The sequence below is a fragment of the Dyadobacter jiangsuensis genome, from assembly GCF_003014695.1.
GTDB classification, from domain to species: Bacteria; Bacteroidota; Bacteroidia; order Cytophagales; family Spirosomataceae; genus Dyadobacter; species Dyadobacter jiangsuensis.
In genome coordinates this window covers 1-115343 of record NZ_PYAS01000018.1, presented here as the reverse complement: position 1 = coordinate 115343, position 115343 = coordinate 1, and the positions used below count along the sequence as shown (strand labels likewise).

The following is a 115343-nucleotide window of genomic DNA, read 5'->3' as shown; positions in this document are numbered from 1 at the left end:
GTGATTTCGAGCGACGATTATGGCAACCAGGGCGAACTGCCGACGCATCCCGAGCTGCTCGATTACCTGGCGGCGCGCTTCCGCGAGTCGGGCTGGAATGTGAAGGCGATCCAGAAGCTGATCGTCACTTCGGCGACTTACAGGCAGTCTTCGAAAATTGAACCGAATATGAAGGATGTTGATCCGGATAACCGGCTTTATGCGCGTGGCCCGAGCTACCGTATGAGCGCGGAACAGATTCGGGATAATGCATTGGCATCGAGCGGATTGCTTACGCGCCGGGTGGGGGGCAAGAGCGCCTACCCGTACCAGCCCGCGGGCCTGTGGGAGGCGCTCGCAACGCGTAACGAGGTGACCTACAAGCAGCAACACGGTGATTCGCTCTACCGGCGGAGCCTCTACACGATCTGGAAACGCAGCTCGCCGCCTCCGATGATGCTGAATTTTGATGCGGCGGAACGGCATTTCTGCATTACCAAACGGCAGAAAACCAGCACGCCGTTGCAGGCACTGGTCGTGATGAACGACCCGCAGTTCGTGGAGGCGTCGCGGGTGTTGGCGCAGCACATGTTGAAAAACGGCAAAACCATCGACGAACAAATCGATTACGCATTCACCGCACTGACGAGCCGACTGCCCGATCCGAAGGAAAAAATGGTGCTGAAAGAGCTCTATGACGAAGAGTTGAAAGATTTCAGCCAAAATCCCAAGCGTATGAAGTCGATCCTGGCGGCAGGGGAATATCCGCTGGATAAAACATTGAATCCCGTGCAGCTGGCGGCAGGAACCATCGTGGCGAGCACGGTAATGAATTTTGACGAATTTTTGATCAAGCGATAACCAGCAAAGCAATGAGCCTTTACAGAGAACTTGAAAATCATGTCCACGAGCAATTGAGCAGGCGTAATTTCCTGTCGAAGACGAGTCTGGGCCTGGGTGCGGCAGCGATGGCATCGCTTTTGAGTGCAGACAATTCGTTGGCCAAAAAGGCGGGTGAAAAAGGGGCTGAGGCCGCCGGGCGGCCGATCGGGCACCCGCATTTCCCGCCGAAGGCCAAGCGCGTCATTTACCTGTTCCAAAGCGGCGCGCCGTCTCAGTTGGAACTGTTTGATTACAAGCCGAAACTGGAAGAAATGTGGGGTAAAGACCTCCCCGAATCGGTGCGGAAGGGACAGCGGCTCACCGGCATGACCGCCGGGCAAAGTAGTTTTCCTCTGGCCGCTTCGAAATACAAATTCCAGCGGTACGGGGACAATGACATGATGATCAGCGAACTCATGCCGTACACATCGGGCATTGTGAACGATGTTACATTCATTCGGTCGATGTTTACGGAGGCTATTAACCACGACCCGGCCGTGACGTTTTTCCAGACGGGCAGCCAGCAAGGGGGCAGGCCTTCCTGGGGATCGTGGGTGAGTTATGGGCTGGGTTCCGATAACCAGAATATGCCTTCATTTGTCGTACTGCTTTCCAAAGGCCGCGGGGGTGACCAGCCATTGTATGCCAAACTTTGGAGCAACGGTTTCCTGCCTTCCATTCACCAGGGCGTCGTATTCCGTTCCGGCCCCGATCCTGTTTTTTATCTCAACAACCCCGAGGGAATCGACCGTACCAGCCGCCGACGAATGCTGAACTCGCTCGCGAAGTTGCAACAGGGGCAGTTTGAAAAGCTGCTCGATCCGGAGATCAATTACCGGATGGCGCAATATGAAATGGCCTACCGCATGCAGACGGCCGTACCCGAAACCATGGATATTTCCAAAGAGCCCGATTACATTTTCGATATGTACGGCGAAGACTCGCGTAAGCCCGGCACATTCGCGGCGAACTGCGTGCTGGCCCGGAAGCTGATCGAAAAGGATGTGAAATTCGTGCAGTTATACCACCAGGGCTGGGATCAGCACGGTAACCTGCCGAACGATATCAAGATCATGGCGAAGAGCGTAGACCAGGCTTCCGCTGCATTGATCAACGATTTGAAACAGCGCGGCTTGCTGGATGAAACACTGGTGGTTTGGGGTGGGGAATTTGGCCGTGGTGCCTATTCGCAAGGCAAACTCACGCATGATAACTACGGCCGCGATCACCATCCGCGCAGCTTCTCGATCTGGATGGCAGGCGCGGGCGTGAAAAAAGGATTCGTATACGGACAAACCGATGATTTTGGCTATAATATTATCAAGGATCCCGTGCATGTGCATGATTTCCAGGCTACTGTAATGCATTTGATGGGCATCGATCACGAACAGCTGATATTCAAGCACCAGGGAAGACGGTATCGGCTTACCGACGTTCATGGTAAGGTTGTGAAGCCGCTTTTGGCGTAGTTCAGCCAAAAAGCCATTGAAATACCGCTTTCACCGCCGAGCCAACGTACCAGATTGAAAACAGCCAGAACATGGCGCCCATTCCCGCAAATACATATACGAAGAGGTAGTTGCCTTTCAGATGGACATTGTCGGGGTCATTCGGGTCGTAGTATAATGTTACTTCCTCGCCGATCTGGTACTCGGGCGGGTTACGCGCTTCCGAACTGTGAAACACGTGCACGGTACCATCTTTTTTGACATAGCGGATAGACGGTGCCAGCGGATATTCCCGAGGTTTCAGGCGGTGAAGGTCTATGACAATGCCTTTGGTTTCAATACCATGCTCGATCAGGTTGCGGCTGTTGCGGTAAATTGTAAACGAGATCACCGCGAAAACCGCGCCGATGGTAAAGAACAACAGGATGAATAGTTCGAAACCCGGTACTCCCTTGCTGTTTTCCATGATTCGCGATTGTTAAAGCCAACGGTAAATTTCCTGTAAGCTGCCTTCAAACTCTTTCGGAGGTGTTTTCATCGAGTTTGCAAACGGGTATGTGCCTCTTACGGCCTTGCCGGTGCCTGCTTTAAGGTCAAGGACGAGATCACAGTATTCGCGGCCCGGGTATAGCCGTGTTTTGAGCTCCACGGTGTAGTCGTCAATCCATCTGGCTTCGTCGCAGCTCCATGTGGAGGGCATGTCGAATATCATTTGGTTATTGGAAACCCGTATAATGGCGGGCTCGGTGATCCAGTGGCTCATGCGCACTTCGTAAGCGCCGAACCGGACGGTGTAGGTATTTTGAGGAGAAGGGACTTCGTCAACCATAGTTGTAATATTAAGATCTGAATTTCATGTACAGACTTACGACGATCATGCCCAGGAACAGAAAGATCGCTCCGAAAATGACCAGCATGATCCATAATGTACCTACACCTGAATTCCGCGAATCGTGGTAGTCGATGGCGCTGCAAAATGCGGTGCTTACCGAGGTAATGCCGATCAAACCGGCAATGCCTATACGCAGCATCCACCAGCCGAGTCCGCTCTGCGACCAGTACAGAGGGATAAACGAGAGAATGATCGCCCCGAAGAGCACGTACCAGGCGAGACTTTCGAGCCGGACGTTACCCGCTTCGGTGGGAGGTTGGTTGGGCGCCACGAGCAGCAGCGCCAGGCCGTACATCAGAAGCCAGGAAAGTTCGGGGCCGAGGAGAAACGTTGAAATGCGACCGGTGTTCATGGTCAGAACGGCTTGTAATCTTTTACGTTCGTCTGCAAATCTGCGAGCAATGCTTTGAGCTTCGCATCAAGCTCGGCGGCAGCGGCTTTGTTCTCGTTTTTCTGGCTGAAAGCTTCCAAAGGCATTGTGCGGCCCCCATTACCTTCCTGGTATTCCACGTTGGCCAGCGATGCGCGGTATTTGCGGTTGGCGCATTCTACCGAAAGCACGTAACCGAATCTGTAAACGCCGCCTGCATTGTTTTCCGATCGGGGTATGGTGATTGTGATGTGGCCTTGCGTAACGAAGTCGCCGGTTTCCTTGTCGTCGACCAGCGTTTTATTGTCCGGGGCCGACTGACTTACCCACAGGCGGGCGCGTCTGAAAATGTCTATCAGGGAAACGCTGCCGCAATCGACAGTCTCGGAATAAGCGATTTTACTGTTCATAGCCGGCAGGATGGAATGTGCGTGCGCGGAACCGATCATGCATGCGAGCACGACGATCAAAATGGACTTTGACATGACGATAAATTGGTTCGATTTTTAAAATAGTGGTGCAAAAGTGAGCATTTGGAAAGGAGCGTGCAAATAAAATGAGCTACCGGTAAATCACTGGTTTTGGCTTGAAAAACAAATGATTAACACAATACCATTCAATAAAAAAAGCGACCCGGTGGCCGCTTCTAGTTGTCTTTGCTGTACTTGTTCCGGTATTCGATGGGCGTAAGGCCGGTTACTTTTTTGAATACATCCCTGAATGCCTTGGTGTCGGTATAGCCGACGTCGTACATGACCTCTGTCACGTTCTTGCGTGATACTTCGAAGCTCCGTTTGGCGGCTTCCACGCGCACGCGGCGTACGTACTCGTTGATCGTATTGTTGGTGGCGTTTTTGAAGCGCCGCTCGAAACTCCGGCGACTTACACTGGCAATGTCGGCAAGCTCCACGATCGTCAGTTTCTCGGTATAATTCTGTTCGATGTAATCCTGCGCGGCGAGGATGCCGTCGTCGTTGTGGTTTTTCTGGCCTTTGAAAATCGTGAATGCGCGCTGGTTATCGCGGTCGATGTCGATGGCGAAATATTTGGCGGCCAGGATAGCAATGTCCCGGCTGGTGTATTTTTCGAGGATGTAAATCAGCAGGTTCCAGATCGAATTGGCGCCGCCGCTTGAATATACTTTGCCCTCATCGGTGATAATGGTGCCGTCCACGACCTCGATCTGAGGGTATATTTCTTTGAATTCTTCATAATAAGCCCAGTGTGTCGAGCACTTTTTACCATCCAGCAGGCCGGTAGCGCCCAGCAGAAATGCGCCGAGGCAAAGCGATGCGATTTCGGAGCCTTTTTCGCGCATTTCGAGCATCCAGGGAATAGCGGGCCTGTCGAGCTCGACGGATTCGCGGAGGTTGCCACACAATGCAGGGATGACCACGAGGTCGGTTTTATCGACTTCGCTCAGCAGCTTGTTGATGCGGATCGTGTATTCGCCGTCCTGCGCCTTAATGTCATGGCTTAGTCCCACAAATTCGACCTGGAATTTAGGCTCTTTCCCCGACGCCTTGAGAAAGTCGTTGGCGGTGTTGAAAAGCCGGTACGCAGGGGAAACCGCTTCAATGTAGGAGCACTGGGGGACATATACCGAGATATGTTTCATAACGATGTTGGATTTAGAACTCGTAAATATAGGAAAATATTCAGTTGGCATTTTTACCCCTCGGGATCGGCGTATTTACACCCCATTTATTTCTTTCGAACCCGCCAAATTTGTAACGTAGATCATCAGCAAACTAAAAATCATTTTTCTCCAAACCATTCACCTTCAACGATCAAAACAATGAGCGAATTATCAACCACCCAAGGCATTACCCCGTTTCTCTGGTTCGATGGCCAGGCAGAAGAAGCGATGAACCTTTATACCCGGCTGTTTCCTGACTCGAAAATCAAAACGATCAAACGATGGGGCGAGGGCGGTCCGTTTCCGGCGGGCCAGGTAATGATGGGAACTATCGAAATCAAGGGGCTGACGCTGCATATGTTCGACGCCGGTCCGCAATTTAAGTTCAATGAGTCGGTTTCGTTCTTTGTGTCCTGTAAGGATCAGGCAGAGATAGATCACTACTGGAACACGCTCACATCCGACGGCGGTGAGGAAAGCCAGTGCGGGTGGCTGAAAGATAAGTTCGGCCTCTCGTGGCAGATTGTGCCTGCCATGCTGGGCGAGCGGCTATCCGGTGGTGATCCGAAACGTGCAGGGCAGATGTTCCAGGCGGTGATGGGCATGAAAAAGCTCGATATTGCCGAATTGGAACGTGCTTACAATCAATAGAATATAAAATGGCGATTTACCCCTTCCTTACATTCAACGGCAATTGCAGAGAGGCGATGCGTTTTTACCAGTCGTGCTTTGGCGGCGAGCTGCATTTCACCTACCTGGGCGATACGCCCGGCGGGAGGCAGTTTCCGCCGGAAATCAGGCAGCTGGTATTGCATGCGAGCCTGGTGTCGGAGCATGTCCGGCTCTTTGCGTCCGACCTTGGCGGTGAGGAAGGGGTAGCCTCCGGCAACAGCATTTCGCTATGGATCAGCATTACAGCACCACGGCAACTAAAAACCGTATTCCAGAAACTGGCGAAAGAAGGGGAGGTGACCGCCCCGCTCTCGCCGGGAGTACTCAAAGGCCAATGGGCTACGCTCACAGATCGTTACGCGGTGCAGTGGATTTTTTCAGCCGGGAATTGAATGAATGGCACAATGGTCAGGCGTGGTCATGTGTGGTCAAGACTGGTCATGAGTTGTGAAATATTGTGATGCTATCAGTTGCGAAAGTGACTACCTTGACAACACATGACTAAAACTGACCACATTTGACTACGTGACCACACCTGACCATTCACTCATTAACAAATCACTTATGACCCATCAGGAGTACATCCGCATTCGCGGTGCAAGGGAAAATAACCTGAAAAATGTTTCACTCGATATCCCCAAACGGAAAATCACCATTTTTACAGGTGTTTCCGGTTCGGGAAAATCATCCATTGTTTTCGATACCATCGGTGCAGAGGCACAGCGCCAGCTGAACGAGACATTCAGCATGTTTATCCGTAACCGCCTGCCGCGCATCAGCCAGCCGGAGGCCGACGCCATCGAAAACCTTTCTACTTCCATTGTCATCGACCAGAAGCGGCTCGGAGGAAACTCACGGTCCACAATGGGCACCATTACCGACATTTCGGCGGTTATGCGCCTGCTGTTCTCCCGACTGGGCCAGCCGCATGCCGGGTTTTCCAATGCATTTTCCTTCAATGACCCGGCCGGTATGTGTCCGGAATGCAATGGTTTGGGTAAAAAGGTGGAAATCGACCTTGAAAAATTCCTGGACCCTACGAAGTCGCTCAACGAAGGAGCCATTCTCTTTCCGGTTTTCGCAGTCGGAACCTGGTATTGGAAAGCTTACACATTTTCGGGTATGATCGATAATGAGAAGAAGCTGGAAGATTACTCTGACGAGGAAATGCATACGCTGCTGTACGGGAAGGGGACCTACGAATCCAACTACAACGGCATGACATTCGATACGAAGTACGAGGGCCTGGTAGACAAGTTCAACCGGTTGTACATCCAAAAGGACAGCAGTGAGATTTCGGAGAAGACCGTCAAAAAAGTGGAGCGGTTCCTGAAAATGGGCGATTGTCCCGCATGCAAGGGCGCTCGCCTGAACGAAAAGGCGCTGGCGTGCCGCATTAATGGCCTGAATATCGCGGAAATGTCGGCGATGGAGGTTTCGGAGCTGGTCAAAATCATCCGTACAATCCAGGATCCGGTATCTAAACCGATGATCGACACCCTGACCGAGCGTTTGGAGCATTTGGTCGACATCGGGCTGGGGTACCTGAGCCTCGACCGCGAAACCGGTACACTGTCCGGAGGGGAATCGCAGCGTATCAAAATGGTGAAGCATTTGAACAGTAGCCTGATCGATATCACCTACATTTTCGACGAACCCAGCATTGGCTTGCACCCGCGCGACGTGCACCGCCTGAACGAGCTTTTGCAAAAACTGCGCGATAAGGGGAATACGATCCTGGTCGTCGAGCACGATCCGGATGTGATACGGGTGGCCGATTACATTGTGGATGTAGGGCCGAAGGCCGGAAGTGGCGGTGGGGAGATCGTCTATTCCGGCGATTATAAAGGACTCCTGCAAGCCCCGACCCTTACCGGCAGATTCATCAATCGGGATTTGAAAGTAAAATCGACATTCCGGCAGCCAACCGGTGCATTAAAGGTGAAGAATGCCAAACGCCATAACCTTAAAAATGTGTCGGTCGACATTCCTACCGGCGTTTTTACGGTCGTGACCGGCGTGGCGGGCTCGGGTAAGAGCTCACTGATCAACGGCGTGTTTCTTTCGCAACACCCGGAAGCGATCGTGATCGACCAGTCGGCTATTGGGACTTCCATTCGCTCCAATCCGGCAACTTACACCGGTATTATGGACGATATCCGCAAGCTGTTTGGCAAAACGAATAAGGTAAGTGCGTCGCTGTTCAGCTTTAATTCCGACGGCGCTTGCCCTGAATGCCAGGGGCTGGGTTTTATATTTACCGACCTCGCATTCCTGGAACCTGTAAAAACGGTTTGCGAAACCTGCGAAGGCAAGCGTTTCAAGCCGGAAGTGCTGGAATATAAGGTCAATGGCAAGTCGATTACCGATGTGCTGGATATGCCCGTGGAGGAGGCGCTGGCATTTTTCAAAACCAAAGAAGTCGTTCACAAACTGACTGCAATGAACCAGGTGGGGTTAAATTACCTTACACTTGGCCAGCCGCTGAGTACCTTGTCGGGTGGTGAATGCCAGCGTATCAAACTGGCCGGCGAGCTGCACAAGAACGGAACGATTTATGTCATGGACGAGCCAACGACTGGCCTCCATATGTCTGACACGGGCCATTTGCTTGAAATTATCGATCATCTGGTCGACCAGGGCAATTCGGTGATCGTGATCGAGCATAATACGGAAGTCATGAAACACGCCGACTGGATCATCGACCTCGGCCCTGAGGGCGGGCACAAAGGTGGGCAGATATTGTTCGAAGGTACCCCGGCCGATTTGCTGAAATCGGAGAAGTCGTTGACGGCGGCGTATTTGCGGGGTGGAAAATAATAACGGAGGCATTCGGGGGGATCATTTGTCCCGGTTAACCCCTCGAATGTCCCGTTTCCCCAATGCCGGGCATTTCCTTCGCTGCTAGATTTGCCGATCAGGAACTCAATAGCGAACATCATGGAGAAGATCGAGCACATCAACTACATTAAGGCACCCATTTCAAAAATATACGAAGCATTGACAACGCAGGAGGGGCTGGGGAGCATTTGGACCACCGACCTGACGGTTCAAAGTGAAGTCGGTGCCATTTCCGACTTCGGTTTCGGCGACGACGATCACGTTTTAATGCAAATGGTTGAACTAACCGAAAACAAGCGGATCGAATGGCTCTGTACCCATTCCGACCCCGAATGGATCGGTACCGGCGTGTCGTTCGAGCTTTTCGAGCGAAAAAACGGTGTCACCGCCATCGTATTAAAGCACTTCAACTGGCGTGAGCTGACCGAGTTTTACCAATGGTGCAACTACAACTGGGCTATGTTTTTGCTCAGCTTGAAAGACTATTGCGAAAAGGGGAAGGGGTTGGCTTATCAGGAAAGGGAGTTTTAACCAAGCAAAACCCGTGCGGGAATGCCTAGTTTTTCGTGAAAAAGCTTTGCTAGTTTGAGAGTAAGCGGTTTTTTTCGGTTCAGCAAAGCGGAGACATAGCTCTTACTTCCGACCCACTCAACCAGGTCTTTGCTTTTGAGACCTTTCTCATCCATTTTGAGTTTAATAGCATCGATCGGATCAGGCGAAGGAATCGGATAATGCTCATCCTCGTAAGCCTTAACCAGGAGCAAGGCAATTTGCAGTTTGTTGCCCTCCGGACTATCTGGCGTTGGTGGAGCATCAAATTGGCTATCAACCCATTCCAGGAATTGATCGTACTCCGCTTCGTTTTTTATGGGTTTTAATTCCATCAGGAAATGGCTTTCTATTTGTATTGAATGGTTTTGGCGTCAATGCGGTCATATTCTACAAGTCGCATTCACCTACTTGTACGCGATTTTGGAAAAAGGTAACAGAATCTGTTCAAGAAAGTGGTGGAATTTAACAGTGGAGACAAGGGCTGATCGCCAGGCTACTCACTAAAATTATCGTAGTACGTGAAATCCTGCGTGATTTTGCCATTCTCGATCGTGAAAATGGTACAGATAGGCAACGCAAACTTCGATTTGTCGGGTGCGGTGCCGGTTGAGATAAATTCTACGATGATGTGTTTGTCGCCCGAAGGATAGATTGTGACGACACTGTCCCGCACGTCCGGGATCATTTGCTGCAACTCACCGTATTTCTTGATAATCTGCTCATGAGTTTGCGGAACGACGCCTTCACCAAGTGAGGGATCTTTGAATTCGGCCGTATCGGAATACATTGCCGCCATTTGTTGCCAGTCGTGCCTGTTGAAATGCCCGAAATACTGTTTGACCAGATTTTCGTTATCTAAATTCTTGGTTGCTGACGTTTCCTGGTTGGTTTCTTTGGGTTGGCAAGCGGTAAGGGCGAAGATAACAAGCAGCAAAAGTAACGGTCGGTTCATAATCAGGGATCGAGAAGATGAAGGGATGTAATGTACGAAAAATGTCTGTCACGGCTAAGTAATGGCACGTCGTGGGACTGACAAACGGCAGCTATCCAGATATCGTTCTCCGGGATCGGATGTCCGGTCTCTTTAAGTTTCAATTTGATTGATGCATATTCAGAAGCAACGGGCGTTTTAACATCCAGAATTTCACATGCATTTATGAACGACATGTACCGACCCAGGTTGCTCCTGGCCTTTTGGGAGTTTTTTGCGCCATAAATCAGTTCGCCGCATACGGTTACGGGCAACGCAACAATATCGTATTGTGAAAGCACTTGCAATGTCTCTTCATTGCCGTTTAATACTTCAATAGCGATGTTTGTGTCGATTGCAATCTGTTTTAGTGCCATTCACCATCTATTCTGTTGAACTCATCAGCGATGATTTTCAGCACTTCCGTTGCCTCGTTATCGTCAATAGTTCCGGCGAAAGACAGTATTTTGTCCTTGTTTGGCTGTTGCGGCGAAGTAGCTTTCAGCGATTGGAGGAAATCGAACAGCTTCGACCTAAGAAGGGTATCCCGGGTTACCGTTTCTACATCCTGCACGATCTGTTCATGGATAGTCATAGTATAGCTGGTTGATAAGCGATACTAATTTAACAATTTTGTTCCTCTTGTGGTTTACCTGATTCTCAACCGGCCATCAACAAATGATCCTAGGGTAATTCCAAATGCAAAATAGGAAACGGCAGTCCCGAGCCATCCAGTGGTGACCGGCTTTTTATTGCAAAACCCAAACGTTGGTAGAATGCCAATGCATCCGGGTTCTGCTCATTTACATCCACTTTGCGGATAGATCGTCCCGTTATTGCATATTCCATCAGCTTCTTACCGATGCCTTTGCCGAAATGGTCGGGATGGACGAAGAGCATTTCAACGGTTTCAGGGGAGAACCCTGCGAAGCCCATGATCATGTCTGACTGGTCCCGGATGCAGAACAGATCGACCGCGTCAAAGTATTGATTCAGGATTAAGGGTTTGAAATGCTGAATGTGTTCTTCATGTAAAAAATGGTGGGTGGCTCGGACGGCAGCTTCCCAAATTTCAATCAGGGCCGGGTAATCGATGGAAGTTGGCGTTGAAATGACGTAATCAATGGATTTCATGACTTTTGTATCGGACATGCCGCAAGATAACAGGCCGGTGGGATTTATTTCAAATATCCATTATCCCCCAGCCAATCGGCCATCCGCTGCGGCCAGGATTTGATACTCTGTAATGGCGAACGGTCGCCCATGTTGAAACCGTGGTCGCCTTTGGTATAGAGATGTGCCTCGACGGGGCGTTTCGCTTCGCGGTATTTGACGAGCAGGCTGGCTGTGGTGACGCCGCAGCACGGATCGTCATTGGCAGTGAGCAGGAATGCAGGTGGGGCATCCGCCGGGACGGTTTCGGGAATGCCGAGGGGGCCGGGATAGATCAGCATTTGAAAATCAGGCCTTCCGTCGAGGCGGTCGACGGGGTCCTTGGCGTTGGGTTCGCCTTTGCCGGAAACGTAAGCCACCGATGCCACTACCTCGCCGCCCGCCGAAAATCCGAGCATTCCCACGCGTGCGGGATCTATCCCGTATTCCTTCGCATGACTGCGCACCTGTCTGATCGCCCGCAATGCATCCTCGCGCGGATGTTTGTCGAGCGAGTAAGGCGAGCCTTCTTCACGCGGGAGCCGGTATTTCAAAACAAAAACAGTAATGCCCAGTTTGGCCAGGTATTCAGCCGGTTGTACACCTTCCGCATTGTAAACAAGCAGCCTGAAACCACCGCCCGGACATACCACTACGGCCGTCCCGTTCGCCTTGCCTGCGGCTGGTGTAAATACCTGTAATGATGGATTATGAATATTTTTGACCCAATAATCCTTTGCAGATTCGGGCTCGCTTCGCTTGTTTTCGAATCCCGGTGCGCCATTTTCCCAGAGGGGGATAATTTTTGAAGTGCTTTGTGCCAGGCCGTCGGTTTGTGCGAAGCAACAAGCTACTGCAATCACGCAGAGCGTTCGGTAAACGATGAATGAAATTTTCGGGATATTCATAAGTCCGCAGGTTAGCGACCGTTTTTCAGGTCTGATGCTTAGTAAAGCAGAAAACCGTTGTCTCTACCTGCTCAAAATCGTTTGATGAGGCTGTCAGCCTAAAAATTGGTTTTTCGGCCATTTATAGCATAGTGGATCAGGACCGCAGGGCGATAATGACAGGCAAAGCAATGCCTACCCAGACTTTCGCAGTGCGTGTCACGCGATTGTTGTTTCGTAAAATAATTGGTTGGGCGCGTCAGAAGGCGAGTCCTACTGTGATATTCGTTGTGAAACCGAAACCGGTGTCTGTATTTCCTAAGTATTCTTTGAAATTGTAAGAGGTGTTGCAATCGACATAACCGTGGCGGAAAACCCTTAACTGGTAACCGAGCAGCGGGCCGGCTTCTATACTGTTCGTCTCCCGGGTGACGTGGTCGAAAGTGTAGCCGAAAAAACGGTGGTTGCCTTTGTAATGCACATAAGCGGTGTTGATGCCGGTATAGGGCCCCGAGAAACCGTGGCCCCCTTTGCCTCTCAGCTTCTGCATTTTGCTTAGGAAGTAATATCGGGGCTGAACAGACAAACTGACTGCCTTTTCTTTCGATCTCGACAGCACGTAGCGAAATCCCGCGGCAGATTCAGGATTTCTGACGTCGTTAAAGCCATCGCTGTGGTCCGCATTCAATTGAAAATTAAGACTGAACGGGGATGTGCCGATCTTCTGCTCAAAGGCCAGGGCAGTCCGGATCCTGATCATGTATCTCCCCAATGTTAGTTCTGGTAACCTGATTTTCCATTGGTTTGAGAGGTGTTCGTCGCAAAGGAAAACATCGCATAGGGGCCCGATCGCGGCTTTTTTCCAGTCGCCGAATGCGAAACCAAAACTCGCCTGCGTGGAAAGGTCCCAGTTGTTCACGATCCCATAGTGGAAGAATGGCGTCCCTTGTTGCAGTGCGATTGCAAAATCCATGAACCCAAAATTTAGGAACCTTCGCTGAAAACCCAGTTTTAGTCCTATCCGCGGATCGTCATCGGCCGTGCTAGGCATATTATAAAATATCGCCAGGTAATTGCCGCTGAAATTGTTGGCACTTTTCCCTTGCCTGATGCGCCTTCCCATATTGATAAACCAACGTAGCTGAGCATCCAGGACCGTGTTTTGGAATGACTCCCGAAATGGTGTTCGGAGGTCATAGTAGGGGATATGACCCGAAAGCGCGATCGAGAATGCAGGCAGAAACTTGAACTCGTAGCCCAAATGCAGCGAGGTACTGTTGACCGTGCGGTCGTCCGATAGGGCAAAGATCTTGGCCTGATAATACTGCGACAGCCCGATCTTAAACATATGCCGTGTTGGAACTTTGGTCATAAACACATTTTCGTACCGGTCCAGGAAACGCTGTTTTACCAGCGTGTCGGATTCTTCGGAATAGGATACGCTCACGGTATCCTGCGCGCGTGCGGCGAGGGATGGCAGCATGAGCAGGACGAACAATACACCTTTTTGCATTAAATAGCCGTCGGGGTCAGGTTTAAAGAGGTAAAAGTGCTATCGATAGGCGGTTGTTAGTCAGTTTTTAATGGTTAAAGAGGAGGGCTATTTTACATTCATGGCTAATAGTGAGAGCACCCGTTTTATTTAATCGTGACCCTTCCGAACTCGGCATTGATGTCGACGCTGGCGAGTTGGTTGCGGGAGAAAAATGCTTCTTTAAAATCGGCGGTATTGCGCTTCCATTTAAATCCGTTGGGCAATTTCATGGTGGCGTAGGCGCCGTTGATGGTATAGTCGAAATGCTGCCAGTTCTTCGCCAGGAGCGTCACTTCGGCCTTTTTGGAGTGGATTCCCAGGCTGGTGAGGCCCACGGTCGGGAAAATTTCGACATTCCCGTACGCCGCATCGATCCGGATGGCCCCGGCGATCTGTTCCAGGCGGACGTTGGTGTGGTCGCTCGCAAAGGTGAATGTCCCTGCCAGTTCGTTGCCCGAAAGCTCTCCGAACGTCGTTTGCAGGGCACCTTTGCCGCTCAATCCAGTCAGGTTTGTTGTGCAGAAATCCGCTTTAAGGTTCAGTTGGTTGGTCAGCCCGCGGAGGGTGATCGTACCGAACGAGTTTTTGAGGTCGACGGCGCATGACGCCGGCAAATGGATCGTATATCGCGCTTTCAGGTTCGAAACGGGCTTGCTCTCCCCATCTTTTAATACAATATAATTGCGCAGGAAGTAATCCTTCCCATTACGGTCGGCGATGTACTGCAACTTGGAAAGGTCCTGCGTGGCGGTAGCGCGGTCGGGGTGGCGGGCCGAGAGCTCCATGACCACCGCGATGTCGGAATTGTCCCAGGTTACGATCTCGATATCGGCTTTTTCCGCGCTGATATACAGCGTCCGCACGGTCGGTGCGCTCACAGTCTTTTCAATTCGTTTCGTGGCTACCTGTAATTTTCCCTGCGCGCATGCGGGCAGGCTTCCGAGCACCCATGCAAGCAGCAGAGGCAACGGCAGTTTTCGGATATTTTTAAAATACATTTTCATCGTTTTTGGTGCTTAAATCATTTTGGCCATTGCATTCAAAATGCCCGTTTTTTGTCTTTCAATTTCGTTGTACTGGCGCAGGAGGGCGGGCTCGGTGTTGTAATCGCCGATCGCCTGGACGAGCTGTTGCGACGCAGAGCTGAGCCGCTCATATTCCTGCTGCAACGACTTGTATTCGGTACTTTTACATACCAGCGTCTCTGTCTCACAATAGGTTTTCAGGAGGTGATATTGCTGGTCGGTCTTCAAGTCGGCATCCATTTGCAGCCGTTGGTCGACGGTTTCCTGTGAATAGGCGACCCGGGCCGAACCGGTCGGCAGCATCAGCCAGGCGATTCCGGTGGCCATCAGCAGTATGGCGGCTGCATATCCCCATTTCCAGCGCTGCTGCCGCGTATTTTTGCGATCGATGAGATCCCAAAGTTTATCGTCCGGCTCGTAAGAGGGCATTTTCGAAAGTGCTTCCCGAAGCGGTTGTGCCAGCAGGTTTTCGTTGATAACATTCCAAACCTCGTCTCCCGGTTCGTAGGCCGGGAAGCGGCGGATCGCATTTTGCAGGTTTGTATGGTTCTTTTCCATCAGTATCGAGGTCAGTTCGCCGAAAGCATCGCGCGGAGCTTTCTTTTGGCATGAAACAATTGTGATTTTGAGGTTCCCTCCGAAATATTAAGCATTACCGCGATTTCCCGGTGCGTGTAACCTTCCACTTCGGCGAGTACGAAAATGGTCCGGAAGCCGTCAGGCAGCGACAAAACCGCCGTTTCGAGGTGCGCTACATTGATCTCTGATTCGCCCCAATCAACCGCTTCACCCGTATAATCATCAACATTTTGCCAGATTACCAGCCGCTTTTTCTTGGTCGATTTCCGGACGACGATCTGTTTCACCCATGCACCGAGCGTCGACTCGCCGCGGAACTGGTTCAAGTGCTTGAATACTTCCAGAAATGCGTCCTGCAAGACGTCATTGGCATCGTCGAAATCACCTGTAATGCGGTAGGCGAGGGTATACATCGCTTTTTTGTAGCGGTCGTACAGCTGTCGCTGGGCAATACGGTCATTTAAAAGGCAACCAGTTATCAAATCGGCTTCCGAAGTCATGCGGGGTTTTTTAGCGTACTCATATCAAAGAGGCCGCAAGATGTGGAAAAGGTTGTATGGGGAATGTTTTTTTTGACCGCCGACGACCGACCGCTGACCGCCGACGACCATGGGGCCTTACGGCCCGACCATAGACCATGGTCAGGCCGTAAGGCCCAAGTGTGGTCGGCTGTCAGCCGTCAGTCGTCGGCCGTAGGCCCCAAAATCCCACTCGCATTCCTCAGCCGGTACACAAACCAATACCGGACGATTTGGCCTCCACGTCGTTGTGTGATGATTCCTGCCTTTTCGAACCGCTCAAACTGCCCCGCAAATTGATCTGCGGGGTCGCTGAAATTGTTGGAAGGGGTAATGTACCAGGCGTCGGTGCCGGGCGGAACCTTTCCGTAAAGTTGGTTCAGCCATGCGAATTGATGGAGATCTTGGAGCTTTCCGACACCCACGGTACGCATGCCGAGCGGGTACGCGACGTGGTAGTAGATATGTGCGCCGGGAAACCATTTATGTACGAACATCGGAGCGTTACGGGTCATTTTGCCATTGGCAATATCATCGTTGCGGAGCTTTTCGAATGCGGGTAACAGCTGCTCCCAGCCGGTAATGTCCAGTGTTGCGTCGCCTGCACCCGTATGCGGGAAGGGTTTGGGACTCATTGTACCCGGGTAGCAGCGGATGAGGATAGGCCCGACTGTGAACACAAAAAGAATCAGCCCGGCCGAACCGGCCAGCAGTTTTTTGCGAAGGTTATTAAGCCCTGGGGAAGTAGACTGGTCAGCCCAGGCAGCTCCTAATAGCATGAGTCCCAGGAAGCCCGGCCCGCTCCAATGCGGTAAGGTGTCGCGGAAAAGCGAAACGAGTGTGGTGCAGGCGATGATGGGCAAACTGCACCATAATAGCAATGCCGTTGAGGTTGCGTCGACGGACGCGGTAGAATCAATCGAACGCCTGCGTAGAAGCGTTTTGCCTGTTAGCAGAAATAGGATTATCTGAAACGGGTTCGCATACAAAATCTGGCCGATGGTCGTCCGGATGAATGATTTGACATTAATGCCGCTGTCGCTCACCGTCACGCGTTCGCTATGGAAGCGCCAGGTAATGAAATCGTTGCCGATATTCCAGAACAAAATCGGGGAGATTAGTAGTGCGGTAATGGCTATTGACGCATACAAACAAGGGCTTTTGAGCAGGCCGCGGCGATCGGAAAAGATAAAACCGAGAAAGCCGAGCCAGAGGAACACGCCGTGCACCTTGCTCATTGTCGCCAACCCGATCCACAGTCCCGCAAGCAGCAGATAGCGGCTAATATCCGACGGAGTTGTGGCCTTGACGCACCGCAGCATGGTAGACAATGCAGCCAGCCAGAAAGTAAGCTGTACCGAATCGGGCAGGATGAAAATCCCGGAAAGAATGCTCGTGTATACGGAGGTATTATAAAGCAGGGCGGCGATCAGCCCGGTATTCCGGTTTTTGATCAGTGTGCCGCAACGGGCAATCAGCCAGGTATTAACCGCCGCCGCCGCAATGCCGGGCATTCGCACAAATACTTCAGAATTACAATGGAGGTTGAAAGTGAAAATGCGGATGAATATCCCGACTAGCGGCGGATGGTCGAAATGATTCCAATCGGGGAGCACGGCGTAGGTGAAGTAGTAAACTTCGTCGTTGCCGAGGTTAATGAGGTTGGCGATGAGGATTCGGATGACCGTAAAGACGATCACCAGTACGGTGAGCGGGTTTTTTTGGATGTATTCTATCGCCATGACAGCCTGCGTCGTCCGTAGCGTTGCTGTCGCTGGCCGGTGATCAGTCGCACCACGAGCAGCAGCCATCCTCCCAGAATGCAGGTACCGATGCTCCTGAAAAACATGGTTTCGTTGAAATTCTCGTAAACGGGCACCGGCTGATACCCGTTTTTTGGGGTGAAAAACACAGGGTTCAATAAAACTTCCGTGCCGTTGGCATACTTGAAGGTCACGCGCACGTAGCGGTCGCCGGGCGTGATGCGGTAGCTGATGCGGTCGGCGTGGCGGGCGAGGGCGAGTACCCTGCCGTTTTGGCCTGTGATGGTCACTTCGCTGGCTGTTTGCGTCATCAGGGCCTGGATTGTGTCGTGGTGTACCGTCAGGCTCTGCAAATGCGGAATGGAATCGTGGGACTGGTTTTCGCCGACGATCACCCCGTAGCTTTTTCCGGTTTTTAACGCACGGATCACCTCGCTTGCCGAGTTATTCCTGACGTTGACGAACGTACACCGCGTGCCGAGCCGTTCTTTTGAGATGACATCGTGAATATCATCGTCGCCTACTATAAATACCCGCTTACCGGCCGATAATGCGGCGTCCCATTGAGCGGTGGAAGTTACCGAGGGGTTCAGTACCTCCATACAATCATAATTTGCCAGTTGGGCGAGATCCTCGGCGGTGTAACCGTTTTTGAGCGCCGGATGGTTGAGTATCAACACATTGTCGGTCCCAGAGAGATGGCTCAATACATGTTGTTTGTTATGTGCGGTTTGCGGAAAAAGATAATCCAGCCATTGCACTTCGGTGCTTCCAAGGACTAGCTGGTGTGTTTTCCGGATATTGTACCCATGCTCATACGCCGGAAGGTAATTGGCATGAGTAGAATGGGTGGTATCTATATGGTGATAGTTTGATACGCAATACACGCCGTAATGCAGTGCTTTGTAAGCATTATGAATGTCCGATGCCGTCCCGTGCCCGTTGGTTACGCCTTCCCAGGCATGCGCATGCGCGTGAAAGTTGCATTTGACCCACGGTGAACTGCTGATCGAGTCGTAGGGGTTGTAAAGGGCGGGGCCTTCGAAGGGAATCGGGTCATTGAACTGGTAGCGTGGGCAGAACAAGAACTGGGACACGAGCAGCCAGAGTACCCACGAGCAAAAGGCGAGCAGGAATATGCGGAGTATCTTCATAAGTGCCGCAAAGATGCTTTTGTGGTATTAAGCCATTATTAGGGAAATGAGAAGTTTTGATTGTTCTCAAATACTTAACAATCGCCGCCCATGCGGCGGACGCTTTCAGGCAGCTGCAGGGCAGTCGGGGGTGGAATCTTGTAAAAGTTAAATATTAATTAACATTGAGGTAAATTATTTCTGAGAAGTCTGAAATACCTTTGTGTTGCAAGCCGGAAATATCGAGTATTTGTAAACCTGCGAAGATGTGGTCGAGCACATAATGGAGGATTTGAAGATAAATATTGGGAAATGTTTTTGGATTGTTTAATTATACTTTACTTTTAGGTTTTAGCCGCAGAATATTTCGACGTAGTGATAATCAAAGACTGTTTAGTATTTGTTCACAATCCCGACTGTACATGAATTAACCGACAACTTTTGTTTTTGAACGACCACCGTTGGCCGGGAACCATATGCCCGGCGATCGAACCTGGGCACCCGGCTGTTTGGTGCTAGTGCAGCGCTTTGCCCGCGTTTACCGCGTGCACAATTGCAAGAAGGCCTTTTTCGCCTTCGATGGAACCCTTTTGACTTTGAAATACCAGCTAATTAACAATCACTTATGAAAAAAAAGATTACGTTTTTAGAGCGGAAGCGCCCTGGCGGGTGCTGGTCTGTTGCGCTCACGCTGTGCCTGGGGCTCTCGGCGGTGCTTCCCGGCGAAGCGGACGCCTATGGTGCCAAGCTGAGGCGGGAAAATGCGCTTGCGGGAGAGCGTACGTATAAAGCTGTACGTTCGACACTTAATGCAGCCGAGAATGAGCGGGCTATCAGCGGTAAAGTTACCGAAGGTGCAGGCAAGGAAGGGCTCGTCGGAGTGAATATCCTCATCAAAGGAACCTCACGCGGGACGGTTACCGACGCTACCGGGAAGTACGTACTGCGGGTTGATAGTGAAAAAGATACGTTGGTGTTTTCTTTCCTGGGCTTCATTTCGCAGGAAATGGCAGTTGGGAACAGAACGGTGATCGACATTGCTTTAACAGCCAACCAGCGTCAGCTTAATGAAGTGGTGGTCACCGCTTTGGGTATTAAGAAGGAGAAAAAGGCGGTGGGTTATTCGGTGTCGGAAGTGAAGGGCGCTACCATGGTGAAAGCGCGGGAACCGAATGCGATCAGCTCGCTGACGGGCAAGGTAGCAGGCCTTACGATCGCACAAAGCCCCGATTTGCTTTCCAGCCCGCAGGTGACCTTGCGCGGACGCGACAGGGTATTGTATGTGGTCGACGGCGTGCCGATGAACACCGATTCCTGGAACCTGAGCCCGGACGACATCGAGACCTATTCCGTGCTGAAAGGAGCGAGTGCGGCTGCATTGTACGGTAACCGCGGCCAGAACGGGGCGATCATCATCACTACCAAAAAAGGCAGCGGCGCGAAGAAAGGCTTTACGGTCGATTTCAATTCGAGTACCCAGTTGCAGACCGGTTTTAATGCAATCCCCAAATACCAGTCGGAATACGGCCCGGGTAGTGACTACGAATATGCATTTAAAGACGGCCGCGGCGGCGGGATCAACGACAACGACTACAATATCTGGGGCCCGCGTTTCGAAGGGCAGCTCATTACCCAGTACAACAGTCCCAAAGACCCAAAAACCGGCGAACTGGTACCTATCCCCTGGCTGGCGAGAGGCAAGAATAACCTCACCAACTTCCTTCGTAACGGCTTGCTGAGCACCAATAACCTGGCTATTTCCAGCAAAAACGAGTTCGGTGATTTCCGCCTGTCGCTTTCACAGACATTCCAGCGCGGCCAGATGCCCAATACCAAACTTGGCGGTACCAACGTGAACATTTCAGGGGGAATTAATGCAGGTAAAAAGATGCGCTTTGACGCGAGCATCAACTACAACCGCCAATATTCGCCCAACTATCCGACGCTCGATTACGGTCCCGCCAGCCCAATTTACATATTTACCGTGTGGGGTGGGGTGGATTACGACGTGAACGACCTACGCAACTACTGGCAGCCCGGCAAGGAGAATGCCCAGCAGTACAACCGGGAATATACCATCTACGATAACCCATGGATGACCGCCTACGAGGCATTGAAAACCTATTATAAGAACGATGTGTACGGTTTCGCGCAGATGAATTACAAAATCAGCGACAAGCTGACGTTCAATGCACGCACCAACGTGAGCACCTGGAATCGCAACCGCAGCACACGCGCCCCGATTTCGTCGAACCTTTACAATTTCGGTTTTCCGAACCAGGCCGGCGGCTACTCCGAAACTTATGACACATTCTGGGAGAACAATACCGAAGCTTCGTTGAAATACGAGAACCGCTTCGGGAAGGATTTCGGATTGAATGCCTCGTTGTACGGTAACCTTCGCTCGGTGAAAGTGACTTCGCTTACCGGTAAAACCACCAAAGGCTTGCTCGTGCCGGGTGTGTACGATCTTTCGAACTCCGTACAGCCTTCGACGTCTACCAATGACTACGCCAAGCGCTGGGTGGGAAGTGTTTATGGTTTTGTGGATATGGAATACAAAGACTTCCTCTTCCTGAGCCTCACAGGCCGGGCCGACCGTTCGAGCACGATGCCGAAAAAGAACAATACCTATTTCTACCCGTCGGCTTCATTGAGCGCGGTGCTTTCGGAGGTGATCGACCTGCCGCAAGCCATCTCATTTGCGAAGGTGCGCGGTGCTTATGCCAATGTGGCGAGCGATTTTGTGGACGAGAACTTGCAATACGACATTTATAAACTGCTCCCGACTTACACGAGTTCGGCGCCCTGGAACAACTCCTACACCGGCGTGAGCTACACCGGCACGCTTTACAGCGATAACCTGCAAGCAGCTCGTGTGAAAACCTTCGAACTCGGTTTGGAAATGCGCTTCCTGCATAACAGACTCGGTTTCGACGCGGCGGTGTTCCGGAATGTCGAAGGACCCGGCATCGTGAGTGTGCCTACGTCCATTACTTCGGGCGTGTCGGGTGTGCAGCGCAACGCCTTCACGTACGTACGCAAAGGGATTGAACTGGGCGTAGACGGAACAGTCGTGAAGAACGAAAACCTGACCTGGAATGTGTCGGCCAACTGGTCGCTGAACCACAAATGGCTCGACAAGATCGACGGTGTGCAACAGCGGGATGGTAACATTCATGTTGGAGAGCGTCAGGACGCCTATTATATCAAAGATTTTCAGCGTGACGAAGCCGGTAATATCATTGTAGGTTCGAACGGAATGCCTGCTTACAATCCGTACAACTCGAAAATCGGCTATTACGACAACAAATTCACGGCGGGAATCAATAACACGTTCACGCACAAATCGTTCACGCTGAGCTTCCAGGTGGATGGCCGTTTCGGTGGAAAGGTGAACAACTATATGTATACCAAGCAGTTCGGTAGCGGTACGGCGCCGGAATCGGCGAACGAATACCGGTTGAAAGACTGGCAAAACCGTGATAATCCCGACTACAAGGGCTCTGTGATGACCAGCGGAAAACGGATCGTGAAAGGACAGCTGAACACCGATCAGGATGGTAATGTGATCTCCGATACCCGTGAGTTTACAGACAACAACGTGCCGGTACTTTGGCAGGCGTGGGCGACAAATTACTACCAGTCGGGATACATCGCTGCCAAGAACCGTACCTACGTAAAACTGCGCGAGGTTGTGCTGACGTACAATTTCCCTGCGAAACTGCTTTCGAAAACACATTTCGCATCCGCGGCCAGCCTGTCGCTCGTGGGACGTAACCTGCTCTATTTTACAGGGAAATATACCAAAAACATCGACCTCGATCAGTTTACAGGCACGACTACCAGTTTCCAGACGCCGTCTGTGAAGAGCTTCGGGGCCAATTTGAATGTGACTTTCTAACCGGAATTACCAATGAAAAAGATCAAATACATGATATTGTCGCTGGCGCTCGGGCTGGGAAGCTGCCAGGATATCGATACGCTGCAAAAGGACCCGGGCGCGATTACCAATCCATCCGCGGACCTTATCCTCACGGGGATTTTGACCAACACCTGGGATTCGCCATGGAGTACCGATCACCGTCATAACCAGTTCATGACGCAGAACGAGGCCTACTATGACGGCCAGGCCTACGGCTGGACGACCGGTTCCTACGACGTTTTCTACAACTCGCTCCGCAATGTGAGCCGGATGGAGATCGAAGCGACCAAAGCCGGCGACGTGGGCGCGCATTACCTCACGCTCGCGAAGTTTTTCAAGGCATATTTTTACAGCCGCGCCACCGAAATGTTCGGAGACGTCCCGATGTCGGAGGCGATCAAAGGCGTGAGCGACGAGGTTTTCAAGCCGAAATACGATAGTCAGAAGGACATCTACGTCCAGGTGTTGAAATGGCTGGATGAAGCCAATGCCGAAATGCCCGCGCTTATCGCGAAAAAGCCCGCTATTTCGGGCGATTACCTGTACGGCGGCGATCTGGCCAAATGGCAGAAGCTGATCAACTCGTACCGGCTGCGCGTGCTTATCAGCCTTAGCAAACGTGCCGACGATACCGCCGACCTGAACGTAAAGCAGCAGTTCGCGGCGATCGTGAACGATCCGGCGAAATACCCGCTTATTACCACCAATGCGGATAACTTCCAGGTTGTTTACAATACCATTAATACTTACCCGCTGTGGCCTAGCAATGGGGTCGTGGTGAAAAACGACAAGCGCAACACGCTGGGTGCTACCTTTGTGAATATCGCCAAAACGACCCGCGACCCGCGCCTGCTCGTAGTGGCATTGCCAGCCGAGGCATTAAAAGGTAATGCGGATGTGTACCTGCGCTACGGCGGCGGCAAAACCGGCGACCTGCAATCGACATTGCTCGAAGAAGCGGGAAAAGGATTACTTTCGATGATTAATTTCGACTATTGGGAAGCATCAGCGGCGGGTGTGCCGGCAATCCAGCTGGGTGCGCATGAAGTGAATTTCAGCATTGCAGAGGGAATCAACCGCGGCTGGCTGGCCGGGAATGCGGCAGATTACTACAACAAGGGCGTGACGGAGTCGATGAAGTTTTACAACATTGCTCAATCGGAAATCGATAAATTCCTGGCGGCGAACCCGTACCCGGGTAACACCGACAAAGGTTTGCAGAAGATTTTGGAACAGAAGTACATGGCATTCTTCGAAAACTCGGGACGCCAGGCATTTTACAACTACCGCCGAACGGGTATTCCTGCATTCGATATCGGTCAATCCAATTCAAACAACAACCAGATCCCCGTCCGCTGGGCTTACCCGACCTCGGAATACACGACCAATGAGGTGAATGTGAAAGCCTCGCTCAAAACGCAGTTCAATGGAGCCGACACGCAGAATGGCGTGATGTGGCTTGTTAAATAAATTTCTCCTTCCTCCGGATCGTCAGTCCGGAGGAAGTTTTTACTTTTCCGGACTCTTAACCTTAACATGATGAAAACCTTTGTACTCACCTCGATTCTGGCGGCAGTATTCACGGTAGCCGTGAGCATTACGGCTGTCGCCCAAACCAAAACGAAAAATGTAGTCATGATCTCCGTCGACGGCTGTCGCTGGCAGGAGATCTTCCGCGGAGCGGATTCGGTTTTGTTTTATACCAAAAAATACCGCCAGCAGGATTCGGCGGCGATGAGCACGAAATACTGGGGCAAAAACGTCGCCGAACGCCGCAATAAGCTGATGCCCTTCTTTTGGAATACCATTTCAAAACATGGGCAGCTTTATGGTAACCGCGATTTGGGTAACCTTATGAATGTTCGTAACAAATACTGGTTTTCTTATCCGGGCCGGAGCGAAACGCTTTGCGGATACTACGACGAGAAAGTTAACAGCAATGATTATCCGAACAACCCGAACGAAAACGTACTCGAATTCTTCAACAAGCAAAAGGGGATCGAGGGCAAAGTGGTCACATTTGCTTCGTGGGACGCGCTCTCCCGCATTCTCAACCGCGATCGCAACGGCATGCTCGTGAATATTCCCGGCGAGAAAGTGAAAGGAAACAACCTCACCGAAGCCCAGAAACTGGCCAACGAGCTCCAAAATTATCTGCCTGAATACTTTGGCAAAACGGTGCGTTTCGACGCGCATACCTATGCATTGACACGCTCGTACATCGAGGCGAACCACCCGCGCGTGGTGCATATCGACTTTGCAGACATGGACGAGTTCGGTCATCACGGCCAATATGATTCGTATCTCGACGGCGCGCATTACGTCGATGCGATGGTAGCAAGCCTTTGGAACTACATGCAGGCTGATCCATTCTATAAAGACAAAACCACCATCATCGTTTATCCCGACCACGGCCGTGGCCTTGGCGACCGCTGGACAAGCCATGGCACCTCGGCACCGGGCTCCAACGAAACCTGGATGGCGGTCATAGGCCCGGATACCCCGGCAACCGGCGAAATGAAAAGCCAGTCGCAGGTTTACCAGGACCAGTTCGCTCAAACCGTGGCGCAGCTGATGGGCTTCAAATTCGCTGCCAATCACCCCGTGGGAGAACCTGTGAAAACGGTGTTTAAATGAGCTATTGAAAAGTTTTTTGTCGCTTGATAAATGAGACGGGTTGTATGGTAAGTATGTGAAAAACGGCTAGTTGATTACAGGAAGGAATGTTTTATTTTTGAACATCAAAAACTCATGCGATCAATATGAAATACACAGGCAACACCATATCGAAACCCGTTGTGGGAAAGCAAGCCGAGGAGCTGTTGAAAGCGATTGATTCTGGTGGCTACATTGCGAATGAACAAGCACTGGCTACTGCGAGGAGGGTAGCTGAACGAATAGTAAATGCTGAGCGAATGGCAAAAAATGATAAGTAAATGTCACACACAAGATTTGAAGGAATCGATTTTTTAGAATGTGAAGTGAAAGAAATGAACCCTGACTTGGACAACCTAGGTCAGGGTTTTAAATGCATTCGCAATGATTTTGCTACCTACATCAAAGGGAGAAAAATTAAAATGGAATGTAAGTCGCTGACGAGCAAATGCTGGATAGTAGAGCACGGAAACAATCTAGCAGGGTATATTACATTAATGGCGGATAAACTAACCAGTGAATACTGTCTGCTCGAAAACGAAGGTATTGGTTACAAAACATTTCCTGCCATTAAAATCGGCTGGCTGGCTGCGGACAGGCGTGCGAAAGGTGTAGGAAGCAGGCTTCTGGAATGGGCGATACAGTACGTAACCAACGATCTGACGAATCGCGTTGGTATCAGATTCATCACAGTGGATGCGTTGTTTGACCCGGACACGGGGTATGACATATCCGGTTATTACGAGCGTTTCGGCTTCGAACACGTGGATAGCGACCATACTGCACCATGCGGAAATTTCAGGACCATGTATTTTGACATCAAAAGCGTGATAGAGCAGGCAAGAGCCCTGAGGCAGTCAGTCTGATTTAATGTAAATTTTACAGTTCCGACCGCCTTTTTTACTAGCTTGCCGTCAGTTGATACCAAAAGGCTGACAAATGGCGGCCATCCGTAATGAAATCAGATTTTTCCAAGAAATTCTCCAAACCCGTTTTCAAACGAGACGTTCCCGACGATACATTCAAGTACCAGCCTGCCCCGAAACCGTCCGGGAAATATCCTTATCATTTAGATCTTGAATCGGTTGATCCGGTGCCGGATCAGAACAAGCTGGCTTTTCATATGGTAGGCGATACGGGCAGTATCCGCACGCCGGATTTTCAGAAACTGGTGGTGGGAGAGATGGTGAAGCAGTTCGAAGCGGCCGAGAAAACCGGATATGAACCGCAGTTTCTCTTTCACCTGGGTGATGTCGTCTACAACTTCGGAGAGGCGAGCGAGTATCAGCGCCAGTTTTTTGAGCCTTACCGGCAATATCCCGGCCCCATTTTCGCGATTCCGGGTAACCACGACAGCGATGTCAATCCCGATAGTCGTGTGCGTTACAACAGCCTGGATGCCTTTACAACGGTTTTCTGCGATACGGAACGGCGCACTGTCTCTTTCAGCGGCAATGCAGAACGCAAAAGTATGGTGCAGCCCAATGTGTACTGGACGCTGCTTACGCCGCTGGCTAATATCATTGGGATGTACAGCAACGTGCCGAAATTCGGTGTGGTGACCGACGAGCAACGCCAGTGGCTGATCCACGAACTCAAACGCGCCGACAGCGAGCGGCCCGGCAAAGCGGTGATCCTTTGCCTGCACCATTCGCCCTATTCCGCGGATATCAACCACGGTTCGAGCATGCCGATGATCGAGCTCCTGGAATGCGTTTTCGAAGAGACCGGCATTTATCCGGACATTGTTTTCAGCGGGCACGTACATAACTACCAGCGTTTCAGCAGGCATTACAAAAGCCGCGGCGGCCGCGTGCTGCCCTTCATTGTAGCGGGCAGCGGGGGCTACGACGAGCTGCATCCGGTGGCTTACACCAGCGACTACCGCTTCACCAGCGATTTACCCGAGTTTGAAGGCATTAATCTAGAACATAGCTGCGATACCAAACACGGCTTTCTGAAAGTGCTGCTGGAAAGAACCGTCGGCGGCATTACCATAACAGTGGAGTTCTACACGCTCCCGCACGAGCGGCGCGCGGAGCCGGGCAGGAACGCGGCGCTCGAAGACAGGCTTGTGCTGAAAGTTTGAGGCTATTCGTAAAAGTACTCCTGTTGGAGCAGCTTTTTGTCGTTTGTGAGCAGCAGGTATCTTTTTACCGGCCATGCACCTTTGTATTCGTAGGCATACCTGATCTCTGAATTAACCGATTCACCATTTCGGAATAGCGTACGCATGAGGGTCACATTGCGCTGTGAGCGGAACATCGGATTACCGGCTTTGCCTGTCAATGGGAAATAGGGATTGGGATGCTGGTCGTATTCGAACTGATTTTCCTCTTTCACCTGATCGGTAACCGGGTCGAGTGTTTTGGTCCTCACAATATTGCCTTCTTTAATATAGAGGTAAATGTGCTGCTCGGTTTTTGATACCAGGTCTTTTTCGACTATCCGCACCGTGTTCTTATCCGGATACGAGTAGGTTCTGGTGAAATTCTGAGGCTTCTCGGCAGAATCTTTGTATTCCGAGGAAATCAGCGTGTCTGCATTGTATTGGAATGTGAATTTTCCGGCTTTCGGATCGGCATCCAATTGTTGTTCAATCAGCCGGTAGTTGTCATATTTATAGGTGGTCACAGATAGTGGCTCTCCATTTTCTTTGAGATGGATCTCCTTTTCGAGCAGATTATTGTATTTGTATTCTACCCGGTAATGCGATTGGTCCGTCAGATAGAAATGAGCTGCCTTCAGCCCCGGTTCAGCGATCGGGTCGATGATGATTTCCGGCTCGGTGGATTGTTCGGTACATGCTGCGCAGAATAGGGCGAGGAAGAATAATAGTCGAGTTTTTTTCATTTTCATGACTGTTTTATCATCCTGATTCGGGATACCGCTTAATGGTTGTAACCGATTGTTGTATTTTTTGAAAACACCCGCGATATTCTGCTATTTACCCATCCACACTTTAAAATCTCCCACTTTTTCCCTGCTCACCAGCACTTCCTTGTTATGTGCGGGCCGCAGCGTGAGCGCGAGGCGGTTGCCGAAATAGGGGTCTATTTTATCGACCGAGCGGTGCGTAACCATCATACCGCGGTTGATGCGGAAAAAACGGGCGGGATCGAGGGATTCGGCGAGTTCGTCGAGGGTGTAATCGACGAGCATTTTCTGGTTGGAATCGGTCATGAAGAAGCTGTAACGGTCGTCGGTAAAGAAATAGGCAATTTCACCGACTTCGATGGAAAGCATTTTCTGCCCCTGCTTCACCAGGAAACGCTGGCGGTATTCAACAGACGACGCCTTCTTAAAGTCTTCCAGCAACTTCCTGATCCCCGCCAGCGAGTGGTCGACGACGGGCTGGCTTTTCATTTTTTCATACTTCTGCAAGGCCCGCTGCAAATCATCGCGATGCACGGGTTTGAGCAGGTAATCGATGCTATTGTGTTTGAACGCCTGCAATGCATATTCATCGTAAGATGTGGTGAAAATGATCGCACTCGTAACTTCGATCCGGTTGAAAATCTCGAAGCTCTGGCCGTCGGATAGCTCGATATCGAGAAAGATCAGGTCGGGATCGGCTTTGCCCGCCGCACGGTTTTCGTGTACCCATTCCACCGTTTGTTCGATGCTGTCGGTAACACCCGCCACATCCAGCGACGGTGCTACTTCCCCGATCATTTTTTTCAGGCGGCGGACCGACAAATCTTCATCTTCAACGATAAGCGCATTCATACTTTCAGGAAATCAGTGGTAAGGTTACTGTAAAAAACTCGTGGTTGCTTTCGATCAGCGGCTGCGGCAGGCCTTGCCGGTACTCGCTCAGCAACTGGTATTTGGTTAGAATGTTGGTGAGCCCGACATGCGTGGACTCGATATTTTCGGCGCCCGCCGTCAGGTTTTTCTTCTGCAAATTATTCCGGACCATCAATTGACCGTCCACCGTGCTCAGGATAAAAATCGTGAGCGGCCTGCTGGCACGGATCACATTATGCTTTACGGCATTTTCGACCAGCAGCTGCAACGTCAGCGGTGGAATGCGGCTATCCATGAAACACGCTTCCACGTGGATGTACAGCTTCATGCCGTCGCCGTAGCGCGTTTTGAGCAAATGCCCATACGATTCTATAAACGACAGTTCTTTTTTTAACGTCGTTAACTGTCCAAAATCGCCCTGATCGACGGACGAATGGTTGGTTTGCAACAGGTACCGGTAAACGCGCGCCATCTCGTCCACAAATTCCTCGGCCTTTTCAGCGTCCTCACCAATCAATGCGGAAAGGGAGTTTAATGTATTGAACAGAAAATGCGGGCTGATCTGTGCTTTGAGGCTTTCGAGCTGCCCGTTAACATTCTCCTTCATCAACCGCTCGGTATTGATCTCGTGTTGGCGCCAGCGTGCGAGCGCATCGAATGTTTCCCACAAACCGGTGATCAGCACAATCGCGGCCAGGTTTACGATATAAATAATAACCAGCGTGTGAACGGTTAGGGTCGAGGCAAACAGCCGCATATCGATATAGAGCCAGGCTATCAGAAGCACAAAGCCGCCCGAAATCAATGCATAGGCGGAAATAGACAGCGCCACGCGAATAAGCGTTTGCTGCAAATCGCTGTAATGGGAGGTAATATGGCCGGCCACGCGCGACTGTACGGCATATAATGTCGCCAGCAATGCCGCATTCAGTAAAGTTGCTTTCAGGAACAGGCCGATATCATGGAATACATGCGCTCCGACAGTGATATAGTTGAAAAACAGCAGGATTGCCAACGCAGCCGCGATGTAAGCGGGGGCGCTTCCCGAAGGAATTTTTTCCGGAAGTTTTTCAAACAATGCTTTCTTCTTCATGGTCAGGTAGTCGCATGGCCCGTTTTGCAGGCATACTTAGGCAGTTCTACTGCGCAATTTTCAAAGCGACTGGTTCAAAAATAGCGTAATGCGCGTAACGGCAAGCACAGAAGTTGCATCAACTGTATTTTTATTGGAATGAATTGTCATTACACCGGAACCTGCGCTGGCATTGCGTCGGGTAGGAGAGGGATTGTCACGGAGAATATTTCACTATCCTCTTCAATCTTTAATTTTCGGGACGTGAAGGTCAGCAGTTTCGCCGAAAGCCCGCGCAAGCCGGTGCCCGTGGCACCCAGGGTGCGGTGACGGATCTGCACATTATTAGTGACCCTTACAGCCCGGTCGCTGGTAAGGCTGATTGTAACCGTCAGCGGGCGGCTGGGCGATAGTACGTTGTATTGAACGGCGTTATCGAGTAGTATTTGCAGCATGAGCGGCGGGATCATCAGGTCGGCCGGGCAGCGGTCGGGGAGTTGCACGAGGAGAGCGTCGTGGTACCGGACTTTCAGCAATCGGGCGTACACTTCCAGGAAGCTTAGCTCGGATTGCAGCGGCACCAGCTCGGTCCGGCCGCCTTGCAGCATGTAACGGTAAATGCGCGCGAGGTCTTCTACAAAATCCTCGGCTTGCGCGGGATCGGCACTGATAAGGGACGAAAGCGTATTGAGGCTGTTGAACAAAAAATGCGGGTTAACCTGACCTTTCAGTGCATCAAATTCGATTTCCAGCGACTGCCGGGCCAGTTTCTCATCGTCGGCCTGGTCGTTTTTCCATTGCTGCAATGCGTAGAACAGGCCGAGCAATGCACAAATGAATGCGTCGCACAGCAGGCCGACGAGTGCCAGCGGCCAGATTTTCGACCAGCTGAAACCGACGTCAAGGCCGGGTATGAGACTGTAAATCCAGATATCGAAGACGACCAGCAATAGTGTAGCGGCGGCCAGCTTCCAGAGCATTTTCAGCATTTGTTCAAGGATCTGCCCTTCGGCTGCGCTACCTGCGGTCTTCCGGATAACGACCGTCAGGATCATCACCGACCACCAGTAGAGTACGAATGCCAGCGAAGAGGCAGTCAGGAAGGTGGGTAAATGCAGGAAGTACCGTTCCCCCAGCAGGTAATAATTGCCCAGCGCGAAGCAGACGGGCATCATCGCGAGATGGTACCACCACTCATACTTCGAAAAAAAAGCAGGCTTCATGTTGGGGTGTCTGGTAAAATTTGCTGAACAGCGCGCAAATTTAAACAAATCCGGAAGCAGGTCGTCATCGTGGCATGCCTCGGCTACTTTCCGGTACTGCTCTCATCTGCTATTTTTATTTTGAATGAAAATAATAAGGGTTAGAAGGTTTAATAATTTGTAATTAAACTAAATAGGGTATTTCTTTGCTGCAAAACCGTTTAAATACGTTTTTGAGCTATTAAGCGCCTTTTTCAGGCTGCTATCAACCCAAACTGCATTCATGTCTCAGAAAAAGACAGCGCTCGGCAAGCTTATCGGAACCCTGCACCTCTGGCTGGGGCTGGCATCCGGGATTGTGATTATCGTGATCGGCCTTACCGGGGCCATTTACGTTTTTACAGACGAGATCAAACCGTTGGTTTACCAGGACCGTCTTTTTATTCAACCCGAAAACAAACCGAAGTTACCGCTGAGCCAGTTGCTGGCCGCGGCGCAGCAAGCCGTGGGGGAGAAGCGGCCCGTGACGCGCGTTGAAATATCCTCGCAGCCCGACAGGACGTATATTTTCCGGGCATTGAAGGTTGATAAGGAGGGCATTTCGCATTGGGATTACTACAAATATTACCAGCGCGCTTATGTGAACCCGTACAATGGAAAGGTTGTAAAACTGGAAGACTCAAAAAATGAGTTCTTTACCATCATACTCGGACTGCACATGCGAATGCTGTTCGGTGAAAAGATCGGACATGCGGTGGTGAGCTACTCGGTACTGGCATTTGTTCTGATTCTGATTTCAGGGCTGGTATTGTGGTGGCCTGCCAAATGGAATAAGTCAGGCAGGGATAAAAGCTTTAAAGTCAAATGGAATGCCAAATGGAAGCGCGTCAATTACGACCTGCATAATGTGCTCGGCTTTTACGCGTGCGTGATCCTTTTCGTGTGCGCCGTTACCGGCCTGGTATGGGCATTCGACTGGTTCGAAAAGGGAGTGAAGACGATCGCTGACGGCGGCAAGCTGGCAGAGGTGCCCGCTGTTTTTTCCGACACCACTCAAAATAAGGACGTGAAGGCCGCCGATCGGGTATTTGCCGCATTGCAAGCCGACCAGCCCAATGCATATGGTTACCTGATCAACTTCCCTGCCAAAGGCAAGCTGCCTATGAATGCATCCACCTATCTCACGGCGAGCAACCGCTATGACCGCATTCAGGGACAGTACGACCAGTTTACGGGTGCGAAACTGCGCGCGCGATCTTTTGACGAATTGACCAACGGCGAGAAAGCCTACGCCTTGAATTTCGACCTGCACGTAGGTGCCTGGGCGGGTTTGCCCAGTAAAATCCTCACTTTCTTCGCCGGATTGATCTGCGCCAGCTTACCGGTTACCGGTTTCGTGATCTGGTGGGGGCGTCGTAAGAAGGAGGGAAAGGGAGGAAAGGGAGGAAAGGGAGGAAAGGGAATAAGGGGAGGAAAGGGAGTGGTTTTGCGTGGTGAGTCGGGCGTGCGGACGTTTCCAAAGCCAGCTTACGCATCGATATCATCCAGCCTGTCCGAGGAAGAAAAATAGCCCGATCACCGCGGAAGAGAATATCAGCCAGCCCCAAAACAGCCGGGCGAGCGGCATACTCCCGTGTGCCAGCACGCGTACGCCTAATGGCACAAGCGCAATGCACAGGCAGGACGTAGCGATCACAGACATGACGGTCCCGCCTTTCAATACCCCGATCATCAGTGCCGACATCATCGCGAGCGCTACTACGCCCACCGGCCGCAATGTACCCGACAGCCAGGCTCCAACGGCCAGCACCGCCCAGCCGAACAGGATTGCGCCGGATAGTGTCGAAACAATGTGAAATGCGCCATAGGACTGCGCTACTGTCTCCGTTGCTTTTGGTAAACTCAGGATATTGACCAGCTGAAATGCAAGGTGGTTGATCCCGGAATTGAACGTACGCGCAAACAGCCCAAACAGTACCAGGCTTCCGCCCCAAACCGCCCATACCGGCTTACTACGCCCGATCAGGTTGGCAAGGGTGACGATGGCGGGCCACAGCAGTATGTTTCCGGCGAGAAAGAGGCTGTACGCCGTAAACATCAGGGTCGGGTGGCTCTGATAGGCCCTGAGCTGTTCCGGAAAAAAGAAATCGAACCGGAATTTCAGTAGCTCGCCGGTGAGCAAGAGCAAGGGCGCAAGCACGAGCGAAATACCGCCCAGCCAGCGCCCGGGAAATGGCAGGTGACCGAAGTCTTCTTCAAAAGTTTTCATGGCTAATAGTTTTCACAAAACTATGTAATGTTAGGTACTATGCATTGCATACTACATGATTGGCATAATAAATGTTTGTACGGCAGGTGCAAGCGCTTGCCGACGTTACAAAGCAACCGGATAGGGCCAGTTTCTCAAAATATTGTAGATAAGCTGCGGAAATAGTAGATGACCTGGCTATTGACGCCGCAAGCGCGCCATGAATCCACCTCCGGGTGCCAGTTTAAGCATTAAGGTGCTTTTAGAGGTAAGAACAGTCTCGGAAAGACGGTAGTCGGCAGGGTAGCGGTCGGCATTGGCGCCGTCCTCGCAAATAACGGCCTGGAAATCGCCCTCAGGCAGGAAATCGAGCGGAATCACCAGTTCCCGTGCGGTCGAGTCGTTAAGCGCGCCGATGTACCAGTCATTGCCCTTTTTACGCGCGGTGACGACGTAGTCGCCCAGGCGCGCGTCGAGAATGCGGGTGGTATCCCAAACGGTCGGTATACTTCCCAGAAGCTCCATGAATGCAGGTTCTTGCATGCCCTGTGAGGGATTACCGGCGAAAAACTGGATCGGGCTTTCGTACACCACGAACATCGCCAATTGCTGCGTCCGGGTGGTAAGCGACATCACGTTTTCCGGCATGGGGTGGAAGCCTTTGGGCGTAGCGTTGTTGAGCATGCCGGGCTCGTAATCCAGCGGACCGGCGAGCATGCGGATGAACGCCAGCAGCACATTATGGTCGGGCGTCGCTTTGGCGCTCCACATATTGTATTCCGAGCCCAGTACCGCTTCACGGGCAATGGCGTGCGGGAACGTGCGGTTGAACCCGGCAGGTTTGAATGCGCCGTGAAACATCAGCATGATTTTATGCCGGGCACAGGCTTCCGCGATTTTGAAGTAAAACTGGACGGCTTTCTGATCATCGCGGTTGATGAAGTCGGTCATGATAAAGTCGACTCCCCATTTGCTGAATTGTTCCAGGGCTGGTTCGAGCTGTTTGTCGAGCGTGAGGGCGAGCGTCCACATACTCACGCCAATGCCCTTGCTTTTGGCATAGGCCATAATCTCGTCCATATTAATGTCCGGGTTGATCTTGAACAGGTCGTTGTTGTCGCTCCAACCGGCATCCATCATGATACGTTCGAATCCGAACCGTTTGGCAAAATCGATGTAGTATTTGTAGGTGGCTGTATTAATGCCGCTTTTGAAAGGTACATTGAAGATATTGGAAGTGATAATCCACTCATCGGTTGCTTTGCCGGGCTTTATCCAGGACACATCTGACACGCGAGAGGGGCTGGCCAGCCGGTACACGAGGTCGTTGCCGGGCAAATCCTTGTCTTCCGGCGCAATGAGCAACACCCGCCAGGGAAACACTCGGGTTCCTTTGGTTTTAGCCAGGAAATCGGCCCGTTTGGAAACATAGCGCGTGGAATAGAGCTCTTTGGTTTCCGTTTCTTCGGCAGGATAGGGCGCGAAGTGGCCGAAGAGGGCTTTTTCCGCATTGCCGCTCAGGAACATGCCGGGGTAATCTTCCAGGTCCGATTCGGTAATGCCGATTTTGGGCGAGTCCTTCGACGCAATCAGAACAGGGGAGAAAAGCAGGTTTTTGGCATGAATCTGTTCCAGCGGCTTGATCGTGTACGGCTCTTCGAAGCTCGTGTGGTAAATATCTATATTCGATTGCGGCGGTACCTCCGGAAAATACACGGGATGATTGACCGGGAAACGGAACGCAGCTGTTTCCGAGCGAACGGTAATACTGCCCGGAAACGACGTGGAGATACGGTAAGCGACGCCATCGTCATACACCCGGAAAATAACGGCGAAGCCATTGGGAAATGTGATTTTCAGTCCCTTGTAGCGATTGGGAATGCGGGTGCGCTTTTCAGGTACCGGCGAAATAATGGTTTCGTTTCTGCTTCTTTCTGAGAATTGCGGTTTGGAAAGACCGTCCGAAAGCTTCCTTCCATCGGAAAGGGTCATATCGATTTCCGAAGGCGACACGATCAGCAGGTTTTTGAAATAGACGCTGTATCGCAACCGGTCGCTGATCTGGGCGATCAATCTAATGTTGCCGTCCGGAGATGTGACCTCCCGCATGGTTTGTGCGCGCACACAGGTGAAAGAGAACAACAGGAGATTCATTAGTAGCAGTTTTCTCATAGTACCTATGATTGAGCGTCCGGTAATTGCAATGTACGCGATTAATGTGCTACTGCGAAAGTTTAGTCAGACTAAAAATCGCTGGTATGGCATTTGTGTCTTGTAATAATAATTGCTACAAGTAACTGTTTAAGTACTAATTGTAACCGGTGAATTAAATTAAAGACCGTGAAAACCGATTTTATTTACCACTGCATTAAGCATTGATGGAGAGTTAGTTTTCAATTTTTTGGACAATGCCATGCTGATTTTTTGCCACCGATTTATTAATATAACTTAATTCTTAGGTGAAATACTGGCGACTAACTAGTTCTACGACGTATAATTGTCCGGTTCGATTCTTGGGTTGAACCGGGATCCAATTTCAAACAATAATTTTGGGTGTATCGCCTCATGCGGCGAGCCTAATCCATCTCCCGCGGCGATGTTGGATTACGAATTGCAAATAAAGTTTTGTAACCGTATGAGACAAATTTGTTCGAAAACGGCGTTGTCAATACGGCGGCCTGGTTAACGTTATGCGCCTGGTATAAAACTCGTCGCGGTGTATGGTCTGTCGGGCAGGAGCGGATCGTATATTGGAAACAGATGGAAATTGATCCGGCCGGATTAACGATGAGAGTATCTGTTCGAATTGAAATCAATTTTGAAATCGAAAGGGAAATGCGCTAAATAAAAATGGCATCAGAGGTAATAACGCAATGATTTTTTTTCGCCAGTTTTGGCACATTATTTATTACAAAAAGTATTTTAATAAAATGTTAACTTCATTACTTTTGCGAAAGTAATAATCCACCAGCAACCCGTAATTTATTTATGAAAGCAAGAGCAATTAAATTTTTTTCTCCCGAGGATAATGTTTCGGTAACGAAAAAACCTCAGGAGAAACCAAAGCCAACCGGCTATGTTTCGTCCTCGGGCAAACTAGTTCTTCCTCCAAAAACTTTGGAAGAATTAGGTATCGAACCTGAAACAGCTCGCTTTAAAATCGGAGCGCAACAAGGTAAGAGAACCTTGAAGCACCTCTATCTGATCCCGAGCTCGGATGAAAACGGAACATTCGTCCTTACCAGAAGCGGTCGCGGATATTCTATCCCGCTGGAACTGATTCTCCGTAAAGGCGGTGTGGATTTCGAAAATACAAAGTACATTTTTGAGGTAACCCTTTTTAATTACGAAGAAGGCGTTGTCGGTTTTGAACTCACTTTGGGAACCGAAGAACCCAAGCCGGCTTACACTGGCAAACCCAGAGGCCGCAAACCGAAGAATGCAGTGGTTGCTTAATGATATGAACAAAAAAGGGTCCGTTTTTCGGACCCTTTTTTGTTAAGTACTGATTAACAGCATTAATCGTTTTCAGCTGTTTAACGTGTTCCGGACAGGCTCCGGGATTCCAAACAGGTTTTTGCGGCTGTCGGTCGCGAAACGCCGCTCTGCAAATCCCGCAATCACCAGCCAGTTAAGCGATTCATAAACAGTCGCTGGGCTGATTTTAATCCCCCGGCTGCGCATGTCGCGCCATAAAGTATCACCATCCGTAAATTCGTCGGCGACCAGTAATTGATCGGCCACAATAACCCGCTTTTCGGCCAGTCTTATTTTGTGACGGATGCAATAGGCACTGATTTGTTCGTACAGGGACATGCGAATGAATAACGCTTTAAAAAACTATTTTCCAACTTCTACGAGCAAAGTAGCGCTACGCCAAAATGCTTTGTATTCCTTCCCATTCAGATTGCCGGTTTCTTTCCAGCTTTTGGATGCCTCGATGTAATAGGTACCCGGCCAAAGTGGAATAAATTCGGCCAACCCTTTTTCATCGGTGCTGATTTGTTTGCTCCATCCCGATGGCGAAGCCACAGTGATATATAACTTTTCATTTCCATTGTTCTTGAAAAGACCGCGCAGATTAAGCGGACTGTTTACCTTATTGGTTTTCGCAGGGTCGGCGAATACGTTCAATTCGTTCGCATTTGCACCCGGGCTATTGCCGGTATCCGCTTTTCCGACGGCTACTAATGCGCTGGCATTGAACTGATAAACCGTCGTTCCGCCCAGGTCTTTCGACGTGTGGCCTACCGATAGCGTGTATACGCCCTGCTGGTCGGGCGTGAACTCCGCGGTGAAATGATCATCGGCTGCGACGGTGGCCAATTTGGTACGTTTCTGGTCGGGAGCGATGAGCCAGAGCTCAAAATCCTTGACGTCGGAATACCATTCGCCCAGCTTTTCAGGTTTGTCTCCGGGCTCTGCGTAAATGATTTTAACCGCCTGTTTCTGACCGGCTTTGCCTTTTGGAGCAGTTTGGATCCAAAGGGCGTGCGCAAAGAGCTGGGCCGAGCAGCAGAGCAGGAAGGCGGCAATAAGAAGTTGTTTTTTTAACATGATTGAGAAAAATGAGTAGTAAAAAGCGAAGGCTGTGCTAAGGGCACGCTTCGCATGTGGACTTGCAAATATAGTCTATTTGTAATAAGTCCAAATAATATTTAAATATAAATTGCCGCGAAACGACGCTGTGCTTTACGCGCAGCATCGCGGATTGTTAATACACAATTCCTAACCGCAATGCCCTCAGGCCGCTGAGCCCCTGTAAATCTTCCAGTTCGAGCTCTTCGGTGGTGGCTTCGAGGGCATTGGTTTCCTGCAAATAATGAATGAAGGGCAGGTAATCTTCGATATCGCGCTGGTGGAGGTAGATGAGCGCGATTTTGTCTGGCTGGGTAAGCCTTTCCTGGGAGTTTTTGATCCGTACCTTATCGATTCGCTTTTTGATCATCTGGTAGCGGATATTGTAAGCGCCTTCCACATCGAATTTACGTTCATCGCTGCGGAAACTGATATCGATCATGTGGTTATGCACAAAAATCAGCTGCGTGGTATGCAGCTCTTTCGGCATTTCGCCCAGCAACGCACGGGTGAGTTTTGCCACTTCGATCATGGACGACAGTTGCCATAACCGCAGGTTTTTAAGGTGGAAATGGTTGAACGGCTTGTCGGGGGCAATTGACTGGCCTATATAAATGTCGTACTCGATGCCGTCGGTCCTGAATTTCTCAAAATAGCATGGGTACGACACCTGTAATAGTTCCTTCTGGTCTTCGAAATACCGGTTCACGGCCGTATTGATGAGCTCCATGGAATGGTCGAGCTCCTGCCGGTGACGGTGCACCTCGCCCTGAATCGGGTGCGTGACCCCGATATACGCATCGATGAGCGGCGCGGTGCGTGGGTCCTGCTGCGAAAGATGGATGAGGTAGTTTCTTGCCTCTTCGTTCAGAAACATATTCAGGTTGTTCTCCGAAGTACTGTTCAGTTCGCCCTGGCTTACCGCTTTTTGCCATTTGGTGCAATGAAAGCGCAGCTCCTGCATGAGCGACGACCGGTCGAAACCCGCCAGCGCGTTCAGCAGTTCATTCAGCAAATTGAGGTAATGGTCGAGGTCGGCGCGGATGGAGCTATTGCGTTCGTTGGTGGAATTGCGGATGTCGATCGCGCCATACAACGGGTACACGTCGTAGAATGCAATGTTCTCGTTCACTTCGGGAAGGCCTTTCTTGCGGCGGTGGAGGTAATGCCAGGCGGCATCGTTGAACTTCCACTGTACAGCGGGCTGTATCGAAGTGAATTTCTCTTTGATAATGCTTTCCAGTTCCAGATTGAACTCCTCGATATAAATATCCAGCAGCTGTGCCACGGGCGCGAATGCCATTTCGAGAGCGGCCAGTTTCTTTTCGTCGAAACGCTCATCCTCCCACGTATGCATGCAAAGCACACCCACGAGTTTCTGATCTACAAAAAGCGGCACCAATGCCAGCGAGCGCACATTCAGGTCGCGGAAGGGCGCGAGCCAGCCTATCTGGCGCTCGTCTTCGCCCTGTATGTCGGGTGAAAAGAAGGAATTCGGTTTGGAAGCATAGCCTTCCGCCTGGCGTCGGAACTCTTCGGGGGTCAGCCGGTTTTCGCCCCATATCTGAAAAAGCACGCCCGTACCTGCCTGCCCGTACCCGTACACGGCTTGCCCGTTCACACGTACGAAAGGGAAGAGGTCAAATTCGATGCGGTTGTTCTGCACCAGTGTTTTCAACGATTGGATAATGCGCTGGTAGCGGTTCGAGCTATCCCCCGGCACCCGGTTGAACTGTACCTTTTTGATATTTTCGACAGCCATTTTAGCCGTAACGTCCGAGACGGTAATCACCGCAAAGCCCCGGAAGCGGAACATATCGAGCGGCAGCACCTTTTGCAATTGCAGATGCCCGTCCTTTTCGCTGAAATGCGCGTAGATTTCCACGAAGTTGAGATTCGGCAGTTCCTGCGTAGCGCTTACTTCCACAAACTCGGGGCTTACCAGCACTTCGTAGAACCGGTACAACCCGGTTTGGGTGTCCGTCCAGGCGTGGTACTGCTGTATTTTCACCGGGACCTGGAAATTATAAAGTCTTTGCAGGATCAGCGTGTAGATCAAATGCAGGCGCTCGCGCTGGTAATCTTCGGGGTTCTTTTGAAGTTCGTACTGGGAATTGGCGGGCTTCATGTTCAGCATTTCGAACAGCAGGTCGGTACCATAAAAAATATGGGGGAACAACGGCTGGCACATGCCCCAGGCCAGCTTATGCTCCGATGCGAGCGGCGCCGAAAGGCTGCTGTAAACATATTCGAAGAAATCGCCGTAAAGATGTGCCTCATCGAGCTGTACATCGCCCTGCGGAATCTGGTGCTCGTGGAAATACGCCAGGATGTTCTTGTAAAAAGCGGACTTCAGTGTCTTCTCTTCCGCAACCCGCTGTTCCAAGAAGCGGATATAGGGCATAAAGGAAATGGCGGAGTCGAGATCGAGCGGGAGCGCCCTCATTCCGGAGACGTCGAGTACTTCGTTTTTCATGGTGCTATGGCTATGCGAGCCTAAATATACGACACACCATTTGAAAAAAGTGCGTCCCGGCCTTGTCAGCCGAAACGCACCGTAAGCGTGTATTCCCTCGGTAGGACGGGATTAGCGATGATCCTCCCGGAATAGCCCGGGTTCCATTCGAATTTGAAGCCTTTTCAGCATTTCGGCACGGTCGAAGCCGGTTCGCTGGTTTTCGGCCTGCACCGCTTCTCTCGCATTGTTGATGGCATCCTCGTCTATCCAGGTGGCAATGGTAATGTATTCAGTATCTCCCGTTTCCGTGATGCGCTCGTACGCGTAGTCGCGCACGAAGCCGTTGAGCGAATGAATGAACGCCCGTGCCATGTGCTGGCGTTCCAGGAAAGTTTCTTTGGCTGCGGCGGGAATGAGGTATTTGCTGATGAACGAGATCTGTTGGTTGCCTGTTGGTGTTTCCATGATTTTTGAATTGAATAGCAGTTATACTTTGGTTTTGATGGATACAAAATTCCAAAGCAGCACCTCGCTATTCTTGTAAAAAATCATTGATTTACCAGAATACCGGAGATTTGAAAAACTCGGTAGGGGTGAGTCCGGTGAAAAGTTTGAAGTCTTTATTGAAATGCGGCTGATCGAAATAACCCGCATCGAGCGCAATTTGCGCTAATGGCTGCCCTGACCGGCCCTTTGCTACCACCGATTTCATTTTAACAATATAGGCAAATTGCTTCGCGGAAAGCCCGGCTACCCGCCTGAAACGCTTTTCGAACACATCCTGACTCACGTGCAGCGATGCCGCCAGTTCTTTGATACGGAGCTGGCCGCCGGCGTTATGGATCTTTTGAATAGCGACCAATACCATATTATCCGGCGTTTTGCCGCTTACCCGGCTGAGCAGGAAACGTTCGATCAATGCAATACGCGCCGTGTGCGAGGGCTGCTCCGCCAGTTGCACTTCCAGCGGGCCGGTATCCCTGAACCCGTCGAGGCAATCCATTGCAATGCTCGTGTCGCTCAGTTCATGCAGCGGTTCGCGAAGGAACGGCGCAATGCCGCCTTCCCGAAAAACGACCAGGATATTGATCGTGCCGGAATCATACCGCATAGCCCTCCCGGATTTCCGCAAACCGGAAACGACGAACGGTTCGAGCACATCGGTGCCGCCATGGTGATTTACGGACACCTGCCCGCTCAGTCTGAACACCATTACGGGCGATGTTTCGGGCAGCACATGGTTGACCACCTCCGCCGGTGTTTCGATCACCTTGTAGGTTTGGATAAAGGGGCTAAGCTCCGGCGTCGGGAAATAGGTCTCGATGGTCATTATTTCCGCAACCGGAATGCGGCCTCAACGGTTCCCGCAGGCCGCTAAATCGCGGCAGTACCACTTGGTGCCCCTGGGCTTTCTTCAAACCGTGCTTTCGTCAAACCGGGCTTTCGTCAAAGTGTATCACATTTCCGGATTTTTGTATAAGTCGCCGGCGGAAGCGACCCGGTAAATTTGTAGCATCAAAACACCAAAACAATTGTCAATCATGTCAAAAACAATTTTTATTACCGGCGCTTCCAAAGGATTCGGCCGTATATGGGCAGAGGCTTTTTTGAAAAGAGGGGACAAAGTAGCGGCTACCGCCCGCAATACCGAAACGCTGAAAGACCTCACGGCGCAATATCCCGACACACTTTTAACCATTCAGCTGGATGTGAACGACCGGGCGGCGAGTTTCGCGGCGATCGAGCAGACCAACCAGCATTTTGGCAGCGTCGACGTGGTGATCAATAATGCGGGTTACGGCTTGTTCGGCGCTATTGAAGAAACCAGCGAAAAAGAGGCTCGTGACCAGATCGAAACCAACGTTTTCGGCCTTCTGTGGGTGACACAAGCTGCTATCCCGGTGATGCGGGCACAGGGCGGTGGTCATATTATCCAGGTTTCCAGCGTGCTGGGGGTGGCTACGCTGCCGGTACTGGGTCTTTACAATGCTTCCAAATGGGCCGTTGAAGGATTGAGCGAAACGCTCGCTTCGGAAGTGAAAGACTTTGGTATTAAAGTAACCATCGTAGAGCCCAACGGCTTCTCGACCGACTGGGGCGGTGCTTCGGCATCTCACAGCGAGCCGATCGCATTGTACGACGGCATTAAGGAGGCGCTTTACGCCGGGCTGACACCCGATACCATCGGTGATCCGCAGGCCACACCGGACGCGATTCTGAAAGTAGTGGACGAAGAAAACCCGCCATTGCGAATCTTCCTCGGTAAAGTTGGGTTCCCTTGGTTGAACCAGGTATATGCCGACCGCCTTGCAACCTGGGAAGAATGGAAAGAGGTAGCCGACGCCGCCCATGGTGGTCAGGTAACCGCCTGATTTTAGATAAATTCGATTAAAATTTGTTGTCAAGTTGAGCGGCCCGCGCCGCTCAACTTGACAACTTCAATGCGTTTGCCACAATTACTTAACCGTTTTCAAAACCATGGACCATTATAAAAGCATCAGCGAGCTCCACCGCGCCAGTAATATGCCGGCTCCGGAGCACCCTATGATCAGCATGTTCACGTGTGATGAGCTGAAAAGCTGTACGCTGGGCTGGCGGGAGTTTACGACGGATTTTTACATGATCGCATTTAAAAAGATCAAAGCCGGGCATATCCTTTACGGCCGCACGAAATACGACCACGAAAACGGTTCGATGCTTTTTTCGAAGCCGCGGCAGGTGATTGAAATGAACAATATAGAGCTGGAAGAGAAGGGTTTTATTCTTTACGTGCACGAGGACTTTCTGGGCGGCCACCCGCTGCATTCGGAAATCCGTAAATATGGCTTTTTCGATTATGAAGCCAATGAAGCACTGCATTTATCGGAGCGCGAGGAGCAGATTATCTGGGACCTTTTCAGCCGTATTCAAAGCGAATATTTTAACAATACCGACGAGTACAGTCGCGACATTATTCTCACACACCTGGATTCGATGCTGAAATACTCGCAGCGTTTTTATAAACGCCAGTTTATCAACCGTACACAGCTTTCGGGCACCACCGTTTCGCGTTTCAATGCGAGCCTGGCGACCTATTTTGAAGACGGTAATTTCCAGGAAAAAGGATTGCCGTCCGTCAAACTCATGGCCGATATGCTCAATACCTCGCCGCGTTACCTGAGCGATTTGCTCAAACAGGAAACCGGAAAAACGGCCATTGAACTGATCCATATTTTCCTCGTTTCCGAGGCGAAAAATATGCTGCTCAGTACAGATAAAACCGTTGCGGAAACCGCTTACCTTCTGGGTTTTGAAAACCCGCCTTATTTTTCGAGGCTATTCAAAAAGGAAACCGGTTTCAGTCCGAATGAATATAAAAAGCGGGTCGAATTTTCAGGGCAGGGCGGGGTAGCGTGATTATTCAAATCGTTTTTGTTGTTACATGCCTGCGGCATTACCGATGATCATCGGGGCCGCGATCGAGTGCCGTCAGGCACGCAACGTTGGTAGCAAACGAGTCCATGTTTGTATTTAAGTCCGGTAGGGACGCAACAACAAATGGTTTAAATATTCGACCGAAAAAATAGCAAATACCGCCCCGCTGACGTTCTAATAGCTGATTTGTGGATCAAATTCGTTTATTTGGTCGGTTTATTAGACGTTACTCTGGAAAATACATGATTCAATTGAAACCCGGGAAATACCGGCGCCGTATTCTTTTATTATGGCGTGGCTTTGGTATCGGGCTCGCCTTGCTGATTTTTTACATCGCTGCCGTTAACTACAATTTTTTCTGGCTTTTCGGGGGAATGCCCGACTTAAAGGCACTTGAAAACCCTAAGAGCGAGATCGCCTCCGAGCTGATTTCACAGGATGGTAAATCGCTCGGTAAATACCTGATCGAGAACCGATCACCGGTGGAGATATCCGAAATTTCCCCCAATCTGATCAACGCATTGCTGGCTACGGAAGATACCCGTTTCATCAGCCATTCGGGTATCGATCCGCGCAGCCTTTTACGGGTCGCGAAGGGTATTCTGACGGGGAATTCCAGCTCGGGCGGGGGGAGTACACTCACGCAGCAGGTCGCGAAAAACCTGTTCAATACCCGCTCGGAAGAGTTCGAAGGGACATTAAGTAAAATCCCCGGCGTACGGATCGTGATCGCCAAAACGAAAGAATGGATCCTTTCCATTGTCCTCGAACGCAAGTATACCAAGCAGGAAATCATGCAAATGTACCTGAACACCGTTTCGTTCGGGAACAATGCATTTGGTATCAAGGTCGCTGCCAAAACGTATTTCAATAAGGACGTTTTCGAGCTTGATATTCCTGAGTCGGCGCTGCTCGTGGGAATGCTGCAAAACCCTACGATCTATAATCCCGTTCGCTTCCCTCAGAACGCGCTTAACCGCCGTAATACCGTGCTCGCGCAAATGCGGAAGTACGACGATATCACCGACGACGATTTCAATGTGCTCAGCGCGAAGCCGCTGGGGCTGGAATTTGCGATGGAGACACACGCCAACGGCCCGGCACCGTATTTCTGGGAATCGATGCGCGGCTACCTGAAAGCCTGGGTGAAAATGTACAACGAGGAAAATGGTACCGACCTGAACCTCTACACGAGCGGCCTGCGGATTTACACGACCATCGACTCGCGCATGCAGGGGTACATGGAGGAGGCGCTGACCCGGCACATGCGGGAGCAGCAAAAGACATTCAATGACCACTGGAAGGGCCGTAATCCGTGGATCGATGAGGATGGTAAGGAAATCCCCGGTTTCATCAACACCGCCGTGCGGCGTCTTCCTTACTTCAACGTTCTGAAAAACAAGCTGGGCGAAGAAGAAGCGTGGAAGGTGATGAACAAGCCCTACAAAATGAAAGTGTTCTCCTGGGATGGCGAGAAGGAAATGACGATGAGCCCGATCGACTCCATCAAATACTACAAACGCTTCCTGCGGGCGGGTATGATGGCCATGGACCCGCGCAACGGGCACGTGAAGGCGTGGGTAGGAGGGATTAATTTCAAGTATTTCCAGTACGACCACGTGAAGCAGGGCAAGCGCCAGCCGGGTTCTACCTTCAAGCCGTTTGTGTACACGGCAGGTTTGGATAAAAACTTCATCACCCCTTGTGAAAAGATCATGGATTCGCCTGTGACATTCCAGGCGGGGATCGACGATGTGAATGAAGATTATACCCCCAAAAACTCCAATGGCGTGTATTCTGAGCAGCCGCTGACGCTTCGGCAGGCATTGGGGAAATCGGTCAACTCGGTGACAGCCAATATCATGAAAATGGTGAAAGCCAACACGGTAGTCGATTATGCGCACAAACTGGGTATTACCAGTGAGTTACCGGCCACCCCCGCGCTTTGTCTGGGGACCGGCGACGTGTCGGTTTACGAGATGGTATCGGCCTATTCGTCGTTTGCCAACGGTGGGTATAAAGTGATGCCGATGACGATTCTGCGTATCGAAGACCGCCACGGAAAGCTCCTGGCGGAATTTCACGAGCAGCAAAGCCAGGAACTCAGCGAGAACATGGCCTATAATATGCTGTACCTCATGCGCGGCGCAGTGGAAGACGCGGGTGGTACGGCAGGTCGTTTGCGGCAATATGGCGTTACCGACGGCAATGAAATCGCAGCCAAAACAGGTACCTCGCAGAATCATTCAGACGGGTGGTTTATGGGTATGACCCATAACCTCGTGGCCGGCGTATGGGTGGGCGGCGAGGATCGCAGCATTCACTACCGGAGCCTTGCGCTCGGGCAGGGCGGGCGCGTAGCGATGCCCGCGTGGGGCGCATTCATGCAAAAGGTTTACAACGATCAGACGCTCATTCAATACCGCAAAGGCCCATTCCCGAGGCCGGAAGGATATACCGGCGAATGTGCCACCGACTCGACAACGGTTTCCGAGGATGTATATACACCTCCCGCGAAATCGGATGATGAAGGGGTGTTATTCTAAAAAAGGTTAAATGCCAGCCTGAGCGACTGCTCAGGCTGGCATTCTCGCTACGCTGGTTTAATATTCTGGTTTACCTTAAATAAGTTATCGGGGTCGTATTTGGCCTTGACCTGCCTCAGCCTTTCGTAGTTGCTTCCGTAGGTTGCTTGTACGCGGTCTGCGCCTTCATCCATCATAAAATTGACATACGCCCCGCCCGCACCATGTGGGTGGAGTTCCTGCCAATAGTCGCGTGCAAAGTTGGTAACCAGGTCTTTTTCAGAGTGATCGGGCGAAATGCCCACGATCACCATCGACCAGGTGGCGTCGCGGTAGTTCCAGGCGGTGTCTTCATTTTTTACCCGGCCAGCAGCTCCGTTGATAGGGTAGAGGTGCATTCCCGAGAAGAAATTGGGGATTCTGTGCGCGTGTTTGATATGCACATCCATTACTTCCGAACTCAGGTGTTTTACAAAATCGCCCTTCCAGTACCAGTACAATCCGGGTGCGAAGAGGTCGTCGAACATGGTTTGCAGCGCCGGAACGGGTAACGGCCCCACGGCGTCGATCAGCGGCTTGCGGAATTTGCGTACCATTTCGAAAACTTCCGACGCTTCCTCCTCGTCTACGCAGCACCACACAATTCCGCACATCAGTTGAAGGTGGTATTGTTCGGGAAATATCGGCGCAGGGGGGATTTTGTGAAAATTGAAGAACCCACTCACACTATCCGGCGCTTTCTTGATGAAATCCTGGTACCATTCCATCATGGCTTTGGATTCGTTGATATCCCAGAACATCGGTCCGCCATAGACGGTATGTACCTCGTGCGCACGGAAAAGGAATGAAGTTACTACACCGAAATTACCACCTCCGCCGCGGATAGCCCAGAACAGGTCCGGGTTGTCGGTAGGCGAAGCTTTCACCTTTGTTCCATTGGCCAGTACCACTTCTGCTTCGAGCAGGTTGTCGATTGTCAGGCCTCCGAAGCGTGTCAAATGACCCAAACCCCCTCCCAGCGTAAGCCCTCCGATACCCGTTGTGGCATTGATTCCCGTAGGCACGGCCAATCCATGAGGGTGACCAGCCTTGTCGAGGTCGCCGAGGAGGCACCCGCCTTGTGCCCGTATTGTGCGGGCCACGGGGTCGACGGTCACATTGCGCATAGCCGACAAATCAATGACTAACCCATGGTCACATACGCCGAGCCCGGCACCATTGTGGCCGCCGCAGCGCACAGCCACCAGCAGATCGTTTTCGCGCGCAAACTGAACGGCTTTGACGACATCCGTCTCATCCGCACAACGGACAATGAACTCGGGGCATTTGTCCACCATACCGTTATGGACTTTTCTGGCGGTATCGTAGTCGGCGTCACCGGGGGTAATAACCCTGCCCCTGAAATGGGGGATTGTTTTAGAGGAACTGTTTGTTTCCATCTGAGAAGGGGTTTAAATAGAAAACAAGAAAACCTACCGGTCCGAATGGACCGAATTTCAGATGATTGTGGTGTAGCAAAGCGAAGGAATGCGTAAAAGGCCGTGGCTCCCGCGATGGCGCGGCAGAGTACCGGCGGTTATAAATATACTAATTTTTGAATTGAGCCTCAAAAAGTTAGGATTTTATCGCAAGCAAAATGTGTAAGAAAGTGTTTGAAAAATCGCTCACGCAGGTTTAGTTTTATGTTTGGGAATACAAATCGTGTTCCGCGCCCTAATCTGCCGGTATTAAATTGAAAAATCCTTCGCAATGGAAATGGTTTCGTCCGCTGGTAATCCTGATCTGGACGTTGCTGCTGAACCTTTTTCTTGTACAGAAATTTATCGGAAGCCAATGGAAAAGCGTCACCATTACATTGGCGTGGCTGGGGTGTGCGCTTATTACCTGGCAGCTCATGGCGTTGTGGAGCGAGAGATGGCGCGCACGATTTCCCGACATTACCCAAACCCGGCAACGGATCTTCGGGACTTTTTCGGGTTATCTGGTGATCGAAGTGCTTAGCCAGGGCTTCTTTTTTCTGCTGGTGTACCTCGCGCGTTGGGATTGGGAAGTATTTACCTTAAAAGAATACAGCATTTACATCACGCTTTGCGTGGTGACACTCTTGGCGGTAGGCGCCATTTATGAGTTGATCTACTCGTTGAGCCAATATGGAATCGCATTGCAGGAAGAGGAGGCGATCAAGAAAAAGGCGCTCCAAAATCAGTTTGATAACCTCAAAAATCAGGTTAATCCGCATTTTTTGTTCAATAGCCTCAATTCCCTTTCGGCACTTGTGGAAGAGGACCGGGTGCAGGCGGGTGAGTTTCTGGACGAACTTTCGAGCGTGTACCGGTATTTGCTCCATACCAGCGAAAACGGGCTGGCGTCGCTCAAAAGCGAGAGCGAGTTTATTCGTTCCTACCTCTTCCTGACGAGTACCCGCTACGGCTCGGCGATCGAAGTAGAAATGGATATCGATGAAAGCTGCGCGCATTGCATGGTACCGATGCTCACATTGCAGACGCTCGTCGACAATGCGATCCGGAACAACGTGGTCATGAAGCAAAGGCCGCTGAAACTGTCGATCACAACGCAGGGCAAGCAGCTGGAAGTCCGGAACTCGATTCAGCCGAAACATGTGAATGCCGCCCGCGAGGGGCTCGAAACCCTGATTGCCCGGTTCCGTGACCTGAACCTGGAAGAACCGATGCTTTTCGACGACGGGGAGACGTTTACCGTAAGCATACCCGTAGGGACAACCCGTAACCAATTCGAAACGACGTGAAGCTACTGGTCAGTTATACCAAACAAGACATATGGATCGCGCTTGCGTTGCTTCCTGCGTACATCGTGCTGATGAATTACTTGTTGGTAGGGGGCATTTACTTTTCGGACATTTCGGTGTTTGCAAAGGCGACAATCGTTTCTACCGTCGTTTTCGGACTTGCCTATCAGCTGATTCACGCGCGGATCGGTTTCTGGTTTCGTAAGCAATTTTCGCATTTCAAGCAGACTCCCAAAAGGATGCTGCTGATGATCCCGGCGCATATCGTTTGTAACCTGGCCATCATCAGCGGGCTGTTCTTCCTTTATAAAGCTGCCGGTTTCAAGGGCTACGTTTACGACCTCACCAGTTATGAATGGGCGCTTGCATTGGGGGCGGTCATGAATGTCGTGGTCACGTGCATACACGAGGGCGTGTACGCGTTCGAGCTGTGGCAGCAGAAGCTGCTCGAAACCGAGAAGCTGCGCAAAGCCAACCTCCAAAGCCAGTTTGAGAGCCTGAAACAGCAGATCAACCCGCATTTCCTGTTCAATTGCCTCAACTCACTTTCGTCGCTGATCGAAGAGGATGCCGAGCTGGCTACGCAGTTTATCGATGAAATGAGCAATGTGTACCGGTACCTGCTGCGCAGTAACGAGTCGGAACTTACCACCCTGGAATCGGAGCTTAACTTCGCAACTTCTTATTTTCACCTGCTCAGCACGCGCTACGGTAGTAATCTGCGCTTGGAAGAGGAAATTGACCCAGCCTACCGCGCCCACATGCTGCCACCGCTCACATTGCAGTTGCTGATGGAAAACGTGGTGAAGCACAACGTAATCATGCCCCAGCAACCGCTTTATATCCGGTTGAATACGACGATCGATGGCCGGCTTGTGGTATCGAACAACCTCCAAAGGCGCTCGGTTACAATTCCTTCCAGTCGGATAGGTCTCGCCAATATTGCAACGAAATACAGTTTGCTAGGGCAAGGAGAGATCAATATCGATGAAAACCCGCAGCGTTTTTCGGTAAGTCTTCCACTGCTGGTGTCGGAGTAGCTCACATCGTTTTTAATGTCATTACACTCTTGATCGCGGCCGACTCTCCATCTTCGGGAAGCAGATTGAAGCGTACTTTCAAAGTAGTTTCGGTCAGTTCGAGAACTTCCCAATCATCTTTTTCCAGGCCGCTGGGCACACTTTTCATTTTGATGATCTTCGCTGCTTCGTCGTAGGCCCAGTTGGCCGTGTAGTTTTCCTGCTCCTCTTTGGCATTGCATCGTTTACTGCCGGTATTGGTAATAAACTTCCCGTCCTTTTGAAATACAATAAAATCGTCGAGGTCGCATTCGATGAGTAGCTGCATGAGGTCGGTTTCCTTGTCACCGTCCTCGTCCAGGTCAAGCGGTTTTACCAGGTCCCAGGTTTCGGTCTTCCATTTTTTGTCGGTGAAAGTGATTTTAAGAGGCTCGGGCGTGATGTCCTTTTTGTCGTTGTCTTTACAGGAGGAAGCCGCGATGGTGAGCAGGGAAAACAGGGTAATGTAAGTGTAATGTTTCATTTTCATGGCTAACAGATTTGCATTTGGTTGAGCCAAAATTAGAATGGCTTCCCGGTGCCGGCCGCGTGCATTGTGCATCAACCGGGACAAGCAGGGGATGAAGCGTACAAGGCGGCGCATGGAGTGTTCAACCGGCTGAAATGTCGATTCGGGCTGGTATTTTGCCGGTACCGGTTGAGGTGGTGACGTTTCATCGCCTTTAAATACCGTTTCATAGAACGTTTATGTGTTTCCGTTTCCCGCAGGTTTCAGGAATTGGTTAACTTGACCTAACTTTTGATCCTAAAACGTGAACTACAAAACCAATTTATGAAGGTATTATTGATTGAAGACGAGGATCTGGCTGTGAGAAAACTCTCCAAACTACTGACTGAAATTGATAGCAACATAGAAATCGTCGGCAAGGCTGCCAGCGTGCAGGAATCCGTGGATTTCCTGAAAGAAAATGAAGTCCCCGACCTTATTCTGATGGATATCGAGCTGGCCGACGGTCAGAGTTTCGAGATCTTCGACCAGGTGAAAGTGGAATCGCCGGTAATATTTACTACTTCCTACGATGAGTACGCACTGAGGGCATTCAAAGTCAATAGTATCGATTACCTGCTCAAACCGATCAAGCGGCAGGAACTGGAAGCAAGCCTTGCGAAATATAACCGCCTGACGAAGGGAGCGGAGACTGATCCTGCCAAAAATGCCGCTAATGTCGACCGCGATGCCATCGATTCGCTCGTTAAACAACTTCGCCAGCAAATGCAGCCTTCGGAATACCGCAAGCGGTTCCTGGTTAAGCATTTGCAGCAATGGGTGCCCGTGGAGGTGAGTGATATTGCCTATTTTTATTCAGAGGAGGGGACAAGTCTTTTCAAATCAAAGAATAACCAGAAATACCCGGTTGATTACACGTTGGACGAGCTCGAAAAAATGCTCGATCCCGACTGCTTTTTTCGCGCCAACCGCCAGTTCATCATCAGCGTGCATTGCGTTCAGCAGATCAACCCGTATTTCAATAACAAAATCAAGCTCGCGCTTACGCCCGCTCCTGAAAGCGAGGTGATTATCAGTCGCGAAAAAGCAATGGATTTCAAGAAGTGGCTTGGTAAATAGCATTACGCAATTCATGCAGCGATAATGACGCTTCAAAGGATTTGACAATGGAAATCGCTGGCCGGCAGGGCATTTTTGCAACGTCGGCCTTGCCGGCAGTTTTCCAAACTGTTATTTCCAAAAGCCATGTTAAAAAAAATCCTGAAATGGACCGGCCGTACGTTGCTGGTCATCGTGCTGCTGGCACTCGGTTACTACACCAAAGCCTACATCGCAATCGGTAACCGGAAAAGTAAAGTTTATCCGGTAACCCCCGTCAAACTCGACATCCCGACCGATTCTGCCACCATTGCCCAGGGCCAGCGCCTGGTTACTACCAAGGGGTGCAACGACTGCCACGGCAAAGACCTCGGCGGCCGCGTCCTCTTCGAGCAGGACGGGGTAGGCCGGCTGGTCGCCCGGAACCTTACCAAAGGGAAAGGAGGCATATCGAAGGATTATAGTACCGACGACTGGGTACGGGCGATCCGCCACGGCGTGCAGCAAGACGGTACGCCGCTTATTTACATGCCGTCGGCCGGTTTTAACAAGCTCAGCGAAACAGATTTGAAGGCGGTGATCGCCTATTGTGCACAAGTGGCGCCCGTTGACCGCGTGAACCCGCCGAGTGAGATCGGCGTGGGAGCCACCATTATGGCCGACCTGGGCGAGTTGGAGCTGTTCGAAGCGGAGAAAATTGATCATAATGCCGTACCTCCGCTGGCGGTACGCGAAGGCGTCACCGCCGACTTCGGTAAATATGTGTCGCAAATTTGTACCGGCTGCCACAAGCCCGATATGAAAGGTACACCGGGAGAAGGCGGCACGCCCGACATTTCGTCAACCGGAAAAAGTGCCGGCTGGACGGACGAGCAGTTTTTCCAGACGCTTCGCACGGGTAAGCGCCCCGACGGCACCGAGCTGAAAGCGCCCATGCCGTGGCAAATGACCGCCGCGTTTTCGGATACCGAAATGCGGGCTTTGCGGATGTATTTGAAGAGCATCTGATCGCAGTAATTTGCAACACTGCCGGGATGGCGTTGGAGTTTTTCCGAATTATTTGGAAATTGAACGCCATCCTACTCAATTCGTTTCTTCTCATTACCCAACCGGGCAATCTTTCGGATTCGCCTTTGGTTCGGCACATGCCGCCCCCGTGGGTTAGTCCTTTGAAGTACAGTTATTTCACCGGATTTTTTTATGAGCAGAATTAAATGTTTGATCATCGATGAGCCGTACGCTTCGAGCGTTCTCGAATCCTACATCGGCGAGTTGGAGTCCCTGGAACACGTGGGGACATTTTACCACGCGATCGACGGGCTGATGTATCTTCAGCAGAACAAGATCGACCTCCTGTTTCTGGACATTATGCTTCCCAAAGTGACGGGAGAAGCGTTCCTGGAGTTGTTACCCTGCCGGCCCAGGGTTATTTTTCTGTCCGACAGAAAAAAGCGTTGGAAGCGGCGCAACGATAAGTACATTATCGATTGCCTGGTAAAACCCATCACGTTCGAGAGCTTCCTCGCGAGCGTCGACCGCTACTATGCGGCTGTACCGCAGCCGGTCATGAAGCGGGGCTCACCCGGCAGGCGCAGACGGCCCGCACCGGATAGGGGGCCGTTCATTTACCTCTTTTCGGGCCGGTCGGTGGTGAAAGTATTCCTGGATGAGGTGCTTTACATCGAAGGAGTAAAGCAGTATACGAAAATCAAAACCACTGAGAAAGAACTGATTGTATATCAGGGGCTGACGGCGATCGAAGAACGGATCGCAGGAAGAGGCTTTATGAGGGTGCATCGCTCGCTGATCGTGGCGATCAGCAAAGTAACGGCGTTTACCGAGCATACAATCGAGATTGCCAGCCACATCTTACCCGTGAGCGCGCCTTATCGCAGGCAAGTGGCGCGGCTGATCCGCGCGGGGCTGAGGGACGTATAGCGCATTTTCAGTAACGTATACTATTGCATTAAGAAAAGATAATCGTACTTTGAACGCCTAATCCAATCTTTTCAAACATGGGAAAATTCGTAATTACAAAAAGAGCTAACGGAGAATTTCAATTTAACCTGAAAGCCGGAAACGGTCAGGTGATCCTGGCAAGCGAGGGTTATACCACCAAAGCAGCTTGCGAAAACGGGATCGAGTCGGTGAAGAAGAATTCACAGGACGATGCGCGTTTCGAGCGCCTTACTTCGAAAAACGACAAATTCTATTTCCTTTTGAAAGCTACCAACGGGCAGGCAATCGGAAGCAGTGAAATGTACGAAAGCGTAGCAAGCCGCGACAACGGGATCGAATCCGTAAAGAAAAATGCGCCGGAGGCTGAGGTAGACGATCAATCGGCGGCGTAGGTCGTTCAGATATACAGAAAAGCGCAGGATAATAATTTGTCCTGCGCTTTTCTTTTGGCCATTTCCCGCGATATTGGTACAATAATTGCACCACGTATATTGATCCAAAACGGTATTTCATGGTTTCCGACTTCAACAATCGCATTCGCCAAATTGCCTTCCTGCTGATTGTCACCGCATTGGCGGTCATTATTTTCAAGCAGCTTTATATTTTCTTCCCCGGTTTTCTGGGTGCGCTCACCCTCTACATTCTTTGCCGGAGGTACTATTTCCGCCTCACCGAAGAGCGAAAGTGGAAGAAGGGCCTCACAGCGGTGCTGTTTATGATTCTTTTTATGGCCTGTATCGTGGCTCCGGTGTATTTCGCAGGTCAGATGATATTTCAAAAAATCAACACGATCGCGGAGAATCCCGAACAAGTAAATCATGCCATTGACGCGATTTCCACGCAGCTCCGCGAATGGACGGGCCAGGATTTGCTTACCAAGGACGCGACGGCCGATATCAAAAAAAGGGCGGCGGGTTTTATTCCAGGCATTCTGAACAGTTCGGCGACTATGCTCGGCAACCTGCTGATGATCCTTTTCCTGGCTTATTTCATGTTCATCAATGGCCGGTTCATGGAGGAAACATTAGAACATTTCATTCCGCTCAAACATAAGAATATCCAATCCCTCGCTGACGAAACTTGTGGTATGGTACGCGCGAATGCGCTGGGTATTCCGCTCATTTCGCTGATACAGGGGCTCGTAGCCTTGCTGGGGTACTGGATCGTCGGGATTGAGGATTTTGTACTGCTCGGATTGATCACCGGCTTGTTCGCATTCTTCCCGGTGATTGGTACTGCTATGATATGGCTACCGTTAGTGATCTTCCTGTTTTCCAAAGGTGAATCGGGAAAAGCAATCGGTCTGCTCCTGTACAGCGCGATCGTGATCGGGAATATCGATTATGTCGCCCGTATCACCTTTTTGCAGAAGGTCGGCAACGTGCACCCAATCATCACCATCCTCGGTTTGATCGCCGGTCTGAAATTGTTCGGTTTCTGGGGTTTCATCTTTGGCCCGTTGCTGATCAGCTACCTGTTGCTGCTGATCCGGATTTACAGGAACGAGTTTGGCGGTGCCGTTAAATCTCCGAATCCGCCTTCGACTTGATCTCGTAGTTATGATAGCCGTCGGGTGCGTCCGACCATTTGTACACGATTTTCTTAAATCGCAGGTCGTTCACAACCCCATAAATGTTTTTCATAAAATCTTCCTGTACCTGCTCCGGCTTGAACATGCCGCCTTCGAACGTGAGTATTTCCTGATATTTGCCCGCCAGAGCAATTCCCACGTGCTGCTCGTTCAATGCCTGCTTCTTAGATTCGACGTAGGCTGTGCGTAGCTCCGGAAAGTCGCGTTGCTGTATTTGCACCATTTTTTGTTTCAATATCTCGCGTTGTGCCTTAACCTTTTGGTCGGTGTTGGCTTTGGCTTCGTTGTACAATGCAGTATTCGACTTGTGCCATGAAAGCCGGGTCGCAAGGTCGGTATCACCGTCTCCGTTTTTGAGTTTCAGGTCAATATCGCTGATCGTGTTTTGCAGGAAGAGCAGCATGTTCTCGTTCGCGGCCTTATTCACCGGTTTCGGCGCATAGAAGTAAATGGCGATGCCTGTGGCTACTGCTGCCAGCAGGAAGTATACGATGTATCTGCCAACCGCGAAGCGGCCTGATGCGCTTCGGCCATCCGTGGCGCGACGCAATTCTGTCTGTTGATGATGATGGATTTCCATGTCTGTTGGTTTTTTTCCTTAACTAATGGTGACATGGGGATCAAAAAACATGCCAACCGGCGTTGGAACGAATTTTTTTCGCGAGGGGGGGATTTCAGTCAATGCACTCTAATCATGAAAATTCAACAATTTTATAACAAGGCTTACGCATGGATATTGGAAACGGGGCCGTCTGTTTTAGTAGGTATAGGTGTGCTGGTGGCCGGCTTCTGGCTCATCCGCCTGCTGTCGCGCTGGCTCAATGCGCACATGTACAAGCGCGACATCGATCCGTCACTTACACCATTTCTTCTCAGCCTTGCCGTTACCACGCTCCGGGTATTACTCATTGTCTCGGTCATGCAGATCATCGGCATCCAAATGACCATTTTTGCAGCGCTCATCGGGGCAATTGGCGTTGCCGCAGGGCTTGCGCTGTCAGGCACCTTGCAGAATTTCACAAGCGGCGTGCTCATCCTGATCCTCAAACCTTTCCACGTGGGCGATAACATTGTAGCACAAGGGCAGGAGGGGACGGTACAGGCCATCAAGATCTTTTACACGGTCGTGAAAACTTACGATAACCGTACGGTCGTGATCCCGAACAGCAAGCTCTCGAACGAGGTGATTATCAATATCAGCAGTTCGGGTAACAGGCGGCTCGATGTGGAGTTGAAATTCACAAACGGCATCGATTTCCGGGATGTTAAAAACATTGTCAATAATGTCCTCGATCATGCCCAAAGTGCCCTTAAAGTCCCCGAAAGACGCATTGGAATATCATCCATCGAGCCTGACGGCTATAAAGTGATGGTGAATGTGTGGCTCGACGCCCACGGTTTCGTGGACACAAAAATGGAAATCCAGGAGAAGCTGATGGAGGCTTTGAAAGGCTCCGGTCTCAAACTACCGGGATTAAGTTGAGATTTTTTTTTAGCTCCGTGCAGCGTTTTTTGAGAAGGACGTGTCTTCCTGCATGCTTCGCCATTACGGCAGCTTATGCAGGAAGACTTTTTGTATCAGACTATTAGCCATGAAAAAAAGATAGTCGGACTAAGGTTGGAAAAAACCGGATTTCAAAATAGCTTGGCCTGCATTGTAGACAAAATGAATTTGAGATGGTTATGAAGGATGGAAAAGCCGGTCGCGAACGGCGGATCAGGAAATGCTTGGTACACAGCCTTCTGCTGGTGACGCTTTCACTGTTGTCCTGCGGTACGGATAGTGAGGTAAAGCCGGAGTCGGCTCCGGGGCTGACAAAGGCTGAATTTCTGGGCAGGATGATCGTGCAGGAAAGGTATTGGCGTATCGAGGAAATATCCCGTCAGGAAGAGGACCAGATTGCCACGTTGAACGTGAGAGAGAAAACGACTTTGCTGAACAGCCATTACCTAAACGAAGTGATACCGTTTGTAGCTGTACAATTTGGCCGGGGGTATTACGGAAAAGGCGTGGTAACCGAATTGCAAATGACCGGCGCGTACGGCAAAGTCCCCTTTGGCGAGTTTCAGTGCACATTAATGCTCAAATCAAAGAAGGAAAGCGGGGAATGGAGCTGGGATAGCGAACGCAAAATGATGAAACTCCCGCTGCCCGAAAGTTTACAGTCGCTGGCAGCGGCGATGTCGGGTACGGATTGGCAGCCCGACAGCGGATACGTGGCCAGCGAACCTGCTCCGCTATTCAGAGGGGTAGAGGAAGCCCGTAGAGCAGCCAGCCCGGAGCGGATCAGGATTCTGGTTGAGGAGCAAACGGTACAAGGAAAAATCACTTACGCTTTTACCATGCGGGCGGCCTGGCTGACGGACGTTGAAACCCGGGACGCGGAGCACAAATTTGGAGTATCCTTATATTAATTACATAACTGGCACCCCGGCGATCAAAATCATTTGATGCTATGAATGAAAGAATGTTTACGAACAAATTGCTTCTTCTAATTGTCCCCATCCTGTTTCTGAACGGGTGCAGCAATTACAAAGATCAGCAGGTAATCCCTCCGGAAACATTGCCGGAAGCTATTATTAAAGTGATGTCGGATGCATATCCCGATGCTACGGATGCCACATTTCAGGCAATAGAAAAAGATAGGCTTTATGAGGTTTATTATAAATTGAAAGGCAACCCTTTTTACGCTGCATTAAATACCAAAAAGATATTAAGCGTGTATCGTATGCATGGTGCACTTCCCGATTCGATGAGGCGGGCGCTTCCTTCGAGAAATATGACCGGAGGTGCGGCCGAAGCTTATAAAGAGCCTGAAAGTCAGCCAAGTGCAGAAAGGAAGTACAGCGCCAGATACACCTGGGACAACCAGGCCTATTTATTAAGCTGGCTCCAATATGATCTTGTCAATCCTAAAAAAATGTCGGTTACGGTGGAGCCTTACATCAAGTTTTCGTACGCGATCGGCAAAGACGAACTGGTGGCTTTACCCGGGCCTGTGGTGAGTTTCCTGGAAAGGGAAAAACTGAGATTTGCGGCTGCCACAATTAGTATTAATGACAAGAATGAAAAAATATATGAAGTAAATGCCTATACCGCATCGAGTACCAATTATGATTTTACTTTCAATGCTGCGGGAAAGCTAACCAATACAGTTTATCGGGCCGAAGCATTTTATTACAATATTGATGAATACCCTGAAAAAATACAGAACTTTGTAAAGAACTCGTGGGTATTTTCTTCCATGAAATTACTGGAAGGCTATAAATTTTCAGACCCGATTGGGACAGGTTATGGGATGATTATGCAGGGAACGGATGAAAATTGCCGGTTCACTTTCGATCAGGATGGCAACCTCGTAAATATGAGGTATGAGTCGGTGGTCGACCTGTGAGCGAGAAATAATTGTTTCAACGATACACTTCATAACCCTTCTGAATGACATTTTTCCGCAGCAAGAAATACAGTTCGCTGGCCGATCTGGTTCGGGCTTGTCAAGCCGGCGATGCCAGGGCGCAGACTGCATTCTATGAACGGTACAAATCCAGATTGCTGGGGCTTTGCCTGCGTTATGCGAAGACAAAGGCGGAGGCGGAGGATATATTTCAGGACGGGTTTATCAAGGTTTTCAAGAATATCAATGATTTGAGAAACGTGGAGGTGATTGATGCCTGGGTGAAATCGGTGGTGATCAGGACGGCGATTAATTATTATCACCGGACGACGAAGGAGCAGCAGTTGCATTCCAATCTCGAAGATTTTCAGCGGGAGATCGATTCGGGGGATTACGGGAAGATCATCACTCAGATTGACATGAACGTGCTGCTGAACGTGATCAATACATTACCCGATGGCTACCGGATGATCATCAACCTGCATTTGATAGACGGTTATACCCACGCCGAGATCGGAGAAATGTTGTCCATTTCCGACAGCACCTCCCGCTCGCAATTTTTAAGAGGAAGAAATTTATTAATGAAGAAGTTACAGGAAAAAGGAATTACGCAATATGAAATCTTCTGATGAGCGGATCGACGAGGAGTTGCGTAAAGCTCTCCGTGAACGATTCGATAATTTTGAACGACTGCCTGATCCGACCCTGCGGGAAAAGATATTCCAGGGGCTTGGCGGTGGAACGAGCATTATACAAACGGGCGTAGTTGCGTCCCTGCTGCTGCTTATTGCACTCACTGCCACGGTGTACCTCGTGTCCTATTCGGTGGAGAAGAAAAGAGAAGTAGTTGCGGGCGTGAAGCAGGTTACAAAAGAATTTTCCAATGCACTGACCACCGTCCCCGAAACGTCGGCAAGGCATGAAGTGCAGGAGGCGCCGGAAGCGGCTGCTGCGAACGATAAAATTGATGCGGTTGGTGCAGGTCTGGCCGAATCCCGGCCGGAGCTTTCCAATGAATCCGATGCTGTGCACAAAGCACGGGAGGTTGTAGGCGCCGGCACTTCACACGCAACCCGCCTAACCCCGCAATCGTATCACTACAAACGGGCTGATGTGGGCAAACCTATTAAAGCGGTGCGGTCGAAGGAATCACCAGTTGCTTCGATAAAGGTTAGAGATAAGAACAATTCGCCAGGCGACCGGATGTTCCCGGAAACGGTAATGGCGAAAGCCGACTTCGGAAGCGCGTTGCCGGATAGCACAGCGACCGGGGAAGGCAATATAAAGGAACTGGAAGGGCCCTCGTTGGCCGATCAAGACATCGGGGTGCTGGATCACAGGCCATTGGCCCTTCCAAAATATAACTGGCAGCCCGACAGCCTCGTAACACCCGGCAAGCCTCAAAAACGTTACGAATTTCTCTTCAAGGAACATTGGAGCTTTATTGCGGGGCTTACGCCGTTGCGCACCTTCCAGATCCTGACGGTACGGCCGGGGAATGGCGTCGTTTACCAGAACTTCGTTTTACCTGCTAAAATCTCGGCGCAGACGGTCGGATATAAGTTTTCGGCTGGGGTAGAGCGCAAAGGATTTCAGTTGTTGGTCAATTATGGACAGTTTAAACAGTCGTACCGGTACGAAATTGCTACCAGCGAGTTTGTGGTAGGTCCGGACCTGACCGGAAACTATGAAGTGGTTCGAAAAGGCATTCCGCAGGAGGAGAACAGCACGGTTCGTCTGGTCGGAATGGCCCTCAAAAAGCATACGGTACGCCGCTCGCATTTCCTTCGCAATTATTTCGGGGATTTTGGTGCGGAATTCAGCCGGGATCTTACTTCCAGGAAAAATATGGTATGGGTGAATGCGGGTTTTGGAAAGGAGCTTTTCGCAGGAAACAATGTGGTCATGACCGTCGGCCCTTATTTCGAGTATAGCCTTTCAAAACTGCGCAATCCTGATAATCCATTCAAAATACAGCCCTACCAGATCGGGCTTTCGGTGGGTTTGCGATATACCAAAAAATAAGCGGCGCCAATCAGCGCCGCTTATTTTTTGCATCCCGTTTTACACTTCCGATTTCAGAATATCCGTCAGTTCCCGTCGGAAATCCTCGCCGTAAATGTTATTGTATTCCCGTGTAAAGCTCTCGAATGTGCTTTTCGCGAGCGAATGCTTGCCCAGTAATGCGAACGACTTGCATTTAAGCACCATCGCCTCTTCATTGGCCGGGTCGAAATACGAAATATTGTTGGCCAGACGAATCATTAATTCCGGGTCGTCGGAAACGGGAATGCTGGCCGTGTAATTCAGAAATGTGTTGACGACCATATTCGAAATTTCCGATTTGAACGGGTCAAGCCATTCAAATTCCAGGTTAGAGAGGAAACTCCCTTTACCCGTAATGCCAGTCAGCGCGTCGATCATCGGGCGGTCGATGTTTTTGGAGGAGGTGATATTCATGAAATCGAGGTAATCGACGTGCACTTCATTTTCATCGAATTCCAGTTTCCAGTGGCCTGCATTCATGACGATCTGGCAATGCGGCATTTTAGCGAGAATGGCTTTCAGTTTTGTGAGGTTTACCGAACGGTTGTTGCGAGCGCTTTCCGCCGATTTATCGGCCCATAGCAATTCCCGCAGCTTGTCGGAGTTAATACCTCGTTTCCAGCGAATTGAATACAGCAAAATAACCAGGAAAAGCTCTTTGATGAGCGGTGTCAGTGCCTGGGTAATGTCCTTTCCATTGTCGTCCACAAGTTGTAAATCACCGAACAATGAAATGCTGTTCCGCTCCTGTGAAGTTACCGGCTCCGCATTCCTGCGCAGTTGAACGGGAGCGGGAAGCACGTTGTCGCCCGGATTGTTTTCTGTTTCAGAGGTAGTCGGACTTGGACTTCGCCGGCGGAAATACAGCCAGGCACCGCCCGCTAGTAATCCCGCGCCCGCCACTAACAGCGGCCAAACGGGTAATGGCTCGTTTTCGGCGGTTATTACTTCGGCGCGCGCCTCGCGCACGGGCGTGAGCAGCGTGTACACATGCATAACCGTCTGCTTGTCGTCCTCGCTGCGGGTCATGGTAAATGCTACCAGTTGTTTGCTGTCGGGACAGAAGAAGAGATCTGCGAAAGAGTGGGTGTCGTGGAAAGAATAGGGGATCGGGGGCGCCATCGGCGTAAATTCCGGCTTATCGAGCGAGCCGCGAACAAGCTGCAATTCCGAGTTGTACCTGTTTTTTGGAAAACTCAATGCATAAAAATATTTGTCCGGAAAGACGAGCGAATTGGCAAAATTCAGCTGGGACAGGTCCGTGCCGGTGTCGTACACTTTCTTCCAGGTTTGGGTGCGGGGGTCGAAGAGCAGCAAATCGTTCCAGTTTCTCGGATTCAGGATCTGCTGGCCGGTCAGGCTGCCGTAGCCGCCCAGAATGTACATACCTCGCGGGCCGGCGCCCCCCGCCGCGAGGTAGCGGGGCGTGTAAATGCCGGCTGCCGTTGCTGTATCGCCGGTCGGCAGGGTTGTCCATCGTCGCGTAGGCAGATGGTACCGGTGTACCTTGTTTTTATAAGTTAAATGTCCGTAGCCGCCGAACAGGTAGAGCGAGGAATCTGCGGCAGAAAAGAACTTGTTGGAATGCCAGTATTCCGTGGAGCTTTCGGGAATCGGGAAAATGAAGTTATTGTCCCATTTCCGGCTCGTAAAATCGAAGCGCGCGATGCGTTGCTGGTCGGCATTATAAGTGTAAAGATTCCCCGAGATCGTGTCCACAAATGCCTGATTACCCTTTGCCAGATGCAGTCTGCCCGATTGGTAGGGATATGAAACCATTACCTGGCTGGCGACGGAGTAGGTATGCAGGCTATCCTCGCCGATCAGGTAAAGGAGCTCGCGTTTCTGATCGAGCGCGGAGCAGGCGAACCCGCTGGTAACCATCCGCCTGCGGAGCTGCCAGGATTCGTGCAGCTTTTCTATCCACACCGGATTTTTGGTCACACCTGCCATTTTTCCGTTGGCATTATGGACCGTTTCGCCCGAATGTTCATCCAATGGCCACAAACCGGTAGATTTTCCGTCCTGCATCAGCCGGATGTTGGCGAGGTTCATCGGAGGCACGTCCGTTGTCTGAAACGACTTGTGCTGATTGGCCCCGAAGAGAACCTGATAACAACCGCCCGAAGCCGCGTCCATGGCATGCGTGTAGGTTTTTCCGCCTGCGGTAATGCTCAGTTTCCGGGTCTTCACATCAAGTTTGAGCGCAAACTGGTTCCAGCCACCGAAAAGTGCCGGATCGGGAATGTTGAATGCGATGCCCGACAGCCTGTCGCCGGTAATGACCCGGAAGCGACCATTCGCTGCGGCGATCCCGTTATCGTAAATCAGGTCGATGTTCTGTTTGTCGTCGCCTATGAGCCTGAAAATGTAGCCGAAATAGGTTTTTTGCTTTGGTACAAAGGAGAGATCAAACGTCAGTTCGAGGTTTTCCGACAAGCAAACCTGTTTGGTCGGTGTAAGATCGAGCATGGTGCGGTGATCTTGCAAAACCTCGTAGCTGGCAAAACGCAAGCCGTACGATTGCGCTTTCGCCGGATTTCCGGCATAAATAACGAAAAGAAACGTCAGGAGGAAAAAGGGCAATTTCATCAGGTGGTTTAGGGGCGATACCGGGTGTCCGCCACTGCGCGCGCAACTGCGTCCGCCACTCGCGGCGATTTCAGGAGGCATAAAATGGCTCATATGGGTTAGGCCCGGTTCAGGTAATACGCAGTAGCAACTAATAATTTACAAAAGTTAAAAAAAACTTGAAATAATATAAGGCTGAGCGAGCCGGTACCATAAAAATATGCGCCCCGGTCGTTTCGGACCGGGGCGCAGCAGATCGGTTTGGAAATATTGAATTTAGGGTTTTACGACCTTTCGTTCGACACCATCGACATTCACAATGTAAATCCCCGAAGGCCAGTTCGCTATATTCAATTCAAAATAAGGCTTACCGGGTGTGGCGAAATGCATCTTTCTTCCCGCGGAGTTTACGATGGCTACCTGCAAAATGCGGGCATCCGATTGCACCGCTAGTACATTGGCCACGGGATTTGGATAAACGTTCACAGCGATTGCCCGTTCGATTTTCGCAGTCACAATGCTGCTATATGCGAAAGAGTTGTCCAGGTCCGTCATTTTCAGGCGGTAGTAGAATTGTCCCGCGGGCAGGTTGGTATCCGTATACGAGTAACTGTTGTTCGCATTGGAATTTTGATGTGAATTGATTTTTCCAATGGTCGTAAATGTCTTCGCATCGGTACTCCGCTGAATTTCAAAATGCGAACTGTTGACTTCCTGCGAAGTGTGCCAGGTGAGTAGCGCATTGTTTTGTTCAGTTTGCGCGCCAAAGCTTACCAGCGTAACCGGCAGCGGCTGCCCGGCGGTAGTACTCAGGGCATTCGGGTACAGCGGAACTGAGAGGCTGTTGGTTGCTTTTCCGGCGAGTACCTTTTTGGTATAGCCTGCAATGCCCATGTACCAGTCGGGCGTGAGGTCGAAGCCGTCGGCATCCAATGAGAGGAACCAGGTGTTGCCGCCTTTCGGGGTGTGGTCGGCAAATTTCTCCATTTTGAAGAAAGAGGTCGACTCGTCCACTTCATCGAACATCGCGAGGTACACCATATTGGCGCCTTCGTTGATCACATTCTGCGATTGCTGCCACAAGAAGCTGCCGCCATTGCGCGGAATGGAGTTTTTGATAGCTGCCGAGGGGTTATTCCGCACGGTTTGCAGGTTGAACCATGAAAAGCCAGGGAAAATCACCGGCATATAATCGATGTTTTTGGGCTGCAAGTAGGCCATATCCGGCCGCACGGAGTTAATGGCGAATGCATTGGCGCCGCTTTCGTTGCTGTACCGCCCCACCGACCACGGACTGATCACGTCCAGCTGATCGTAAACGGCGAGCCATTCGGCGGTATGCGTGCGCCAGTTGTTATTCAGGCCGCCCATGATGGTAGCGCGGTATTTGGGATCGTCGGTAGGGTCGGTAGGATCGCCGTCGCGGAACCATTTCACGAGTTTATCGGAACGTGCGGCGGTGGCGTCGGGGCTGGAAGCCAGGCCAAGACCCCACAATGCCACCAGCGGCTTGCCTTTGTGCCACAAATAGTTACTCTCAGAAGTAACACCCATTTCATCCACGAGGCGCTTCCAGTCGGCTATTACCGCTTCGGTAGAGGTGGCGTCCGCGCCCGAGAGGTCGTACATGATCGCATACACGCGACCGTATTTCAGACTGGCAGTCTGCACGTTTTCAATCACTTTTTCAAAATGCCGCGGCACACGCGAATCGCCCGTCCGGAAATTTTGCAAAAACCGCTGCTGGAAGACACCGTCGATCTCGTGCTCGCGCATCCATTTGAAATGCTGGTCGACGGTGTTGTAATTGTAGCTCGAAAACAGTTTAGCCGGCGTTCCGTTACCATAAACCATATTTGTTGCAACAAGCTCATTGGACGGGTAATCGCCGAGGTAAGGCCACATATCCACGGTGGCGTTGGCATGGTCTGGTGCGCCGCCAAACCAATGCAGCCACCAGTTATGGGTAGGGTTTCCGTCCGTCGGAAGGCCGAACCAGCCCTGGTAGCCGAACATCACTTTGCCATTCAGGGTGTTGGCGGAGGGAACAGGCGTGGTAGCCGGCGCAGGCTCGTAAAATTCGATTTCATCCACCCGCGCAGTCACCGGCGCATTGAGTGCCTGGCTGATCTGGAAGAAATTAATTGCCGAGAGGTTGGGATTGCCGGTTTTTGCCGCGCTTTCCAAATGCAGGATCACATGGTTCCAACCGTTCTGTATTTTCTGATTCGCGAGGTTCCAGCGGTATTCGTCGGTCCCCGCCTGGCCCGAAGACGAGAATACAATGTTTCCGTTGCCATTCATTTGGGTAGCATCGGAAACGAACAACCAGAATTTCACCACGCCGTCGGCTTCGGTCACTGTGGTGTTAAATGGCGCGGAATTGAATGTAAACCAGTTGGTACCCGAGCCGGTTTTGACAATGGATGCGCTCCCGAGGATCTTATTGCCCGTGTCCGCGCTCAATGCATCCGCACCCGACCATCCGGTTGTATTATCCGCTGCGCTGAAAATGTGCGCGCCATTGAGCACACTACCTTCATAGCCTTTGGTAAAACGGATATTGTCGATCTTGATAACGACCGATTCCCCTGCATTAATAGGTTTGTAATACCTGAAAAAATTGATGGCGGCCAGGTTGGGATTCCCCTGCTTGCCCGCGGCACTCAGGCGCAGTACCACATTGTTCCAACCATTACGCAGGTTCACGCTCGCGGTACCCCAGTTGTATTCATCGGTGTCGGGGTTACCCGAGCTGGTGATTTCAAACTGCCCGCCCGAGGCGCTGAACTTCGTAACGTCGGACACGTACAGTGAAAACTGGAGATAGGCGATGTTCAGTTCGGTGGGGCCGATGCCGGTGTTGATCGGTGAGGCTAAGGTCCGGCGGAAACGCTCGGTGTTGCCGCCTTCGGATTTGATGGAATAGGTTCCCTGCGAGGGCGCGTCGCTGTCGAGGCTTAGTGCATTGCCGCCGCCGCCCCAGCCGGTGAGCGATTCGCAGTCGTCGAAGGGCGTTACCTGCGCGCGTGAAGGCAGGGTTGCCGCCAGTAACAGGAGCAACAGTAAACAGTTTGTTTTCATCAGGCTTGATTTAAGGTGAAAGATTTGAGTAAATGCCCGGCACAGAGGATGTTCCGGGCTGTCCCAAATCTAGACGCGCACCTATAATTTTGGCTTAACTATGAATTAATAAAGAATAAATGGGAAAAAATATCGGCTTAAAACCTCCAATTAAGTCCAAATTAAGTCCCCGTTAACGCCCCGCCATTTACTTAGCAGCCGGAATTACAATTACCTCCGTGTAACTTTTTCTTTCAAAAAAACAATTATGAACAAAACTCTATCCATCCCCTTATGGGCGATGAGTATGGCATTGCTATGCCATTCCAACCCACCTGCGTATGCGCTCGGGAGTGGTGACCGCCAGCCCGCGGCAACCCGGCCTCCCGCCGCAACCGATGTTTCAGGAACAGTCAAAGATGAAAAGGGCGAGGGCATTCCGGGCGTGAATGTGCTCGTGAAGGGCACGGCTACCGGTACCACCACCGATGTGAACGGAAAGTTTTCGATTCAGATCGGAGCGCCCACCGATGTATTGGTATTCTCATTTGTGGGTTATGCCAAACAGGAAGTCACAGTGGGCAGCCAGACGACCATTAACATCACCCTGGCGGAAGACAACAGGAACCTCGACGAGGTGGTGGTGGTAGGGTACGGTACTCAGAAGAAGGTGACGCTTACAGGAGCCGTCGTTTCGGTGAACAGCCAGGAAATCGTTACCACCAAAAACCAGAACGTGCAGAATATGCTCACAGGCAAGCTGCCGGGCTTGCGGGTGGTGCAGAAATCGTCGGAGCCGGGGGATTTCAACTCCAACCAGTTCGATATCCGTGGATTCGGGAATCCGCTGATCGTCATCGACGGTGTGCCGCGCGACAATATTTCCCGCATCGACCCGAATGAAATCGAAAGCATTTCGATCCTGAAAGATGCAGCGGCAGCGATTTACGGCGTCCGCGCCGCAAATGGCGTGGTACTGGTGACGACCAAACGCGGCGCGGGCGGGCGGGCGAAGATCGAGTATTCGATGTATTACGGCAGCCAGACTGCATTGGGTTTGCCTAAACCCGTTGGCGCGATCGAGCGCTACACGCTGATGAACGAGAAGAGCATGCACAATGTGAACAGCCCCACGATCCGCTACTCCGAGTCGGATTTTGCGCCTTACCGTGAAGGAAAGCTGCAAAGTACCGATTGGTACGACCTCGTCATGCAGAAGCGCGCGCCCCAGCAGTAGCATAACTTGAGCGCCAGCGGCGGTACTTCCGACGGCAAGGTCGATTATTTTATCAATATGGGTTATATGTACCAGGAAGGTTTCTGGAAGAGCAAGGATTTGAATTACGATAAATACAACCTGCGATCCAATATCAATGCCCAGATTACGAAGCAATTGCGTGCCTCTTTGAAGCTGAGCGGTATCATCGATACGAAAAACAACCAGCAGGCGGGCGGCATGCACGAGATTTACGGACCGCTCTGGCGCGCACAGCCCAACGAAACCAATTATGCCAACAACAATCCCGATTACCTCTTCAAAATGGCGGCCGGGCACCCCGTGGCATTGACTACCGCCGACATTTCGGGCTACCAGAAGGACAATAACAAATGGCTCCAAAGCCAGTTTCAGCTGGAATACACCGTGCCGCATGTGGAAGGACTGATGGCCAAAGGGATGTTCAGCTACGACACGCGGATCAACTCCAACACCAATTATAAAAAGTCCTACAATTTGTACGATTACAATGCCTCGAACGGTACCTATGCGCCATTTGCCAATAACCTGCCCGACCAGCTGACCCGTACGTACAACACCCTGCCGTCGACTTTAATGCAGGTTTCATTGAACTACAACCGCTCTTTCAAAGAGAAGCACAATGTGGGGGCATTGGTACTTTACGAAGAAAGCACCCGCAGCAGCGACAACTTCTACGCGAGCCGTGAGCTAGGCATCCCGATGGAGTATTTGTTTGCCGGAAAAGCGCAAAACCAGGTCGGTAACAGCAATATCAATGCGATCTGGAAGAATGCGAACAAAGGATTGGTGGGCCGCTTGAACTACGATTTCAAAGGTAAATACATCGCCGATTTCAGTTTCCGGTACGACGGCTCGTCCAAGTTCCCTCCGGGCAAGCAATGGGGTTTCTTCCCGGCGGTTTCGGCCGGCTGGCGGTTGTCGGAGGAAGGTTTTATCAAGAACAATGCGGCATTCCGTTTCCTGGATAACCTGAAAATCCGTGGTTCTTACGGTTCAATGGGGGATGACGGCGCGTCTTCGTACCAGTTTGTGTCAGGCTACGACTACCCATTCAATGGCAACAGCCAGGCGCTGGCGGGCGGGTATATGTTCGGCGGGTCGTTTGTGAACTCCCTGGGTTTCCGCAATTCGCCCAACCCGAACATCACCTGGTATACGGTCAAAACGGCCAATGCAGGCTTGGATGCCGGTTTCTGGAATGGCCTGGTGGAGGTTACTTTCGATATTTTCCGCCGGAACCGCACGGGATTGCTGGCAAACCGCCTCATGTCGCTTCCCGGCACGTTCGGTGCCACGATGCCGCAGGAAAACCTGAACAGCGATCAGACGAGCGGTTTCGAGGTTTCGGTTTCTCACCGCAAGCGCATCAACGAGATCCGTTACAACGTATCGGGTAACCTCTCGCTCACGCGTACCCGCAACATTTATATCGAAAGAGGCCGCTCGGGTAACTCATACGACAACTGGCGCAACAACCGCAGCAACCGCTTCAACGACGTATGGTTCGGCTGGGGATATGAAGGGCAGTTCCAGTCGTACGAGCAAATTGCAACGCACAATGCATTCGTAGGCCGGGCTACATTGCCTGGGGATTACATCTACGAAGACTGGAACGGCGACGGTACCATCGACGATATGGACCGCCACCCGATCGCGACGACCATCAACCCGGCCAGTAATACGACCGTCGGCGGTGATGCCAAAAAGAACCACCCGCTCATGAATTTCGGTTTTTCGGGATCGATCGATTACAAAGGATTTGACCTGAATATCCTCTTCCAGGGCGCCGCACTTTCTTATGTAGCTTACGGCGAGCAGCTTCGTGAGCCATTGGCCTGGGATGGTAATGCATTGGAGTTCTTCATGGACCGCTGGCATCCCAACGATCCGACTGCGGACCCCTACAATCCGTCGACCCAATGGACGAAAGGGTATTACGCCTACACCGGTACCACGGCCGATGAAAACTCCGCCCGCAACATCCAGAACGGTGCTTACCTGCGCCTTAAAAGTGCTGAGATCGGCTATTCGCTGCCGAAAGACCTGCTGAAAAGGGTAGGTATACAGGGGCTACGCGTGTATGTGAACGGGTATAACCTCCACACTTTCACGAAGGTAAAGGGCCTCGACCCGGAGCACCCGTCGGAGTTGTACGGCTATATGTACCCGATCAACCGTACGATCAATGTGGGAGCGAGTATCAGTTTTTAATTCAAATTCAGAATGGTATTTCAAATGAAAAACATAAAATATGCCCTCGCACTGGTGCTGCTGGGCGGTACTTATGCGTGTAACGAGCTCGACATTCCGCCGATCAACGTCGTGCAGGATAAGGATGCATTTACCGATGCCGGTATGCAGGCCTACATGGCCGCATTGTACAGCCGCATGCCGATCGAGGATTTCAAATACAGCGCGCAGGAAGGTACCGAAGGGTTCGATACCTGGAATAACATCTCCACGCCCGCGCTGAATACCGGCGAGAATGCAAACCGGAACAACGGCGGCTTTGTGAACCCGGCGCGTGGTTACTGGAAAAGCGGCTACCAGGTGATCCGCAATGCCAATTACCTCATCCGCGAATTACCGAAATATGTGCCCTCACTCACGCAGCCGAAGGTGGATAAGTGGATCGCCGAGGCGCGTTTCGTGCGGGCATTCACGTATTTCGCATTGGCGAAGCGGTACGGTGGTGTACCCATTACCGAGGAAGTGCAATCGCTGGATGGCAGCACGCTGGAATCGCTCCAAATCCCGCGCAGCAGCGAACAGCAGGTTTTCGACTTCATCCTCACGGACCTGGATTTCGTGATAGCGACCATGCCGGAAGCCAGCGAACAGTCGGGTAGGGTGAACAAAAACATTGCCGCCGCATTCAAGTCGCGCGTGGCGCTCACGGCGGGCTCCATTGCCCGCTACGCCAATCCGTTTGTGAAGGATGGGGTTATGCTTTGTGGTATTCCAAAAGAAAAAGCAAATGACTATTTTAAAGCGGCATTTCAGGCAGCGAAGTCTATTGAAGGTAAATACTCCTTGTATATGAAAAAATGGTCGGCCGGCGATAAGATTGCAACCGCCGACAACTACGCCGACCTTTTCCTCGATACAGCCAGCCCTGAAACCATTTTTGCCAAGGGCTATTCGTACCCCGAGGCCGTGCACAGCTTCGATGCCGTGTACGCGCCTCCGCACATGACCTCGACCTACGGCGACCGCTATAATCCGACGCTCGATTACGTAGAGCTTTTCGATGGATTGCCCAAGAATGCCAAAGGCCAGCTGAAAACGACCGACGACAAAGGCAACTACATCGTGTATGATTATGTAGAACAGCTTTTCGAGAACTGTGAGCCGCGCCTGCGCGGGACGGTACTGCTACCGGGCCAGGCTATCAAGGGCGTTCGCACCGATTTGCGCCGGGGTACATTGGTGGAAACCGTCGATCCGTCGCTGCCGATTCCGAAGTTTATTCCCGAGGACATGACGAGCGGTTATAATTCCAATGCATTTTATAATTCCAATGTAAAGCAATCGGGTACCTGGAACAACCAGACGCCCATTGTGCTTTCGAATGGGCAGTCGATCAATCCGACCGGCCTGGACGGCCCGACTTCGGGCAATAACGCGACCATTACCGGCTTCCATGGCCGCAAATGGCTCATGCCGAACCTCGCTCCGGCTGCTACGGCATTGCACCGCTCCAACCAGTCGTGGATTGAACTGCGCTACGCCGAAATCCTGCTCAACCGCGCCGAGGCGGCATTGGAGCTGCACCAGAACGGCGTTACCGAGGTGGATGGTGTAGCCTTGCTGAACGACGCATTTGAAAACATCAACCAAATCCGCAACCGGGGAGGTGCCGTCCTGCTCAAAACGGCCGCCGAACTCTCGTCTGCTCCAGCCGTCGCGCCGGGCACAGGTGTGGGCGGATACGTACTTGCGCCTACACGCGGGTTGCAGCTCGTGCGTATCGAGCGCAGGAAGGAGCTGGCATTCGAGAACAAACTCTGGTGGGATATGCTCCGCTGGCGCACCGCGGATGCCGAAGTGAATGCGCGCATCTGGCGGAAATGCAATCCGTTCCTGTTCGCCAAAGGCGCAGTGGCGGAGAGCAGCGATTACGTCCGCGGCAAATACATTTTTGACTGCCGTTTCGAGGAAAGAAGTTCACGTTTCACCATCGCTACCAAAAACTATTACGAGGCCATTCCGGGTGCCGAGCTGATCGCAAACCCGAAACTGGTTCAGAATGAGCAATATTGATCACTGAAATTGAATCTAACAATGAAAAATCTTATTTATATTCTAATGATCCCGCTGGTGCTCTGCGCCTGCAAAATCGACGACGTGGATGCGCCGGACTCGACATTCGAAGGTCGGCTGGTAGATGCGGGCGGTGCGGGAATCCAGCTGGAACAGGGGGCTTCCAGTGCGCGCCTGAAAATGGAAGAACTCAGTTGGAGCAATACGCCGCTGCCGCTTTTCCTGAACCTGAAACAGGATGGTTCTTTTATCAATAACAAGCTGTTTCCCGGCAATTATAAAGTAACGCCTGTGGAGGGGCCATTCTACCCGGTGGTAGAGAAAGTGGTTGATATTAAGGGTGCTACCAAACAGGATTTTACGGTAATACCCTATCTGAATGTGGAATGGGCCGCCGAGCCGGTAATCAATGCCGACAAGAAGCTTTCGGTGAGCTTCAAGTTTACCAGCAATGCCGCGCCGGAAGGACTCACGAAGCCCAACCCGCTGGATTATCAGCTTTTTATTTCAACCAATCAATATGTTGGGAATAATAACTGGGACAATACCGCAGTTGGGGCCGTCGCGCCGGTAACAGTCGATAAGGAGGGCCAGAATATCACCATTTCGTCGTCGGTCCCCATGAAATACAGTACCACCTACTACGTGCGTGTGGGTGTGCGGGTGAACGATACTTATAAAAAGTACAACTACACGACGATCAAAACCGTAATGGTTCCTTAGTTTATACGCAGAGGTAGTGTGAGCCCCCGGGACCGTTGGTCTTTTGGGGGCTTGTTTTTTACATGGTATCCTCGTCGTGGATGTAGAGCAGGTACCGCGGTTCCACGACGGCGCTCCGTTTCTTTTCGTCGAGAAAGCCGTATTTCAGCCGGGTAACGTGGAAATGCTTGGGGGATGCCTGAACTTCCGCGTCGACGCCCGAACGGATCAGGCTGTCGGCTATGGCAGCAGTGGTGTATAGGTAACAGGGCGCGGCGTCGATGAAATCGTCGAGGTATTTGCCGCTTTTAATCAATTTGACCTCTCCCGGGGAATAAAATTCGAAACTGTAAGAGAATGAACCATAAGCCGCGACAGGCAAATGGCTGTCTTTTGCGGGAATAACCCGAGCAGCCTGCATTCCCGATTGATATTGTAGTAAAAACGGGTAAAAGAATTGAAACAAAAAGATGTATAACATCGCTGCCAGCGCATAACCTTTGAAAAGCAACTGCTGCATGGCATTGCGGTAACGGATTATGCTGGCTGCAAAAACGATCGCGAGCGATATGGCCGCTGCGACAATGCCGTTTTCGATTCGGGTGATAAAAAGCAAGCCGGAAATAAAGAGCAACGTAGCAACGAGCAGGACAGTCTGGACCGTAACGAAATAATTCAGCTTGGAGCGCCTTGCCAGTTCGGTGAAGAAATAGGCAGTGATGATCGAGAAATAGGGGAACTCGATCACCAGGTAATGCGGAAGCTGGAATTTCGACATCGAAAACAGCAGGAAGGTGACCAGCGTGCTGCCATAAATGACCCAGCGGATCGCATCGCGGTTTTTCTCAAATCGCACCAGGTACACGATCCCGCCTACGAGCCCCAGCGACCACGGCAGGAATGCCCACAGGGTAGTATGCAGAAAAAACGTAACATCTCCTTTTCCTTTAATGGGCCCGGTGTTGAAGAACCTGCCGAACTGACTATCCCAGAAAAAGAAACGCAACCCGGATACATGCGTGCGTCCGAAAACCACCTTCTCCGGATGCAGATCGAATTGCACGTAGAGGCTGTAAAGCTCCGGAATGATGAAAACGAAGCACAATGCCAGCACCAACCACCAGCGGTAGTGGAGGAATTCGCGGAATTGCCTCGTGATGAGCCAGTAAATGACCCAGCCGCCCGCAAGCGTAATGAGTACGAATACCCCCTTGGTCATAATCGCGCAGGCGGCGAGTAGCGCAGCCCACAACATATGCGACCAATGCGCCTTCGCATGTACGCGAAGCATATGCCAGGCTGCCCCTATAATGCAGGCCGTGAGGTAAGGTTCGGCACGTACGTCGAAATTGGCCAATGTACTGTGCAGGGCCACGGTGTAAATCAGTACCGCTATTTTTGCGACGTCGTCGCTGTATAGGTCCCTCGCAATGAGGTACGTATAACGCAGGCTGAGCAGCCAGAACAGGAATGCCGGCAGTTTGTATGCAAAACCCGTGATACCAAACAGCTTGTAGCTGATAGCCGCCATCCAGAATGGGAAATGCGGCTTGTCGAGCCAGTCGTGGCCGTCGCCGTAGAGGTTAACCCAGTCGTTGTGCAGCACAATGTGCTTGGCGATGGTGGCGTAGAGCGCACCGTCGGGTTCAATAATATCCAGCCAGAGGCCGGGCATATTGAGCAAAATACCGGCCAGCAACAGCCAGGGGAAATAGCGGTTCAAAAACGGGTCACGGATGTTCATCATGGGTGCGTTTGTCGGGAATGCGGCGGCACGGTCAAAATTGTGCCTGCAAACCCGATGTACGCACGAAGATTTGAACTTGTGCCGGGTATACGCGGGAAATGCGTGTTATTTAATTGTTAAAACAGGACAACGTACCCGTTTTTTGTCCGAGCCAGGCCGGTTTTCGGCGCCCCAGTCGGTGAGGATATTAATCACCGGTTCGAGGCTTTTTCCCAGATCTGTCAGCTGGTATTCCACGCGCGGCGGGACTTCGGGGTATACTTTGCGGCTGATGAGCCCGTCGCTTTCCATTTCGCGCAGTTGAAGGATCAGGATGCGCTCAGACACGGCCGGGAGGCTGCGGCGGAGATCGCTGTACCGCATGGCACCATAGGCCAGCCGCCACAGGATCGAAGGCTTCCAGCGCCCGCCGATCAGGTCCAAGGTGTAGGCCATATCACAATTTCCATTGATCAACATTTCGTTTTCAAGGTTCGTGGAGCTCTGTTTTCGCATAACTTACATTTATGTTAGTACTTGATAATTATGTTAGTACCTGTAAAATTACGAGTAGGGAGATAGTTTTGCAATGAAATCAAAACCAATTCATCATCATGCAAAATTTGAAAGACAAAGTCGCGTTCGTTACCGGCGGAAGCCGGGGTATTGGGGCAGCCATCGTGAAGAGGCTCGCTGCGGAAGGAGCGAAGGTGACTTTTACGTACGTCAACAGTAAAAGCCAGGCAGAAGCCCTCGTGAAACAACTCTCGGAAAAAGGTCATACGGCGATAGCGCTCCAATCCGACAATGCCCGGGATGGAGCCGTATCCGCGGCCATCGACCAGACGATCGAGCATTACGGCAAGCTGGATATTCTCATCAACAGTGCCGGCGTGTACGTGGGTAAGGCATTCGAGGAGCATACCACCGAAGATTACGATTATGTCATGAACGTCAATGTTAAATCCGTATTCGAAGCGTGCCTCGCGGCTTCGCGGAAAATGGAGCAAGGCGGACGTATCGTGACCATCGGCAGCTGTATGGCCGACCGTGCCGCCGTACCGCAGGCGACCTTGTATGCGGCGAGCAAATCGGCATTGTCAGGCTTCACGCGCGGGCTTTCAAGGGACCTTGGACCGAAAGGCATTACGGTAAATCTGATCCAGCCAGGGCCGGTGGATACGGACATGAATCCATCGACGTCAGAATTCTCCGATTTCCAGCGCGGTATGATGGCAATCCCGAAGTACGGCCGTCCCGAGCACATTGCGGATGCCGTGGCGTTCCTCGCCAGCCCGGCTAACAGCTATACCACCGGCTCGGTGATCACCATCGACGGCGGTACGCTGAGCTGATTTCGGACCGTGCAGGTAGGATAGGACCGATTAGTTTCCAATATTTGCCGCCGACACCAGGCTGTGAAAACCATTGGAAAAGGATCCTGCACTACTAAAAATGATCGTCGACCACGTCCTGCGCCGCATAGAGCTTACGGTGGCCGAACAGTCGCATTTTGTTTCCCTTCTGAAAGTCCGCAAGCTGCTTCCGCGGCAATACCTCGTCCAGCAGGGCGATGTATGCCGTTACGAAAGCTATGTCTGTAAGGGTTTTCTCCGTTCGTTTTATATGGATGAGAAGGGTAACGACCACACCCTGCATTTCGCGATGGAAGACTGGTGGATTTCCGATTCCACCAGTTTCCATTTACAGGTACCGGCCACCCGGAACATCGTCGCGCACGAAGCCTCTGTTTTACTACAAATAGAAAAGGACGACCTCGAACAACTCTACAAAGACATTCCGGCATTCGAACGCTTCTGGCGCATCCTTGAACAAAAGGGGAGCATCGCGCAGGACCAGCGCATCCTGAACGCCATTTCCATGACCGGCGCCGAACGGTACGAAGCGCTCGTTGCCAAATATCCCACCCTCGAACAGCGCATGCCGCAGCGGTACATTGCTTCCTATCTGGGGATTACGCCCGTGTTTCTGAGCCAGATACGTAAGCAGCTGTCGAGGTCTTAAAGAAGTTTAAGCATTTTTATTAAAATAGTTATACGCCCCGCCGCTGACCGGGCCGGTACTTTTGTAATCAAAAAACAAAGTATGGAAACGATCAGCAAAACGATATTCGATAGCCCTGAAATACATGGCCGAAAAATGGCCAATCGCCTCGTGGTAGCGCCTATGACGCGTGTGAGCGCGACGCCAGAGGGTGTGCCTACGCAGGAAATGGCCGATTATTACGAAGCATTTGCCGCGGGCGGCTTTGGAATGATCATCACGGAAGGTACCTATACCGACGAATTGTTCAGCAAAGCCAACCACAATCAGCCTGGAATGGCAAATGACGCGCATATGCATGGCTGGAAGCGTGTGGTAACGGCAGTTCACCGGCATCATGCGCTGATAATAAATCAATTGATGCATGGAGGGGCATTGTCCGAAATCCATGAGGAGCCGGTCGCGCCTTCTGCTGTTCAGCCGATCGGGTTACGGGTTACCGATAACGCTGTATCACCCAGCCCGTTTCCAATGCCGCGCGCTATGCAAAAGCAGGATTTCGAGGAAGTGAAAGCAGGCTATGTCCGTGCCGCATTGCTGGCGTATGAGGCTGGTTTCGACGGGGTCGAGCTGCACGCGGCTAACGGTTACCTGTTCGACCAGTTTATCACGCCGCATACCAACCTGCGTACGGATGAGTATGGCGGTAACGAGCGGAACCGGCTGCGGTTTTTGATGGAAGTTTACCAGGCCGTGAAGGCGGCGCTGCCAGGAGCATTCATTGTGGGCATTCGGGTTTCGGAGAGCAAGGTCAATGATCTCACGTACCGCTGGCCGGGTGGTTCGGAAACCGCGCTGCGGATTTTTGAAGTACTGGCCGAAATAGACCCGGATTATCTCCATATCGCCGCAGAAGGCGGGCGTTGGGAGCGCGAATGCCGGTATCCCGACGGAACTTCTTCCAACAGCATTGCCAAAAGTCTGCTCAAATCACCCGTGATCGCGAACGGCGGAATGCATGATGTTACTTTGGCCGAAACCTTGCTCAACAGCAATGCGGCCGACCTCGTATCGATCGGCCGCGCTGCCATTGCCTCGCCCGACTGGCCGAAACGGGTGGCTGCGGGAGAGCCGGTAGTACCTTTCTTCAAGGAGTTGATCAAGCCAAGCCTTACACTCGCGCATACACGACGCGTGCGGGAGCAATGCAATGCATCGGCATTGTGCTGATCAGCGGGAACAACTATTTGGAAGCGAAATCCGGCCGTTCGAAAACTTCATTGACGGGCCGGGTTTCGATCCACCAGATTTCATCCAGTGATGGGTCATAATATTTGGCCAGCTTACCTTTGAGGAGCATTGCCCTTTTAATGTCCTGTTTTTCGGGGATCAGATTGCTGCTCGCGCCATAAACCTGCCGGAAGCCATCGAGCAGATAAGGCTCGTTTCTGAGTCTCGCCGGATCGAACGATCGGGCGTCTTTCTCTTCGATATTCCCTTTTACCAATGCAGCCGGCGGCGCGTCGCGGTAGAGCGGGAAGGTGAGGTAGGTGATTTCCGTGGAGAGATTATCCGGACCGTAGTTTCGCCTTTCCTGATCTCCGCTCAGCATGTAGGGATAGTTTTTGAAGGCCTCGTTGATTTCCCGCGGAGTCGCTTTTTTACCATCCAGAAAGAGTTTTAGCGCACCTTCATAGCCTACTAGCTGCTTCTGGCGGTCAAAATAACCGCCTTTGTACAATGTGATGACGTCTTTGGACCAACGGTGGGTTGCAATGTAATCCATTCTCAGTGCCATTTCTTCCTTGTGCGGTTTTATGTTTTCGAGAAGATACGTTTTCAGTTCTGTACGGGTATTCGACGGGTTGTACTGGTCGTAAAAACGCTTCGAATCAACAGAATAGTGGAAATTCCTCAGCTCCGGGATGGGGCGCTTTCTTACAAAGCAATAATCGAAGCGTTCGCCAAAGTTGAATCCCCCGTGATAAGTCTCACCTACGCGATAACTCATGAAATGCCCGGGATCGTCGTATCCGATCGAGTAGGTGTGACTGACACCCTTTTCAGGCTTGACAGGCAATTCGGCAAAGTAAAAGCCGTCCTTATCGGTTTTGATTGTTCTAATGAAAATATCGTCGTGCGTGATCGTTAGTGGCAAATCCACGATAGGCTTCCCCGTTTCGTCGAGTAGTAGCCCGGCCAGATGCAGAAGATTTTGCGGCTTTCTCTTACTAACCTCGACAGGTGAACGATAGAAATTGATCACCTTTTTTCCCTTTCCCGGCACATCCCACCTGAATGCCGCCAGCACCACCGCGAGTAGCGGCAGAATGAACAGGAAACACCCCATTAGCATCCGCGGGCTCGCATTTTTATTCATCATCACGAACCTCTGTTTCAAAGAATGGTAGCCAAACTGGTTCACCAGTGAGAATTCGGGACCGACGGCCGCTTTCAGGAGCAGGTATTGGTAGGCTTTTGTATCGGGGTGGTTTTCCAATACTTTCTGGTCGGCAATGTATTCCAGATTCTGGCGGATGGCGCTGCGGATCAGCCATGCGAAAGGGTTGAACCAGTTGATAATGCACAGGATTTCCGACCAGATCACATCCAGCGAATGCCATTGCTGCACGTGAATGTATTCGTGCAGGATCATGTCTTGTAACTCGTCGGGCTGGTGTAGGTGCGGATTGTAAAATATGGCCCTTCCGAATGAGAATGGGCTCATATCCAGGTCGAAATGGTAGATTTTCACGCCGTCGTCATTGGAAACAGGATGTGATTGCGAGCGAATGCGCAGGTAGGAGCGGACGTTAGAGGCCAGGCGTAAGGTCATGATGACTACGCCGGTGAGCCAAACGTAGAAAATCCAATCGGAAACTGTGAGTTCCCCTGCCTTGGCAGCTACCGCAGGCTCGGCAGGGATATCCCATGGAGAATTTATAGTCTCAGGTTTAGCAATGCGTGTGATCGCAGGCACGCTTTGCACGAATACGCGGGCAGGCGTAGGTTCGGGTGAAACGTAATGGTTGATATTAATGAGCGGGATCGAAAGGCAAAGAATCGAATACCAGCGCAGATAATGCCGGTTGGCATCATAAAAAGTAAGCTTGCGCAGTACGAGGTGATAGAAAAGGGCGATCACGCCGAGGCTGACCGACAGTTTGAGCAGGTAATCCGGAAATGCCGACATAGCAGAAAAAGTTTGGATGAATCACTTCTTTCCTTCGATCAGGCCGATGATTTCTCTAAGCTCGTCGGCCGAAATCTTGTTCTTCTGGGCGAAAAAACTCACGAGTTCCTTGTAGGAGTTTTCGAAATAGTCTTTCACCACGCTTCCCATAAACTTTTGCTTGTACGCCTCTTCGCTGATCGCCGGGGCATACAAATAGGCATTTCCGACCAGCCGGCTGTGGAGGTAACCCTTCTTTTCGAGGTTTTTGATGGTCGATGCGACCGTCGTATAGGGTGGGGCGGGAGGCGTCATAGCCTCCACGAAGGATTTCACGCTTCCTTCGCCGGTTTTCCATATGGCGAGCATGGCGTCCTGCTCCTGAATGCTCAATTTCTCCATAACTACGATTTTTTCGTAATTCTACGAATGTTTCGTAGTTCTGTCAAATATTTCAACTAAAAAATTAATTGAAGGTTGTCTACTGGTTAAAGGCCAGGATTTTGACTTTTGTAGAACTGGACTTTCTTGAACATTTCAATCAGCGTCGAAACTTTCAGTTTTTCAAAAATGCGCGCTTTGTAGGTGCTTACCGAGCTTTCGGTCAGGTTGAGTTTGATGGCGATTTCTTTCGTCCAGTAGCCTTCGATCAGCATGTCCATTACTTCCAATTCACGTTGCGACAGGTGTTCGAGGGGATTCTCGCCATTGGGCTTGTTTTCCAGGGTGTTGCGAAGCAGTTGTTGCTGAACGGCGGTGCTGATGTAGTTGCCGACTTCCAGCATGGACAATATCGCCTTTTTGATCTCTTCCTGTGAAGCATTTTTGGAAAGGAAGCCGTTGGCACCCGCTTTGATATAATGCAAAGCATAAATCTCTTCTTCGAGGCTCGAAAAGATCATAATCAAAACTTTGGGCTGTACTTCGCGGATTCTCGGAATCATATTGAAACCTTCGCCGTCGGGAATATTGATGTCGAGAATAACCAGATCGATCTGATTATTGGAGAGTTGGGCGAGTGTCTCACTGAAAGAGCCAGCTTCATGAACGACCACCGGGTTCAGCAAATCAAGAATCAAGAACCGGGTGGCGAGCCTGACAATGGCATGGTCTTCAACCAGTAAGATTTTTTTCATTTTTTTAAGGAGGACTTGTATTCAGTTTCCGACCGTTTATAACCTTTTGTCACTCAATGGCTATCAAATAAATGCAGTAAATATTGAGTAAAACTCCTATTATTTAATGTAAAACTTATTCAGCGGTCTGTACAAGTTTACAGTTAATTAGCCGGTTCGGCAAAAAAAGTTTTACTATTCGCGACAAAAATTCCGTGCCCAGAGCTTCCGGAACGAGGCTTTAAGCGCATTTTTAGCTCAGTTTAAGACTTTGCTACTCATAGGCGTTCCTGCTGCCGTAAGTTTTGGACCGAGTTTGTTTGAGTTATGTTAGAGAAATTTCTACATTTACGTGTAGCGACAGATGTGTAATATTTATTCTTAAATTTACATCTTTGAATTACGAACTAGTTCCAAGTCTGGAACAAGTAGAATTATGACAGTTGCGATAAAGGCTAAATGCCCGGGTTCTGTCAGCCAATCAGCCAATTTATGAATATACTCATTATCGAGGACGAGCCGCTAACCGTGCTGGGATTAAAGCAGAAGATCGGTGAGATCAATCCCGTAACGACGGTCGACAATGCTTCGTCCGTCGACATCGCCTATGACCTTGCGAGCCGTAATATTTACGAACTGATCATTCTCGACGTCGATATCAAAGGAAAAGCGGGCGCAGGTGTGGTGGAACGCATGAAGGCATTATACCCCGGTACCGCCATACTGGTCATCACGGACCTGGAAGAAAGCACTTATGGCTTGCCGTATATGAAGGCTGGTGCGGACGGTTTTTTGTCGAAACTGGCGTCATCGGCGCAGTTCGATGAGGCGATCAGGGCGATGATGGTGATGGGTAAATATGCAAGTACGGCCTTGCAGCAGCAGATTATTCAGGAAAGTCAGATCAACCGTTCGGTGCGGTACGTGAACCCGCTGATGAGCATTTCGGAAAGGGAGCGGCAGGTAATGAATCACCTCATTGCCGGGAAATCGACCGGGGAAATCGCGGCCATTCTGAACATCAACAAGACCACCGTCGGAACGCATAAAATGCGGATACTTAAAAAGATGCAGGTCAACAGCCTGATCAAGCTGATCGAGAAAGTGACCATGCTGAGTTGAACAAATGCGCAGCGTGCGACCGTCGGGACCTCGATATATTTCTACAAAATAGCGAGAATCTATTTTCTGATAATATTTCTAATATTGTACGAAATAATATTATAACCCTATCTGTATCGGTTAGCACCTCTATGAAATTTCTATGTATTGAAGACCACCCGCTGATTTTGCTGGGGCTCAGGATGGTATTCGCCGAGTATTACCCGCGGGCGGTAGTAAGCCATGCCGAGACTTTCCCGGAAGCACTCGCGATCCTCGAACAGGAGCGCTTCGATCTGGCCGTGCTGGATATCGATATTCCTGGTGGAGAGAATGTCAGGATGATGAAAATCCTCCGTGAAAAGCAACCGGGCCTTTCGATCCTGATCCACTCGGCGTTCGATGAGAAGGTTTATGCATTGCCTTACCTGCAAGCCGGGGCCGATGGCTTTATTTCCAAACAGGCACCGCAGGAGGAATTTGTGAATGCCGTGCAGTCGATCCTCGACCACGGCCGTTACGTGAGCTATGACGTTCAGCAGATTTTCCTTTCCAGCTTCACCGACGTGAGCGGCCGAACCAGGGGCGGCAATCCGATCGTTTCGCTTTCGCCCCGTGAGCGGCGCGTGATGCAGCTGATGACCGAAGGCAAATGGACCAAGGAGATCGCCGCGATCATGAATCTGAAAGAGAACACGATCAGTACCTACAAGCGGCGCATCTACGATAAAATGGAGGTGAAGGACCCGATCGAATTGTCAAAAAAAATAGCGTTGTTCAGGTGAACGACGCTAGGGGTAGGGTACTGTTGTGTTTTTGACCGCCGACGGCCGACCGCCGACAGCCGATTGCTTGTGTTACTGTTTATTTTTTACATTACAATTAACAGTCGGCGGTCAGTGGTCAGCCGTCGGCGGTCAGGCTCCTACTTCGCCGGCTTCTTGAATATCGCCGGGTCAACCGGTGTGTTGACCGTTATCTTATTCGTAATGAACGACATAGTTCCCATTTGCGGGTTGCTGATTTCCATTGTGTTCGCGAATTTGACGCCGTCTACTTCTTTGTAGTCCGAGAGGTCGATTTCGCCTTCGTTGCCGTTCATGGATACTTTTACTTTCGTGACGAGGTAGGTGCCGGCATCCACAAATTCATCGATTACCTGGCCGTCGCTTGTAGTGAGTTTCAGGTGGAAAACGTCTTTCTTATCGACGGATTCCTTGCCTACCAGCTCCACCTTGTTGCCTTTTTCCTTATAATTCACAAGGCCGCCGAATGGATCGAGCGAGCTCAGTTGTTGTTTCAATTGATCGGCGGGCATATCTTCCGGCTCTCCGGTACCGCCCATCATGGTCGGGCGGATCATCCAGCCCTGGCCGTTATCGACCACCTGGACCATCGTATTGCCCATTACGGTCGATTCGTTGCGAACGGATTTGCCTACTACCAACGTCGTTTTGTTTGGTATCTCCATGCCTTGTACTGCCAGTGAACGGTCGGTCACCACGGTATTTACAGCCTTGATCTTGTCGAGCCCACCCAGGGCAGCGACGTGTTTATCCACGATTTCATCCACAGTCTGCGCGTAAGAGGCAGCGGAGACGAGCGCCACCGCCATTGTCCAAATTAGTTTGTTTGTTTTCATACCGAAATTTGTATTTGAGTTTAAACAGGCTTGTGTAAGTTTCATTCAATATCGCTGTGTCCTGATGCGGAACGTCTAGCGAGGTGCGTTTCCGCCGCCGCCCTGGCCACCGCCTCCGCCACCTTGTTGTCCGCCGCCGTCGCTCTTCACGTCGTCGTTGTTGACCGACTTGGCCTTTCTTTTCGGCTGTTCCATCGTCATTTTACCGATTTTGTAGGTGAATGTCAGGCGGAATCCGCGGTTGTAAAGGTATACGTCGTTGACCTGGTTGAACTGCAAGGAAGTCAATTCGGTATGCATTTTAAACCTTTTGCTCAGGAAGTTTTCAGCAGCGAGGCCGAGGCTGGCCTTTTTGTTGGCAAATTCCTTCTTCACACCAATCGTATAGAAGCCGAAGCCGCCCTGCTTGCCTTGAAGCTGGATCTGCTGGCCTTGCATGAACCCGAATGCCTGCGCGCCCCAGCCGTTTCCGAAAGTGGCCTGCGAGAAGATACCCCCGCTAATGTTTATGCCATCGTTATCGATTTCTTGCGAAAGCCCATTTTGTCCGATCGTCTGGCCGGTCAGTTTGGTGTAGAATGCATTGGCAAATATCCCGAAGTTGATTTTCGAAGTAGCTGCAATGTTGGCGAAAATGTTGGCGCCGTATGCGTGCTGCTTTCCGATGTTCTCGTACGTGGTCACGATCGCGCCATCGAGCGTATCCGAGGGCTGGCGCACCTGCGAGATCGCATTGTTGGTAAAGCGGCCGAAGAATGTCGCATTCACGTAGGTCTTCTTGATATTCTTGCTCAGACCAAGTTCATAGTTGTTGGTCAGTTCGGGACGGAGTTCGGGGTTACCGATGGTAATGTTCTGCGGGTTGGCCGAGTTGAAGTTCGGGTTCAATTGTTGAAGTCCCGGACGCTGGATGCGGCGATTGTAGCCCAACTTTACGGTCGTTCCCTTAAATGTTTTCGAAGCGTTCACGCTAGGTACCAGCACACCGTAGTTACCCACACCCACAACGCCTTCGTTGGTGCTCGCATCAATGAACGTATGCTCGTAACGCAAGCCTCCCTTCAATGTGTAGCGCTTTTTAGTGGTGTAAGTATAGGATGAATACGCTGCTGCGATGTTCTGATGGTAGGTCAAATCTCCCGCAGGCTGATCGGTTTCGGGGCGGTAGTCCCCGGTAGGTTCGGCTGTCAGGAAGCTGTATTTGCTTTTTACCTCCCTGAAAATGCCTTTCCCACCGAATTCGAGCATCTGGTTCTTCTTGATCGGCGTCTGGTAGTCCGATTGAAGCGTGAATTCCTGGTTGATGCTCTTGTTGAGGTTGCGTTGACGGGAAGTCAGTTCTTTTTCCGTAAAAATGTCTGCGTCGAAATCGTTGGTGAGATCGTTGCGGCTGTACAGCGTCGATACGCTCCATTCCTGCTGCGGTTTGAACGTATGCAGGTAGTCGACATTCACATCCACGGTTCCCGAAAGGTTGTCGGCTGCGACATTACGTGCCGAGAGCTCGTCCGGCCTGCCGGTTTTCATCAGGCGGGTAACGAGGTCCTGCTGGTTCGAGAAGTTCCGCACGCCATATTTCACACCGGCCGTAAGGCTTTGGTTTTTGGCAATATCGTAATCGAAGCCCAGGTTGTAGTTCCCGAACAGCCCGTGGCTCGAACCGTCGCCTGTCTGGCGGGTGGTAGTCGCGATATTTTCCACGGTGCTGGTTTGTTCGAGAGATGTTTTGGTAACGGTATTGTACATGCCGCGACCAAAACCACCGATGGTGAAACCGGCCTTGCCTTTGCGGTAACCGCCGTTCAATGCGAGCATCGAGCCGCGGTTTCCTACACCGGCGTCGATATTCAGGTTGAGGCCTTGCAGCGAGTTCTTTTTGGTGATGATATTGATGATCCCGCCGGATCCTTCGGCATCATATTTAGCCGATGGGCTCGTGATCACTTCCACCGATTTGATCTGATCGGCCGGAATTTGCTTCAACGCGTCGGCCACGCTGTTCGCGATAATGGTACTCGGCTTGTTGTTGATCAACACGCGGATGTTCTGGCTGCCGCGGAGCGAGACATTTCCGTCGAGGTCCACGGTAAGTAATGGGACTTTGCGCAAAATATCGGTAGCATCGCCACCTTTTGCCGTAATATCTTTCTCAGCATTGTAAACGAGCCTGTCCACCTTTTCCTCGATCAGCGCGGCCTGGCCGGTAACCGTTACTTCGTTGAGCGTTTTGGTATTGGAACCAAGGCTGATCGTGCCGAGATCTGCATCCTGGCCCTTGGCGAGCTTGATGTTGTCGATCGTCTTGTTGGCATAGCCAATGAAGGAAATGAGTACCTTATAGTCGCCGGCAGCGAGTTTATTGAGGGTGAACTTCCCTTGTTCATCAGCCACTGTACCGTCTACTGCCTTGTTGTTGGCTTTGTCATATAAGGCAACGCTCACAAATTCAATGGGTTTTGAAGATGCGGAATCTACAACGGAACCGGTGATCTTGGCCGATCCTTTTGGACTTTGGTCGCCGGCGGTTCCCGGCAGGGCTTTGGGCTGGCTGCTTCCTGCGCCGGGGAATTGGGCAAATGCCGGAGATAGGAGTGAGCTGGCGAGGATGGAAACAATGAGGAGAATTCTTCGCATTTTCATGGTTTTGGTAATTGACGCAACAAAAATGGTAGCACGCACGCAAGGCTGAAAGGAAAATATGACAAAGGCCGGATTATGGGGGATGGATGAATGGATCGGCGCGATGGACGAAAAGTCACAAGGCGGGCTCTATGTGCGACCGGGTTGTTTATTTTTTGCGATAATGCTATGTTTTGGGCGGAGTTTATTTACTATTTCTAGTGTTTATGTAGAAATTATAGCAAAAATATTAGCCCTTGTACCAATATTTACTACAAAAACGATTTCTTTGTATAACAATCATCAAAGCACCCTTCCCGATACTAAGTTCACTGAAAACCCCAAATCTAACCCGGTGGTGAATTATGATCTTTCAATGGATCTGTGTCATGGTTTTGACAGTGGTGTCGCTGCTGGCTTTTTTTCTGTGGGTGCGGGACCGGTACTTCCGGCTCGATCTTGCCAAAAGAGAACTGGAACAACAGGTGGAGGACCTCTCGCGCAGGCTTGAATACAGCAATGGACTCAAACAGAAGATTACGATGATGATCGCCCACGATCTTCAATCGCCCCTGCATTTCCTGAATGTCCTTTCCGATCATGTGTCGCGTTTTGCGGCCAATAACCAGCTTCCCGAGGTGAAGGCGGGTACGGAGGAAATCAAGAAAGCTACGGGGAATATCCATGCATTTGTGAAGGAGGTTAACCTATGGGCCCGCTCGCAGCACGAGGACTTCCAGCCCGCACAGCATTCATTCTCACTCAATGAACTGGCGGGGGAATTGCAGCAGTTTTTTGAAGACATGGTGCTGCTCAACAAGAATGTGCTGATCGTAGATTGCCCGGAGGACGTTTTCGTTTATACCAACCGTGATATCCTGAAAGCGATCCTGCGCAACCTGATCGACAACGCCAACAAGCACACGCGCGGCGGGGAAGTGCGCCTGGTTTTCACCAACTCGGAAAATAGCCCGGTGCTTACGATCGCGGACAATGGAAGCGGAATGCTCGCCAGCGAGTTGCAAAAAATCCGGCGACGGCTGTCCAACCCGGTCGTTAATGCGCCCGTCGAACCGAACAGCCGGCTCGGCTATCAGCTGATCGCAGATTTCGCCCACACCCTGGGCTTCACGATGTCCGTCAAAAGCAGCAAGGGAGAAGGCACCTTGGTGAGTATAGGCGGGCTGGTGTTGCACAGCCCGTTTGTATCCCGGCTGCATTCAACCGAGGTTATAAGCATCTGCCAGCCTGACTAGCGCACTTTTGTTTTCGATGTTGAGCTTCTTGAATATCCTTCGCTTGAACGTATTGACCGACGTGTACTGAACTTGTAGAATTTCGCTGATCTGCGTCACGGAATAATCCTTGGCCAGGTAAATCGCTACCTGGAACTCCCTGGTAGTAAGCTGGTCGAAAGGATTGCCTGATTTGCCCGCCAATGTGTCGTTGATCAGGATAGTAGCCAGGTTGGCGCTCGCATAACGCTTTCCGTTCAGGATGGTGGTTACCGCTTTCAGAAGTTCTTCCGGCGAAGAGTCCTTTTCAAGGTAACCATGCGCTCCCTGTTGCAGCGAACGCTTCCCGAAAATGCTTTCATCATTCATGGAAACTACCAGTACTTTGGTATTCGCATGAAATTCCAGGATCCATTGCAGCAGGACGGTCGAATCCGTCTCCGGCATGTTCAGGTCCAGCAGCAGCAGGTCATATGCATGCATCGCAAACTGCGCTTTGACCGACGCTCCGTCCCAGCTTTCGTCGATCTGACTGTCCTTAAAATGGTTGTGAAGTGCCAATTTTAGCCCGTAACGCACCAGCGAATGGTCGTCGGCTATTAATATTTTCATCATTTATCGAACGTTGAGAATACAATCGGTGGCAATATCGCAACATTTCGAGCGGTTCTGCAAATAAACCTCAATGCTAAAATGGCCACATTCTGCTTGTACAGCCCGGCTGTACGGTTGCTGACACGGGTTATGCAGCTTCGCATTTGTCCGGTCGGTTTCGGGAGTGTCCGCAAATGAACAGCCAGTGCAGTGCGGATTTGTTATTAATGCATTGATTTTTAGTGAGTTGAATTGATGTAGATAAAGTGGCGCGACATTTGTACGATAAAATGTAAACAAATAAACCCGCGACGGCTCTATGAGAAGAACTTACCTCGGAGAATTTGAAGAAATCGTGCTGCTCATGGTTGCAGTACTGGATGGAGAAGCCTATGGCGTGACGATCAGCCAGGAAATAGAGCAGTCGATGGGCCGGTTGGTAGCCTTTGGTACGGTGCATAATACGCTCATTCGTCTGGAAGAAAAAGGCTTCGTGCGATCGGAGCTGGGCGGGGCTACCACGCAGCGCGGCGGAAGGCGGAAACGTCTTTTCCGCATTACGGCACTCGGCAGCCGGGCGATCCAGGATGTCCAGCAGGTTAGGGCCGAACTATGGAGACAAATACCACCGCATACCCTTGAAATGGGAAAACTATGAAAAATCCTTCCGCACCACCACGCTGGGCGCAGCGCCTGTTCCAGTGGTTGCATCCCGAAGAAACCCGTGAGGAAGTCGGCGGTGATCTCGATGAGCTCTACGATTACTGGTATGCCCGAGGCGGACATTTCCAGGCTACGATGCGCTATATACTCAATGTATTGTCCGTGTTGCCGCCACTGGTACGCCGTCGCCGGAGGGCAGAACAATATTCCCGGCCGTCCCATCTCAATATGATTATGATCAGTAACTACTTCAAAGTGGCCCGGCGGAATCTTGCCAAAAACAAAATGTACTCGTTCATCAACATCGCGGGCCTTGCAAGCGGCATGGCAGTGGCATTGCTCATTGGCTTGTGGCTGTACGACGAAGTTTCTTTCAACCAATCATTCCAAAATCACACACGCATTGCCCAGGTAATGCAAACGCAAAACCTTGGCGGCATTATCTTCACCCACAACTCGGTACCAGCGCCGATGGGCCGTGAACTGAGGCTGTCGTACGGAGGGTATTTCAAGCATATCGTGAGCAGTACGCGAGAGGAGAGCCATATTCTTTCTTTCAAAGACCTGAAATTCAACAAACCGGGCCGGTTTATGGAGCCGGGAATTGCCGAAATGCTATCGCTCGAGATGGTTAGCGGAAGCAGGGCCGGGCTGTCGGATCCCGCGTCGGTGCTGCTGTCGGAGTCGGCCGCCCGGACGTTGTTCGGGAATGGTGACGCGGTCAATCGGGTGTTGAAGATCGATAACGAGCTGGCCGTGAAGGTTACCGGCGTGTACCGCGACCTGCCGCACAATACAACGTTCGCCAACACAGCATTCATCGCTCCCTGGGAATTATACATTACCCGTGTCGCCTATGGAGTCAGGAACAAGGATCAATGGAATAATAACTTCACCGAGGTTTTCGTGCAGCTCGCCGACCGCTCGGAGCTCACAGCGGTTTCGTCGGCTATCGCCCCGGTTCGGCTCAACAAACTCACCGGGACTGACCGCGACACCCAGGCAAAGGCATTCCTGCATCCAATGGACCAGTGGCATTTGTATTCCAATTGGGAAGAAGGGTTCAATACCGGCGGGCGCATTCAGTATGTCTGGCTGTTCGGCATTGTGGGAGCATTCGTGTTGCTGCTGGCTTGCATTAATTTTATGAATCTGAGCACCGCACGCTCGGAGAAGCGCGCACGCGAGGTGGGTGTGCGGAAGGCGGTAGGGTCGTTACGGGGACAGCTGGTCGGGCAGTTTTTCAGTGAGTCGTTTCTCGTGGTGTTTATCGCGTTCGTGATCGCCATCGCGCTCGCACAACTCGCTATGCCGTATTTCAATAATATGGCTGATAAAAAGATGGCCATTCTTTGGGCAAATCCTGTGTTCTGGCTGTTGGCGCTGGCATTTTGTGTGATGACGGGCTTTTTGGCTGGAAGTTACCCCGCATTTTACCTGTCGTCTTTCAAGGCAGTCAATGTGCTGAAAGGTACTTTCCGCGCCGGACGGTTAGCTTACATTCCACGACAGGTGCTGGTGGTCGTGCAGTTTACGGTTTCGGTGACGCTGATTATCGGTACAGTAATGGTTTTCAGGCAAATACAATACACCAAAGATCGTCCCGTCGGTTACGATCGTACCGGCCTGGTGATGATCGACATGCCTACGCTCGACATTAATAATCATTTCGAACCATTCCGCAACGAACTGCTGGAAACCGGCGCGATTGTGGAGGTGACCAAAACCACCACGCCGCTCACCGAGAAAAGACAGAACGAAACCGGCTTTACGTGGCGCGGAAAAGACATGAACCGCGACAGGCCATTCGTCACATTTGGTGTCACGGAAGAGTTCGGCAAGACCGTGGGCTGGAAAATCAAGCAGGGGAGGGACTTTTCGCGCCAATATTCAACCGACAAACTCGCTGTGATCCTGAACGAAGAAGCGGTGAAGTTTATGGGGCTGGAAAACCCTGTTGGCGAGACTGTTACATGGGGTACGCAGCCGCTGCATGTGGTAGGGGTAGTGGAAGGCATGGTGATGGAGTCGCCCTATGAGCCGGTGCAGCATGCCATTTACTATATTGCGCCGTGGCCTGCGCGCGTGGTTACTATGCGCTTACGTCCGGGTATGAGCGCGCCGGACGCGCTCGCAAAGGTCGAGAAAGTGTTCCGCAAATATGCCCCGGCCGTGCCGTTCGACTATCGTTTCCTCGATCAGGAATACGATGGCAAATTCCGTGCAGAGGAGCGCATCGGTAAACTGGCCGGTTTCTTCACCGTGCTGGCGGTATTCATTTCCTGCCTGGGGTTGTTCGGGCTGGCATCGTTTGTAGCCGCGCAGCGAACGAAGGAAATCGGGGTCAGAAAAGTACTGGGCGCTTCGGTATGGAGCGTCTGGACATTACTCTCCAGGGATTTTGCAGTGCTGGTGATCGTGGCGATGATCATTGCATCGCCGATAGCCTGGTACGTCCTGGCATCCTGGCTCCAAAAATACGAATACCGCACCGGGCTTCCCTGGTCGGTATTCGTATGGACAGGCGTGGGCGCATTAGCGATCACCCTGCTGACAGTAAGCTTCCAAAGTCTTAAAGCTGCATTAATGAACCCGGTGAAGAGCCTTCGCGCCGACTGATTGAATGCTAGAACAGGGTTCCCGAGTAGCTCGAAAACTTCGCAGGCAGGTCGGTTTCGTCGAGCATTTCTTTCAGGTCTATTTCGATATTGCGGATAATGGTGCTGATGGGCGTGTCGTTCAGCAGGCCTTCAAACGGGTTTTCGCTGATATCGCCCACGTATTCCATGAACATGAAAACCCATGATACGATCATGTTAAAAGGAATCAGCAAAAACATATACTTCTCGCCCAAATCCACGAATTGAGGCAGCAGGCCGAATGGCAGTAACGTCATGAATATGAATATAAAAAGCATGGAAGTGGTCGCATACTGGCGCGGGAATGGCGTGTTTTTGATCCTTTCGCTTTTGCCTTGCTCGTCATAGAGTTTTGAAATGAGGTCTTGTAAAGCGACATGCTGATAGGTATCGAGCGAGCCGGCGCGGCGAAGGTCGCGAATGTGCTGCGATTGCAGGTCGAGGATCTGTGTCGCCTGGTTCTTTTTGTCTTTGATCGATGCAAGCTCGGCCTCGGGCAGGTGTTTCGCGATTTCCACGTCACAAGGTACTTGCGAGCGCCTGAATGCCTTGCGCTGGCGTTCACTCGCGCGGTCGGTGTGCTCCCAGTTGGTCCTTTGTACCATGGTGTTCTTCAACGCGTACAACCACGCAATGTGCCTGTATATGATGATGCGATTTTCTTGGGCAGCAGAAATGTTGTCCGAGTCGGGCGAACAGGTCGTAAAAGAGCGCACCGCGGCGCTGAACGACCGGCTATGGTTGGTAATGGCGCCCCACACTTTGCGGGCTTCCCAGCTGCGGTCGTATGACTGGTTGTTTTTAAAACCTACAAAAAATGCCGTAGCCGTACCGACGAGCGACACGGGAAGCCAGGGGATCGCGACCCATTTCCAATCGAGGTAGTCGTATACAAAAATGGCGATGGAACCCGTAGCGATTGAAAACAGGACCATTCGCCAGGAATAGTAGTAGACGATAACAGGTGAGAGGTAACGGTTGATGTACATAAGGAGCTATTGAGTGATAAGAGTGACTAGTTTTCAGCTCCTAAAATGCAAACAAATCGCTTCCGAGACAATTGTCAAGGCGATTCGGCTACCTCTTTGAGCAAATGCAGTGCCGTTTTCCAATAAAATTCCATGTGTTTGAAGATTTCGAAAGTGAGCAGGTTGCAGATTGTGAGGGTTAGAAGCGTTTGGAGAGGCTATCTAATGATTAGCTCAGGAAACGGCCAATGAAAAGCAAAGTGATCGCTAATACTCGTCTGAGTTATCCGTCAGTTGTTTTGCTTTCAGGTTTTTACGAATCCTGGACACCACTTTTAGTATCAGACCGGTCAATATTCCTACACCGACCACCGGGTAGTACTCTTCAATCGGAACGGTCATGTGGCCACCTCCGGTTAACATCAAAAGTATTCCCAGCACACAAATAATCAAGACGAGGTATAATAATATACTGAATACAAGCAGGCCTAGTTGTATTAGCCGAGAGTTTTTCATTTAACAGATGGGTTGGAATACAAAATTACTGGTCACTTTTATTAGGCCTCCCAAAATACAGCAAATATCCATCTGCATCCTTCACCTCGAACCCGCGCAAGTTGTCGTCATTGTCGCAGATAGGTAGAAAGAAAGTTACATTCCGTGACGCAAATTCGGCCGCGAGCGCGTCGGGGTCGGGTACGTACATATAAGCGTCCCATCGCATAATGCCTTGTTTGATATCACGTGTATGGTTGGGTACGGGTTCTATGCCGACAGCTTTCATCATGATCATCGCCGCGCCGCGCTCCACGATCCCGAAGAAAATGTCGTTTTCGCTCGGGCCCTGGAATGTAATCTCAAAACCGAGGAAGTCGCGGTAAAATGCCAGGGCCGCCGGGACATTTCTGACAATGAAACAGGGAGCGATACAATGGATTGCCGGATTATTCATCATATAGTTGAAGGTTAGTGGAGGAATTTTTGCAGCCAGACCAGATCTATTGACAATTTAATTCGGATCCAAGATTAACTTGGCGACTCAGAAACCCGTTTTATGGCCGACCAACTGTTTAATCGTCGCGATCTTTTTGCCTATTTCATTGTTGCCGCTACCGGTGCGTTTTCCAATCTGCTGGTTGCCACAATTTTACAGGAATGGTTTACTATTTCCTATAAGAGTGCATTGTTTGCCGGTTACTGGTTTTCGTTTGTTGTGGGTTATTTTCTGACAAGGCTGTTTGCCTTTAATGCCAAAAATACGGCGCAGAGCAGGCGGCAGATCGTCAAGTTCATATTGGTTTCAATTCTTTCCTGCCTGATCACCGTTTACGGTTCCGCCATTTTGTATGAGCTTTCCAAATCGTGGCTTGGTGTTTTCAACTTTCTGATTCCTTTTTCAGTGAAGGAAGTGAATTTGAACAAACTGTTTTCACAGGTGGCGGCGATGGGCGCAAGCTTTTTAAGTAATTATATTTTGCACAAGCAGTTTACTTTCCGGGATACCGGCTTCTATGACCGGTTGAAAAAGCTGCTCGGTATCTGAGGTATTTCCGGCACCGTGACGGTAAATGCTGGGTGAATAGTCCTTTTAACCCCGATGAATAGTGCGTTGCACGGTTATTTCCTTGCAGGAATGCCCGTGCAACGCCTATATTTATCCCTTCGAACAAAACATTTGAATGGAAAAAGAGAACGAATTGTTCGGCGTGAAGGAAATTGCCAGGCGCGCCAATGTCTCCACTGCTACGGTCGATCGCGTGCTGCATAACCGAACGGGCGTTTCGGAGAAAACCAAGGCGAAGATCAATGCGATCATCAAGGAGATGGACTATCAGCCCAACATCCTGGCCAGCCGGCTGGCTTCCAAAAAGATCATCAGCCTCGCCGCATTAATCCCCGACGTGTCGGAAGAAACGGATTTCTGGTCGGCTCCGCTGAACGGGATACGCCGGGCGGAGGCAGAAATGAAGCAATATGGCGTACAGGTGCAGGTTTTTCTGTTTGATCTGAATGATAAGGATTCGTTTGCCGACCAGATCAGGGTCGTGCTGGACGCCGGTTTTCACGGCATCCTGATTTCCCCTTCCTTTATCGAGGAAACCCGGAAGTTTGCGGCAGAATGCGTGCGACGGAAGGTCCCGTACGTTTTCATCGATTCCGATATTCCCGACCTGCACAGCCTTACGTACATAGGCCCGCACCTGCGCAAGAGCGGGTACGTGGGTGCGAAGCTCCTCACTTATCGCCTCGAACCGGAGAAAAAAGTGCTGATCATCAATATCTCCAAGGAGATCGACAATTACAATTACCTCGAAATTGAGGATGGTTTCAGGGCGTATTTCAACGACAATAACCAGCCGAACGAGATTGTGCGGATCGATATCCGCGAAACGGATTACCAATCGGTGGCCCGGCACCTTACCTATGTGTTCCATTTAAATAAGGACATCGGTGCGGCGTTTGTGACCAACTCGCGCGTGCATACGGTCGCATCTTTCCTGAAAAACAGTCACCGTACGCACGTCTCGCTGATCGGCTATGATTTTGTGCGGGAAAACGTGGATTACCTGGAAGACAATGTGATCGATTTCCTGATCTGCCACCGTCCCGACGACCAGGGCTACCGCGGCATGATGGCACTTTACCAGACGCTCGTCGTGAATGCGCCCGTCACGAAGCAGAACTACATGCCCATCGATATCGTCACGAAGGAGAATTACGAGTTCTATCAGAATTAATTTTCCTGAAAATGGAAATACCAAACTTAAACCCACGGGCCTAGCGGTAAACTCAGCTTCGGATATGGCCAAGGCGCTCGAACCGCTTTTTGGTGCGGCGTTTTCATCGGTGATAGGCAACGCGTCGGTAGTAGGCACGCTATTGGGTGATGCGGGGAGTTCGGACGTATATTCAACATCGAACCGCAGATGTTTTTGTTGGACGTTTTCTCGGAAATGAGTTGAAATTAATTAAGTTGGAATGATTTTTTTTGGTTAATTAAAAGATAATCAGCAATATAACTGTGGTTATAATTTCAGTTTTCGCTTTGCAATCTCAGAAAAGTTTTGTTCGTTTGTGGGAGAACACTGTACCACAACACTATGATCAACCCTCAATCCATACGTGCCATTGCCAGGCAAAGACTTAAAGAGGCAGTCGTCTTGTACAATGAGAGAATGTTCGACGGCGCCTTTTACCTTGCAGGTACAGCGCCGAACTGACCCTTAAAGCGAAAATATCCGAGCGATTCGGGATACCCAATCTGTTTGACGAGAGCGCGGCACACTCATTACAGGGGATCAGGGATATCCGGAGCGCGGTGAAAACGCATAATCTGATCAACTTGCTTGTTTTTAGTGGGCTAAAAAACAAATTCGAGGACGAGAAAGCGTTGCATCCGGCACTTGCCAAAGCTAATGGGCTACTTTTTGATGCCTGGAACGAAAAGGCCAGATACGTGCCTTGTGGGCACGTGGCTGAGGAGGATATGAGGAATTTGCTGAATTTATTGTCAAACCATAACGGAATACTAGCATGGATAGAGCAGAATTGATGAAAGCTTTGGAGCCGTTCAGTGCGCGTTGCGCGGATTTGGGACGCCCCCTGGACAGTATCAAACTCGAAGAAGCCTATCCCGGCGATTCTTCCACGTCATACATTGTTCAGGTTGAAGCAGCGTGGGCGAATGGGCGTTCGCTTTGGTATGCGATCGATTTTCTTTTTGATGTCTTGTTTGAAACGGTCACCTATAAAATGAGGACTAAGGTATTTACGATTCAGGTGGTTCGGCGCCAGGTTACTTGTAGCGATCGGGAAATCGAATCGATCGACACACTGATGGCCATGATGGGTTGATGTGGAATGAATGTTGTTATTACCTGCCAGCCGGCTTCCCAAGAAGTCGGCTGGTTTTGTTTTAATTAGTATTTTAATTTATTAAAGCTGGATAAAATTCAGATATTGGATCAGGGTAGCGGGCTTTTATGAAGTCTGATCAATTGAAACACATTTCCAAACCCATGATTTCCGGAAAACCTGAACATTTCTCCCGACGCGAATTTGCCCGCCGAGCGGGTATCCTGGCTGCGGCCGGCATGTTTGCACCTGAAAACCAATTCCCGAACCCATTTTCGAAGCCAGCCGTGAAGAAAATTACCATCAAGAATGTCAGCTCCAACTTTGAGCGGGAGCCGCTGAATCCCTACCGTTTCAAAGGCAGCGCCATTACCGACAGCTGGCAGGCCATTGCCATGCTGGAATCCGATTCGGGTGCCCGCAAAGTAGGGCTGGGTACGCAAGGCGTGTTATGGTCGGATTCGAAGGTTTTCGCCGCCCATTCTGAAAGCGCCGGTAATGCGTTGATGTACGCCATGAGCGAGCATGCTTTGCAGCTGATCAAATGGACGTCGTTCACCGACCCGGTGCAACTACTCGATGATATTTTACCCGAAGTACTTGCCTACGGTAAGAAAATCACCGGCAACCCCGATCTGCGGAAGACCTTTGCATTGAATGCCCTCGTGTGCGTGGACAATGCCGCGTGGCTGCTTTATTCGCAGGAGAACGGCATGAAGCAGTTTGATGAAATGGTACCTGCCGCTTACCGGCCCGGGCTTTCTTACCGGCATGAGAAAGTGGCGAGTATCCCTTCGTTTGCAGTCGGTACCTCGCCGGAACGCATCAAGCAGGCGGCCGATGAAGGTTATTTTATATTAAAACTCAAAACCGGTGCGGCGGGAACGCAGCAGGAGATGATCGAGAAGGATATCGCCTTTCTGACTGCCGTGCACAAGGCGATCGGTCATTACGAGACGCCTTATACCCAAAACGGGAAGATTCCTTACTATTTCGATGCGAATGGCCGTTACGAGAAGAAGGAAACGCTGCTCCGCTTTCTGGATCATGCCAAAAAGATCGGTGCATTCGATCAGATCGCGGTGATTGAGGAGCCTTTTGAGGAAAGCAACGAGGCCTTCGTGGGCGACCTGGGTGTGCGCGTGGCCGCCGACGAAAGCGCGCACACGGTGGAAGATGCCGCACACCGCATTGAGCTAGGGTATTCCGCGATTGCGGTGAAAGCCATTGCCAAAACGCTGAGTATGACCATGAAAATCACCCAGCTGGCCTACGAGAAAAAGGTCCCTTGCTTCTGCGCCGACCTCACGGTGAATCCTATCCTGGTCGACTGGAACAAAAATGTGGCCGCCCGTTTGCAGCCTTTCCCCGGAATGTCGGTAGGCTTGCAGGAAACGAACGGCCATCAATATTATAAGAACTGGGACAAGCTCGCGACTTTCCATCCGATGGCGAATGGCAGCTGGACGAAAACGCAGAAAGGGGTATATCTCACCGACAAGTCGTTTTACGCTCAAAGCGGCGGGATTTTAGCTCCTTCTGCGCATTATGAAGCGATGTTCGCCGGTTGAAACAGCTATTAGATCTGCTTCAATGCCTTGAAAATCTCGGCGTGCGGCTGTTCGCCCTCGAATGTCCTCACGAGGTTTCCTTTTTTGTCGTAAATGGCAATATAAGGGAACGAGCGGATCTGGTAGTAGCGCTGCACGAGGTAGGAAGTGCCTTCCGTACCCACTTTGAAATTCGGGTAAGTACCGAGGCTGTATTGGCTCACAAAAGGTTTCAGCATGTCCATGGCCTGGAATGTGACCATAACTACTTGCTTGTTGGCAACCACGTTGGAGTTTTTCAGCAAATCTTTGGTGAAGCTCTGGCAGTGTTCGCAATCCGGTGAAAAATAGATGAGTACCACCGGCCCGGCCGCGAGCTGCGACGAGGTGTATTGCTGGCCATTTACCAGCCTGATCTGAAAGGGAGCTATTTTTTTACTGGTAGCAGCAACCTGGGCGTAGCCGTTCGACATGCCGACTATCAATAATAACAAGAATGAGAACTTACGGAACATAGCACTTGGATAGTAAAAATGAGTCCGCAAGTTATCAATCTTTGAGCTATCAGATATCGGATGGTCCGCTAACTTTTTCCGAAATGTTGCGCAACTGGCGGGTATGCCTTTTCGAATGGCAGAGCACAAATTGCAGCCATTCCCAGCGGGTGAGATTGGCGATCTGCGGGAATTCAAAATCCGTGCAGGTAAGTGTGAGGTCTTCGTTGGCCGCAATCTCGCGGATTGCGGCACGCTCGGCTTTGAATGCATCGAGCAACTGCTGTTGATCGTGCGGCCCTGCCGACGGGATAATGAACTCCGGCGCCTGGTATTTGGCTGTGAAATCGAGAAATATCGATTCGATCACGGGTACGTATTGTGCTACCGGTCTGGCGGTGTCTTCGGTCGAGCCTAGTACTGTTTCCGGAATGCCTGATTCGGACATCAGGATGTGTTCAGCGACCTGGCCGGCTGTCCAGCTGCCTTCAAACGGGACAAGATTTATCTGCCGGGGATTCAATGCGGCGAGGATCGAGTAAAAGTCCTGCTCGGTTTGGTCGAGTTCGTGCAATAGCTGTTTCCGGTCCACTGTTTCGTTTGTTTTTGCTTCTGCGGATGATGAAATGGTTGACATGGCTTGGTTGGATTAGTTGTTGATGAATTACTTACACTTGCTTACTTTTCTAAAATACCTTTCAGCGTTTGAAGGCTCTGTTCCAGATCGGCGCCTAGCATGCCGTCCATGATGGTGTTCGTGAGATTCATGGGGTAGGCACTTCGTCCGCTCATGCCCCACGACACTTTCGTTTGCGTCGGCGAAATAGCCTCGGTAGTCATTTCGGTGGTGGCAAGTCCTTCGAATGGTCGGATAAACCGGACTTCGAGGTTGATCTTTTTACCTTCTTCGAGCACTTTAATTTCTTCTTCGCCCTTTCCGACATCGTCCTTCTGACTGTCCCAGGCGTATACAAAACCGACGGTGCCATCGGTACCCTGGTAGCCCTTTTTCATGTTCGGATCCATCATCACCCATTTGTTATAATGCTCCTGGTTTTTAATGAATTTGACATAGTCATAAACCTCCTGGCTGGGTTTGTTGATGGTAATTTCCCGTTTGACACTGTACTCTTTGCTTACAAAAAGAGCGGCCACCAGAGCCAGTACAATGATGCCTGCGATGACAAACAGGATTTTCTTGATGATCTTCATTTTTGTAATGTTTTAGGTTATGGAATTGGTAATAAGTTAGTTGTAAAACCATTCATGATGCCGGAATCCGAAAGTCCGGGTACTACTAAGCGGTAGCGAAGGTTTGCCGCTGCAATTTGTGAGAGTAGATGTAGGACACGGCGATCAATGCGAATCCGATGATGAAAGGAGCCCACATGTCGGGTCCGTCACCGAATGCGATGTGGGAGTAAAATGCACCGAACAAATCGTAAAAAATGCCCGCATAGGCCCACTCCTTGATTCGGGGATAGCCCGGAACGAGGATCGCAATGACGCCCAGGATTTTGGCCACACCCAGAAAAGGCACTATGTATGCCGGATAGCCGATGCGCGTCACGTGAGCGATCGCCTCCGGTGCGGAAATAGCGTCGTACACGGCGCCAATGCCGACCATGACCGCCAGTAATCCGGTGACGACCCAGAAGATGATCCTTGTCTTTTTCATAGTTGATGTAGTTTATATGGTTATAGAATGGATAACGTTTGCAATGCTGCCGGTGCTTCGGTTTCGGGCCAAACGTCTTCCAGAATGGCCGCTTCGTAGCCGAAACTTTCCAGTAATCCGATGACGCTGGCGTTGCATACTGCCGCGCCTTCGCAGCTGATCCGCAATACCTTATCACAATCTTCGAGGTCGAAGCTGGCGTGGTAACCCGTGAATGCGAGGCAAATCAGATCGACCAGCAACCTTGCCTGGCTTTGCTTTTCTACGGTTGTTTTGAATACCTCTACCATTTGTTCCGAGCAGTTTTGGAGGCGTTTTGAAACGCCCTGTTTGGCATTATTCCGATGTTACAAACTAAGCGGGTTCGACCAAGAAAAACAGATGTGATTTGCGACATTGTCAGGGGGTGATTGTGACAAAGGGAATTAACCCCGCGTTGCACCGATCGCTAACCCATATCTTTCAGTTGCTCAATGACGTGGGCGTGGTGCCGTTACTTCTGATACCTTGGCATTCTCTCAGCTATTGGTGGGTATTCATAAACGGAAACAACGAGTCATGACAGACGACAGCGGAATAATTGCGCAGGTGTTGCAAGCCACCCATTATCAGGCACTGGCCGAAAGTACGGCCATGACCTACCGGGATATGTTAAAAACCATTCATCCCGATAAATGCAAACATCCGGGTGCGCAGGAAGCCACGAACCGTTTGATCGAATTGTTCAGGCATTTTGGCAGCGGCTCTTCTTTCACCGACGATTCCGGCGAGTTTCTTACCAATGACCACTGGGTACTTTTCCGCGGCGACAGGCGGGCGGTGACTCAGGCAAAGCGGAACCAGCAGGAGGTCGCTGCCGGCGCCCCGGCGCACTTCAAACGTTATATGCCCTACACCTGGGATGCCGATGATAGTTTTTTGCTTTCCCAAAGGGCAGTACCTCTTGTAAACCTGACGCTTCCACAGGAGCATACCAACTGGGTGATGTCGCGATTGCTGGAATTTTGTATGCTCCTGCACAGGCATACGGGAAGCGCGCACCTGGGCCTCACACCCGCGCAGGTAATGCTGGTGCCGGAAACGCACGGGATCGCCGTGGCCGGTTTTTATCATCTGTCGCCCTTAAATGGCAGGGTGCAGACCATTTCGGGAGCATACCGGCATTGGTATCCCGGGCAATTGCTGAGAGACAAAAAGGCCACGGAAAATGCCGACCTCGAAATGGCGAAACGCCTGGGCGCCTATCTTCTCGGCGACCGCTCCGGGCTAGGTACTTCGCTGCGGAAAACCCATCACCGCGAATTCGTCGATTTTCTACTGAGCTCCGACGACGATTCCCTGGCGTGCTATGAAAGATACCGCGCAATGCTCGACAGAAATTTTCCATCACAATTCATACACTTAAATATTTGAAACAATGGGCTATTCCTCATGGAGTGACGATGCTTACGACAGCGTAAGCCGGGTGCGCAGGACGCAATCGATAGACGACAACTTTACGCAGAACAAGCTGGGTGTGATCCATCCCGACCTTTCCCCGGAGGGCGTCGACGTCCGGGAGTCGCGGGATTCGCATTTGCATCCTGATTCGGTGCCGATTATCGTGGCGCTCGATGTGACCGGGTCGATGGGTTCCATCCCCGAAAACCTGATCAAGAATAAATTGGGTGCATTGATGAACACGCTCATCAGCAATGGCATCCTCGATCCGCAAATCATGTTTATGGCTGTCGGAGACCATATTTCCGACGATTACCCTTTACAGGTAGGTCAGTTTGAATCAGGTACGATGGAGCTGGACGATTGCCTTTCCAAAATTTTCATCGAGCGGGGCGGCGGTGGCCAGAACCGTGAGAGCTATCCGTTGGCGTGGTATTTCGCCGCCAGGCATACCTCCATCGATTCCTTCGAAAAAAGGCATGAGAAGGGTTTCCTTTTTACGATCGGGGATGAAGGTTTTCACGATGTAATGGCCGCCGATTTATTGCAGGCCAAATGCGGTTATCGTGGAAAGGAAAGTCTCAACGCTGCGTCGCTGCTGAACGAAGCGTGCCGGTCCTATTTCGTTTTTCATATCCATGCCAACGAAGCCAGCTATCGCAACGACCATTTCGTGTTTTCACAGTGGAAAACGCTGCTTAGCGAGCGTTTCCTGGTGCTCGAAGATCAGAACAACATCGCCGAGCTCATTGCTACTACGGTGGCGCTGGTAAAAGGTGTTAATGCAGATGCCGCCATGAGCGGTTTTGACAGCAAAACACGGCAATCGGTTTCCAATGCGCTGGTCGCTGTTAAAGATTCACTCGTGCGCCGCGACCACGGCATTTCCGGCATTATCGCGTTATAAATGGGGGGAATTCACATTGTTTTGGGGATGGGTTATGGCGACGAGGGAAAGGGCGTTTTCACCGACTACCTTGCCTCCAAGCTGGATCATCCGGTAGTGATCAGATTCAATGGCGGCCACCAATGCGGGCACACTGTGATGCACGCGGATGGTCAGCTGCATGTGTTTTCGAACTTTGGCTCGGGCTCTTTCCGGCAGGTGCCCGCGTTCTTCTCCCGGTTCTGCACGATTGATCCGACGGGGATTGCGCGGGAATCGAGAGCGTTGCAGCGGTGGGGGGCCAGTCCGGTGTTGTTTGTAGATCCGTTGGCTATGGTTACAACGCCTTTTGATAAGTTCTATAATGTAAATGACCGCGCCAACCTCGCTCACGGCACTGTGGGCGTGGGGTTTGGCGCGACCATCGAGCGGAACCAGGGGCCATTCAAACTTTATGCGCAAGACCTGTTTTTTCCCGCGGTTTTGGAACGAAAGCTCGAAGTCGTGCGCGATTATTACCGGATCAAATTCAAAGCCCGCGGGCTGGAAAGTTGCCTGGAAGCACTCGAATTGGAGATTATGAGGCTGGACCAGTTTCTTCGCGATGTGGATATTGCCCGCAGCACAATCCGCTTGCTGACGGAAAATGGATTGTTTGATATGGGTTTTGAGAATTATGTTTTCGAGGGCGGTCAGGGAATCTTGCTCGATATGGATTTCGGTATTTTCCCAAACGTCACCCGCTCGAATACGACCAGCCGAAATGCATTTGAAATACTTCGCCGCAACGGCCTGTATGCAGTCCCGACGATTTATTACCTTACCAGGGCCTACCAGACCCGCCACGGCAACGGCTGGATGTCGGCGGAAAGCTATCCCGTTTCACTTGTTAATAACCTGCACGAAACAAACCGCCCGGATGGGCACCAGGGCGCGTTCCGGACGGGGATTCTCGATACCGATATGCTCAGGTATGCGCTGCAATGCGACGCCAGTATTGCCGGTAATGCCGAGAAGCAAATGGTTATCTCCTGCATGGACCAACTGACCGGCTATCAATACCTTTCGGGCGGAAATGTGCTGACCGCCCCAACCCGAGATTCATTTTTGAAACAGATTGCACTTTGCGACAAGGTTTGGACCAACGACGGGCCTGGTTCCGAAACGATTACCCAATGGCGGTGAGCAGTTTTCTGCCTATTTGCCCGTGTTGTAAATGCTCATGAGGAACGCCTTGCTGATTTTAGCGGCGGCGGCTTCGCATAAATGTCCCTGACCTTCCGGCGCATCCACGCCCTGGCTTTTGCTGGGGCAGGATGCCGTCGAGCGGTATTCGTCGCAAATCCGCCATACGTTGCCGAGCTTGCAAGCCCCATCATTGGATTCTACGGTTTGCAGGTCGAAAATCACGTCCTTTTCGGCAAATGTGGATTTCATCCATTGCCCCGTCTTCATTTTAGCCTCATTTCCTTCGTCGCGGGTGGCGATGTAGACGAGCGGCGGGGTGATGTGCACAAATCGCAAACCCGGTATTTGTGCGCGGAGGTCGTCGATCATCTGCTTGTAGGCAACTTGCACTGCCTCCCTGTCTTCCTCTCGGATGTCGGCATAACCAAATTTGAAGATCGCGATTTTCAATATGCCTTTGTGCGCCAACGCATTCCTTTTGAATTCTTCCATCTTCTCGATCGGCATTCCGTTCGATGCGCTGAATACATTGCCGCTTAATCCGCCGTCCGGTTTTTCATTCATGTCGAAGTATTCGAAACGGAAGCCGTTCGCCGCTGCGCCGTCTTCGAGGTCCGTACCGACGGACTGGTGCATGAAGATCGTATTCCAGCCTTTGATTTTATCTTTCTCCGAGGTTGGGAGGTCATCCCACGCTTTTATACCAGCCGTACCCACCACGCCCGGTGCACCTTTTCCGGGAGGTGTAACGGTGGTCGGGTCGGGATCGTCGCCTCCGGGAGCTGGCGCGTCTTTGGATGAATCCGAACAGCCCATTATGGTGCTGATTATCAGGAATATGAATAGCTTTTTCATCGAGTTTGTTTTATAGTCCCTACGCATCCAAAAGTACCGGGTAGGGCAGAGGCCGGCAACGCGCGTTCGATGAACGACATTTTAAATAGACCAGTAACTAAAACAGTTGGCCGTGACCCTGCTTTTCTGGCAAAGTCTTTTAAATTTGGTAAACAAAAACTTCGCTCTGTTCACTATGCCCGACATCCCGGTTTACCGCTGCGTGATTGTTGACGACGACGAAATTGACCGGCTCACCACGCTGATGTACGCGCGCAAATATCCTTTTCTGGAAATAGTGGGCGTTTATACTGCTGCTACCGAAGCTTTGGAGGCTTTGCGGCAAACGCCTGTGGATGTACTGCTCACAGACATCGATATGCCCGATGTAAACGGTCTCGAATTCCGGGCGGAGATGATGCAGGTGCCGGTTTGTATTTTCATCACCGCATATCCCGACTATGCAGCCGAAAGCTTCGAACTGGAAGCGTTCGATTTTTTGGTTAAACCTATCAAAGCAGAGCGTTTTGCACATGCCATGCAGCGTGTGCAGCATTATTTTGAAATGAAGCGCAAGGCCGAGCTATTCGAATATAGCCTTGGAAGCGACAGCACGGTATTTATCAAGGACGGGCACCAGCAAATCAAGCTGAACCTGCACGATATCGTATACCTCGAAGCGTTGAAGGATTACACCCGCATCGTTACCACCACCCGGAAATACAGCGTGTTGTCCTCCATCGGGAACCTGTTGCTTGAAAATGCATTCCAATCATTCCTTCGCATTCACCGGAGTTACGCCGTACAACGGCATTATATCGAAAAAATTACCCCGCAGGAAGTACATATCGGCAGCTACACATTACCCGTAGGCCGGAGCTTCAAGCATTCGCTGACTAACCTCAAATAGCCGTTATGCGCGCGCTCACGCTCACACTGGTCTTACTGTTGGCCTCTCTCCAGACCCATGCCCAGAAAGAGGGGCAGGCGCTGATCGACTCGCTGGTGTCGGAGCTACCGAGGGCGAAAAACGACACGCTGAAAGGCCGGCTCTACAAACGGATCGCGGACGAGTACTTTTTTATTGATACAAAAATGGCCCTCGCATACGCCAGGCGCGGACTCGCGCACGTGAAAGCGATGCCGTGGGAACGGGGAATAGGTGTTTTTAACACTTCCATGGCGCGGGCGTTCAGCGACATGGGTAATATAGATTCCTGCATGTACTACAATCAGCAGGCGCTGGAAGTGTTCAGGAATATGGGGGATACTTATAATATGTCTACTACTTTTAATAATATTGGTGTGGCTCAGGCAAATATCGCTTCCAACTATCCTGAGGCCATTCGCTATTATTTATTGGGGTTAAAAGAAGCCGAAAAGCAGGGTGATAAATACCTCATGGCTAATGCGAATGACAATGTAGGATCGATATACCTCGCGCAGAAGAATTACCCGAAGGCGCTGCTGTACAGTACCAAGGCATTGAAACTCCGCGAGCAGCTCGAAGCATCGGACATTTACAATATCTCGCGGGAGGTAGGCAACTCGCTGAATTCGCTAGGCAGCATTTATTACCAGATGAAGGATACCGCTGCGTCGCGCCGCTATTTCGGGAAGGCGGCGCTCATGCACGAGCGCGCGGGCAATGTGGAGGGGCTCGCGAAGGCGTATGGCAGTCTCGCCTCGTTGGAAAGCCGCAATTTCGAGGCACGGCTCACCTATGGGCGCAAGGCCGAGCAGTTGTGGGAGGAAGTGAACCCCGCGCACATCGAAGCGGCCAACAACCTGGGCAGTATGGGTTCGGCGTATCTGGAAATGTACAGAAGCCATTTTCTTCCGAAAGGTATTGCTAATCCATCCCAGTTGCTTAAACAGGCGGAACAATACCTGAGAAGGGCGATTAAGGTTAGCGAGGAGAATGGCGATATCAGCTACAAATCGCATTTTACAGGAGTACTCGCCGAGGTACAGGAGCAGCGCGGTGATTTCAGGAATGCCTATTATAATTTCAGGGCGTACAAAGCGGTGGAGGATTCGCTGTTTTCGCAGGAGGAGAAAAACAAAATCGCCGGACTGGAAGGGGAACGTGAAATTGCATTGCGCGACAAACAGATCGAAATCAACACCCTTGAACTCGATGCCCGCAAGAGGCAGCAATGGCTGCTGACGGGCGGTTTGTTGTTGCTCGCGGCCATAGGGGCACTGCTTTACCGGCAAAATCGCTTGCGGAACCGCACCAATGTGCAACTGCTGCGCCTGAACAACGAGCTCGACGAGGCCAACCAGGTGAAGGCGCGTTTCTTTGCTATATTAAGCCACGACCTCCGTAGTCCGGTAGCCAACCTCGTTAATTTCCTCCATTTACAGAAGGAAGCGCCGGATTTGATGACGCCAGAAGCGGCTGAAATGCATCAGAAGCGGTTGACGGATTCCGCCGAATCGCTGGTCGAAACGATGGAATCCATGCTGTTGTGGAGCAAGAGCCAGATGCAGCAGTTCAGGCCGCAGGCCCGGCGCATTGCGGTCGATGACCTGTTTGATTATATCCGTAAGTTCTTCGCGGGGACGGATTGTATTACATTCAAGTACCATAATCCCGAAACCCTGTCGGTGTTGGCCGACGAAGATTACCTCCGCACGATCATGCAGAATTTGACCAATAATGCAGTGAAGGCCTTGAAAATGACCCCGAGCGCACAAATCCACTGGGAGGCGAAGGAGGAGGGCGGGCAAGTCGTGTTGTCAGTTACCGATAATGGCCCCGGCGCTTCCGAAGAGCAATTGAATGCCTTATACGATGGCAGTGCGGCGATTGGTATCAAATCGGGATTGGGCCTGCACCTGATCCGCGACCTGGCGAAGGCAATATCCTGCCAGGTTTCGGCCCGGTCCAATGCCGGGAAGGGTATGGTGTTCAGTCTGGTGCTGGTAAAAGCCTAAACGCCCCACGCCGTGATCATAAGGTTTCTGGGCCCGCCGTAGTCGCGGTGTTCGCAGAGATAAATGCCCTGCCAGGTACCGAGTGCGAACCTGCCGTTCCGCACAGGGATCATCACCGAACTCCCCAGCAACGAGGCTTTCAAATGCGCCGGCATGTCGTCGGAGCCTTCGTAGTCGTGTTGGTAATCGGGATCGTTTTCGGGGACTGATTTATTGAAGTACATTTCAAAATCAATACGCACAGTGGGATCGGCATTTTCGTTGATCGTCAGCGAAGCCGAGGTGTGCTGGATGAATACCTGGCACATCCCGGCTTTGATTTCGCTGATCGACGGTAATGCATGTAGGATTTCCCCGGTTATGAGGTGGAAACCGCGGCTTTTCGCCCTGAGCTGAATCCCTTGCTGAAACATTTTCATAGAAAGCCTGATCGCTGATTAGCCCGCAAGAAAACACAATTCCGCCTATTTTTACATGTAACGCATGCCCGGATAGCCGAGTAATCTCCGCCAAAGTGCGATTTGTCCGACGATATTCGCTTCGCGGTAGATCGAGAAAGTGATCAGTTCATAGAGCGACAGGGAAAACTCCGGGCCCATATCAATCCGCCGTTCCAGTTGTTCGTCGCTTACATTACTCAGCAGCTCTTTCAGGATCGGCGTGATTTTATCCCAATCCGCCTGATATGACGCGATCGTCGGGTACTCCACGCCATCCTGAATCCCCTTGAACTCCTTGAAAAGCTCATCAGCCTGCTGGTGTCCTTCATACCCGAGGTGACGGGCAAGGTCGAACCGCTGTTCTACGAGTGCACCGGCGAGCCAGCCGATGTGGTTAGCCTTGGTATCCAGCCGCTTCTTTGTGTCTTCATGCGAAATGTTTTCTGTTACAAAGGCAAAAAAGGGAGTTTGTAAGTTGTAGAGGCTTACGATGCCCTGCATGCGGGTGCTCTTTACATTTTCCATGTTTCAGTTGATGGTTAAGGATGATTATTTTTCAGTTTCAATCACCGACAGGATATTACCGGCAGGATCGGTGAACCACGCGATGGTAGGGCCGTTGCCCCGCATGATGTCGTCGGCATCCGTCTTGAACCCCGGCCAATCGTAGCTCTCGAATTTTACTCCCTTGGATTTGAGTGTTTTGACGACCTCTTCGATGTTCTTCACTGGGAAGTTGAGAACGGTAAATGTCGCTGGCTCGTGGTTTGGTTTTTCATACAATATCACTTCGTAGCCTCCGTGAATATGCAAATGGAGGACCGGCATTTCCTCTTGTTGGGACACTTCTATCCCAAGTATTTCACCGTAAAACTGTTGCGCTTTCCGCAGGTTATCTACTGAATATCCGCTGAAAGCTTTCGTTTGTCCAAACATAGCTGTGTAGGTTAGTTGTTGATTGAATTAAAAAAATGTCAAGCCTCTTCGCTGACGGGCACGTCGTCGGTGTCATATTCGGGGGTGGGCTTCCGATAAACGAGCGACAATTTCCGGTACGCCGCTGATTGCATGGCGATCAGCGTTACAATGAGCCCCACAATGCCGGTTACGATAAACAAAAGTGCCAGACCGCGGGCTGTCCCGGTCCCGAACCAGGAGCCTATCAGCCTTACACCTGCACCGGTTGTCATAAAAGGAATGAAAATGAACTTGGCAATGGGTCCGATCATGAATGCAGTAATGGGCGAAGCGGCCTGTTCAATGCTCTGCGCGAACCCGAATACGCGGCCTTGTCGCTCATGCGGAATGACCTTTTGGAGGATCGTCTGCTCGGTCGCTTCCACAACCGGGATCAGGCAGAGGTAAACGAACATACCAATTCCCAGCAGCACGATCGATGATTGAACAGGAAAAATCATGCAAATCAGCCACATAACAATGTTGGCGGTAAACAGCGTCTTCAAAGGCATTTTCCCCAGGCCACGCTTGGCCACTACCAACCCGCCGACGATGAAACCGAGGCTTAGCACACCCCAAAGGATTCCCCAGGCCTGTACCGACACCATCGAAAGGCCGTACGCATCCATCAGCGACATGAATACCCCGCCTAGAAAGTTGTTGAATGTGTTGAAGAAAATCAGCCCGAAAAGTCCGGGAACCATGCCTACGGCCGCAATCGTGCCCCGGATGTCTATATGCTGCGTGTGCGATTCGGTGTGGACGATCTCTTTTTCCGGGATGGAGATTGTGAATAAATGCAGAATTACCAGGACGCTCAGCCCCACAGCCAGCACCATCATCCACAGCACACCCAAGTAGCCGATCACCAGCCCACTGAAAATCGACGCGACCAGGAAAGATACCCCGTTCGCTGTACCGACCATTCCGTTGGCCTTGTCGCGGTTATCTTCCTCGATCAGGATCGTTACCACCGTGGATAATGCAATCGAACGGATGTTTCCCGTGATGGCCCCGAAAAGGCAAAGCGTGATAAAAAGCCAGAGGTTAACGCTTGAATCGTCTTTAAAAACGGCTTCGGGGGTAGAGACGTAAATGATCAGGGCGATGATGTAGAGCACCAGCGTAAGTGAGGCCGAGAGCATCATCGAAGTCTTTTTACGGTACCTATCCACGATTGAACCGAGGAAGAAGCCCGAAACGGCCACCGTTGCAAGGTAAACCCCGGCCATGACGGAGGTGGCGAGTACCGAGCGGGTTTCGAGATAGACCCAGAACGTGACGGCAAACCAGACAAACGTATTCGTAAGCGCGGCAGCCAGCGAATTGGCTAATACCGCATAAAACGTTTTCATAACGATATCGATTAATCACCGGATTGTCACCGGCTTGCGAAGTGTTGATACAAAAATACGGCCAGCCCGGCGTTTTTCCGGGGTGAGTATAGGACAATTTACGGGTGTGATTGTGCCAAACGGAGTTTTGGCGAAGGGTATGAAATCCCGGAGAAATGAAAAACCCCGGAAAAACCGGGGTTTGGAGTTATTTTGGATCCACGCGTTGGTGTGCGGCTTTCGGCGCGCTGTACTGTGTCGGTTGTGATGCGGGCGACTGTGCATTAACCTGGCCCTGCTGCGGCGCCGTCTGGCCGGTCGTGGGCTGGGTGGTGCCTTGCACAGGCGATGTTTGCGTTGCGGGTGCATATGCGCCTGTTGAGGGCGTTCCCACTGTGGGCGCTCCCACGCGGGAGGTTCCGTTCGAAGGAGTTTGCTGCATTTGCGTCTGTTGAACCTGCCCCGATGCTGCGGCGGATTGCTGCTGGATCAACTGTGGCTGATAGCGTTCCGGCATGGTTCGCGGGTCTTGCGAGGTGTTTACTTTCGGAACGGATCCCTGCTGGGTAACGGGCCGCGAGTTCACCTCAAATCCCAGATCCTGCACTTCGGATACTTTTTGAACAGGCGCTGCGGTCGGTGCAGGTTGCACGATAGTACCGAGCTGTCCGGGTGCCTCCGGGGCGATCTGGCCGGTGGGCTTGGGTTTAAAACTAGCGGCAGGGGCCGACTGTGCGCCGGAGTAGGCTCTGGGGACTTGTCCCGTTGGCGCGGGCTGTCGTACCTGCGCATTGGCATTGTTCATGGTGAACAGCAGGCCCGCCACGGCGGCTGCTGTCAATACTTTGGATTTCATGTGCGGCATAGTTCTCAAATTCAAGCGTTTCAATGACGCTAAGGTAGGTACTAAAACCATTCCATGAAAGCCAAAGCCCCATTTCTGCTTCCGGCCGGGGACGACGGCGCTGATGCGCAGGCACACCCGTGGAAAGTGAAATGGGGCTCGATTTGTCGGCTATCAGGCGCGGTCCCAGAAGAATGGCGGCTCTACGCCCAGTGCGCGCAGGTACACATAGCCTTGCGCACGATGGTGGATCTCGTTGTCGATCAGGTAAAGGATCGTGTTATAGATCGTGTTTTCGTACATCCCAAACGCAGCCTCGACCTCGTTGAAGCGCTGCGCAGGAATTTGCGGCCACAGCGTGTTAATGTAGTCGGTTACCAGGTCCCAAAGGTTGAGTACCTCCGCTTTGGTGGCCGGGGCGGGCGTCGAATGGTCGAGCACCGGCTCGCTGAATGTCCAGTCGCCAAATGCGATACCGCGGATACCCGGAGCAGCCAGGCCGATCATCTCCATGGTGAGCTGGGCGTAAGTACGCATGCCGCCGATCGAAAAAGTATAAAACTGATCCTCAGGAAATGCCTCGATAACCTTCCGGCTGACCCGACGGTGGCCTTGCCAATGTTCCAGAAGTGCCTCAGCGGTAATGACGGTTGTGGGAGCTGCCAGTTCTTGTGCGGTGTTGTTAGTTTCCATGTCAAAGGTTTTTAAAGTTTATTGTTTGATTACATTACAAACTAAACATCGCCAAGTGACAGCAGTATGTCAGCAGCATTTTGGCATCGCCGAAAAAAATCAATTTTATTTCAAAACCTTCAAATCCGGCCCGAAACGGTATGTTTTGCCTTTCGTTGTATTTACCGACACTACCTTATTGCCGTAGCGCAGCTTGCACGGCTTTCCGGCTTTCGAATGGATGGTCAGGGCTTCAAGCTTGCCGTTTTTCCAGGTCATGTCCATTTCAAATCCGCCGCGGGCGCAAAGTCCTGTCACCTGGCCGGTTGGCAGCGCTTCCGGCAATGCAGGCAGCAGATTGATTTCGCCGAGATGGCTCTGCACCAATGTTTCGAGGATGCCGGCCGCGCCGCCGAAGTTACCGTCGATCTGGAATGGCGGGTGGGCGTCGAACAGGTTGGGGTAGGAGCCGCCGCCGCTCATTTTTTGGCCGGCGTCATACACCGGAGTGAAAAGCTTCCGGATCATCGTATAGGCATGTTCGCCGTCTAGGAACCGCGCCCAGTAGTTGATTTTCCAGGCGAGGCTCCATCCGGTGCCGTCGTCGCCACGGTAGCGGAGCGATTGCATGGCCGCTTTGAGTAGCTCGGGCGTGCCGGTTGGGGTGATCTCCTCGCCGGGGTAGATGCCCCATAAATGCGAAACGTGGCGGTGATGGCTCGTGGTATCGTCGATGTCGGTCATCCATTCCTGCAACTGCCCGTAACGTCCAATCCGGTTCGGAGCGATTTGCTGGCTGGTTTCCGCCAGTTTTTGGGCAAATGCGGCATCTGTTTTTAAAATATCAGCACTTTCAATGCAAGCCTTGAACAGCGCACGGATGATCTGATGGTCCATGGTCGGACCGGCGACTAACCCGCCATTTTCCGGAGAGTTGGAGGGCGAGCTGATCAGGAAGCCTGTTTTGGGATCCTTGACGAGAAAATCGAGGAAGAATTCCGCGGCACCTTTCATCAATGGATAGGCTGTATTTTGCAGAAATGCCTTGTCCTCTGTGAACCGATACCGTTCCCACAAATGCAGACTCAGCCACGCGCCCCCGGTCACCCAAATACCGTGATTGGACGCATTGATCGGTGCCGCCCCACGCCATACATCCGTATTATGGTGTAAAACCCATCCTTTTGCATTGTAGTGCTCTTTCGCTACTTCCGTTCCTGTTTGCGAAACGTCCTTCACCATTTGAAACAAAGGCTCATGGCATTCCCTGAGGTTGGTCATTTCAGCGGGCCAGTAGTTCATTTCGGTGTTGATGTTCACCGTGTACTTGCTATCCCATGAAGGATTGAGCTTGTGGTTCCATTTACCTTGTAAGTTGGCCGGATGCGTTCCCGGCCGGCTGCTTGCGATAAGCAGGTAACGTGCGAACTGGACATACAATGCGAGCAATGCGGGGTCGTCGGGCTTACTCTTGAATTGGCTGAGGCGTTCGTCGGTAGGAGATGCGGAAGCATTGCTCGCAGGAAGCGTCAGCGCGAATCGGTTATAGAGTTTCTGATAATCCGCCCGATGTGCGGTCCATGCGGTTTGGAATGCGGGGGCTTGCTGTAAAATCCCGGCCACTTTTTGAGCAGGATCGCCATTAATGGTTTTATAATCAATATAATTCGTTGCCGCGGCCAGGACCAGCGTCGCCTGGGTTGCATTGGAAACGGTCAGTTTTCCGGCTTCCTGCTTCACGGCTCCGTCGGTGATCAGTTTCACGCGGGCAATGCCATGCAATGCGCCTTTGTCGACGCGGACGCCCAGCTCTATTTCGTTCCCGTTGATTTTGACTTCCTTACTGGCATGAATGGCATCCATTCGCACCGCGAAATTCAGCTTACCCTTTTGCGAGCTGTTAATATGGTAGTAAATCGCTTTCGCGGGATAGCTGGCGAAAGCCGCACGCGTATAGCGGACGCCGCCGGACTGGTAGCTGCTTTTTACAGTGGCGTCCCGAAGGTCAAGTTCACGCACATATGCGCTATGTTGCGCGTGCCCCGGAAAGTCTACATAAACATCACCAAAAGCCTGATAGGCCATTTGACGCATGGGCTGGCTCATGAATTGCTCGTTGGCCAGCTTTTCCGCTTCCTTTTGCTGACCTTCATTGAGCAGGCGGCGAATCTCGCCCAGGTGTGCGGAGGCACCCTTATGCGCGTAACTTCTTGGCTCCCCGGTCCATAGTGTTTCTTCGTTAAACTGGATCTGGTCGGTTTCCACGCCGCCGAATACCATGGCAGCCAGTGCCCCGTTGCCGATGGGCAGTGCTTCCTCCCATTGTTTTGCAGGTTGTTTATACCAAAGCTTCGAGGCGACGTCGCTCTGTGCCCGGCATTGGAAGATAATGAATGTAAGAAAGGTAACGGTCTGAATTAGAGGCTTCATGCCGGTGATGGATAGAGTGAATAAAGATGCAGGGTACACAAAATGTACTGCTGCTGCCTTGCTGACGTGTTTTTAGCCTCCACGCCCGGACAAAAAAGCCCGATAATGCATGGTATTTCCTGCAACGCAGCTAGTTTTTTTCGCGCCATTATACTACCTTATTAGCCGGTTTCCTTCCACACTATGCGTGCCACACCATGCGAGTTTGTGTTTCTAAAATCGGGCTGGATGGCGTCAGGGATTTGCGCACGATGTTCCTGCATGAAAACCACTTTCAGTTCGTCTGCAATAAGTGCCACGACTACGGCTGGGCCGATACCTGGCTGTTCAGGATTGATAATGTCCGTGTCGGGTATGGTTCCGTTTGGGGAACCGATCGCCGGCAGGACCGCGACGCGATCTTCGAGTTTTACCTGCTGCCTCCTTATCGCAAGCATGCGAGTGTCGTCTTCGAGGAATTTCAAATGCACTGCAAGGCGACCTGGATTGAGAGCCAGAGCAACGACATTTTCCTGACTACGATGCTGTACCGCTTCTGCGAAAATTCTTTTGCCGAGGCGATCCTTTTCGAAGACGATTTTCAGACTTCTTTCGAAGTGCCGGGTGCGATTTTTCGCAAACGCTCCGAGCACGATCCCATGGACGGCGACGAGAGCGAATATGTGATCGACGTGGGCGGGGAAATTGTGGCCAGCGGTGGGCTGATGCTGAATTACAACATTCCCTATGCGGACATTTACATGCAAACCCGGGAGTCGTACCGGGAGAAAGGCTATGCTACCTACATTGTGCAGGAGCTGAAACGGATGGCCTACAAAATGGGGCGCGTCCCGGCAGCCCGCTGCAATATCGGTAACCGCGTTTCGCAAGCCACGTTGGAGAAAGCCGGTTTCAGGGTTTGTGGTTTCAGGTTGAAGGGAGCCATCAGGATTTTGGAGGAATAGGAGGGCACGGCACACTTTTTTAAAGTAGCGCGGTTCAAATCAAACAACTGAAACCATGGCTACTACAACAAAGAGTAATGCCACGAATACTTCCACATGTGACCACGATACGATTCGAGCCTGGGTAGAGAAGCGTGGCGGGGTACCTTCGGTAGTGAAAGGTACTGGTAAGAAAAATGAAGGCGACGGCATCCTGCGCATCGATTTCCCTGGTTACAGCGGTGAGGATTCGTTGCAGGAAATCAGCTGGGACGAGTTTTTTGAGAAGTTCGATGAAAGCAACCTGGAATTTTTGTACCAGGAGAAAACAGCCGACGGTAAAGAAAGCCGCTTCAACAAATTCATTTCAAGCAATTGATATAATGCGCATTGGAAGGAGAGGGTGACCCAAAAGCAAAAGCCCTTTTTCTACTATGTAGAACGAGGGCTTTTTTGTATTTTTAATTACGACATTAGAAATACATGGGCAAGAT

General features: G+C 51.2%; 109 protein-coding genes (1 of these 109 running past the window's edge). 52 read left to right on the top strand and 57 right to left on the bottom strand.

The features are described from left to right. Both CLV60_RS29610 and CLV60_RS29605 read left to right on the top strand, forming a co-directional pair. Positions 1-840 carry the final stretch of a DUF1553 domain-containing protein gene (locus CLV60_RS29610; RefSeq protein ID WP_229211189.1) on the top strand. The gene continues 2367 nt to the left of window position 1, outside the view, so the window shows 840 of its 3207 coding nt (coding positions 2368-3207); its start codon lies off the left edge, out of view; it ends in the stop codon at positions 838-840. Positions 841-851: 11 nt separating this feature from the next. After that, a complete protein-coding gene (locus tag CLV60_RS29605) occupies positions 852-2330 on the top strand; it encodes a DUF1501 domain-containing protein (RefSeq protein ID WP_106599020.1) in 1479 nt (492 codons plus the stop codon). 1 nt (position 2331) lies between these two features. On the opposite strand, the gene CLV60_RS29600 is transcribed toward CLV60_RS29605, so the two are convergent. The 5 genes from CLV60_RS29600 to CLV60_RS29580 form a co-directional block, all read right to left on the bottom strand. After that, positions 2332-2775, bottom strand: coding sequence for a DUF3592 domain-containing protein (locus tag CLV60_RS29600; protein WP_106599019.1), 444 nt, complete (start codon positions 2773-2775; stop codon positions 2332-2334). A gap of 12 nt (positions 2776-2787) precedes the next feature. Then, a complete protein-coding gene (locus tag CLV60_RS29595) occupies positions 2788-3138 on the bottom strand; it encodes a hypothetical protein (RefSeq protein WP_106599018.1) in 351 nt (116 codons plus the stop codon). 10 nt (positions 3139-3148) lie between these two features. Next, positions 3149-3553: a hypothetical protein gene (locus tag CLV60_RS29590; RefSeq protein WP_106599017.1), complete on the bottom strand. Its 405-nt coding sequence runs from the start codon at positions 3551-3553 to the stop codon at positions 3149-3151. Positions 3554-3555: 2 nt separating this feature from the next. Then, positions 3556-4056, bottom strand: coding sequence for a DUF4468 domain-containing protein (locus tag CLV60_RS29585; RefSeq protein ID WP_106599016.1), 501 nt, complete (start codon positions 4054-4056; stop codon positions 3556-3558). 161 nt (positions 4057-4217) lie between these two features. Continuing rightward, positions 4218-5189, bottom strand: coding sequence for a GlxA family transcriptional regulator (locus CLV60_RS29580; RefSeq protein WP_106599015.1), 972 nt, complete (start codon positions 5187-5189; stop codon positions 4218-4220). A gap of 180 nt (positions 5190-5369) precedes the next feature. Between CLV60_RS29580 and CLV60_RS29575 the strand changes: the two genes are divergently transcribed. From CLV60_RS29575 to CLV60_RS29560, 4 genes are all read left to right on the top strand, one after another. Beyond that, complete coding sequence (locus tag CLV60_RS29575; protein WP_106599014.1) at positions 5370-5861, top strand: VOC family protein; 492 nt, start codon at positions 5370-5372, stop codon at positions 5859-5861. A gap of 8 nt (positions 5862-5869) precedes the next feature. Continuing rightward, positions 5870-6274 carry a VOC family protein gene (locus CLV60_RS29570; RefSeq protein WP_106599013.1) on the top strand — a complete coding sequence of 135 codons (405 nt, stop codon included), beginning with the start codon at positions 5870-5872 and terminating at the stop codon, positions 6272-6274. A gap of 172 nt (positions 6275-6446) precedes the next feature. Further along, positions 6447-8702 (top strand): ATP-binding cassette domain-containing protein, encoded by a 2256-nt coding sequence (locus tag CLV60_RS29565; protein WP_106599012.1) that lies wholly within the window; start codon positions 6447-6449, stop codon positions 8700-8702. Between the two features lie 120 nt (positions 8703-8822). Further along, positions 8823-9254 carry an SRPBCC family protein gene (locus CLV60_RS29560; RefSeq protein WP_106599011.1) on the top strand — a complete coding sequence of 144 codons (432 nt, stop codon included), beginning with the start codon at positions 8823-8825 and terminating at the stop codon, positions 9252-9254. Here the strand turns inward: CLV60_RS29560 and CLV60_RS29555 are convergent. The 12 genes from CLV60_RS29555 to CLV60_RS29500 all read right to left on the bottom strand — a co-directional run bounded on the left by CLV60_RS29555 (position 9251) and on the right by CLV60_RS29500 (position 18857). Further along, positions 9251-9607, bottom strand: a complete 357-nt coding sequence (locus CLV60_RS29555) for a helix-turn-helix domain-containing protein (RefSeq protein ID WP_106599010.1) — start codon at positions 9605-9607, stop codon at positions 9251-9253. The two genes, CLV60_RS29560 and CLV60_RS29555, sit on opposite strands and share 4 nt — an antisense overlap. Positions 9608-9768: 161 nt before the next feature. Further along, entirely contained in the window at positions 9769-10227 is a 459-nt protein-coding gene (locus CLV60_RS29550) for a nuclear transport factor 2 family protein (protein ID WP_106599009.1), read from the bottom strand. Positions 10228-10229: 2 nt separating this feature from the next. Further along, positions 10230-10622, bottom strand: a complete 393-nt coding sequence (locus tag CLV60_RS29545; protein ID WP_106599008.1) for a type II toxin-antitoxin system VapC family toxin — start codon at positions 10620-10622, stop codon at positions 10230-10232. Further along, positions 10613-10840 (bottom strand): hypothetical protein, encoded by a 228-nt coding sequence (locus CLV60_RS29540; protein ID WP_106599007.1) that lies wholly within the window; start codon positions 10838-10840, stop codon positions 10613-10615. The genes CLV60_RS29545 and CLV60_RS29540 overlap by 10 nt, the downstream gene beginning before the upstream one ends. An 89-nt stretch (positions 10841-10929) precedes the next feature. After that, positions 10930-11379 carry a GNAT family N-acetyltransferase gene (locus CLV60_RS29535; protein WP_106599029.1) on the bottom strand — a complete coding sequence of 150 codons (450 nt, stop codon included), beginning with the start codon at positions 11377-11379 and terminating at the stop codon, positions 10930-10932. A 44-nt stretch (positions 11380-11423) separates the two neighbouring features. Next, entirely contained in the window at positions 11424-12305 is an 882-nt protein-coding gene (locus CLV60_RS29530; protein ID WP_106599006.1) for an alpha/beta hydrolase, read from the bottom strand. A 238-nt stretch (positions 12306-12543) separates the two neighbouring features. Then, positions 12544-13797, bottom strand: a complete 1254-nt coding sequence (locus CLV60_RS29525) for a hypothetical protein (RefSeq protein WP_106599005.1) — start codon at positions 13795-13797, stop codon at positions 12544-12546. Positions 13798-13922: 125 nt separating this feature from the next. Further along, the gene (locus CLV60_RS29520) at positions 13923-14816 is read right to left on the bottom strand and encodes a hypothetical protein (protein ID WP_229211188.1); all 894 of its coding nucleotides are present in this window, start codon (positions 14814-14816) and stop codon (positions 13923-13925) included. An 18-nt stretch (positions 14817-14834) separates the two neighbouring features. Then, a complete protein-coding gene (locus CLV60_RS29515) occupies positions 14835-15401 on the bottom strand; it encodes a hypothetical protein (protein ID WP_106599003.1) in 567 nt (188 codons plus the stop codon). 11 nt (positions 15402-15412) lie between these two features. Further along, positions 15413-15922 carry an RNA polymerase sigma factor gene (locus CLV60_RS29510; protein WP_106599002.1) on the bottom strand — a complete coding sequence of 170 codons (510 nt, stop codon included), beginning with the start codon at positions 15920-15922 and terminating at the stop codon, positions 15413-15415. A gap of 179 nt (positions 15923-16101) precedes the next feature. Next, entirely contained in the window at positions 16102-17682 is a 1581-nt protein-coding gene (locus CLV60_RS29505) for an ArnT family glycosyltransferase (RefSeq protein WP_170118899.1), read from the bottom strand. Beyond that, on the bottom strand, positions 17673-18857 hold the full coding sequence (locus CLV60_RS29500) for a CehA/McbA family metallohydrolase domain-containing protein (RefSeq protein ID WP_106599000.1): 1185 nt from the start codon (positions 18855-18857) through the stop codon (positions 17673-17675). Before CLV60_RS29500 ends, CLV60_RS29505 begins: the two co-directional genes overlap by 10 nt. A gap of 604 nt (positions 18858-19461) precedes the next feature. On the opposite strand from CLV60_RS29500, the gene CLV60_RS29495 reads away from it, so the two are divergent. The 6 genes from CLV60_RS29495 (at position 19462) to CLV60_RS29475 (ending at position 27505) form a co-directional block, all read left to right on the top strand. Continuing rightward, a complete protein-coding gene (locus tag CLV60_RS29495; protein WP_106598999.1) occupies positions 19462-22740 on the top strand; it encodes a SusC/RagA family TonB-linked outer membrane protein in 3279 nt (1092 codons plus the stop codon). A gap of 12 nt (positions 22741-22752) precedes the next feature. Then, positions 22753-24231 (top strand): SusD/RagB family nutrient-binding outer membrane lipoprotein, encoded by a 1479-nt coding sequence (locus CLV60_RS29490; RefSeq protein WP_106598998.1) that lies wholly within the window; start codon positions 22753-22755, stop codon positions 24229-24231. A gap of 66 nt (positions 24232-24297) precedes the next feature. Continuing rightward, positions 24298-25398: a sulfatase-like hydrolase/transferase gene (locus tag CLV60_RS29485; RefSeq protein ID WP_106598997.1), complete on the top strand. Its 1101-nt coding sequence runs from the start codon at positions 24298-24300 to the stop codon at positions 25396-25398. A gap of 125 nt (positions 25399-25523) precedes the next feature. After that, positions 25524-25697, top strand: coding sequence for a hypothetical protein (locus CLV60_RS34390; protein WP_170118898.1), 174 nt, complete (start codon positions 25524-25526; stop codon positions 25695-25697). Beyond that, positions 25698-26282 carry a GNAT family N-acetyltransferase gene (locus CLV60_RS29480; protein ID WP_106598996.1) on the top strand — a complete coding sequence of 195 codons (585 nt, stop codon included), beginning with the start codon at positions 25698-25700 and terminating at the stop codon, positions 26280-26282. It begins immediately after the preceding gene. 89 nt (positions 26283-26371) lie between these two features. Continuing rightward, positions 26372-27505 (top strand): metallophosphoesterase family protein, encoded by a 1134-nt coding sequence (locus CLV60_RS29475; RefSeq protein WP_106598995.1) that lies wholly within the window; start codon positions 26372-26374, stop codon positions 27503-27505. A gap of 2 nt (positions 27506-27507) precedes the next feature. Here the strand turns inward: CLV60_RS29475 and CLV60_RS29470 are convergent, their stop codons facing one another. The 4 genes from CLV60_RS29470 to CLV60_RS29455 all read right to left on the bottom strand — a co-directional run bounded on the left by CLV60_RS29470 (position 27508) and on the right by CLV60_RS29455 (position 31461). Next, entirely contained in the window at positions 27508-28269 is a 762-nt protein-coding gene (locus CLV60_RS29470) for a hypothetical protein (RefSeq protein WP_146151620.1), read from the bottom strand. A gap of 90 nt (positions 28270-28359) precedes the next feature. Beyond that, positions 28360-29145 (bottom strand): LytR/AlgR family response regulator transcription factor, encoded by a 786-nt coding sequence (locus CLV60_RS29465; protein WP_106598993.1) that lies wholly within the window; start codon positions 29143-29145, stop codon positions 28360-28362. A 4-nt stretch (positions 29146-29149) separates the two neighbouring features. Further along, a complete protein-coding gene (locus CLV60_RS29460; protein WP_106598992.1) occupies positions 29150-30259 on the bottom strand; it encodes a sensor histidine kinase in 1110 nt (369 codons plus the stop codon). Positions 30260-30408: 149 nt separating this feature from the next. Further along, positions 30409-31461, bottom strand: coding sequence for a sensor histidine kinase (locus CLV60_RS29455; RefSeq protein ID WP_229211187.1), 1053 nt, complete (start codon positions 31459-31461; stop codon positions 30409-30411). A gap of 262 nt (positions 31462-31723) precedes the next feature. Between CLV60_RS29455 and CLV60_RS29450 the strand changes: the two genes are divergently transcribed. Further along, positions 31724-33010, top strand: coding sequence for a PepSY-associated TM helix domain-containing protein (locus CLV60_RS29450; RefSeq protein ID WP_106598991.1), 1287 nt, complete (start codon positions 31724-31726; stop codon positions 33008-33010). Here CLV60_RS29450 and CLV60_RS29445 read toward each other — a convergent pair. Both CLV60_RS29445 and CLV60_RS29440 read right to left on the bottom strand, forming a co-directional pair. Then, the gene (locus CLV60_RS29445) at positions 32981-33709 is read right to left on the bottom strand and encodes a hypothetical protein (protein ID WP_106598990.1); all 729 of its coding nucleotides are present in this window, start codon (positions 33707-33709) and stop codon (positions 32981-32983) included. The two genes, CLV60_RS29450 and CLV60_RS29445, sit on opposite strands and share 30 nt — an antisense overlap. Before the next feature lie 177 nt (positions 33710-33886). Next, a complete protein-coding gene (locus CLV60_RS29440; RefSeq protein ID WP_106598989.1) occupies positions 33887-35860 on the bottom strand; it encodes a glycoside hydrolase family 97 protein in 1974 nt (657 codons plus the stop codon). 816 nt (positions 35861-36676) lie between these two features. Here CLV60_RS29440 and CLV60_RS29430 point away from each other — a divergent pair. Continuing rightward, entirely contained in the window at positions 36677-37144 is a 468-nt protein-coding gene (locus tag CLV60_RS29430) for a hypothetical protein (protein ID WP_106598987.1), read from the top strand. A 72-nt stretch (positions 37145-37216) separates the two neighbouring features. On the opposite strand, the gene CLV60_RS29425 is transcribed toward CLV60_RS29430, so the two are convergent. The 5 genes from CLV60_RS29425 to CLV60_RS29405 form a co-directional block, all read right to left on the bottom strand. Further along, positions 37217-37504 carry a transcriptional repressor gene (locus tag CLV60_RS29425; RefSeq protein ID WP_106598986.1) on the bottom strand — a complete coding sequence of 96 codons (288 nt, stop codon included), beginning with the start codon at positions 37502-37504 and terminating at the stop codon, positions 37217-37219. A gap of 24 nt (positions 37505-37528) precedes the next feature. Then, positions 37529-38245, bottom strand: coding sequence for a DUF4198 domain-containing protein (locus tag CLV60_RS29420; RefSeq protein WP_106598985.1), 717 nt, complete (start codon positions 38243-38245; stop codon positions 37529-37531). 157 nt (positions 38246-38402) lie between these two features. Then, positions 38403-40742, bottom strand: a complete 2340-nt coding sequence (locus CLV60_RS29415; RefSeq protein ID WP_106598984.1) for a GAF domain-containing protein — start codon at positions 40740-40742, stop codon at positions 38403-38405. 111 nt (positions 40743-40853) lie between these two features. Beyond that, positions 40854-41189 (bottom strand): antibiotic biosynthesis monooxygenase, encoded by a 336-nt coding sequence (locus tag CLV60_RS29410; protein ID WP_106598983.1) that lies wholly within the window; start codon positions 41187-41189, stop codon positions 40854-40856. Positions 41190-41280: 91 nt separating this feature from the next. Beyond that, positions 41281-42054: a helix-turn-helix domain-containing protein gene (locus CLV60_RS29405; RefSeq protein WP_106598982.1), complete on the bottom strand. Its 774-nt coding sequence runs from the start codon at positions 42052-42054 to the stop codon at positions 41281-41283. Positions 42055-42265: 211 nt separating this feature from the next. Between CLV60_RS29405 and CLV60_RS29400 the strand changes: the two genes are divergently transcribed. From CLV60_RS29400 to CLV60_RS29390, 3 genes are all read left to right on the top strand, one after another. After that, the gene (locus CLV60_RS29400; protein WP_106598981.1) at positions 42266-43096 is read left to right on the top strand and encodes an SDR family oxidoreductase; all 831 of its coding nucleotides are present in this window, start codon (positions 42266-42268) and stop codon (positions 43094-43096) included. Between the two features lie 106 nt (positions 43097-43202). Then, positions 43203-44120, top strand: a complete 918-nt coding sequence (locus CLV60_RS29395; protein ID WP_106598980.1) for a helix-turn-helix domain-containing protein — start codon at positions 43203-43205, stop codon at positions 44118-44120. 260 nt (positions 44121-44380) lie between these two features. Continuing rightward, positions 44381-46684 (top strand): penicillin-binding protein 1A, encoded by a 2304-nt coding sequence (locus tag CLV60_RS29390; RefSeq protein ID WP_106598979.1) that lies wholly within the window; start codon positions 44381-44383, stop codon positions 46682-46684. Positions 46685-46731: 47 nt separating this feature from the next. On the opposite strand, the gene CLV60_RS29385 is transcribed toward CLV60_RS29390, so the two are convergent. Next, positions 46732-48102: an FAD-binding oxidoreductase gene (locus CLV60_RS29385; RefSeq protein WP_106598978.1), complete on the bottom strand. Its 1371-nt coding sequence runs from the start codon at positions 48100-48102 to the stop codon at positions 46732-46734. Positions 48103-48395: 293 nt separating this feature from the next. On the opposite strand from CLV60_RS29385, the gene CLV60_RS29380 reads away from it, so the two are divergent. Together CLV60_RS29380 and CLV60_RS29375 are read left to right on the top strand one after the other, a co-directional pair. Beyond that, entirely contained in the window at positions 48396-49430 is a 1035-nt protein-coding gene (locus CLV60_RS29380; RefSeq protein ID WP_106598977.1) for a sensor histidine kinase, read from the top strand. Then, positions 49427-50470: a sensor histidine kinase gene (locus tag CLV60_RS29375; RefSeq protein WP_229211186.1), complete on the top strand. Its 1044-nt coding sequence runs from the start codon at positions 49427-49429 to the stop codon at positions 50468-50470. Before CLV60_RS29380 ends, CLV60_RS29375 begins: the two co-directional genes overlap by 4 nt. 1 nt (position 50471) lies before the next feature. On the opposite strand, the gene CLV60_RS29370 is transcribed toward CLV60_RS29375, so the two are convergent. Continuing rightward, positions 50472-50978, bottom strand: a complete 507-nt coding sequence (locus CLV60_RS29370) for a lipocalin family protein (protein ID WP_106598976.1) — start codon at positions 50976-50978, stop codon at positions 50472-50474. Between the two features lie 303 nt (positions 50979-51281). Between CLV60_RS29370 and CLV60_RS29365 the strand changes: the two genes are divergently transcribed. The 5 genes from CLV60_RS29365 (at position 51282) to CLV60_RS29340 (ending at position 55563) form a co-directional block, all read left to right on the top strand. Further along, on the top strand, positions 51282-52076 hold the full coding sequence (locus CLV60_RS29365; RefSeq protein ID WP_106598975.1) for a LytR/AlgR family response regulator transcription factor: 795 nt from the start codon (positions 51282-51284) through the stop codon (positions 52074-52076). A gap of 126 nt (positions 52077-52202) precedes the next feature. Further along, entirely contained in the window at positions 52203-53063 is an 861-nt protein-coding gene (locus CLV60_RS29360) for a c-type cytochrome (RefSeq protein ID WP_106598974.1), read from the top strand. A 192-nt stretch (positions 53064-53255) separates the two neighbouring features. Then, positions 53256-53993: a LytR/AlgR family response regulator transcription factor gene (locus CLV60_RS29350; protein ID WP_106598972.1), complete on the top strand. Its 738-nt coding sequence runs from the start codon at positions 53256-53258 to the stop codon at positions 53991-53993. Positions 53994-54070: 77 nt separating this feature from the next. Further along, positions 54071-54406, top strand: coding sequence for a YegP family protein (locus CLV60_RS29345; protein ID WP_106598971.1), 336 nt, complete (start codon positions 54071-54073; stop codon positions 54404-54406). Positions 54407-54525: 119 nt separating this feature from the next. After that, on the top strand, positions 54526-55563 hold the full coding sequence (locus tag CLV60_RS29340) for an AI-2E family transporter (RefSeq protein WP_106598970.1): 1038 nt from the start codon (positions 54526-54528) through the stop codon (positions 55561-55563). Here CLV60_RS29340 and CLV60_RS29335 read toward each other — a convergent pair. Then, positions 55535-56185 carry a hypothetical protein gene (locus tag CLV60_RS29335; protein ID WP_229211185.1) on the bottom strand — a complete coding sequence of 217 codons (651 nt, stop codon included), beginning with the start codon at positions 56183-56185 and terminating at the stop codon, positions 55535-55537. The two genes, CLV60_RS29340 and CLV60_RS29335, sit on opposite strands and share 29 nt — an antisense overlap. Before the next feature lie 114 nt (positions 56186-56299). Here CLV60_RS29335 and CLV60_RS29330 point away from each other — a divergent pair, with 114 nt between their 5' ends. The 5 genes from CLV60_RS29330 to CLV60_RS29310 all read left to right on the top strand — a co-directional run bounded on the left by CLV60_RS29330 (position 56300) and on the right by CLV60_RS29310 (position 61025). Further along, positions 56300-57088, top strand: coding sequence for a mechanosensitive ion channel family protein (locus CLV60_RS29330; protein ID WP_106599025.1), 789 nt, complete (start codon positions 56300-56302; stop codon positions 57086-57088). A 200-nt stretch (positions 57089-57288) separates the two neighbouring features. Continuing rightward, positions 57289-58020 (top strand): hypothetical protein, encoded by a 732-nt coding sequence (locus CLV60_RS29325; protein WP_229211184.1) that lies wholly within the window; start codon positions 57289-57291, stop codon positions 58018-58020. A 41-nt stretch (positions 58021-58061) separates the two neighbouring features. Continuing rightward, positions 58062-59000 (top strand): hypothetical protein, encoded by a 939-nt coding sequence (locus CLV60_RS29320; RefSeq protein WP_106598968.1) that lies wholly within the window; start codon positions 58062-58064, stop codon positions 58998-59000. Between the two features lie 44 nt (positions 59001-59044). Next, the gene (locus CLV60_RS29315; protein ID WP_106598967.1) at positions 59045-59629 is read left to right on the top strand and encodes an RNA polymerase sigma factor; all 585 of its coding nucleotides are present in this window, start codon (positions 59045-59047) and stop codon (positions 59627-59629) included. Further along, positions 59616-61025: a hypothetical protein gene (locus tag CLV60_RS29310; RefSeq protein WP_106598966.1), complete on the top strand. Its 1410-nt coding sequence runs from the start codon at positions 59616-59618 to the stop codon at positions 61023-61025. Before CLV60_RS29315 ends, CLV60_RS29310 begins: the two co-directional genes overlap by 14 nt. Positions 61026-61064: 39 nt before the next feature. On the opposite strand, the gene CLV60_RS29305 is transcribed toward CLV60_RS29310, so the two are convergent. Further along, positions 61065-63638 (bottom strand): tRNA wybutosine-synthesizing protein 4 beta-propeller domain-containing protein, encoded by a 2574-nt coding sequence (locus CLV60_RS29305; RefSeq protein WP_170118897.1) that lies wholly within the window; start codon positions 63636-63638, stop codon positions 61065-61067. 255 nt (positions 63639-63893) lie between these two features. After that, a complete protein-coding gene (locus tag CLV60_RS29300; protein WP_106598964.1) occupies positions 63894-66701 on the bottom strand; it encodes a T9SS type A sorting domain-containing protein in 2808 nt (935 codons plus the stop codon). Positions 66702-66948: 247 nt separating this feature from the next. Between CLV60_RS29300 and CLV60_RS34500 the strand changes: the two genes are divergently transcribed. From CLV60_RS34500 to CLV60_RS29285, 4 genes are read left to right on the top strand one after another with little or no spacing between them, the layout of a single operon-like run. Continuing rightward, entirely contained in the window at positions 66949-67917 is a 969-nt protein-coding gene (locus CLV60_RS34500; RefSeq protein WP_211302290.1) for a carboxypeptidase-like regulatory domain-containing protein, read from the top strand. A gap of 6 nt (positions 67918-67923) precedes the next feature. Continuing rightward, positions 67924-70149 carry a SusC/RagA family TonB-linked outer membrane protein gene (locus CLV60_RS29295; RefSeq protein WP_211302289.1) on the top strand — a complete coding sequence of 742 codons (2226 nt, stop codon included), beginning with the start codon at positions 67924-67926 and terminating at the stop codon, positions 70147-70149. A gap of 24 nt (positions 70150-70173) precedes the next feature. Then, the gene (locus CLV60_RS29290; protein WP_106599024.1) at positions 70174-72201 is read left to right on the top strand and encodes a RagB/SusD family nutrient uptake outer membrane protein; all 2028 of its coding nucleotides are present in this window, start codon (positions 70174-70176) and stop codon (positions 72199-72201) included. A 21-nt stretch (positions 72202-72222) separates the two neighbouring features. Beyond that, entirely contained in the window at positions 72223-72924 is a 702-nt protein-coding gene (locus tag CLV60_RS29285; RefSeq protein WP_106598963.1) for a DUF3823 domain-containing protein, read from the top strand. Between the two features lie 58 nt (positions 72925-72982). Here CLV60_RS29285 and CLV60_RS29280 read toward each other — a convergent pair whose 3' ends face one another. Beyond that, the gene (locus CLV60_RS29280) at positions 72983-74650 is read right to left on the bottom strand and encodes an ArnT family glycosyltransferase (protein ID WP_229211183.1); all 1668 of its coding nucleotides are present in this window, start codon (positions 74648-74650) and stop codon (positions 72983-72985) included. A gap of 105 nt (positions 74651-74755) precedes the next feature. Then, positions 74756-75145, bottom strand: coding sequence for a winged helix-turn-helix transcriptional regulator (locus tag CLV60_RS29275; protein ID WP_106598961.1), 390 nt, complete (start codon positions 75143-75145; stop codon positions 74756-74758). A gap of 98 nt (positions 75146-75243) precedes the next feature. Here CLV60_RS29275 and CLV60_RS29270 point away from each other — a divergent pair, with 98 nt between their 5' ends. From CLV60_RS29270 to CLV60_RS29260, 3 genes are all read left to right on the top strand, one after another. After that, a complete protein-coding gene (locus CLV60_RS29270; RefSeq protein ID WP_106598960.1) occupies positions 75244-75984 on the top strand; it encodes an SDR family NAD(P)-dependent oxidoreductase in 741 nt (246 codons plus the stop codon). A gap of 73 nt (positions 75985-76057) precedes the next feature. Continuing rightward, positions 76058-76654 carry a Crp/Fnr family transcriptional regulator gene (locus tag CLV60_RS29265; RefSeq protein ID WP_229211182.1) on the top strand — a complete coding sequence of 199 codons (597 nt, stop codon included), beginning with the start codon at positions 76058-76060 and terminating at the stop codon, positions 76652-76654. Positions 76655-76735: 81 nt separating this feature from the next. Then, positions 76736-77863 carry an oxidoreductase gene (locus tag CLV60_RS29260; protein ID WP_106598958.1) on the top strand — a complete coding sequence of 376 codons (1128 nt, stop codon included), beginning with the start codon at positions 76736-76738 and terminating at the stop codon, positions 77861-77863. 13 nt (positions 77864-77876) lie between these two features. Here the strand turns inward: CLV60_RS29260 and CLV60_RS29255 are convergent, their stop codons facing one another. The 3 genes from CLV60_RS29255 to CLV60_RS29245 all read right to left on the bottom strand — a co-directional run bounded on the left by CLV60_RS29255 (position 77877) and on the right by CLV60_RS29245 (position 80941). Beyond that, a complete protein-coding gene (locus tag CLV60_RS29255; RefSeq protein ID WP_106598957.1) occupies positions 77877-79826 on the bottom strand; it encodes a M56 family metallopeptidase in 1950 nt (649 codons plus the stop codon). Positions 79827-79847: 21 nt separating this feature from the next. Continuing rightward, positions 79848-80207, bottom strand: coding sequence for a BlaI/MecI/CopY family transcriptional regulator (locus CLV60_RS29250; RefSeq protein ID WP_106598956.1), 360 nt, complete (start codon positions 80205-80207; stop codon positions 79848-79850). An 86-nt stretch (positions 80208-80293) separates the two neighbouring features. Then, on the bottom strand, positions 80294-80941 hold the full coding sequence (locus tag CLV60_RS29245) for a response regulator (RefSeq protein WP_106598955.1): 648 nt from the start codon (positions 80939-80941) through the stop codon (positions 80294-80296). A 471-nt stretch (positions 80942-81412) separates the two neighbouring features. Between CLV60_RS29245 and CLV60_RS29240 the strand changes: the two genes are divergently transcribed. Continuing rightward, positions 81413-82042: a response regulator transcription factor gene (locus tag CLV60_RS29240; protein WP_106598954.1), complete on the top strand. Its 630-nt coding sequence runs from the start codon at positions 81413-81415 to the stop codon at positions 82040-82042. 131 nt (positions 82043-82173) lie between these two features. Continuing rightward, positions 82174-82806, top strand: coding sequence for a response regulator transcription factor (locus tag CLV60_RS29235; protein ID WP_106598953.1), 633 nt, complete (start codon positions 82174-82176; stop codon positions 82804-82806). A gap of 140 nt (positions 82807-82946) precedes the next feature. Here the strand turns inward: CLV60_RS29235 and CLV60_RS29230 are convergent, their stop codons facing one another. Both CLV60_RS29230 and CLV60_RS29225 read right to left on the bottom strand, forming a co-directional pair. Continuing rightward, positions 82947-83663: an outer membrane lipoprotein-sorting protein gene (locus CLV60_RS29230; protein WP_106598952.1), complete on the bottom strand. Its 717-nt coding sequence runs from the start codon at positions 83661-83663 to the stop codon at positions 82947-82949. 75 nt (positions 83664-83738) lie between these two features. Beyond that, positions 83739-86303, bottom strand: a complete 2565-nt coding sequence (locus CLV60_RS29225; RefSeq protein WP_106598951.1) for a TonB-dependent receptor — start codon at positions 86301-86303, stop codon at positions 83739-83741. A 344-nt stretch (positions 86304-86647) separates the two neighbouring features. On the opposite strand from CLV60_RS29225, the gene CLV60_RS29220 reads away from it, so the two are divergent. After that, positions 86648-87538 (top strand): sensor histidine kinase, encoded by an 891-nt coding sequence (locus CLV60_RS29220; protein ID WP_106598950.1) that lies wholly within the window; start codon positions 86648-86650, stop codon positions 87536-87538. Here the strand turns inward: CLV60_RS29220 and CLV60_RS29215 are convergent. Continuing rightward, positions 87503-88132 carry a response regulator gene (locus CLV60_RS29215; RefSeq protein WP_106598949.1) on the bottom strand — a complete coding sequence of 210 codons (630 nt, stop codon included), beginning with the start codon at positions 88130-88132 and terminating at the stop codon, positions 87503-87505. The two genes, CLV60_RS29220 and CLV60_RS29215, sit on opposite strands and share 36 nt — an antisense overlap. Before the next feature lie 298 nt (positions 88133-88430). Between CLV60_RS29215 and CLV60_RS29210 the strand changes: the two genes are divergently transcribed. Then, positions 88431-88769, top strand: a complete 339-nt coding sequence (locus tag CLV60_RS29210; RefSeq protein WP_106598948.1) for a PadR family transcriptional regulator — start codon at positions 88431-88433, stop codon at positions 88767-88769. Further along, positions 88766-91393: an ABC transporter permease gene (locus CLV60_RS29205; protein WP_106598947.1), complete on the top strand. Its 2628-nt coding sequence runs from the start codon at positions 88766-88768 to the stop codon at positions 91391-91393. Before CLV60_RS29210 ends, CLV60_RS29205 begins: the two co-directional genes overlap by 4 nt. A gap of 7 nt (positions 91394-91400) precedes the next feature. On the opposite strand, the gene CLV60_RS29200 is transcribed toward CLV60_RS29205, so the two are convergent. The 3 genes from CLV60_RS29200 to CLV60_RS29190 all read right to left on the bottom strand — a co-directional run bounded on the left by CLV60_RS29200 (position 91401) and on the right by CLV60_RS29190 (position 93336). Continuing rightward, complete coding sequence (locus CLV60_RS29200; protein ID WP_106598946.1) at positions 91401-92402, bottom strand: bestrophin family protein; 1002 nt, start codon at positions 92400-92402, stop codon at positions 91401-91403. A gap of 246 nt (positions 92403-92648) precedes the next feature. Beyond that, on the bottom strand, positions 92649-92783 hold the full coding sequence (locus CLV60_RS34875) for a hypothetical protein (RefSeq protein WP_262510579.1): 135 nt from the start codon (positions 92781-92783) through the stop codon (positions 92649-92651). Between the two features lie 139 nt (positions 92784-92922). Beyond that, complete coding sequence (locus CLV60_RS29190; RefSeq protein ID WP_106598944.1) at positions 92923-93336, bottom strand: VOC family protein; 414 nt, start codon at positions 93334-93336, stop codon at positions 92923-92925. 99 nt (positions 93337-93435) lie between these two features. On the opposite strand from CLV60_RS29190, the gene CLV60_RS29185 reads away from it, so the two are divergent. The 4 genes from CLV60_RS29185 (at position 93436) to CLV60_RS29160 (ending at position 97807) form a co-directional block, all read left to right on the top strand. Further along, the gene (locus CLV60_RS29185) at positions 93436-93924 is read left to right on the top strand and encodes a GtrA family protein (protein ID WP_106598943.1); all 489 of its coding nucleotides are present in this window, start codon (positions 93436-93438) and stop codon (positions 93922-93924) included. A gap of 136 nt (positions 93925-94060) precedes the next feature. Continuing rightward, on the top strand, positions 94061-95119 hold the full coding sequence (locus CLV60_RS29180; RefSeq protein ID WP_106598942.1) for a LacI family DNA-binding transcriptional regulator: 1059 nt from the start codon (positions 94061-94063) through the stop codon (positions 95117-95119). A 796-nt stretch (positions 95120-95915) separates the two neighbouring features. Next, on the top strand, positions 95916-96236 hold the full coding sequence (locus CLV60_RS29165; RefSeq protein ID WP_106598941.1) for a hypothetical protein: 321 nt from the start codon (positions 95916-95918) through the stop codon (positions 96234-96236). Between the two features lie 164 nt (positions 96237-96400). Then, positions 96401-97807, top strand: coding sequence for a mandelate racemase/muconate lactonizing enzyme family protein (locus CLV60_RS29160; protein ID WP_106599023.1), 1407 nt, complete (start codon positions 96401-96403; stop codon positions 97805-97807). An 8-nt stretch (positions 97808-97815) separates the two neighbouring features. On the opposite strand, the gene CLV60_RS29155 is transcribed toward CLV60_RS29160, so the two are convergent. From CLV60_RS29155 to CLV60_RS29135, 5 genes are all read right to left on the bottom strand, one after another. Further along, positions 97816-98301, bottom strand: coding sequence for a TlpA family protein disulfide reductase (locus tag CLV60_RS29155; protein ID WP_106598940.1), 486 nt, complete (start codon positions 98299-98301; stop codon positions 97816-97818). A gap of 49 nt (positions 98302-98350) precedes the next feature. Further along, a complete protein-coding gene (locus CLV60_RS29150; protein ID WP_106598939.1) occupies positions 98351-98917 on the bottom strand; it encodes a DinB family protein in 567 nt (188 codons plus the stop codon). A gap of 41 nt (positions 98918-98958) precedes the next feature. After that, positions 98959-99492, bottom strand: a complete 534-nt coding sequence (locus CLV60_RS29145) for an SRPBCC family protein (RefSeq protein WP_106598938.1) — start codon at positions 99490-99492, stop codon at positions 98959-98961. Between the two features lie 85 nt (positions 99493-99577). Next, positions 99578-99958 (bottom strand): DoxX family protein, encoded by a 381-nt coding sequence (locus CLV60_RS29140; protein ID WP_106598937.1) that lies wholly within the window; start codon positions 99956-99958, stop codon positions 99578-99580. 20 nt (positions 99959-99978) lie between these two features. Further along, positions 99979-100248: a hypothetical protein gene (locus CLV60_RS29135; RefSeq protein WP_106598936.1), complete on the bottom strand. Its 270-nt coding sequence runs from the start codon at positions 100246-100248 to the stop codon at positions 99979-99981. 268 nt (positions 100249-100516) lie between these two features. On the opposite strand from CLV60_RS29135, the gene CLV60_RS29130 reads away from it, so the two are divergent. The 3 genes from CLV60_RS29130 to CLV60_RS29120 are packed head-to-tail and all read left to right on the top strand — an operon-like array spanning position 100517 to position 103469. Further along, positions 100517-101371: a hypothetical protein gene (locus CLV60_RS29130; protein ID WP_106598935.1), complete on the top strand. Its 855-nt coding sequence runs from the start codon at positions 100517-100519 to the stop codon at positions 101369-101371. A gap of 4 nt (positions 101372-101375) precedes the next feature. After that, positions 101376-102305 (top strand): hypothetical protein, encoded by a 930-nt coding sequence (locus tag CLV60_RS29125; RefSeq protein WP_106598934.1) that lies wholly within the window; start codon positions 101376-101378, stop codon positions 102303-102305. Next, entirely contained in the window at positions 102306-103469 is a 1164-nt protein-coding gene (locus tag CLV60_RS29120; RefSeq protein WP_106598933.1) for an adenylosuccinate synthetase, read from the top strand. A gap of 12 nt (positions 103470-103481) precedes the next feature. Here CLV60_RS29120 and CLV60_RS29115 read toward each other — a convergent pair whose 3' ends face one another. Next, the gene (locus CLV60_RS29115; protein WP_106598932.1) at positions 103482-104327 is read right to left on the bottom strand and encodes an SGNH/GDSL hydrolase family protein; all 846 of its coding nucleotides are present in this window, start codon (positions 104325-104327) and stop codon (positions 103482-103484) included. A gap of 175 nt (positions 104328-104502) precedes the next feature. On the opposite strand from CLV60_RS29115, the gene CLV60_RS29110 reads away from it, so the two are divergent. Both CLV60_RS29110 and CLV60_RS29105 read left to right on the top strand, forming a co-directional pair. Beyond that, entirely contained in the window at positions 104503-105216 is a 714-nt protein-coding gene (locus tag CLV60_RS29110; protein ID WP_106599022.1) for a LytR/AlgR family response regulator transcription factor, read from the top strand. Between the two features lie 5 nt (positions 105217-105221). Next, on the top strand, positions 105222-107249 hold the full coding sequence (locus tag CLV60_RS29105) for a sensor histidine kinase (protein WP_106598931.1): 2028 nt from the start codon (positions 105222-105224) through the stop codon (positions 107247-107249). Here the strand turns inward: CLV60_RS29105 and CLV60_RS29100 are convergent. The 7 genes from CLV60_RS29100 to CLV60_RS29070 all read right to left on the bottom strand — a co-directional run bounded on the left by CLV60_RS29100 (position 107246) and on the right by CLV60_RS29070 (position 113926). Further along, positions 107246-107668, bottom strand: a complete 423-nt coding sequence (locus tag CLV60_RS29100) for a secondary thiamine-phosphate synthase enzyme YjbQ (RefSeq protein WP_106598930.1) — start codon at positions 107666-107668, stop codon at positions 107246-107248. The two genes, CLV60_RS29105 and CLV60_RS29100, sit on opposite strands and share 4 nt — an antisense overlap. Positions 107669-107719: 51 nt before the next feature. Next, positions 107720-108214, bottom strand: a complete 495-nt coding sequence (locus tag CLV60_RS29095; RefSeq protein WP_106598929.1) for a DinB family protein — start codon at positions 108212-108214, stop codon at positions 107720-107722. Between the two features lie 24 nt (positions 108215-108238). Beyond that, complete coding sequence (locus tag CLV60_RS29090; protein ID WP_106598928.1) at positions 108239-108625, bottom strand: VOC family protein; 387 nt, start codon at positions 108623-108625, stop codon at positions 108239-108241. Positions 108626-108663: 38 nt separating this feature from the next. Further along, complete coding sequence (locus CLV60_RS29085; RefSeq protein WP_106598927.1) at positions 108664-110001, bottom strand: MFS transporter; 1338 nt, start codon at positions 109999-110001, stop codon at positions 108664-108666. Positions 110002-110188: 187 nt separating this feature from the next. Further along, entirely contained in the window at positions 110189-110836 is a 648-nt protein-coding gene (locus tag CLV60_RS29080) for a hypothetical protein (protein ID WP_146151619.1), read from the bottom strand. 162 nt (positions 110837-110998) lie between these two features. Further along, complete coding sequence (locus CLV60_RS29075) at positions 110999-111517, bottom strand: DinB family protein (protein WP_106598925.1); 519 nt, start codon at positions 111515-111517, stop codon at positions 110999-111001. A 105-nt stretch (positions 111518-111622) separates the two neighbouring features. Continuing rightward, entirely contained in the window at positions 111623-113926 is a 2304-nt protein-coding gene (locus CLV60_RS29070) for a glycoside hydrolase family 95 protein (RefSeq protein WP_106598924.1), read from the bottom strand. A 197-nt stretch (positions 113927-114123) separates the two neighbouring features. On the opposite strand from CLV60_RS29070, the gene CLV60_RS29065 reads away from it, so the two are divergent. Beyond that, the gene (locus tag CLV60_RS29065) at positions 114124-114870 is read left to right on the top strand and encodes a GNAT family N-acetyltransferase (protein WP_106598923.1); all 747 of its coding nucleotides are present in this window, start codon (positions 114124-114126) and stop codon (positions 114868-114870) included. A 55-nt stretch (positions 114871-114925) separates the two neighbouring features. Continuing rightward, the gene (locus CLV60_RS29060) at positions 114926-115228 is read left to right on the top strand and encodes a hypothetical protein (protein ID WP_106598922.1); all 303 of its coding nucleotides are present in this window, start codon (positions 114926-114928) and stop codon (positions 115226-115228) included. Positions 115229-115343 lie beyond the last annotated feature (115 nt).

Bases quoted from the DNA above. Each gene is read 5' to 3' on its own strand.
- CLV60_RS29340 (WP_106598970.1), top strand. From the start codon at position 54,526: ATGGTTTCCGACTTCAACAATCGCATTCGCCAAATTGCCTTCCTGCTG.
- CLV60_RS29215 (WP_106598949.1), bottom strand. From the start codon at position 88,132: ATGATGAAAATATTAATAGCCGACGACCATTCGCTGGTGCGTTACGGG.
- CLV60_RS29210 (WP_106598948.1), top strand. From the start codon at position 88,431: ATGAGAAGAACTTACCTCGGAGAATTTGAAGAAATCGTGCTGCTCATG.
- CLV60_RS29425 (WP_106598986.1), bottom strand. From the start codon at position 37,504: ATGTCCCTGTACGAACAAATCAGTGCCTATTGCATCCGTCACAAAATA.
- CLV60_RS34390 (WP_170118898.1), top strand. From the start codon at position 25,524: ATGAAATACACAGGCAACACCATATCGAAACCCGTTGTGGGAAAGCAA.
- CLV60_RS34875 (WP_262510579.1), bottom strand. From the start codon at position 92,783: ATGACCGTTCCGATTGAAGAGTACTACCCGGTGGTCGGTGTAGGAATA.
- CLV60_RS29590 (WP_106599017.1), bottom strand. From the start codon at position 3,553: ATGAACACCGGTCGCATTTCAACGTTTCTCCTCGGCCCCGAACTTTCC.
- CLV60_RS29235 (WP_106598953.1), top strand. From the start codon at position 82,174: ATGAAATTTCTATGTATTGAAGACCACCCGCTGATTTTGCTGGGGCTC.
- CLV60_RS29240 (WP_106598954.1), top strand. From the start codon at position 81,413: ATGAATATACTCATTATCGAGGACGAGCCGCTAACCGTGCTGGGATTA.
- CLV60_RS29575 (WP_106599014.1), top strand. From the start codon at position 5,370: ATGAGCGAATTATCAACCACCCAAGGCATTACCCCGTTTCTCTGGTTC.
- CLV60_RS29110 (WP_106599022.1), top strand. From the start codon at position 104,503: ATGCCCGACATCCCGGTTTACCGCTGCGTGATTGTTGACGACGACGAA.
- CLV60_RS29320 (WP_106598968.1), top strand. From the start codon at position 58,062: ATGAATGAAAGAATGTTTACGAACAAATTGCTTCTTCTAATTGTCCCC.
- CLV60_RS29470 (WP_146151620.1), bottom strand. From the start codon at position 28,269: ATGAAAAAAACTCGACTATTATTCTTCCTCGCCCTATTCTGCGCAGCA.
- CLV60_RS29535 (WP_106599029.1), bottom strand. From the start codon at position 11,379: ATGAAATCCATTGATTACGTCATTTCAACGCCAACTTCCATCGATTAC.
- CLV60_RS29520 (WP_229211188.1), bottom strand. From the start codon at position 14,816: ATGTATTTTAAAAATATCCGAAAACTGCCGTTGCCTCTGCTGCTTGCA.
- CLV60_RS29430 (WP_106598987.1), top strand. From the start codon at position 36,677: ATGAAAGCAAGAGCAATTAAATTTTTTTCTCCCGAGGATAATGTTTCG.
- CLV60_RS29550 (WP_106599009.1), bottom strand. From the start codon at position 10,227: ATGAACCGACCGTTACTTTTGCTGCTTGTTATCTTCGCCCTTACCGCT.
- CLV60_RS29500 (WP_106599000.1), bottom strand. From the start codon at position 18,857: ATGAAGATACTCCGCATATTCCTGCTCGCCTTTTGCTCGTGGGTACTC.
- CLV60_RS29300 (WP_106598964.1), bottom strand. From the start codon at position 66,701: ATGAAAACAAACTGTTTACTGTTGCTCCTGTTACTGGCGGCAACCCTG.
- CLV60_RS29285 (WP_106598963.1), top strand. From the start codon at position 72,223: ATGAAAAATCTTATTTATATTCTAATGATCCCGCTGGTGCTCTGCGCC.
- CLV60_RS29270 (WP_106598960.1), top strand. From the start codon at position 75,244: ATGCAAAATTTGAAAGACAAAGTCGCGTTCGTTACCGGCGGAAGCCGG.
- CLV60_RS29405 (WP_106598982.1), bottom strand. From the start codon at position 42,054: ATGACCATCGAGACCTATTTCCCGACGCCGGAGCTTAGCCCCTTTATC.
- CLV60_RS29565 (WP_106599012.1), top strand. From the start codon at position 6,447: ATGACCCATCAGGAGTACATCCGCATTCGCGGTGCAAGGGAAAATAAC.
- CLV60_RS29070 (WP_106598924.1), bottom strand. From the start codon at position 113,926: ATGAAGCCTCTAATTCAGACCGTTACCTTTCTTACATTCATTATCTTC.
- CLV60_RS29140 (WP_106598937.1), bottom strand. From the start codon at position 99,958: ATGAAAAAGACAAGGATCATCTTCTGGGTCGTCACCGGATTACTGGCG.
- CLV60_RS29250 (WP_106598956.1), bottom strand. From the start codon at position 80,207: ATGGAGAAATTGAGCATTCAGGAGCAGGACGCCATGCTCGCCATATGG.
- CLV60_RS29495 (WP_106598999.1), top strand. From the start codon at position 19,462: ATGAAAAAAAAGATTACGTTTTTAGAGCGGAAGCGCCCTGGCGGGTGC.
- CLV60_RS29155 (WP_106598940.1), bottom strand. From the start codon at position 98,301: ATGTTCCGTAAGTTCTCATTCTTGTTATTATTGATAGTCGGCATGTCG.
- CLV60_RS29230 (WP_106598952.1), bottom strand. From the start codon at position 83,663: ATGAAAACAAACAAACTAATTTGGACAATGGCGGTGGCGCTCGTCTCC.
- CLV60_RS29345 (WP_106598971.1), top strand. From the start codon at position 54,071: ATGGGAAAATTCGTAATTACAAAAAGAGCTAACGGAGAATTTCAATTT.
- CLV60_RS29395 (WP_106598980.1), top strand. From the start codon at position 43,203: ATGGACCATTATAAAAGCATCAGCGAGCTCCACCGCGCCAGTAATATG.
- CLV60_RS29365 (WP_106598975.1), top strand. From the start codon at position 51,282: ATGAAGGTATTATTGATTGAAGACGAGGATCTGGCTGTGAGAAAACTC.
- CLV60_RS29410 (WP_106598983.1), bottom strand. From the start codon at position 41,189: ATGGAAACACCAACAGGCAACCAACAGATCTCGTTCATCAGCAAATAC.
- CLV60_RS29555 (WP_106599010.1), bottom strand. From the start codon at position 9,607: ATGGAATTAAAACCCATAAAAAACGAAGCGGAGTACGATCAATTCCTG.
- CLV60_RS29190 (WP_106598944.1), bottom strand. From the start codon at position 93,336: ATGATGAATAATCCGGCAATCCATTGTATCGCTCCCTGTTTCATTGTC.
- CLV60_RS29390 (WP_106598979.1), top strand. From the start codon at position 44,381: ATGATTCAATTGAAACCCGGGAAATACCGGCGCCGTATTCTTTTATTA.
- CLV60_RS29510 (WP_106599002.1), bottom strand. From the start codon at position 15,922: ATGACTTCGGAAGCCGATTTGATAACTGGTTGCCTTTTAAATGACCGT.
- CLV60_RS29455 (WP_229211187.1), bottom strand. From the start codon at position 31,461: ATGAAGCCTGCTTTTTTTTCGAAGTATGAGTGGTGGTACCATCTCGCG.
- CLV60_RS29065 (WP_106598923.1), top strand. From the start codon at position 114,124: ATGCGAGTTTGTGTTTCTAAAATCGGGCTGGATGGCGTCAGGGATTTG.
- CLV60_RS29115 (WP_106598932.1), bottom strand. From the start codon at position 104,327: ATGAAAAAGCTATTCATATTCCTGATAATCAGCACCATAATGGGCTGT.
- CLV60_RS29490 (WP_106598998.1), top strand. From the start codon at position 22,753: ATGAAAAAGATCAAATACATGATATTGTCGCTGGCGCTCGGGCTGGGA.
- CLV60_RS29255 (WP_106598957.1), bottom strand. From the start codon at position 79,826: ATGTCGGCATTTCCGGATTACCTGCTCAAACTGTCGGTCAGCCTCGGC.
- CLV60_RS29420 (WP_106598985.1), bottom strand. From the start codon at position 38,245: ATGTTAAAAAAACAACTTCTTATTGCCGCCTTCCTGCTCTGCTGCTCG.
- CLV60_RS29360 (WP_106598974.1), top strand. From the start codon at position 52,203: ATGTTAAAAAAAATCCTGAAATGGACCGGCCGTACGTTGCTGGTCATC.
- CLV60_RS29060 (WP_106598922.1), top strand. From the start codon at position 114,926: ATGGCTACTACAACAAAGAGTAATGCCACGAATACTTCCACATGTGAC.
- CLV60_RS29200 (WP_106598946.1), bottom strand. From the start codon at position 92,402: ATGTACATCAACCGTTACCTCTCACCTGTTATCGTCTACTACTATTCC.
- CLV60_RS29605 (WP_106599020.1), top strand. From the start codon at position 852: ATGAGCCTTTACAGAGAACTTGAAAATCATGTCCACGAGCAATTGAGC.
- CLV60_RS29400 (WP_106598981.1), top strand. From the start codon at position 42,266: ATGTCAAAAACAATTTTTATTACCGGCGCTTCCAAAGGATTCGGCCGT.
- CLV60_RS29505 (WP_170118899.1), bottom strand. From the start codon at position 17,682: ATGGCGATAGAATACATCCAAAAAAACCCGCTCACCGTACTGGTGATC.
- CLV60_RS29280 (WP_229211183.1), bottom strand. From the start codon at position 74,650: ATGATGAACATCCGTGACCCGTTTTTGAACCGCTATTTCCCCTGGCTG.
- CLV60_RS29450 (WP_106598991.1), top strand. From the start codon at position 31,724: ATGTCTCAGAAAAAGACAGCGCTCGGCAAGCTTATCGGAACCCTGCAC.
- CLV60_RS29245 (WP_106598955.1), bottom strand. From the start codon at position 80,941: ATGAAAAAAATCTTACTGGTTGAAGACCATGCCATTGTCAGGCTCGCC.
- CLV60_RS29135 (WP_106598936.1), bottom strand. From the start codon at position 100,248: ATGGTAGAGGTATTCAAAACAACCGTAGAAAAGCAAAGCCAGGCAAGG.
- CLV60_RS29290 (WP_106599024.1), top strand. From the start codon at position 70,174: ATGAAAAACATAAAATATGCCCTCGCACTGGTGCTGCTGGGCGGTACT.
- CLV60_RS29085 (WP_106598927.1), bottom strand. From the start codon at position 110,001: ATGAAAACGTTTTATGCGGTATTAGCCAATTCGCTGGCTGCCGCGCTT.
- CLV60_RS29465 (WP_106598993.1), bottom strand. From the start codon at position 29,145: ATGAATGCGCTTATCGTTGAAGATGAAGATTTGTCGGTCCGCCGCCTG.
- CLV60_RS29315 (WP_106598967.1), top strand. From the start codon at position 59,045: ATGACATTTTTCCGCAGCAAGAAATACAGTTCGCTGGCCGATCTGGTT.
- CLV60_RS29330 (WP_106599025.1), top strand. From the start codon at position 56,300: ATGAAAATTCAACAATTTTATAACAAGGCTTACGCATGGATATTGGAA.
- CLV60_RS29220 (WP_106598950.1), top strand. From the start codon at position 86,648: ATGATCTTTCAATGGATCTGTGTCATGGTTTTGACAGTGGTGTCGCTG.
- CLV60_RS29325 (WP_229211184.1), top strand. From the start codon at position 57,289: ATGAAGGATGGAAAAGCCGGTCGCGAACGGCGGATCAGGAAATGCTTG.
- CLV60_RS29525 (WP_106599005.1), bottom strand. From the start codon at position 13,797: ATGCAAAAAGGTGTATTGTTCGTCCTGCTCATGCTGCCATCCCTCGCC.
- CLV60_RS29130 (WP_106598935.1), top strand. From the start codon at position 100,517: ATGACAGACGACAGCGGAATAATTGCGCAGGTGTTGCAAGCCACCCAT.
- CLV60_RS29445 (WP_106598990.1), bottom strand. From the start codon at position 33,709: ATGAAAACTTTTGAAGAAGACTTCGGTCACCTGCCATTTCCCGGGCGC.
- CLV60_RS29530 (WP_106599006.1), bottom strand. From the start codon at position 12,305: ATGAATATCCCGAAAATTTCATTCATCGTTTACCGAACGCTCTGCGTG.
- CLV60_RS29585 (WP_106599016.1), bottom strand. From the start codon at position 4,056: ATGTCAAAGTCCATTTTGATCGTCGTGCTCGCATGCATGATCGGTTCC.
- CLV60_RS29150 (WP_106598939.1), bottom strand. From the start codon at position 98,917: ATGTCAACCATTTCATCATCCGCAGAAGCAAAAACAAACGAAACAGTG.
- CLV60_RS29350 (WP_106598972.1), top strand. From the start codon at position 53,256: ATGAGCAGAATTAAATGTTTGATCATCGATGAGCCGTACGCTTCGAGC.
- CLV60_RS29560 (WP_106599011.1), top strand. From the start codon at position 8,823: ATGGAGAAGATCGAGCACATCAACTACATTAAGGCACCCATTTCAAAA.
- CLV60_RS29125 (WP_106598934.1), top strand. From the start codon at position 101,376: ATGGGCTATTCCTCATGGAGTGACGATGCTTACGACAGCGTAAGCCGG.
- CLV60_RS29275 (WP_106598961.1), bottom strand. From the start codon at position 75,145: ATGCGAAAACAGAGCTCCACGAACCTTGAAAACGAAATGTTGATCAAT.
- CLV60_RS29075 (WP_106598925.1), bottom strand. From the start codon at position 111,517: ATGGAAACTAACAACACCGCACAAGAACTGGCAGCTCCCACAACCGTC.
- CLV60_RS29160 (WP_106599023.1), top strand. From the start codon at position 96,401: ATGATTTCCGGAAAACCTGAACATTTCTCCCGACGCGAATTTGCCCGC.
- CLV60_RS29385 (WP_106598978.1), bottom strand. From the start codon at position 48,102: ATGGAAACAAACAGTTCCTCTAAAACAATCCCCCATTTCAGGGGCAGG.
- CLV60_RS29545 (WP_106599008.1), bottom strand. From the start codon at position 10,622: ATGGCACTAAAACAGATTGCAATCGACACAAACATCGCTATTGAAGTA.
- CLV60_RS29145 (WP_106598938.1), bottom strand. From the start codon at position 99,492: ATGAAGATCATCAAGAAAATCCTGTTTGTCATCGCAGGCATCATTGTA.
- CLV60_RS29440 (WP_106598989.1), bottom strand. From the start codon at position 35,860: ATGAGAAAACTGCTACTAATGAATCTCCTGTTGTTCTCTTTCACCTGT.
- CLV60_RS29095 (WP_106598929.1), bottom strand. From the start codon at position 108,214: ATGGAAAATGTAAAGAGCACCCGCATGCAGGGCATCGTAAGCCTCTAC.
- CLV60_RS29600 (WP_106599019.1), bottom strand. From the start codon at position 2,775: ATGGAAAACAGCAAGGGAGTACCGGGTTTCGAACTATTCATCCTGTTG.
- CLV60_RS29310 (WP_106598966.1), top strand. From the start codon at position 59,616: ATGAAATCTTCTGATGAGCGGATCGACGAGGAGTTGCGTAAAGCTCTC.
- CLV60_RS29080 (WP_146151619.1), bottom strand. From the start codon at position 110,836: ATGAAATCCAAAGTATTGACAGCAGCCGCCGTGGCGGGCCTGCTGTTC.
- CLV60_RS29105 (WP_106598931.1), top strand. From the start codon at position 105,222: ATGCGCGCGCTCACGCTCACACTGGTCTTACTGTTGGCCTCTCTCCAG.
- CLV60_RS29415 (WP_106598984.1), bottom strand. From the start codon at position 40,742: ATGAAAAACGAAGTACTCGACGTCTCCGGAATGAGGGCGCTCCCGCTC.
- CLV60_RS29580 (WP_106599015.1), bottom strand. From the start codon at position 5,189: ATGAAACATATCTCGGTATATGTCCCCCAGTGCTCCTACATTGAAGCG.
- CLV60_RS29165 (WP_106598941.1), top strand. From the start codon at position 95,916: ATGGATAGAGCAGAATTGATGAAAGCTTTGGAGCCGTTCAGTGCGCGT.
- CLV60_RS29100 (WP_106598930.1), bottom strand. From the start codon at position 107,668: ATGAAAATGTTTCAGCAAGGGATTCAGCTCAGGGCGAAAAGCCGCGGT.
- CLV60_RS29120 (WP_106598933.1), top strand. From the start codon at position 102,306: ATGGGGGGAATTCACATTGTTTTGGGGATGGGTTATGGCGACGAGGGA.
- CLV60_RS29515 (WP_106599003.1), bottom strand. From the start codon at position 15,401: ATGGAAAAGAACCATACAAACCTGCAAAATGCGATCCGCCGCTTCCCG.
- CLV60_RS29185 (WP_106598943.1), top strand. From the start codon at position 93,436: ATGGCCGACCAACTGTTTAATCGTCGCGATCTTTTTGCCTATTTCATT.
- CLV60_RS29305 (WP_170118897.1), bottom strand. From the start codon at position 63,638: ATGAAATTGCCCTTTTTCCTCCTGACGTTTCTTTTCGTTATTTATGCC.
- CLV60_RS29260 (WP_106598958.1), top strand. From the start codon at position 76,736: ATGGAAACGATCAGCAAAACGATATTCGATAGCCCTGAAATACATGGC.
- CLV60_RS34500 (WP_211302290.1), top strand. From the start codon at position 66,949: ATGAACAAAACTCTATCCATCCCCTTATGGGCGATGAGTATGGCATTG.
- CLV60_RS29540 (WP_106599007.1), bottom strand. From the start codon at position 10,840: ATGACTATCCATGAACAGATCGTGCAGGATGTAGAAACGGTAACCCGG.
- CLV60_RS29370 (WP_106598976.1), bottom strand. From the start codon at position 50,978: ATGAAAATGAAACATTACACTTACATTACCCTGTTTTCCCTGCTCACC.
- CLV60_RS29475 (WP_106598995.1), top strand. From the start codon at position 26,372: ATGAAATCAGATTTTTCCAAGAAATTCTCCAAACCCGTTTTCAAACGA.
- CLV60_RS29595 (WP_106599018.1), bottom strand. From the start codon at position 3,138: ATGGTTGACGAAGTCCCTTCTCCTCAAAATACCTACACCGTCCGGTTC.
- CLV60_RS29225 (WP_106598951.1), bottom strand. From the start codon at position 86,303: ATGAAAATGCGAAGAATTCTCCTCATTGTTTCCATCCTCGCCAGCTCA.
- CLV60_RS29485 (WP_106598997.1), top strand. From the start codon at position 24,298: ATGATGAAAACCTTTGTACTCACCTCGATTCTGGCGGCAGTATTCACG.
- CLV60_RS29090 (WP_106598928.1), bottom strand. From the start codon at position 108,625: ATGTTTGGACAAACGAAAGCTTTCAGCGGATATTCAGTAGATAACCTG.
- CLV60_RS29570 (WP_106599013.1), top strand. From the start codon at position 5,870: ATGGCGATTTACCCCTTCCTTACATTCAACGGCAATTGCAGAGAGGCG.
- CLV60_RS29335 (WP_229211185.1), bottom strand. From the start codon at position 56,185: ATGGAAATCCATCATCATCAACAGACAGAATTGCGTCGCGCCACGGAT.
- CLV60_RS29180 (WP_106598942.1), top strand. From the start codon at position 94,061: ATGGAAAAAGAGAACGAATTGTTCGGCGTGAAGGAAATTGCCAGGCGC.
- CLV60_RS29480 (WP_106598996.1), top strand. From the start codon at position 25,698: ATGTCACACACAAGATTTGAAGGAATCGATTTTTTAGAATGTGAAGTG.
- CLV60_RS29205 (WP_106598947.1), top strand. From the start codon at position 88,766: ATGAAAAATCCTTCCGCACCACCACGCTGGGCGCAGCGCCTGTTCCAG.
- CLV60_RS29460 (WP_106598992.1), bottom strand. From the start codon at position 30,259: ATGAAGAAGAAAGCATTGTTTGAAAAACTTCCGGAAAAAATTCCTTCG.